109 protein-coding genes, 1 other RNA gene, 5 pseudogenes and 1 other annotated feature (1 of these 116 running past the window's edge) are annotated in these 115,343 nt (G+C 39.7%); of the genes and pseudogenes, 94 read left to right on the top strand and 21 right to left on the bottom strand.

Translation table 11 applies throughout. The features are described from left to right. The 20 genes from DEAC_RS17460 to DEAC_RS17550 all read left to right on the top strand — a co-directional run. Window positions 1-967: IS110 family RNA-guided transposase (locus DEAC_RS17460; protein WP_047811372.1), on the top strand; the 967-nt coding region annotated here is incomplete at its 5' end. Between the two features lie 431 nt (window positions 968-1,398). Then, on the top strand, window positions 1,399-1,929 hold the full coding sequence (locus tag DEAC_RS17465; protein WP_047811373.1) for a hypothetical protein: 531 nt from the start codon (window positions 1,399-1,401) through the stop codon (window positions 1,927-1,929). 499 nt (window positions 1,930-2,428) lie between these two features. Next, entirely contained in the window at window positions 2,429-5,182 is a 2,754-nt protein-coding gene (locus tag DEAC_RS22345) for a PAS domain S-box protein (protein ID WP_161796467.1), read from the top strand. 597 nt (window positions 5,183-5,779) lie between these two features. Beyond that, complete coding sequence (locus DEAC_RS17475) at window positions 5,780-7,372, top strand: APC family permease (protein WP_047811471.1); 1,593 nt, start codon at window positions 5,780-5,782, stop codon at window positions 7,370-7,372. A 579-nt stretch (window positions 7,373-7,951) separates the two neighbouring features. Beyond that, window positions 7,952-9,238, top strand: a complete 1,287-nt coding sequence (locus tag DEAC_RS17480) for a 3-isopropylmalate dehydratase large subunit (RefSeq protein WP_047811374.1) — start codon at window positions 7,952-7,954, stop codon at window positions 9,236-9,238. Window positions 9,239-9,253: 15 nt separating this feature from the next. Beyond that, window positions 9,254-9,778, top strand: a complete 525-nt coding sequence (locus DEAC_RS17485; protein ID WP_047811375.1) for a 3-isopropylmalate dehydratase small subunit — start codon at window positions 9,254-9,256, stop codon at window positions 9,776-9,778. 49 nt (window positions 9,779-9,827) lie between these two features. Beyond that, window positions 9,828-10,064 (top strand) — a binding site (T-box leader). A 106-nt stretch (window positions 10,065-10,170) separates the two neighbouring features. Continuing rightward, the gene (locus DEAC_RS17490; RefSeq protein WP_047811376.1) at window positions 10,171-11,388 is read left to right on the top strand and encodes a pyridoxal phosphate-dependent aminotransferase; all 1,218 of its coding nucleotides are present in this window, start codon (window positions 10,171-10,173) and stop codon (window positions 11,386-11,388) included. A 404-nt stretch (window positions 11,389-11,792) separates the two neighbouring features. Then, window positions 11,793-13,232 (top strand): hypothetical protein, encoded by a 1,440-nt coding sequence (locus DEAC_RS17495; RefSeq protein WP_242847192.1) that lies wholly within the window; start codon window positions 11,793-11,795, stop codon window positions 13,230-13,232. A 237-nt stretch (window positions 13,233-13,469) separates the two neighbouring features. Then, window positions 13,470-13,772 (top strand): DUF2087 domain-containing protein, encoded by a 303-nt coding sequence (locus DEAC_RS17500; protein ID WP_083996269.1) that lies wholly within the window; start codon window positions 13,470-13,472, stop codon window positions 13,770-13,772. A 103-nt stretch (window positions 13,773-13,875) separates the two neighbouring features. Next, on the top strand, window positions 13,876-14,328 hold the full coding sequence (locus DEAC_RS17505; RefSeq protein WP_242847193.1) for a MarR family winged helix-turn-helix transcriptional regulator: 453 nt from the start codon (window positions 13,876-13,878) through the stop codon (window positions 14,326-14,328). Next, window positions 14,329-15,546, top strand: a complete 1,218-nt coding sequence (locus DEAC_RS17510) for an MFS transporter (protein ID WP_047811377.1) — start codon at window positions 14,329-14,331, stop codon at window positions 15,544-15,546. Window positions 15,547-15,788: 242 nt separating this feature from the next. After that, a complete protein-coding gene (gene pdxR / locus DEAC_RS17515) occupies window positions 15,789-17,306 on the top strand; it encodes a MocR-like pyridoxine biosynthesis transcription factor PdxR (protein ID WP_047811378.1) in 1,518 nt (505 codons plus the stop codon). 43 nt (window positions 17,307-17,349) lie between these two features. Next, window positions 17,350-18,534 carry an aminotransferase-like domain-containing protein gene (locus DEAC_RS17520; protein ID WP_047811379.1) on the top strand — a complete coding sequence of 395 codons (1,185 nt, stop codon included), beginning with the start codon at window positions 17,350-17,352 and terminating at the stop codon, window positions 18,532-18,534. 49 nt (window positions 18,535-18,583) lie between these two features. Further along, window positions 18,584-19,273 (top strand): aspartate/glutamate racemase family protein, encoded by a 690-nt coding sequence (locus DEAC_RS17525; RefSeq protein ID WP_047811380.1) that lies wholly within the window; start codon window positions 18,584-18,586, stop codon window positions 19,271-19,273. A gap of 206 nt (window positions 19,274-19,479) precedes the next feature. After that, on the top strand, window positions 19,480-20,109 hold the full coding sequence (locus DEAC_RS17530; protein ID WP_047811381.1) for a DUF2975 domain-containing protein: 630 nt from the start codon (window positions 19,480-19,482) through the stop codon (window positions 20,107-20,109). Beyond that, window positions 20,096-20,932, top strand: a complete 837-nt coding sequence (locus DEAC_RS17535) for a glutamate synthase-related protein (protein WP_242847194.1) — start codon at window positions 20,096-20,098, stop codon at window positions 20,930-20,932. The genes DEAC_RS17530 and DEAC_RS17535 overlap by 14 nt, the downstream gene beginning before the upstream one ends. 310 nt (window positions 20,933-21,242) lie before the next feature. After that, the gene (locus tag DEAC_RS17540) at window positions 21,243-22,199 is read left to right on the top strand and encodes a bifunctional helix-turn-helix transcriptional regulator/GNAT family N-acetyltransferase (protein ID WP_047811382.1); all 957 of its coding nucleotides are present in this window, start codon (window positions 21,243-21,245) and stop codon (window positions 22,197-22,199) included. Between the two features lie 426 nt (window positions 22,200-22,625). Continuing rightward, a non-coding RNA gene (gene ssrS, locus DEAC_RS22895) (6S RNA) lies at window positions 22,626-22,810 on the top strand. A gap of 255 nt (window positions 22,811-23,065) precedes the next feature. After that, a complete protein-coding gene (locus DEAC_RS17545) occupies window positions 23,066-24,043 on the top strand; it encodes a uroporphyrinogen decarboxylase family protein (RefSeq protein ID WP_047811383.1) in 978 nt (325 codons plus the stop codon). A 161-nt stretch (window positions 24,044-24,204) separates the two neighbouring features. After that, entirely contained in the window at window positions 24,205-24,714 is a 510-nt protein-coding gene (locus DEAC_RS17550; protein ID WP_047811384.1) for a CinA family protein, read from the top strand. Window positions 24,715-24,750: 36 nt separating this feature from the next. Here DEAC_RS17550 and DEAC_RS17555 read toward each other — a convergent pair whose 3' ends face one another. Both DEAC_RS17555 and DEAC_RS17560 read right to left on the bottom strand, forming a co-directional pair. Beyond that, a complete protein-coding gene (locus tag DEAC_RS17555; protein WP_047811385.1) occupies window positions 24,751-25,428 on the bottom strand; it encodes a methyltransferase family protein in 678 nt (225 codons plus the stop codon). A 124-nt stretch (window positions 25,429-25,552) separates the two neighbouring features. Then, the gene (locus tag DEAC_RS17560; RefSeq protein WP_047811386.1) at window positions 25,553-26,191 is read right to left on the bottom strand and encodes a lactate utilization protein; all 639 of its coding nucleotides are present in this window, start codon (window positions 26,189-26,191) and stop codon (window positions 25,553-25,555) included. Between the two features lie 480 nt (window positions 26,192-26,671). Here DEAC_RS17560 and DEAC_RS17565 point away from each other — a divergent pair, with 480 nt between their 5' ends. Further along, window positions 26,672-27,565, top strand: coding sequence for a GGDEF domain-containing protein (locus DEAC_RS17565; protein WP_053006485.1), 894 nt, complete (start codon window positions 26,672-26,674; stop codon window positions 27,563-27,565). Between the two features lie 269 nt (window positions 27,566-27,834). Here DEAC_RS17565 and DEAC_RS17570 read toward each other — a convergent pair whose 3' ends face one another. The 4 genes from DEAC_RS17570 to DEAC_RS17590 all read right to left on the bottom strand — a co-directional run bounded on the left by DEAC_RS17570 (window position 27,835) and on the right by DEAC_RS17590 (window position 31,033). After that, complete coding sequence (locus DEAC_RS17570) at window positions 27,835-29,274, bottom strand: APC family permease (RefSeq protein WP_047811387.1); 1,440 nt, start codon at window positions 29,272-29,274, stop codon at window positions 27,835-27,837. 401 nt (window positions 29,275-29,675) lie between these two features. After that, window positions 29,676-29,993, bottom strand: coding sequence for a hypothetical protein (locus DEAC_RS17580; RefSeq protein WP_047811389.1), 318 nt, complete (start codon window positions 29,991-29,993; stop codon window positions 29,676-29,678). A 346-nt stretch (window positions 29,994-30,339) separates the two neighbouring features. Next, window positions 30,340-30,546, bottom strand: coding sequence for a hypothetical protein (locus DEAC_RS17585; RefSeq protein ID WP_047811390.1), 207 nt, complete (start codon window positions 30,544-30,546; stop codon window positions 30,340-30,342). A 121-nt stretch (window positions 30,547-30,667) separates the two neighbouring features. Further along, window positions 30,668-31,033, bottom strand: coding sequence for a hypothetical protein (locus tag DEAC_RS17590; RefSeq protein ID WP_161796468.1), 366 nt, complete (start codon window positions 31,031-31,033; stop codon window positions 30,668-30,670). Window positions 31,034-31,192: 159 nt separating this feature from the next. Here DEAC_RS17590 and DEAC_RS17595 point away from each other — a divergent pair, with 159 nt between their 5' ends. From DEAC_RS17595 to DEAC_RS17625, 8 genes are all read left to right on the top strand, one after another. Next, window positions 31,193-31,525, top strand: coding sequence for a hypothetical protein (locus tag DEAC_RS17595; protein WP_047811392.1), 333 nt, complete (start codon window positions 31,193-31,195; stop codon window positions 31,523-31,525). A 9-nt stretch (window positions 31,526-31,534) separates the two neighbouring features. Continuing rightward, complete coding sequence (locus DEAC_RS17600; RefSeq protein ID WP_047811393.1) at window positions 31,535-31,927, top strand: cyclic nucleotide-binding domain-containing protein; 393 nt, start codon at window positions 31,535-31,537, stop codon at window positions 31,925-31,927. A 539-nt stretch (window positions 31,928-32,466) separates the two neighbouring features. Then, window positions 32,467-32,553 carry a K(+)-transporting ATPase subunit F gene (gene kdpF / locus DEAC_RS24825; protein ID WP_152671438.1) on the top strand — a complete coding sequence of 29 codons (87 nt, stop codon included), beginning with the start codon at window positions 32,467-32,469 and terminating at the stop codon, window positions 32,551-32,553. A gap of 60 nt (window positions 32,554-32,613) precedes the next feature. Next, the gene (gene kdpA / locus DEAC_RS17605) at window positions 32,614-34,311 is read left to right on the top strand and encodes a potassium-transporting ATPase subunit KdpA (RefSeq protein ID WP_047811394.1); all 1,698 of its coding nucleotides are present in this window, start codon (window positions 32,614-32,616) and stop codon (window positions 34,309-34,311) included. 27 nt (window positions 34,312-34,338) lie between these two features. Continuing rightward, the gene (gene kdpB, locus DEAC_RS17610; RefSeq protein ID WP_047811395.1) at window positions 34,339-36,396 is read left to right on the top strand and encodes a potassium-transporting ATPase subunit KdpB; all 2,058 of its coding nucleotides are present in this window, start codon (window positions 34,339-34,341) and stop codon (window positions 36,394-36,396) included. A gap of 17 nt (window positions 36,397-36,413) precedes the next feature. Beyond that, a complete protein-coding gene (kdpC, locus tag DEAC_RS17615) occupies window positions 36,414-36,992 on the top strand; it encodes a potassium-transporting ATPase subunit KdpC (protein ID WP_047811396.1) in 579 nt (192 codons plus the stop codon). A 77-nt stretch (window positions 36,993-37,069) separates the two neighbouring features. Beyond that, window positions 37,070-39,775, top strand: a complete 2,706-nt coding sequence (locus tag DEAC_RS17620) for a sensor histidine kinase (protein WP_047811397.1) — start codon at window positions 37,070-37,072, stop codon at window positions 39,773-39,775. Further along, window positions 39,768-40,451 carry a response regulator gene (locus tag DEAC_RS17625; RefSeq protein ID WP_047811398.1) on the top strand — a complete coding sequence of 228 codons (684 nt, stop codon included), beginning with the start codon at window positions 39,768-39,770 and terminating at the stop codon, window positions 40,449-40,451. Before DEAC_RS17620 ends, DEAC_RS17625 begins: the two co-directional genes overlap by 8 nt. 13 nt (window positions 40,452-40,464) lie before the next feature. Here the strand turns inward: DEAC_RS17625 and DEAC_RS17630 are convergent, their stop codons facing one another. Then, a complete protein-coding gene (locus DEAC_RS17630; protein ID WP_047811399.1) occupies window positions 40,465-41,256 on the bottom strand; it encodes a lipid II flippase Amj family protein in 792 nt (263 codons plus the stop codon). A 250-nt stretch (window positions 41,257-41,506) separates the two neighbouring features. Here DEAC_RS17630 and DEAC_RS17635 point away from each other — a divergent pair, with 250 nt between their 5' ends. From DEAC_RS17635 to DEAC_RS17700, 14 genes are all read left to right on the top strand, one after another. After that, window positions 41,507-42,469 carry an ABC transporter substrate-binding protein gene (locus DEAC_RS17635; RefSeq protein WP_047811400.1) on the top strand — a complete coding sequence of 321 codons (963 nt, stop codon included), beginning with the start codon at window positions 41,507-41,509 and terminating at the stop codon, window positions 42,467-42,469. A gap of 13 nt (window positions 42,470-42,482) precedes the next feature. Beyond that, window positions 42,483-43,517 carry a FecCD family ABC transporter permease gene (locus tag DEAC_RS17640; protein WP_152671432.1) on the top strand — a complete coding sequence of 345 codons (1,035 nt, stop codon included), beginning with the start codon at window positions 42,483-42,485 and terminating at the stop codon, window positions 43,515-43,517. Continuing rightward, on the top strand, window positions 43,504-44,277 hold the full coding sequence (locus DEAC_RS17645) for an ABC transporter ATP-binding protein (RefSeq protein ID WP_047811402.1): 774 nt from the start codon (window positions 43,504-43,506) through the stop codon (window positions 44,275-44,277). Before DEAC_RS17640 ends, DEAC_RS17645 begins: the two co-directional genes overlap by 14 nt. Before the next feature lie 160 nt (window positions 44,278-44,437). Then, window positions 44,438-45,400: a C40 family peptidase gene (locus DEAC_RS17650; RefSeq protein ID WP_053006486.1), complete on the top strand. Its 963-nt coding sequence runs from the start codon at window positions 44,438-44,440 to the stop codon at window positions 45,398-45,400. A 958-nt stretch (window positions 45,401-46,358) separates the two neighbouring features. Continuing rightward, window positions 46,359-47,507, top strand: coding sequence for an acyl-CoA dehydrogenase family protein (locus DEAC_RS17655; protein ID WP_047811403.1), 1,149 nt, complete (start codon window positions 46,359-46,361; stop codon window positions 47,505-47,507). 66 nt (window positions 47,508-47,573) lie between these two features. Next, window positions 47,574-47,759 carry a hypothetical protein gene (locus DEAC_RS17660; RefSeq protein WP_047811404.1) on the top strand — a complete coding sequence of 62 codons (186 nt, stop codon included), beginning with the start codon at window positions 47,574-47,576 and terminating at the stop codon, window positions 47,757-47,759. Window positions 47,760-47,914: 155 nt separating this feature from the next. Beyond that, window positions 47,915-49,471 carry an acyl CoA:acetate/3-ketoacid CoA transferase gene (locus tag DEAC_RS17665; RefSeq protein WP_047811405.1) on the top strand — a complete coding sequence of 519 codons (1,557 nt, stop codon included), beginning with the start codon at window positions 47,915-47,917 and terminating at the stop codon, window positions 49,469-49,471. Window positions 49,472-49,515: 44 nt separating this feature from the next. Continuing rightward, a complete protein-coding gene (locus DEAC_RS17670) occupies window positions 49,516-50,301 on the top strand; it encodes an acyl-CoA dehydratase activase (RefSeq protein ID WP_047811406.1) in 786 nt (261 codons plus the stop codon). A gap of 18 nt (window positions 50,302-50,319) precedes the next feature. Further along, window positions 50,320-51,588, top strand: coding sequence for a 2-hydroxyacyl-CoA dehydratase subunit D (locus tag DEAC_RS17675; protein WP_047811407.1), 1,269 nt, complete (start codon window positions 50,320-50,322; stop codon window positions 51,586-51,588). Continuing rightward, window positions 51,581-52,699, top strand: coding sequence for a 2-hydroxyacyl-CoA dehydratase subunit D (locus DEAC_RS17680; RefSeq protein WP_047811408.1), 1,119 nt, complete (start codon window positions 51,581-51,583; stop codon window positions 52,697-52,699). Before DEAC_RS17675 ends, DEAC_RS17680 begins: the two co-directional genes overlap by 8 nt. A 268-nt stretch (window positions 52,700-52,967) precedes the next feature. Next, window positions 52,968-54,356: an FAD-binding oxidoreductase gene (locus DEAC_RS17685; protein ID WP_047811409.1), complete on the top strand. Its 1,389-nt coding sequence runs from the start codon at window positions 52,968-52,970 to the stop codon at window positions 54,354-54,356. 2 nt (window positions 54,357-54,358) lie between these two features. Continuing rightward, entirely contained in the window at window positions 54,359-55,642 is a 1,284-nt protein-coding gene (locus tag DEAC_RS17690; protein ID WP_047811410.1) for a (Fe-S)-binding protein, read from the top strand. Window positions 55,643-55,683: 41 nt separating this feature from the next. Further along, window positions 55,684-56,127, top strand: coding sequence for a hypothetical protein (locus DEAC_RS24285; RefSeq protein WP_047811411.1), 444 nt, complete (start codon window positions 55,684-55,686; stop codon window positions 56,125-56,127). Window positions 56,128-56,254: 127 nt separating this feature from the next. Next, window positions 56,255-56,686: a GNAT family N-acetyltransferase gene (locus DEAC_RS17700; RefSeq protein WP_047811478.1), complete on the top strand. Its 432-nt coding sequence runs from the start codon at window positions 56,255-56,257 to the stop codon at window positions 56,684-56,686. Between the two features lie 104 nt (window positions 56,687-56,790). Here DEAC_RS17700 and DEAC_RS17705 read toward each other — a convergent pair whose 3' ends face one another. Beyond that, window positions 56,791-57,327 (bottom strand): hypothetical protein, encoded by a 537-nt coding sequence (locus tag DEAC_RS17705; protein ID WP_047811412.1) that lies wholly within the window; start codon window positions 57,325-57,327, stop codon window positions 56,791-56,793. Between the two features lie 77 nt (window positions 57,328-57,404). Between DEAC_RS17705 and DEAC_RS24830 the strand changes: the two genes are divergently transcribed. From DEAC_RS24830 to DEAC_RS17715, 3 genes are read left to right on the top strand one after another with little or no spacing between them, the layout of a single operon-like run. Beyond that, window positions 57,405-57,581: a glucuronate isomerase gene (locus DEAC_RS24830; RefSeq protein WP_152671434.1), complete on the top strand. Its 177-nt coding sequence runs from the start codon at window positions 57,405-57,407 to the stop codon at window positions 57,579-57,581. Window positions 57,582-57,585: 4 nt separating this feature from the next. Further along, window positions 57,586-58,638, top strand: a complete 1,053-nt coding sequence (uxuA, locus tag DEAC_RS17710; RefSeq protein WP_047811413.1) for a mannonate dehydratase — start codon at window positions 57,586-57,588, stop codon at window positions 58,636-58,638. Beyond that, complete coding sequence (locus DEAC_RS17715) at window positions 58,638-59,486, top strand: SDR family oxidoreductase (protein ID WP_047811414.1); 849 nt, start codon at window positions 58,638-58,640, stop codon at window positions 59,484-59,486. The genes uxuA and DEAC_RS17715 overlap by 1 nt, the downstream gene beginning before the upstream one ends. Before the next feature lie 722 nt (window positions 59,487-60,208). On the opposite strand, the gene DEAC_RS17720 is transcribed toward DEAC_RS17715, so the two are convergent. From DEAC_RS17720 to DEAC_RS17735, 4 genes are all read right to left on the bottom strand, one after another. After that, on the bottom strand, window positions 60,209-61,396 hold the full coding sequence (locus DEAC_RS17720) for an MFS transporter (protein ID WP_047811415.1): 1,188 nt from the start codon (window positions 61,394-61,396) through the stop codon (window positions 60,209-60,211). A gap of 73 nt (window positions 61,397-61,469) precedes the next feature. Then, window positions 61,470-62,441, bottom strand: coding sequence for a permease (locus DEAC_RS17725; protein WP_047811416.1), 972 nt, complete (start codon window positions 62,439-62,441; stop codon window positions 61,470-61,472). A 258-nt stretch (window positions 62,442-62,699) separates the two neighbouring features. Continuing rightward, window positions 62,700-62,939 carry a thioredoxin family protein gene (locus tag DEAC_RS17730; RefSeq protein ID WP_047811417.1) on the bottom strand — a complete coding sequence of 80 codons (240 nt, stop codon included), beginning with the start codon at window positions 62,937-62,939 and terminating at the stop codon, window positions 62,700-62,702. Window positions 62,940-62,952: 13 nt separating this feature from the next. After that, the gene (locus DEAC_RS17735) at window positions 62,953-63,258 is read right to left on the bottom strand and encodes an ArsR/SmtB family transcription factor (RefSeq protein WP_047811418.1); all 306 of its coding nucleotides are present in this window, start codon (window positions 63,256-63,258) and stop codon (window positions 62,953-62,955) included. A gap of 170 nt (window positions 63,259-63,428) precedes the next feature. On the opposite strand from DEAC_RS17735, the gene DEAC_RS17740 reads away from it, so the two are divergent. The 5 genes from DEAC_RS17740 to hgcB all read left to right on the top strand — a co-directional run bounded on the left by DEAC_RS17740 (window position 63,429) and on the right by hgcB (window position 66,724). Beyond that, window positions 63,429-63,734 carry an ArsR/SmtB family transcription factor gene (locus DEAC_RS17740; RefSeq protein ID WP_047811479.1) on the top strand — a complete coding sequence of 102 codons (306 nt, stop codon included), beginning with the start codon at window positions 63,429-63,431 and terminating at the stop codon, window positions 63,732-63,734. A 144-nt stretch (window positions 63,735-63,878) separates the two neighbouring features. Continuing rightward, the gene (gene arsB / locus DEAC_RS17745; RefSeq protein ID WP_047811419.1) at window positions 63,879-64,940 is read left to right on the top strand and encodes an ACR3 family arsenite efflux transporter; all 1,062 of its coding nucleotides are present in this window, start codon (window positions 63,879-63,881) and stop codon (window positions 64,938-64,940) included. A 35-nt stretch (window positions 64,941-64,975) separates the two neighbouring features. Then, complete coding sequence (locus DEAC_RS17750; RefSeq protein WP_047811420.1) at window positions 64,976-65,389, top strand: arsenate reductase ArsC; 414 nt, start codon at window positions 64,976-64,978, stop codon at window positions 65,387-65,389. A gap of 22 nt (window positions 65,390-65,411) precedes the next feature. After that, window positions 65,412-66,416 carry a mercury methylation corrinoid protein HgcA gene (gene hgcA, locus DEAC_RS17755; RefSeq protein ID WP_047811421.1) on the top strand — a complete coding sequence of 335 codons (1,005 nt, stop codon included), beginning with the start codon at window positions 65,412-65,414 and terminating at the stop codon, window positions 66,414-66,416. 17 nt (window positions 66,417-66,433) lie between these two features. After that, window positions 66,434-66,724, top strand: a complete 291-nt coding sequence (gene hgcB / locus DEAC_RS22910) for a mercury methylation ferredoxin HgcB (protein ID WP_083996275.1) — start codon at window positions 66,434-66,436, stop codon at window positions 66,722-66,724. 309 nt (window positions 66,725-67,033) lie between these two features. On the opposite strand, the gene DEAC_RS23635 is transcribed toward hgcB, so the two are convergent. Continuing rightward, window positions 67,034-67,207, bottom strand: coding sequence for a hypothetical protein (locus DEAC_RS23635; RefSeq protein ID WP_161796470.1), 174 nt, complete (start codon window positions 67,205-67,207; stop codon window positions 67,034-67,036). A gap of 242 nt (window positions 67,208-67,449) precedes the next feature. Between DEAC_RS23635 and recD2 the strand changes: the two genes are divergently transcribed. The 5 genes from recD2 to DEAC_RS17785 all read left to right on the top strand — a co-directional run bounded on the left by recD2 (window position 67,450) and on the right by DEAC_RS17785 (window position 74,916). Then, window positions 67,450-69,588 carry an SF1B family DNA helicase RecD2 gene (gene recD2, locus DEAC_RS17760; protein WP_047811422.1) on the top strand — a complete coding sequence of 713 codons (2,139 nt, stop codon included), beginning with the start codon at window positions 67,450-67,452 and terminating at the stop codon, window positions 69,586-69,588. Between the two features lie 27 nt (window positions 69,589-69,615). Continuing rightward, on the top strand, window positions 69,616-70,062 hold the full coding sequence (locus DEAC_RS17765) for an SRPBCC family protein (protein ID WP_047811480.1): 447 nt from the start codon (window positions 69,616-69,618) through the stop codon (window positions 70,060-70,062). Between the two features lie 310 nt (window positions 70,063-70,372). After that, the gene (locus DEAC_RS17770) at window positions 70,373-71,353 is read left to right on the top strand and encodes a hypothetical protein (RefSeq protein ID WP_207642585.1); all 981 of its coding nucleotides are present in this window, start codon (window positions 70,373-70,375) and stop codon (window positions 71,351-71,353) included. 91 nt (window positions 71,354-71,444) lie between these two features. Further along, window positions 71,445-73,184 carry a gamma-glutamylcyclotransferase family protein gene (locus DEAC_RS22350; RefSeq protein WP_053006487.1) on the top strand — a complete coding sequence of 580 codons (1,740 nt, stop codon included), beginning with the start codon at window positions 71,445-71,447 and terminating at the stop codon, window positions 73,182-73,184. A gap of 19 nt (window positions 73,185-73,203) precedes the next feature. Next, window positions 73,204-74,916 (top strand): cell wall-binding repeat-containing protein, encoded by a 1,713-nt coding sequence (locus tag DEAC_RS17785; protein WP_053006488.1) that lies wholly within the window; start codon window positions 73,204-73,206, stop codon window positions 74,914-74,916. A gap of 273 nt (window positions 74,917-75,189) precedes the next feature. Here DEAC_RS17785 and DEAC_RS17790 read toward each other — a convergent pair whose 3' ends face one another. Beyond that, entirely contained in the window at window positions 75,190-75,696 is a 507-nt protein-coding gene (locus tag DEAC_RS17790; RefSeq protein ID WP_047811424.1) for a hypothetical protein, read from the bottom strand. Window positions 75,697-76,057: 361 nt separating this feature from the next. Here DEAC_RS17790 and DEAC_RS17795 point away from each other — a divergent pair, with 361 nt between their 5' ends. From DEAC_RS17795 to DEAC_RS17820, 7 genes and pseudogenes are all read left to right on the top strand, one after another. Then, window positions 76,058-76,657 (top strand): DJ-1/PfpI family protein, encoded by a 600-nt coding sequence (locus DEAC_RS17795; protein ID WP_047811425.1) that lies wholly within the window; start codon window positions 76,058-76,060, stop codon window positions 76,655-76,657. 5 nt (window positions 76,658-76,662) lie between these two features. Then, window positions 76,663-76,875: pseudogene (locus DEAC_RS24835) on the top strand (DNA alkylation repair protein); the annotation flags it as partial. An 88-nt stretch (window positions 76,876-76,963) separates the two neighbouring features. After that, a pseudogene (locus tag DEAC_RS24840) lies at window positions 76,964-77,182 on the top strand (DNA alkylation repair protein); the annotation flags it as partial. A 1,354-nt stretch (window positions 77,183-78,536) separates the two neighbouring features. Continuing rightward, complete coding sequence (locus tag DEAC_RS17805; RefSeq protein ID WP_047811426.1) at window positions 78,537-78,989, top strand: VOC family protein; 453 nt, start codon at window positions 78,537-78,539, stop codon at window positions 78,987-78,989. 212 nt (window positions 78,990-79,201) lie between these two features. Further along, window positions 79,202-79,597: a DUF3795 domain-containing protein gene (locus DEAC_RS17810; RefSeq protein WP_053006489.1), complete on the top strand. Its 396-nt coding sequence runs from the start codon at window positions 79,202-79,204 to the stop codon at window positions 79,595-79,597. 117 nt (window positions 79,598-79,714) lie between these two features. Continuing rightward, window positions 79,715-80,137 (top strand): hypothetical protein, encoded by a 423-nt coding sequence (locus tag DEAC_RS17815; protein ID WP_152671436.1) that lies wholly within the window; start codon window positions 79,715-79,717, stop codon window positions 80,135-80,137. A gap of 236 nt (window positions 80,138-80,373) precedes the next feature. Beyond that, the gene (locus tag DEAC_RS17820) at window positions 80,374-80,691 is read left to right on the top strand and encodes a hypothetical protein (protein WP_140417655.1); all 318 of its coding nucleotides are present in this window, start codon (window positions 80,374-80,376) and stop codon (window positions 80,689-80,691) included. A 253-nt stretch (window positions 80,692-80,944) separates the two neighbouring features. On the opposite strand, the gene DEAC_RS17825 is transcribed toward DEAC_RS17820, so the two are convergent. Continuing rightward, complete coding sequence (locus tag DEAC_RS17825) at window positions 80,945-81,778, bottom strand: SDR family oxidoreductase (RefSeq protein ID WP_047811429.1); 834 nt, start codon at window positions 81,776-81,778, stop codon at window positions 80,945-80,947. 103 nt (window positions 81,779-81,881) lie between these two features. Here DEAC_RS17825 and DEAC_RS24845 point away from each other — a divergent pair, with 103 nt between their 5' ends. The 16 genes and pseudogenes from DEAC_RS24845 (at window position 81,882) to DEAC_RS17900 (ending at window position 97,629) form a co-directional block, all read left to right on the top strand. Beyond that, complete coding sequence (locus DEAC_RS24845) at window positions 81,882-82,334, top strand: MerR family transcriptional regulator (protein WP_047811430.1); 453 nt, start codon at window positions 81,882-81,884, stop codon at window positions 82,332-82,334. Window positions 82,335-82,337: 3 nt separating this feature from the next. Then, window positions 82,338-82,652: pseudogene (locus DEAC_RS24850) on the top strand (transposase); the annotation flags it as partial. Window positions 82,653-82,817: 165 nt separating this feature from the next. Next, window positions 82,818-82,965, top strand: a pseudogene (locus tag DEAC_RS24720) (cupin domain-containing protein); the annotation flags it as partial. A 29-nt stretch (window positions 82,966-82,994) separates the two neighbouring features. Continuing rightward, entirely contained in the window at window positions 82,995-83,342 is a 348-nt protein-coding gene (locus tag DEAC_RS17840; RefSeq protein WP_047811432.1) for a DsrE family protein, read from the top strand. A 149-nt stretch (window positions 83,343-83,491) separates the two neighbouring features. After that, window positions 83,492-84,628 carry a hypothetical protein gene (locus tag DEAC_RS17845; RefSeq protein ID WP_047811433.1) on the top strand — a complete coding sequence of 379 codons (1,137 nt, stop codon included), beginning with the start codon at window positions 83,492-83,494 and terminating at the stop codon, window positions 84,626-84,628. Window positions 84,629-84,730: 102 nt separating this feature from the next. After that, on the top strand, window positions 84,731-85,579 hold the full coding sequence (locus DEAC_RS17850) for an amidohydrolase family protein (protein ID WP_047811434.1): 849 nt from the start codon (window positions 84,731-84,733) through the stop codon (window positions 85,577-85,579). A 241-nt stretch (window positions 85,580-85,820) separates the two neighbouring features. Next, window positions 85,821-86,405 carry a transposase gene (locus DEAC_RS22355; RefSeq protein ID WP_242847195.1) on the top strand — a complete coding sequence of 195 codons (585 nt, stop codon included), beginning with the start codon at window positions 85,821-85,823 and terminating at the stop codon, window positions 86,403-86,405. A gap of 208 nt (window positions 86,406-86,613) precedes the next feature. Next, on the top strand, window positions 86,614-86,922 hold the full coding sequence (locus DEAC_RS17860) for a hypothetical protein (protein WP_152671437.1): 309 nt from the start codon (window positions 86,614-86,616) through the stop codon (window positions 86,920-86,922). A gap of 382 nt (window positions 86,923-87,304) precedes the next feature. Then, window positions 87,305-88,318, top strand: coding sequence for a helix-turn-helix transcriptional regulator (locus tag DEAC_RS17865; protein ID WP_047811436.1), 1,014 nt, complete (start codon window positions 87,305-87,307; stop codon window positions 88,316-88,318). Window positions 88,319-88,429: 111 nt separating this feature from the next. Beyond that, entirely contained in the window at window positions 88,430-90,652 is a 2,223-nt protein-coding gene (locus tag DEAC_RS17870; RefSeq protein WP_047811437.1) for a helix-turn-helix domain-containing protein, read from the top strand. A gap of 60 nt (window positions 90,653-90,712) precedes the next feature. Continuing rightward, on the top strand, window positions 90,713-91,537 hold the full coding sequence (locus DEAC_RS17875) for a hypothetical protein (RefSeq protein ID WP_047811438.1): 825 nt from the start codon (window positions 90,713-90,715) through the stop codon (window positions 91,535-91,537). A 12-nt stretch (window positions 91,538-91,549) separates the two neighbouring features. Further along, window positions 91,550-92,734, top strand: a complete 1,185-nt coding sequence (locus DEAC_RS17880) for a hypothetical protein (RefSeq protein ID WP_047811439.1) — start codon at window positions 91,550-91,552, stop codon at window positions 92,732-92,734. Continuing rightward, window positions 92,724-93,080, top strand: coding sequence for a hypothetical protein (locus DEAC_RS17885; RefSeq protein ID WP_047811440.1), 357 nt, complete (start codon window positions 92,724-92,726; stop codon window positions 93,078-93,080). The genes DEAC_RS17880 and DEAC_RS17885 overlap by 11 nt, the downstream gene beginning before the upstream one ends. Window positions 93,081-93,722: 642 nt before the next feature. Then, on the top strand, window positions 93,723-95,654 hold the full coding sequence (amt, locus tag DEAC_RS17890) for an ammonium transporter (RefSeq protein WP_047811441.1): 1,932 nt from the start codon (window positions 93,723-93,725) through the stop codon (window positions 95,652-95,654). Next, window positions 95,644-96,291: a response regulator transcription factor gene (locus tag DEAC_RS17895; protein WP_047811442.1), complete on the top strand. Its 648-nt coding sequence runs from the start codon at window positions 95,644-95,646 to the stop codon at window positions 96,289-96,291. The genes amt and DEAC_RS17895 overlap by 11 nt, the downstream gene beginning before the upstream one ends. Before the next feature lie 126 nt (window positions 96,292-96,417). Beyond that, window positions 96,418-97,629 carry an ammonium transporter gene (locus tag DEAC_RS17900; RefSeq protein ID WP_047811443.1) on the top strand — a complete coding sequence of 404 codons (1,212 nt, stop codon included), beginning with the start codon at window positions 96,418-96,420 and terminating at the stop codon, window positions 97,627-97,629. Window positions 97,630-97,984: 355 nt separating this feature from the next. Here the strand turns inward: DEAC_RS17900 and DEAC_RS17905 are convergent, their stop codons facing one another. After that, the gene (locus DEAC_RS17905) at window positions 97,985-98,428 is read right to left on the bottom strand and encodes a MarR family winged helix-turn-helix transcriptional regulator (RefSeq protein ID WP_047811444.1); all 444 of its coding nucleotides are present in this window, start codon (window positions 98,426-98,428) and stop codon (window positions 97,985-97,987) included. Between the two features lie 352 nt (window positions 98,429-98,780). Between DEAC_RS17905 and DEAC_RS17910 the strand changes: the two genes are divergently transcribed. After that, window positions 98,781-99,905: an aldo/keto reductase gene (locus DEAC_RS17910; protein ID WP_047811445.1), complete on the top strand. Its 1,125-nt coding sequence runs from the start codon at window positions 98,781-98,783 to the stop codon at window positions 99,903-99,905. Between the two features lie 952 nt (window positions 99,906-100,857). Here the strand turns inward: DEAC_RS17910 and DEAC_RS17915 are convergent. Further along, entirely contained in the window at window positions 100,858-101,514 is a 657-nt protein-coding gene (locus DEAC_RS17915; protein ID WP_053006490.1) for a TetR/AcrR family transcriptional regulator, read from the bottom strand. A 175-nt stretch (window positions 101,515-101,689) separates the two neighbouring features. On the opposite strand from DEAC_RS17915, the gene DEAC_RS17920 reads away from it, so the two are divergent. From DEAC_RS17920 to DEAC_RS22360, 6 genes and pseudogenes are all read left to right on the top strand, one after another. After that, window positions 101,690-102,271, top strand: coding sequence for a flavodoxin family protein (locus tag DEAC_RS17920; RefSeq protein ID WP_047811446.1), 582 nt, complete (start codon window positions 101,690-101,692; stop codon window positions 102,269-102,271). A 48-nt stretch (window positions 102,272-102,319) separates the two neighbouring features. After that, the gene (locus DEAC_RS17925) at window positions 102,320-102,787 is read left to right on the top strand and encodes a nuclear transport factor 2 family protein (protein ID WP_053006491.1); all 468 of its coding nucleotides are present in this window, start codon (window positions 102,320-102,322) and stop codon (window positions 102,785-102,787) included. 574 nt (window positions 102,788-103,361) lie between these two features. Beyond that, the gene (locus DEAC_RS17930; protein WP_161796471.1) at window positions 103,362-103,634 is read left to right on the top strand and encodes a CPBP family glutamic-type intramembrane protease; all 273 of its coding nucleotides are present in this window, start codon (window positions 103,362-103,364) and stop codon (window positions 103,632-103,634) included. A 64-nt stretch (window positions 103,635-103,698) separates the two neighbouring features. Then, a pseudogene (locus DEAC_RS24855) lies at window positions 103,699-103,770 on the top strand (hypothetical protein); the annotation flags it as partial. Window positions 103,771-103,784: 14 nt separating this feature from the next. Next, window positions 103,785-104,300, top strand: a complete 516-nt coding sequence (locus tag DEAC_RS17935) for a DUF1648 domain-containing protein (protein WP_047811448.1) — start codon at window positions 103,785-103,787, stop codon at window positions 104,298-104,300. A 348-nt stretch (window positions 104,301-104,648) separates the two neighbouring features. Then, entirely contained in the window at window positions 104,649-105,515 is an 867-nt protein-coding gene (locus DEAC_RS22360; RefSeq protein ID WP_053006492.1) for a PH domain-containing protein, read from the top strand. Between the two features lie 522 nt (window positions 105,516-106,037). Here the strand turns inward: DEAC_RS22360 and dsrJ (DEAC_RS17945) are convergent. Beyond that, window positions 106,038-106,427, bottom strand: coding sequence for a sulfate reduction electron transfer complex DsrMKJOP subunit DsrJ (dsrJ, locus tag DEAC_RS17945; protein ID WP_047811449.1), 390 nt, complete (start codon window positions 106,425-106,427; stop codon window positions 106,038-106,040). A 502-nt stretch (window positions 106,428-106,929) separates the two neighbouring features. Between dsrJ (DEAC_RS17945) and DEAC_RS22920 the strand changes: the two genes are divergently transcribed. From DEAC_RS22920 to DEAC_RS17970, 6 genes are all read left to right on the top strand, one after another. Continuing rightward, the gene (locus DEAC_RS22920) at window positions 106,930-107,064 is read left to right on the top strand and encodes an SHOCT domain-containing protein (RefSeq protein WP_345788182.1); all 135 of its coding nucleotides are present in this window, start codon (window positions 106,930-106,932) and stop codon (window positions 107,062-107,064) included. A gap of 95 nt (window positions 107,065-107,159) precedes the next feature. Further along, entirely contained in the window at window positions 107,160-107,348 is a 189-nt protein-coding gene (locus DEAC_RS17950; RefSeq protein ID WP_161796472.1) for a hypothetical protein, read from the top strand. 81 nt (window positions 107,349-107,429) lie between these two features. Next, entirely contained in the window at window positions 107,430-107,669 is a 240-nt protein-coding gene (locus tag DEAC_RS17955; RefSeq protein WP_242847196.1) for a PepSY domain-containing protein, read from the top strand. Between the two features lie 409 nt (window positions 107,670-108,078). Continuing rightward, the gene (locus DEAC_RS17960) at window positions 108,079-108,885 is read left to right on the top strand and encodes a hypothetical protein (RefSeq protein WP_053006493.1); all 807 of its coding nucleotides are present in this window, start codon (window positions 108,079-108,081) and stop codon (window positions 108,883-108,885) included. A 55-nt stretch (window positions 108,886-108,940) separates the two neighbouring features. Then, the gene (dsrJ, locus tag DEAC_RS17965; RefSeq protein WP_047811452.1) at window positions 108,941-109,321 is read left to right on the top strand and encodes a sulfate reduction electron transfer complex DsrMKJOP subunit DsrJ; all 381 of its coding nucleotides are present in this window, start codon (window positions 108,941-108,943) and stop codon (window positions 109,319-109,321) included. 195 nt (window positions 109,322-109,516) lie between these two features. Continuing rightward, window positions 109,517-109,840 (top strand): hypothetical protein, encoded by a 324-nt coding sequence (locus tag DEAC_RS17970; protein WP_427846274.1) that lies wholly within the window; start codon window positions 109,517-109,519, stop codon window positions 109,838-109,840. Between the two features lie 131 nt (window positions 109,841-109,971). On the opposite strand, the gene DEAC_RS17975 is transcribed toward DEAC_RS17970, so the two are convergent. The 3 genes from DEAC_RS17975 to DEAC_RS17985 all read right to left on the bottom strand — a co-directional run bounded on the left by DEAC_RS17975 (window position 109,972) and on the right by DEAC_RS17985 (window position 112,736). After that, window positions 109,972-110,583, bottom strand: coding sequence for a tetratricopeptide repeat protein (locus tag DEAC_RS17975; RefSeq protein WP_047811454.1), 612 nt, complete (start codon window positions 110,581-110,583; stop codon window positions 109,972-109,974). A 167-nt stretch (window positions 110,584-110,750) separates the two neighbouring features. Continuing rightward, window positions 110,751-112,127, bottom strand: a complete 1,377-nt coding sequence (locus DEAC_RS17980) for a 4Fe-4S binding protein (protein ID WP_047811455.1) — start codon at window positions 112,125-112,127, stop codon at window positions 110,751-110,753. A gap of 18 nt (window positions 112,128-112,145) precedes the next feature. Further along, window positions 112,146-112,736: a hypothetical protein gene (locus DEAC_RS17985; RefSeq protein ID WP_047811456.1), complete on the bottom strand. Its 591-nt coding sequence runs from the start codon at window positions 112,734-112,736 to the stop codon at window positions 112,146-112,148. 276 nt (window positions 112,737-113,012) lie between these two features. Between DEAC_RS17985 and DEAC_RS17990 the strand changes: the two genes are divergently transcribed. Next, complete coding sequence (locus tag DEAC_RS17990) at window positions 113,013-114,362, top strand: sigma-54-dependent transcriptional regulator (protein WP_047811457.1); 1,350 nt, start codon at window positions 113,013-113,015, stop codon at window positions 114,360-114,362. A gap of 30 nt (window positions 114,363-114,392) precedes the next feature. Beyond that, window positions 114,393-115,343 carry the 5' portion of a two-component system sensor histidine kinase NtrB gene (locus DEAC_RS17995; protein WP_047811458.1) on the top strand. 189 nt of this gene lie beyond the right edge of the window, so the window shows 951 of its 1,140 coding nt (coding positions 1-951); it begins with the start codon at window positions 114,393-114,395; its stop codon lies off the right edge, out of view.

Raw genomic sequence — 115,343 nt, forward strand, 5'->3', positions numbered from 1 at the left:
GCGTAGTAAGGAGCTTGATGACAACCACCCCAGCAAAACGGATGCTAAGGACCCCAAAACAATTGCTAAGCTGGTCATCGAGGGGAGATACAATGAGCCCTATATCCCGGAGGGGATCTATGCAGAACTGCGAATAGCGATGGCTTGCAGAATGCGCATCCAAAAGGAAATGAGCAGTATAAAAAATCGCATTCAGAGGTGGCTGAAAATCTACTTTCCCGAGCATGAAACGGTGTTTGGAAAGTTTGATGCGACAAGTAGCATGCTGGTTCTGCAAGTTGCCCCGCAACCTAGGGATATCAAAAGACTTGGAGTAGAAGGAATAAACCGAATTTGGAGAGACAACAAGTTGAGAGCAGTCGGAATGAAAAGGGCTAAGAGCCTGTATGAAGCTGCTCAGAAGAGCATTGGTTGCACCGAAGGAGAGTCTTGTTCCCGAATGGAAATTCAGCTATTACTCCAAGACTATCACACTAAAACAGCACAATATCAGGCAGTCATAGAAACCATCGATGAGTTGTGCCGTCAGATACCAGAAGTAGCGAAGTTACTTGAAATTAAAGGTGTTGGCCTTGTTACCGTGGCAGGCTTTCTCTCCGAAGTTGGAGATATTAGACGCTTTAATTCTCCAAAGCAGATCCAAAAGCTTGCGGGCTTAGCCTTACGAGAAAGCAGCTCAGGTAAGCACAAGGGACAGACCACGATCAGTAAGCGCGGCCGCGCACGACTGAGGGCAATCCTATTTCAAGCAGTGATGCCGCTAGTCGCAAAAAACGCAGAGTTTGCAGAGATACACAACTACTACACAACAAGGATCAAGAATCCCCTGAAGAAGAAACAATCACTAATTGCCTTAAGCTGTAAACTAATTCGGGTGTTCTATGCAATATTAACAAAAGGTACAGAATACGATCCAGAAAAGCTAATTAAGGACATTCATCGTCCAGTTGAGCATTTAGCAGCGTAATTAGAATAGCAGCGAAACCATAAGAAACAAACGATCTGTGGGTTAAAGCGTCACCACAGAAGCGAGCAATCCAGGTAACCTAGCAAAACAAAAGAGCTGGTAGTCAGTCGCATATTTTTCCATTAGAGCAAGGACTCGGTAGAGGAGCATAACTGACACCCAATCATGGATAGGTGGAACGAAGGAATTTAGGGCAGATTTATAATCTTGACCCTGTTAGACATGGGAGGTTTACCACCGTGAGAATCATGGGTTTACAACGGCCAACATATCCACAAATAGTAGACGTTGGCTTTGCCATATCCAATTTCTCCGAATTAGACATTTTATGCGAATTCTATCCGTGGTGAGCTAATTTGGTTAGCTAGGAATTCTATGAAAATACGAGATATCTAAAGAAAATATCAAGATATTATAGGGAGGAGAATAAAGTGAAAGAAAAATTGTTGAGGACTGACACCAAAGCACTTGTGGGAGCTGTTATTATCGGTATTGTATTTCTGATTATGGACCAGGTAACAGGGCGAATCGACGGTATCTTAGATCCGACCCTTTTGCTGCTTAACGGAACCAGCTGGGCATTTTTTACGGGCTTAATAGTTTTGATGTACAAACAACCGGCAGGTATTATCGCCGGATTAGTGGAAGCTTTTGTAGCTATGGCAACTGCTTATTCCCCCCTGGCATTTTTCTTCTTATTTGCAAATACCCTGGGTTCTATTGCGTATTCATTAATTGCCTCTCAGTTGTCTATGAAAAAATTAAGTCATCATTTGATAGCTATGTTAGGTTGTACTGTTATTGGTAACTTTTGTGTTACGATAGGCTTGATAAATGTCTTTCATCTTGATTGGAAAATTGCCATTTTGTCTTCTGCGCTAACTACCTTAGTCGGAACCATCGTAGCAGGAATCCTTACGAAGAGCGTTTATCGTTCTTTACAGAAATCAGCATTACTCTAAAAAATAAGCAAAAGTTCACCTTCAAAGAGAATTAGGTCAAGAAACATCTGAAACTAAGGGGCATTTTGGGTAGAACAGGATTTGAAAGGGTTCATTGAATGACCTAAAAAGATTTGATGCGCAGAAAACTTTATATTTAGAACATGACCATGAAGGTCTTGCCTTAAAGAAGGGGCAGATTTTCATGGTTTATTTATGGCAGCATAGAAGTTTTTGTTCGCAGCCGGCGGTTTCGAGGTAATGACTGCAGAAAATATCGCACAGGCCTATGGAGTTCCGGTTACCGTCGAACGAATACAAAATCAAATGGTCGTTATCCCTATGTGATGCTAAATGAGTTATTTAGTATAAATTCTAAATTCTAATTATCTTATCTCATCTTCGACATAAGGTTATAGGAAACTTGGACAAGATTTAACAAGTTCTGCGGGTTATGTATTCTATAATTATCTTTGTCGATTAAAATTCATAAAATATGAACCGAATCAAATGTTTGATTTTGGAGGAATTAAAAGTGCTAGCTGAAGTGTTCACAATCGATACGAAAGATAATTCGTACCTCATATCATCTGCCTCTAAGGTGACTCAAATAGGCAGCGGCTTTCTTGAGTTAACTGAATATTCAAAGGATGAACTTGAAAGTAAAGACATTTCAGAAGTTTTTACCGGGCTATTAAGGCTATCTAAAAAGAAGTTTGAACAAATTGATATAAAAGACAACATAGAATGTTATATATTTACAAAATCCTTCGAAGTAAGAGAGGTGATAATATCTGTATTATCGGGTCGAGAATCAAACAATCTAATTTATACTGTTATTGAAAAGCCGAATTCAAGACTTGATGATAAACTCATTTTTGAAGAACAATTATTCAAAGATAATATTGTAGGTTGTTCCATTTACAGTGTACCTGATTTAATCTTGCTTAAATCAAATGAAAAATATCTTGAATTTATGGATCAATCATATAATACAATAGAAAAATGCATTGGCTTGTCATTATGGGAAAGTGTACCTGGATATATGGGAAGTAATTCAGAACAGTTATTTTTAACTATCATGAAAACTGGAATGCCCCAATATTATAATGAATTTAAATATGATCACTATGAGAGAGGAATTACTTATTGGGATGGCTCGGTAGTTCCAATATTTTCAAATGGAAATCTTAAATATATATATCAGACTTGTACGGAAATAACTGAAAAAGTTGCAACTAGGAATCAAATAGAAGAGCAGATAAAGATTATTGAATCACAAAATATAAAGCTGAATCAGCAGAATGAGTTGTTTAAACGTCACCTAAAATTACTCGACCTTTCAACAGAAGCTATTTTTGCCTGGGATTTAAATGGAGCAATAACATATTGGAATAAGGGCGCAGAAATGATGTACGGTTTTAGTCATAAAGAAGCAGTTGGTTGTGTCAGCCACGAGCTCTTAAAAACCGTACATTTTGGCATTACTGACAATATTATTTCTATGCTGGAGCGAGATGGGTATTGGAATGGTATCGTAGAACATACTACCAAAGATGGCAGGAAACTTATCATTGAGACAAGGCATCAGGTTATTTTGGCTGATCGCGGGAAACATATTGTACTTGAAACTAATCATGACGTCACCGAGCGTAAGCGGGTGGAAGAGAAAGTGCGAGAAAGTGAAGAACGCTTCCGAGCTGTTCAGGAAAACTCCCTTGATCGCTTTACAATTCTCAAGCCCTTTTATAATTATCAGGGCGAATTGGTTGATTTCACCTACGTTTATCAGAATGTCCAGGCTGCGATAACGACGGGACATAAACCGGAAGAACTCGTCGGTCTCCGCATGACCGAGGTCTGGCCTACCTTTCCCCAGACTCGCTTTTTTACGATGTACAAGGAGGCGGTGGAAACCGGGCAGGTTATGGAATTTGAAGAATGTTACCATGCGGATGGGATTGATGACTGGTTTCGAGCCACGGTTACTCATATACCTGAAGGCATTGCCATTGCCACTCAAATTATCACTGAACGCAAAAAAGCTGAGGCAGCGCTTCGCGAGAGTGAGAAGAATGCTCACGAACTTATTGCGAAACTTGAAAAAGCCGACCATTATAAAAACCAATTTATCAGCAGTCTTTCTCATGAATTAAGGAATCCGCTGGCCTCAATGATGATGAGTCTTTCTCTTCTAAAATTGGCAGCTCCGGATTCAGAACAAGCTTCACAAGCAAAAGAAATCTTTGAAAGGCAAACAATCCAACTCTCCCGTCTCGTCGATGATCTCCTGGAGGTTACTCGTATTTCTCAGAATATGATTAAACTAAAAATAGAGCAAATCGAGCTGAATAATCTTATTTTGAAGACAGTAAAAGATTTTATACCAATGTATGCGGAAAAAGGTGTGAATTTAGAATGGAATATTTTTTGCGAGCCAATTTTCTTGCAAGCTGATCCGGCTCGATTAACCCAAGTTATTGGAAACCTACTTCATAACGCTCTAAAATTTACGGGTAAAGACGGAAAAACGCAAGTGAATGTTTTCAAAGATGAAAAAAGTAATAAAGCGGTTATTACCGTAAAAGACAATGGGTTAGGAATCAAACCGGAGCAGTTACCGGACTTATTCCAGCCATTTATTCAGGCGGATACATCACTGGATCGCAGCAGCGGAGGACTTGGTTTGGGGTTAGCCATCGTCAAAGGCATGGTGGAGTTACATGGGGGTAATGTTATAGGTCATAGCGACGGACTTGGTAAAGGATCAGAATTTGTCATTAGTCTTCCTTTACTTACGAAGCAAGAGAGTAAAAATGAGATAAAGGATCATACCGAAAACAATGTGAAGTTTTTTCGACGGATTTTAGTAATTGACGATATCGAAGATGTGGCAGAAATCATATGTTCCCTTCTCCGGTTTTTAGGGCATGAAGTGATATCAGCCCCAAATGGAATCAAGGGGTTATCCGCGGCGAAAGACTTCAAACCAGATGTGGTATTTTGTGATATTGGGTTGCCGGGAATGAACGGGTATGAGGTGGCCAGAAATATACGACTGGATAATCAACTCAAAGGTATCTACTTGATTGCCCTATCAGGATACGCCCAACCGGAAGATTTGAAAAAGAGTATGGAAGCAGGTTTTAATTGTCATTTGGCAAAACCGCTTGATCTTGAAAAACTCAAAGAAATGCTGAATTTAGAAATGGCGTATAGCAAAAGATCAGAGCTGAATAATCAAAATTCAACTATATCTATTGCTAGCAAATAACTTTATAACTTGTTGTTAGAAACACCAACCCACAAAGAGTTATATGGAATCTGTTGTTCAATATCAATTAGAAAAATGAGTCATTGGAGTTTGTGGATAAAGGCTAAGGGAAACCGCCGGCAAATTATTGCTGGCGGTTTCTCTGCATTGTTGTGGTACAATTTAAAGATTATGGTCTTTAATATTTTGTATTATGTCAATTTGATTATTAAATAACAAATGCCTTCTTTTGTAGGTACTAACCAAAATAATACCAAATAATTACTTAGTATTATAATTTTAAATATAAATCGTAAAGTGTTATATATAAGATGATTGGACTTGTAATATATTTCGAACCAAATTATTGCTTAAATTTGATATTATCCCATTGTATGGAATATAAATTGCCATTTTTTAAATTATAATTAAAATTTTAACTATTTCTAACAATAAAAAAATACGATTGCGAGCATGTTTCTTTACTTTTGGTTTCAGTTGTATAATAGCTTAAAAATCATTAGAAGTATTTCATTATAATTGTACTTTTATTGATAAGAAATTAAAAAGAAAAGAGGTGAATTGCTTTGTCCGCAAAAATCAGGACAAAGCGACTGCATGAGGCAAGGTCTAAAACGAGAACTTGGTTTGCTTGATTTAACAATGATGGGGTTAGGGGCCATAATCGGTTCCGGATGGTTGTACGCCGCGCAGAAGGCGGGTAATCTCGCCGGCCCAGCGGCAATTTTCGCTTGGCTCGGCGGTGGCGTTGCGGTTATGTTTATTGCTTTAGTGTATGCTGAATTAGGTGCCATGCTTCCCGAATCCGGAGGACTTGTACGTTATTGCCAGTACTCTCATGGAAGTTTCGTCAGTTACATGATGGCTTTTGCCCTCATACTTGCCGATTCAACGGTTATTGCCATCGAAGCAGAAGCGGTTGTTCAGTATGCTAGTTATTATGTGCCATCACTTTATAATAACACTGCAGGCGCGATGACGGCCGCCGGATGGTGTTTGGCAGCAATTTTAATCGTTATATTTTTCTTCCTCAATTATCTTAGTGCAAAGGCTTTTGCTAAAAGTAATACTATCATAACCGCTTTGAAATTCCTGACTCCTGCTTTAACTGTTATTGTCCTGTTAACTCAGTTCCATGCTGGGAATATGGCCGCGGGTGGCTTTGCTCCCTTTGGTGTACCAGGAGTGTTTACAGCTATTTCTTCTGGTGGGATTATTTTCTCGTATTTTGGCTTTCGTCAAGCAGTTGTAATGGCTGGAGAAGCTAAAAATCCTCAGCGTGATGTCCCTTTAGCGATTGGTCTCGCGATTGGCTTGGGTATCATTTTATACATTCTTTTACAAACTGTCTTTATTGGGGCTTTACCTGCGAGTGAACTGGCGAAAGGTTGGGGGCATATCAATTTCCGATCTCCTTTTGCCCAGTTAGCCATGCTTCTTAACTTTAACTGGCTCGCTGCAATCCTCTTTGCAGATGCAGTTATCTCTCCTGCCGGGACTGGTAACATTTACATGGGGACAACCTCACGCTTGATCATGGCCCAGTCGGAAAATGGTTTTTGGTGGAAAGTATTTAAGAAAGTACATGCTAAATCGGGTGTTCCACGGCCTGCTCTCTGGCTGACTGTAGTGCTAGCCTTGGTTTGGACAGCCCCTTTCCCTTCTTGGGGAAAATTAGTCGGTGTTGTTTCAGGAGCAGTTGTCTTCACGTATATGATTGGTCCAATTAGCCTTGTAGCTCTTCGGCGTACCGCTCCCGGACTTCACCGCCCGTTTGTTCTTAAAGGTTTCAGTTTTGTGGCTGGTATTGCTTTTATCGTTAGCACTATGATCATCTATTGGAGTGGTTGGGCAACCGATTCGGTCGTAATGCTTGCCAATCTCTTTGGCCTCATACTATTTGTCGGTTTTCTGCTAGTTCGTCCTGATTTACGGACAAATATTGGTAAGCATATCAAAGCTGGCATTTGGCTCGTGGTTTATATGGTTTTCATGATTGCTATCAGCTACCTCGGAAGCTCTAAGTTCGGAGGCAAAGACTTTATCAAATACCCCATGGATCAAGTTGTCGCGATGATAGGAGCAGTTATTTTCTACTTCTGGGGAAGTGCCAGCGCATTCCCAACAGAGGAAATACTGAACGTTGTTGATGAACAAGCAAGGGACAAAAATCGCAGAAGGCTGGCTTAGAAGCTTGATGGGCTGGTTGGGGTGAAAGTTATAGATGAGTTCACTAGTTTGAGAGAATTCGAAATTGCTAATTAAAAGAGCGTCTATGGGCGCTCTTTTAGCGTTCTTAATACAGGAAATAGAGGATAGTGTGCTGGCGGAGTACGTAAGGTAAGTTACATAAAGCTCATTACGCATAAATAGGCTCCGGATAGGAAAAGTAAACAATTAATAATGATTAAAAATGCTCTCTGGCTTAGATGCTATCAAAGCAAAAACCAGAAAAACAATCGCTAAGGATATAATCAAATCAGTTTCTCTTTTTGACAAAAATTCAAATAATAAAAGGACCGAACACATCAACCATAAGGTTTAAATGATAACGATCCAATTAATTATAGCATATCATGTCGAAAAAACTGCAGTTCTGTGGGTAAGCTTGACACTGGGGCAATGATGGTAAATTGTCTTGTGAAATTGTTTTTTAAACAGGTCGGAAATTTTGACTTTTATACTATAACAATTTGTTGTAAAATGAGTATAGACATTTGATACAACCAGTCAATTTTAAAGATTTAGATGAAAAACAAGGAGAAGAAAATGGGTAAAACAATAGCTGAAAAAATATTTGACGCACATAGGGTAAACATGCCTTTTCCAGATACGCATGTTTTAAAATTGGATAGGGTGTTTTGTCATGAAATTACCACGCCGATTGCCATCACAGATCTTATGGCAAGGGGAATGGACAGAGTCTTTGATCCCACGAAAATTAAAGCAGTCATAGACCATGTAACACCTGCCAAAGATTCTAAAACGGCTGAACAGGGAAAGATACTGCGGGATTGGGCTAAAAGGCATGGTATCAAAGATTTTTTTGACATCGGAAGAAATGGCGTTTGTCATGCCATATTTCCAGAAAAGGGATTTGTAAGACCTGGGTATACAGTGATTATGGGGGATTCTCACACCTGTACTCATGGAGCTTTTGGAGCTTTTGCTGCGGGTGTCGGTACGACCGACTTGGAAGTAGGAATTCTTAAGGGTGTTTGTGCTTTCCACTTTCCGAAAACCCTTAAATTTGTACTTCGGGGTACTTTAAAGCCCGGCGTTTATGCCAAAGACTTGATACTTTTTCTTATTAAAGAATTGACTGTAAACGGTGCTACAAACATGGTCATAGAATTTACAGGACCGGTCATTGATGCCATGTCCATGGAATCACGTATGACTCTTTGCAATATGGCCATTGAAGCCGGAGGCACTTGTGGCATTTGTTACCCGGATATGACAACCGTTGAGTATTTATGGGAATTCATAAAAGATGAATTTAAAACGAAGGAAGACGCCTTGAAAGAATACACCAAATGGGTTTCTGATGAGGATGCTTCTTATGAGAAGGTCTATGAATATGATGTTACCAATTTAGAACCGATGGTTACGTTTGGTTACAAACCGGACCAAGTAAAAACCGTTAAGGAAATGTCAGGCAGCAAAATTGATCAAGTTTATATAGGGAGCTGCACCAATGGCCGTATCGAAGATCTGAGAATTGCTGCAAGTATTCTTAAGGACAAAAAAATCAGTGATGATGTGCGTGCCGTTGTAAGTCCTGCAACTCCGGCTATTTATTCGCTGGCCTTAAAAGAAGGATTAATTGAGATTTTCCAAAACGCCGGTTTTTGTGTTACAAATCCAACCTGCGGTGCATGTCTTGGCATGAGCAATGGAGTTCTTGCTGCTGGTGAGGTTTGTGCTTCGACGACAAACCGGAACTTTAATGGCCGAATGGGCAAGGGCGGTACCGTTCATCTGATGAGTCCTGCTACAGCCGCAGCTTCAGCGCTCGAAGGAAAAATAACTAATTCGCAATTATATAAAGCGTGAGTAATGGAGGGAACAATGAAACAATTTAGCGGAAAAGTCCTATTCTTGGATAGGTGTGATATCAATACCGATGAAATCATTCCAGCGAAGTACCTTACTGAAATCACTAAAGAGGCCTTAAAACCTTATCTATTAGAGGATTTGTCTCTTACCGGATTTAAAAATAAAGAAGATGTCAAGGACAAAGCAGTCATTGTGACAAGAGCTAATTTTGGTTGTGGTTCTTCCAGAGAACATGCCCCCTGGGCTTTGGAAGTTAATGGAATCAATGTCGTGATTGCTGAAAATTTTGCCAGGATATTCAGACAGAACATGTACAATTGCGGTATGTTTGCTATCGAATTACCAAAGGATAAGATCGAATATCTTTTTGAGACCTATGCAGGCAAAGACACTTCAATAACCATTGACATTGATAACGATAAGATTGTTGTAACTTCATCAGACCAGTCAGAAAAAATAGATTTCAAAGTCGGCGAGTTTGACAAAACTCTAGTTAAAGAAGAGGGCTGGGTCGGTTACGCTGATAAAAACTATTGATTGTATTGACTTTTTTAAACGCATGATCTATAATGGCAAAAATTAAATACACAAAGCTGTGACGAAAAATAGTACTTGTTTTAATATGCGCAGAGAGAAGATGGTTGGTGAAAATCTTCGTGAAGAAAACAGGGAAGCCATTTCTGAGCTGTTTAGCCGAATATATCTACCAGTAAGCTTTACCGGAGTTCCGACCGTTATAACGGAAGCGGCATTTTGTGCCGGCAGAGTGCAGAGTAACCTCTGAATTTAGGTGGTAACACGGATATGCTATTTCGCCCTAAGCTGATTAAAACAGCTTAGGGCTTTTTATTATGGGTTTTAGCTTGTTTATCGTAAAAGCAGCGATCTGTTGGGCGATTGCAAAAAATATTGTAGAAGGGTGATTTGTTATGAGAACATTCAATATGTCAAAGAAACTGGATTATGTCTGTTATGATGTCCGTGGGCCTGTGCTGGAGGAAGCAGAGCGCATGCGCAGTCAAGGCATCGATATTTTGCGTTTAAATATCGGCAACCCTGCACCGTTTGGCTTTGATGCTCCTGGAGAAATAATTCACGAGATGACTGAAAATCTGCACAATGCTGAGGGATATTCGGACTCCAAGGGTATTCTCTCAGCTCGTGAAGCAATTGTAAATTACTGTGAATATAAAAAAATACCGCATGTTGGGGTAGATGATGTATATACCGGCAATGGTGTCAGCGAATTAATTGTGATGGCTATGCAGGGACTTCTCGACAATGGAGATGAGATTCTCGTTCCTGCCCCCGATTATCCGCTGTGGACGGCAGCCGTCACATTGGCAGGTGGAAAAGCCGTCCATTACATCTGTGATGAGCAGTCCGAATGGTATCCGGATATACAGGATATAAGCAAAAAAATAACCCCCAAAACAAAAGGCATTGTTATTATCAATCCGAACAATCCGACCGGTGCGGTCTATTCAGTCGAAATATTGGAACAGATTGTAGAACTTGCCCGGCAGCACGGCCTTATTATTTTCTCCGATGAAATATATGACCGACTTATGATGGACGGTTTTCAGCACACATCCATTGCTTCATTGGCTCCTGATTTATTTGTTGTAACTCTGAACGGCCTTTCAAAATCCCATAAGATCGCCGGATTCCGCTGCGGATGGATGTGCTTGAGCGGAGACAAGTCACAGGCACGCGGCTATATTGCCGGGTTAAACATTCTATCATCTATGCGGTTGTGTTCAAATGTACAATCGCAGTACGTCATTAAAGCAGCCCTTTCAGACATCCATACATGCGACGACACTCTTTTACCTGGAGGAAGGATCTATGAGCAGCGCGACTATATAGTCAAGGCTTTAAACAATATTCCTGGTCTTCAGGCGGTAAAACCTAAAGCTGCTTTCTATGTCTTCCCCCGGATTGATACCAAACGGTTCCATATCACGGATGATGAAAAATTTATCCTGGACTTTCTGCATGAAAAACACATTCTTATGGTTCATGGGCGTGGATTCAACTGGCTTATGCCTGATCATTTCCGGATCGTATATTTACCCAAAATCGAGGAATTAAAAATTGCCTGTGACCGCCTAGGCGATTTTCTGGACGGGTATCGGCAGGCATGATAAACTTTTGAAGTCCAATTCTGGTTTTTGCTGCTCTGTAAAATGAACTTTGATAGAGAAAGGCCTAGGTAAAACTGGTCAGCCAAAGCAGTAGGCAATGGGAATATTATGATATGATCGGTAAGATTAAGTCGGGATGCTTCTGTATCCCGACATTTTTTTAGGTGTTATACACCTATACGGTTTCCGTATTTACTTTTATGCTTGGGTATGCGGGCTAACAAAGCGAGTGTAAATCCATTTTTTTGAAGTTAGAAAATTTGTACACAGGATATTGAAAATTAATGGAGAATACTATTCTGAAAAGTTTAGGATTTCTTAGAGCTTTTTATAATAATTCTACGCTGAGGGGCTTAGCTAAGTATCCGTAATTATATCATTATAGGCGAGAGAGGAATAATTAAGTGATAGAGCATTCTGAAGCTTGGCATCGTGCGATGAGACGTCGACGAAGAAATAGATTTGGGCTAATTGCATTTGCTTTCTTAGTAATCGTTCTTTGCTTAATAACATTTAAACACACCGGAAAAATGACGAACAGTAATGCGATGTCCGTAACGCCCCAGTCCTCAACAGTCAAAATTCCCGACGCAGTTAAAACTGCTCTCCAAGCAGCAGCTTCAGCGAGACATCCAGATTTACTGAGAAAATTCCCCTATCCTTTTAAGGCCATGTTAGCTATTTCTTCAGATATCGACATGACTACGTTAGGGGAGTTTGAAGAGTATCATAGATTTCTAAATACTAAGGAACAAACTCCCTATGGGCAAGGTTTAGGATTGGATATTGGAGATTCCTCCTGGCTATATATCGCGAATGACACCAAAGAAAAAGTTGATAAAGAAGGACACACTATTGACTATTCAATGTCCTATTTCCAAGGCATTGATCCAAATAAGCTTAAAGACGCGAAGAAAATAGTCCATTATTTTAAAGTTGGGTGGATTGATTCTTTGCATACCTTTGGGGACTTTTCACGAAATGATCACTCGATTAAATTCACGCGCGCTTTAGCTGTCGCCGCATGGAATGCAATGAACCAGAGTGGATTTAAACCTGAAGTTTGGATTAACCATGGATCTGAAACGAATGTTCAGAACTTCGGAATTTATAATTCTCATAATCTTTTTAAATACCAGCAAGGGGATAACCCTAAATCGCCGTACTATCATACAGACCTGACGCTTAAGAATGGGATTCGTTATGTTTGGGATTCTATGGGGGAAAATCAGTTTAGCTGGGATGACCCTTTGTTTCCAATTCATTTACGTGATGGTCAAAAGGTCTGGGGTTTCCATCGTTATACGAATGAACGAACTAAAGGTAAGATTAATTGGACTTGGGAAACACAATTTATATCACGGCAACTTACAAAAACAAGGCTGGATCAGCTTGTTCAAGAAGATAAGTATTCGATTGTGACCCAACATTTAGGTAAAGGGAATACAGGTTTTCCTTTTACTCCGGAAGGAGTTAAAACACTTAATTTATTGAAAAGTTACAATGATGATGGAAAAATATTAGTTGCTCGAACTTCCCGCTTGTTGGATTATGCTAGAAGTCAAAAACATGTACATTATTCACTCGTCCAGTTAAACGGTAAGACCTACATCAATATTAATACCATAGACGATCAAGTCTTAGGTTCAAGTATTCCGTCAATAGATGAGGTTCGCGGACTCACGTTTTATGTCAATGATCCATCGAGTACCTACTTGTTCTTAAATATGAATCCAATAAATGCTGATGATATACAATGTAACCCTCGGGATGAAAAAGGCAGAAAAAGTATAGAGATAAAATGGTTTAAACCTGATTATACCGATTATACCAAGGCGGAATAGATATGGTCATAATGATTATATGCTGGGCATGATTCGCGGGAATGGAATGATTTTGTGAAATGAAGAATGCCGAAATACTGGGTTTGGCTTCTGGTGGTGGCCAGCAGATGATAATATGGAAAAACCGGAGTGTTAAGCGATACAATTATTAAACGGAGCAATTTACTGCTCCGTTTTTATTTATTGATATAATCAGTCACCCGCACACTCAGTGGAGAAGAACAAGGAGAAAATTTAATGAATATTAGACAAGAAAGAGAAAGAGAGACCGTTCTTAGGAATTTCTTTACGGCTGATGGCAAATTAAAACAGATTCCTGTTCAACGAAAGAAAAAATTAATTGTATTGGAACGCATATTAGAGGGATTCATTGTTGGGCAAAGATATTTGGAAAAAGAGATTAACGAGCATATTAAAAAATATCATCCGGATTACGCTACTATTCGGCGTGAGTTTATTATCAACAACTATATGTATCGAGAGAATGGGATCTATGAAATGAATCCTCCGGAATTGTGGAGAAGAGAGGATCTACTCTAGACTGAAAGCATATCAAATTAGTATATGTTGTTGACATTAGTTATCCTCTGAAATACAATTAGTATAACAATAATTGTTGAAACAAGTAAATGAGGGTATCAGTATGTATATGTTTACAACTTATGATGAATCGGTAGGACAACTGACAAATCAAACCAATAAACTAATAATGCGCTATTTAAACTCAAAACTTGAATTGTATGATATTACTCTTGAGCAGTGGATTGTATTATTGAAATTATCACAGCAAGATAAAATCACACAGAAGAAATTGGCCGAAAATGTTGATAAGGATCAACCTACTTTGGCAAGGATATTGGATATTTTAGAAAGGAAAAAACTTGTTGAAAGAAAACCTAATGAAAAGGATAGAAGAGCATTTAGTGTTCAAATGACTGAGAAAGGAATAAACCTAAAGAAGCATGTGACACCTCTTCTTGAAAATTTATTTGCAACAATAGTTGAGGGAATCTCGGATGAGGAAATGGAAACATATAAACGTGTTCTCTTGAAAATAAACAGAAATATTACTATTCAAGAAAAGGTGGAGAAATAATTGCAAGGACTAAATTTAAAATCTTCGGACAGACTTTGGACGAAAAGGTATACCTTAATTTTAATCATAAATTTATTTGTTTACATTGCTTTTTATTTATTGGTACCGACTTTACCTGCATTTGCTAAACAGATTGGCGGGAGTAATTTACAAGCTAGTCTAGTAGTTAGTGGATTTTCTATATCTTCGCTTATATGTAGGGCAGTGACCGGAAATCTAGCTGATAAAGTGAATAGGAAGCCGCTTTTAGTAATTGGTCTCTTTATTTTAGCTTTATGCACTTTTTCTTATATGTTCCTCCCAATATCGGCAGTCATAGTTGTACGCATTCTTCAAGGGGTTGGTTGGGGAATGTCATCTACAGTTATTGCTGCCGTAGTTTCGGAAATGGTTCCCGGTAAACTTAGAGGCGAAGGAATGGGATATTATTCACTATCTATGATAATTTCGATGTCTTTGGCGCCAATTATCGCAATTATGGTTATGAATAGTTATAAGTTCAATGTAGTCGCTGCGTTTTCTATAATTCTAGTTGGTGTTGCAATGCTATTATTACAATTATTGAAGATTCCTCACAATAAGGTCCAAAGGGTAGGACATAAAAAAGAAAATATTATTGTACTGAGAGATTTATTTGAAAAGAGGGCGTTGTTTCCATCGTTTCTTTGTTTTTTATTGGTAATTCCTTTGTGCGGAATTATGAGTTATATCATGTTATATGGTCAAGAAATAAAGTTATCTAACATTTGGATATATTTTATTGGACATGTCTCAATGATTTTAGTGACAAGATCTTTTGTTGGAAAGTTATTTGACAGAAAAGGTCATGCTGTAGTAATTATACCCGGAGCAATATCAATGATCATAGGACTCGGAATACTCTCTTACGTACATTCTGTTACTACTCTGGTTATTTCGTCACTATTTTACGGGTTTGGATATGGTGCAGTTCAGCCATCATTACAGGCCTGGGCGGTAAACAGATCACCAGTTGAGCGTATAGGTGCGGCAAATGGAACGTTCTTATCCTCAATGGACTTAAGCTTTACCATTGGTTCAATAGTATTAAGCCTCATTGCAGAAATTAAGAGTTATGCTATAATGTATCGATTTTCTGATATCTTTATGGTTGTTTTCTTATTGGTATACGGTTTTAGACTATTGAAGGAAAAGAATAGTAATATCAATGATGAAGACTTGTTGGAAAATGTGAGTTAAATTAAAAATATCGGAGATTGTTCCGAAAACAGAACTCACTTAGACTCCGGGATCAATTCTCGGGAATCTAAGTGTTTTTTTTGCCCTAAAGTGGCTCGATATTTAGTTTAGTTCTAGTTCAATACTAATCATTGAAGTACGTTATTAAAATTGGCTGAATAAATACTTTCGGTATTGGTAGTTGATTTGGAATTGTTTTAGGTAAATAATTAAATTGGATGAATCCAATGAGGTGATTTGGTATGCGGCTAGTCATTGATAGAGAAAATCATACACCTGTTTATATTCAGATTTTTGAGCAGATACGTAGGATGATTATAGCCGGTGAGCTTTCACCTGGTTTCAGACTTCCGCCTGAAAGGAAGTTGGCTCAAAGTCTTGGCGTCAATAGGACGACGATTTTAAACGCTTATCGCGAGTTAAAAGCTGAAGGATTGGTAGGTTCTCATGTTGGAAATGGAACTGTTGTCCTTTCCTGTCTTCAGGACGAGTCGGATTTACTCAATTTCACTTCACAAGAACCTGCTTGGGATCAGATTTTTAGTCATCATGCCAATGATTTTGATTCCTATATTCTAAAGGACTTATTAACCTTAGCAAGCAGGAAAGACGTGATTTCTTTTGCCACAGGAATGGCTTCTCCGGAAACCGGGCCGCTAAATGCTTTTCTTGGCATCGAGAAAGAATTAATTGAAAGCAGAAATTATAAGCCTTTGCTTCATTCTCCTACAGAAGGCTTCAGATCGTTACGTGAGGCTATTTCCGGTTTGATGCATAAACGTGGTGTATATTGCAGCTATGATGAGATCATGCTTCTTTCGGGTTCACAACAAGGTCTGGATGTGGCAGCAAGGATGATCCTTGATCCAGGGGATATCGTTGTCGTCGAAGAACCTTCATTTTTCCCCGCGATTCAGGCGTTCAAATCCATCGGCGCCAGAGTCATGGGAATTCCGATTGATGAAAAGGGCATGAGAGTCGACTTGCTTGAACAGTTATTACAAAGGTACAGACCAAAATTGATTTACACAATACCAACATTTCACAATCCTACAGGGACAGAAATGGAGTTGGAACGAAGGATACGACTGATTGAACTTGCCTATAAATATAAGGTTTTGATTATTGAGGACGATGCCTATGGAGACCTTTGTTATGAAGGTCATTCACTTCCTTTGCTGAAAGCAATGGATAATGAAGGCTATGTTATTTATTTAAGTACCTTTTCCAAAACTGTTTATTCAGGTTTGAGATTGGGTTGGATGACGGCGCATAAAAAGGTTATAAAAAAATTTGCTGCCGCAAAACAAATTATGGATTTGCATTCCAGTAGTTTATCCCAATGGATAATTGAACAGTTTATAAAAAGCGGGGGACTTGAAGCGCATATTCCCAGGCTTTGTAAAGACTATCGAGAAAAAAGAGATGCGATGTACGATGCACTGACTAAAAATGCGCCGTCAGATTTGCTATGGAATATGCCTAGAGGAGGTTACTACATTTGGTGTAAACTTCCGAGCGGCGTTTCGGCAGCAAAACTGATTACCAAAGCGGCAGAACGCAAAGTGGTTTTTGTTCCGGGAACTCCTTTTTTCACCTCGGGGCAGGGTGACGATTATATACGTTTAAACTTTACCTTTGAAGAACTTAAAGATATTACAGATGGGATTCAAAGGTTATGTGCAGCTATGAAAGAGTTAATAGATGAGCAAAATTATTGCGACGTTTATCCTGCACTGGAGATTAATCCCATTGTTTAATATAGTTGGTTTTTATTTTTAGTGAGATGAAGGAGGAGTTAGTATGGATTTTAAGTATGCAAAGAGAATGGAATACATCAAAGCGTCTGAGATCAGAGAGATTTTAAAGGTTGCTGAGAGACCGGAGTATATATCATTTGCCGGAGGCTTACCTGCACCAGAACTTTTCCCAGTAGAAGAAATCAAAGAAGTATGCAGGATTGTGCTTGAGGAAGAAGGCGCAAAAGCATTACAATATTCAGCTACTGAAGGATATAATCCACTCAGGCAATGGATAGCCCAAAGAATGAATCAGCGGTTAGGGACTAGCTTCGATACAGAAAATATACTGATAACCCACGGATCTCAGCAGGCTCTTGACCTGACAGGTAAAGTTTTTCTTGATGAAGGAGATATTGTCCTATGTGAAAGTCCGACATACCTTGCAGCTATAAGTGCCTTCAGAGCATATGGCTGCGAGTTTGTCGAGGTTCCTACTGATGATGAGGGGATGATACCGGAAGAACTGGATAGAATTTTGACAAACACTAAACGAGTGAAATTAATTTATATCATTCCTGACTTTCAAAATCCAACGGGAAGGACCTGGAGTCTTGAGAGAAGAAAATATCTGGTTGAGGCGGCAACAAAGCACAATGTTATGATCATTGAAGACAATCCTTATGGAGAACTGAGGTTTGAAGGCGAAAATTTGCCATCTGTTAAATCCTTTGATCAGGCCGGTTGTGTGCTCTGTTATGGAACTTTCTCCAAAACATTTTGTCCAGGCTACAGAATTGGCTGGGTTGCAGGTGAAAAGTCGGTTATTGAGAAGTATGTCCTTGTTAAGCAAGGGACAGATTTGCAAAGCAATACCCTTGCCCAAAGGGAAATTGCCAAATACCTTGAGTTGTATGATATTGATGAACATATTGCTATCATACGTGAGGTCTATAAGAGACGGAAAACTATAATGGTCCAAGCTATGGAAAAGGAATTTCCAGATGGTGTAACCTTTACGAGACCTCAAGGGGGATTATTTGCTTGGGTAGAGCTGCCCGCGAACGTTAATGCCAGAGACGTCTTGGAAAAAAGTCTAGAAAAAAAAGTCGCCTTTGTGCCGGGTGGTTCGTTCTTTCCTAACGGCGGAAAGGAGAACACCTTTAGGGTCAATTATTCTAACATGCCTGAGGAGAGGATAATTGAAGGTATTAAATGTCTTGGAGAAACTTTAAAACAGTTTGTATAATTTGGGATAGTGCTGCTAACAGTGGAGGGAATCAAGGGGGGAGATTATTATGAAAACAATAGGTTTAATTGGAGGGATGAGTTGGGAATCCTCCTCTGAATATTACCGTATTCTTAATGAAGAAATTAAGCTGAGGCTCGGAGGTCTGCATTCCGCTCAATGCGTTCTTTACAGCGTTGACTTCGAGGAAATTGAAATCTGCCAAAGAAATGACGAATGGGAAAAGGCTGCTCAAATTCTGACAGGTGCTGCTCATAGTCTTGAAGCCTCCGGTGCTGATTTTATTATCATTTGTACGAATACTATGCACAAAGTTGCTGATGAGATTCAGGCAGGCATTCATATTCCCTTATTGCACATTGCTGATGTCACAGCACAAGAAGTTATTTCGAAGGGAATCAAGGTTATTGGCCTTTTGGGTACGAAATATACAATGGAACAAGATTTTTATAAATCACGTTTAGAGGCTCAGGGCATCAAGGTTTTGATTCCTCAGGAAACAGATAGAGTAATTGTAAATGATGTGATTTTTAACGAACTATGCTTAGGACAAATCTTAGAAGAATCTAGAGCTAACTATAAGCGAATTATTCAGAACCTAATTGAGCAGGGCGCGAAGGGAATTATTCTAGGCTGTACAGAAATTGGTCTATTAGTTAAACCCGAGGACTCGACAGTACCATTGTTTGATACAACCGTACTTCATGCTAAAGAGGCTGTAAACTTAGCTCTTAAATAATAAGGAACAGCCTTTCCATACCAAGAGGGAAATCAGTTTTGTGAAGGAGCGTTTTTGGACGCTCCTTTTTGCTTTTGTTGCAGGAAATGAATGATAATAGTGGAATTATTATGATATGCTTAAATGCCTGGTAAGTAAGACCGCCACGCCAGAGAGCAGTAAGAGCCGTATGACTTGAAAAAATTATTGATAGCGAGGGGATATATGTGAGCCGAGATAATTTAGAAAGCCTACAGAAAAGAGCAGGTTCTATTCACATAGTGATGGAGATTATCTTTGTTATTGGGGCAATAATCTTCGTAGCAGCAATGATAGGTTTTATCTATTTCTTTTTTGCTCCTCAAGATAAATTTAACGTCGTAAAAGGCACTATAGACTGGTCTATAACCTATAGATTAACAGGCAGCTCGTCATTCTTTATTAATATGCCTTTAAACATTCTACAGCCGTTAGAAAATAGCATGGTTGTTGCAAAACATGCATTTTTAACCAGCATGTTTTTATTGCTCGTTAAAGTCTCTTTAATAATTTATGGTGTAAAACAAGCTGCAGATTTTTTAAATTCTATTGCAAACGATAAAGCTCCATATGTAATTCGCAACGTCAAACGAATTAAAAAAATTGCTTATGTGTTAATTTTTTATTCGGTTGCTGTGGATATCTTATCATGCCTTTTATACTTAATTTTTGTAACCAAAATATTTACTTTGGATTTAGCAAATGTCCATTTAAGTGGTATCTTAAGTGGTGTATTAAGTGGAGGGTTTATTCTTGTTATCGCCGACTTATTCAAATATGGTGTGTTCCTCCAGGATGAGTTTAATGCAAAATTATAAACTGCCTAAAAGTTACATTTTGAGCTTGCTGATATTTATGCTCGTTTTAGTTTCTAATCATTTCGCTATATCAGTCGAGTATCTTAGAAAATTAGGTTACAAACGAATCTCTCTGAAAACAGGTTCTTATGGAATGGAAGCATTAGCTGCCGCTATCAAATTAGCTACAGAAGCTCACCTTGATTTATTAACTATTGATGGTTCCGGCGGCGGTACTGGAATGAGTCCATGGAACATGATGGAAACTTGGGGAGTCCCCTCAATCCTTCTGCATTCGAAAGCTTATGAATATGCTTCGATTTTAGCTGCTAAAGGACACAAAGTGGTTGATATGGCCTTTGCCGGCGGGTTAGCCAGAGAAGACCACATTTTCAAGGCTTTGGCTTTAGGAGCTCCCTTTACCAAAATGGTCTGTATGGGAAGAGGGGTAATGATCCCAGCTTTTGTCGGTTCAAATATTGAAGGTGTACTTAATCCTGAACGCAGAGCTCAGGTAAATGGAAACTGGGACGTCCTGCCGAAAAATGTTCTTGAGCATGGCTCAAAAGCAGAGGAAATCTTTGCAGGTTATTATGATGTTCAAAGTAAGGTTGGCGCTGATGCCATGAAGAAAATTCCCTACGGCGCTATCGCAGTTTGGACTTTAGCCGATAAACTCGCGGGTGGGCTTCAGCAGTTTATGGCGGGAGCACGAAAGTTCTCACTCAAGCAAATTGCCCGAACGGATATTTCTTCCGCTAATCGAGAGACGGAGCGCGAAACCGGAATCCCCTTTATTACGGATTTTCAAGACGAATTTGCTAAAAAAATCTTAAATAGTTGACTTACATCTAACAAATGGAGTAATAAGTGAATTGGGGTTGAGAGCGAAGGGGGTGTTGCAAGACTGCCACAAAACAGTCAGCAACCCCCCCTCATAATTTGGAATGTAAGGTGCCCTTTTACCTTTCAATGTAAACATTTTTACGGTGATATATAGTTTGGGCATTTTCGGATGTCTTGATACAGCCTAGATGATGGTCAAAGAGGTAAATTGTGGTTATTTTTTCTAAAAATAGTTGACAAAGTCAAATAAATTAGTACAATGATATCATATCTATTTAAATGCCTTATATTATGGAGGAGGGTGCATCGTGAATTCGCGGAACATGAATTTGATACATATCATTCGGAGATTTAATCGATTTTACACTAATATTTTGGGATTACTGGACAAGCATATTTATGAAAGCGAATTTTCGCTTGCAGAAGTTCGGGTTTTATACGATATTGAACATATGGAAGTTTGTACAGCTAAGAAATTGATAGAAGAGTTAAAAATTGATCCAGGTTATCTAAGCAGAATAATAAAACGCTTTGAGAATGATAGCCTTATATACAGAGTACAGTCCCCGGAAGATGGTCGGTTATATTACCTTTTCCTTACGGATAAAGGCAAAAATACTCTTTCAAAGTTGAATGATTTGTCTAATGACCAAATCTATAACTTAATCAGCCGTCTGCCAGAACGAGATAAAATGAGTGTTGTAGAAAGTATGAAAACTGTCGAAAACGCTTTCTCAGGAAAACCTATAAAAATCAAAGAAAAGATTACAATTCGCAGTGAATTGAGACCGGGAGATGTGGGTTATTTAATTCATCTTCATGGAAGGTTTTATGCGGAAGAATGTAAATATAACTATATGTTTGAAGGATATGTCTGCAAAACGATTTTCGATATGTTTAATAATTACAACGTGGAAAAGGATAGATTCTGGTTTGCAGAAGCGAATGGAGAAATAATTGGCTCCATTGCTATTATTGGACATTCTGCGACACGAGCTCAGTTAAGATGGTTCATTCTTCATCCATCATTCAGAGGAATTGGCTTGGGAAACACTCTGCTAAATGAAGCTGTGAAATACTGTCAGGAGAAAGGATATGAACAGGTATTTCTAGAAACTACAGATGACCAAAAAATCGCAATCAAAATGTACATGAACGTAGGATTTAAGAAAGTGGCGGAACATGAAAATAAGGAGTGGGGAAGGAAATTGATTGAACAAACCTATGAGTTGAGCTTACCTCTAGGGAATATGGTTTCTAACTGAAGATCTGGAAGAATAGCTGCTTGCAATCAGGCAAAGCATTTTCAAAGCCTTCAATTTAAAAGCCGCCCCACAGCAAGGGCGGCTTTTAGTCTTTTTCATGGTTTCTCTTATCTTTATCTTTGAGATTTCCTCTGCAATTAGAATACAATAAAGTTCATGATATTTTATCAGCTTTGTTTCAAGAATTTATCAAGATTATAAAAGAGCGGCAAAAAGTGCCTATGCCACGCTAAAAGCAAGCCGGTAGTCAAGCGAGAGTTATTTAGAAGTCGAGAACATATGCAGATGTATTTATTTGGTTAAGCACAATAACTGAAATCCTCATCGGTGCGCTCTGAGTCAAGTTTGGAATAGAAGGCAATATTATATAGTAACCATAAATTCCTATTTGCTTTTTGAACTTAACCTTGTTATAATGAGTTTCCAAGAAACCTGCGATGTGCGAAGATTTGATTTGGTTTTGATCCTATTTGAAATTTCGGGAATTTGAGAAACTTACTGATTAGGTCAGGCCTCTGCTGTTAGAGGAAGACTGAAAAGTAGGGTGAAAATGCCCACCTGCGAGAGCGGGGTTAAAAACCAAATAATCTAAACGGCTTTGCGGGGAATCTAATTGGTGAAATGTAATCCAGAGCAACGAAATGCTCTGGATTTTTTCTTATTAAGGAAATATATTTAAGGAATTAGATAAATCTTTCCGCCATTTGGATATTGTAACCAAAGATATCTTGTATTTTAACGTGTTTCGGAAGATAATAAAATCGCTATACATATTCAACACATTGCTATTTGGAATTCGCTTGTGGTGCTGTTGTTAAAAATCTTCAAATTCAATTTAAAAGTTATAGGGAGGGTGATACCAGATCATGTTAACTCCAAGACAGAATTTGTTCGAAACAATCAGAGGTGGCAAACCTGATCGTTTTGTCAACCAGTATGAATTCATGGAAATAATTATGGAAACCCGTTTTGATAAAAAGCTTCCGATCGGGGGGGAGGGCGTAAACAGCTGGGGAATCACTTACAGATGGCCTGAAGGACAGATCGGTCAGTTTCCTGTGCATGATGACGAGCACAAGGTATTAAAAGATATTACCGAGTGGAAAAAGTACGTCAAAGCACCGGTGATCTCGACGTCTGATGAATTCTGGGCTCCAGCCATAGCACATGCTGACTCTGTGGACCGCAATGAAAAATTCGTGACGGCGTTTGTTGCACCGGGAATCTTTGAACAGTGCCATAATCTTATGGGCATGGAAGATGCCCTGATGGCGTTATATGAGGAGCCTGAAGCTATGCATGAGCTGATTGATTACCTAGTTGATTTTGAGCTGGCTTATGCAAAAGAAATAATCGACCACATCCATCCCGATGCACTTTTCCATCATGACGATTGGGGCAGTCAAAAAAATTCGTTTATTTCTCCGGAAATGTTTGAAGAGTTTTACTTACCCGCTTATAAAAAAGTCTACGGTTTCTATAAGGCCAATGGCGTCGAACTGATCGTTCACCACAGTGATTCTTATGCTGCCAACCTAGTCGATTATATGATTGAAATGGGAATTGACATCTGGCAGGGAGTCATGACGACCAATAACACGCCGGAGCTGATCAAGAAATATGGCGGGAAAATCTCTTTCATGGGCGATTTGGACAGCGGTACCATCGACTTTCCGAACTGGACGCAGGAGATTTGTGCTGAAGAAGTCAGAAGGGCTTGCACACATTGCGGAAAGCTTTACTTCATCCCCTGTTTAACCCAAGGTCTGGGCGTCAGTTCTTTCCCCGGTGTCTATGATTGTGTAAGCTCCGAGATTGATAAAGTGAGCAAGGAAATGTTTTAAATGGAGAAAACCTCCGAAGTCATCTCCGGAGGTTTTCTCTTCATTAATTTTGAACTGAAAACTCTACTAGCTTAAGACATAAATTTAATAATTTGTCCCAGAATAGTTTTGAAATATTCCTTGATAAGGTTGGCGATCATTCCTAAGGAGGTGAAGTTTTTATGAGTGCAGAAAGAGTTGTAGAGTTGCTTAAAGAGCTGTCTGCAACCATCACAACTGTTGAGAGTTGTACAGGAGGACATATCATTTCTGCGATTACAGATGTAGAAGGAGCATCGGATGTCACTCCAGGGGGTTATGTTACTTATTCAAACCGCCAAAAACTAGCTATTGGAATTTCTGAAGATATTCTAGAGAAATATGGCGTATATAGTTTAGAGTGTGCAAAGGCTATGGCTGTTGTTGGTCAGAAGAATACCCAAGCTGATTTTAGTGTTGGAGTAACCGGAACCTTCTCAAATATTGATGTACATAATGAAGGCAGCGAAGCAGGGGTTGTCTATTTTGCAATCGTATTTAAAGCGGAGCAAGCAACTGCGGAAAAAATAAATGTCCCGATAATGAAGAGGCATGATCAGAAACAATTTGTTACAGAAATCGTTCTAAATAGAGTGGTGGATGTTCTTGAATCGATACATAAGGCACTATTGAATTTCAAGGTCAAAGTGTAAACACCCTGCCAGAGCGTTCTGAACGTCATTAGATATTTACCAAAGTAAAGGTATCAAATGATAACGAACCTTTTTACAATAGTCTGTATAACCTGATAGGTTTTTCGATAGGAATTTTTCCTCATCCAGAAGCCGAAGAATAATGGTAAGGATCAATGGCATTACAAAGAGTACAGCCCAATAAGAACCTAAAGCAATAGGTGAAAATATCATCATTAGTATTGCCCCAGAATACATAGGATGACGTACCAACCTATAGGGTCCTGTTGAAATGACTTCCTGATTTTTATCTACTTCAATTATGGCGGAAGTATAGCTGTTCTCTTTGAAAACCAGAAATACTATATAAAATCCTAAGACAACAAAAACATTGGCAAATAAACTAATATTTAGGGGTACTCGGGACCAATGAAAGCGAAAATCAAGCCCTGCAAAAATGAATACAAAACAGAAAAACAAATTTGCCAGGGCTTGTATCGCTTTCTGGCTCTTTTCTTTCTCAGCGGTTGCTCCTGCTTTGAGACGACGTTCTAACAATTGTAGGTCCTTTTTAAATAAGTATAGAGTTATCAGTATTACCGAAATTGAAAATGTTAGCAGGTAGATCCAAGCCTGCAGGTAATTAATTGTCCATGCAGGTAAAAAAATAAAGGCAGCCAAGGCTATTATAAGCATTAAAAATCCGGCTAATGTTCTCCCTAATAAATTAATCATCACAAGCCCTCCAATTTCCTACCTGGAGTTTATTGTTTCCTAAAAACCTTCAACAATAATATACCCCAAAATAGAGAAGAAGAGGCATTTGCAATATCCTTCATTAAATAATGCTCTTGCAGGATTAATATCCGCAGCTGTCACCAATAATTAATACCGTTATATCTGCCGCCATCGGCTTCTTCCTCATTACAGAATATACCCTGCATATTCTGGTCGGGGATTGACAGTTAACACACACACCGCTTTTAGTACAAGGATTTGGAGTATCCAGTCTTTTATTATTCATAGGAGCTGCGATCCCTTCTAATCTTGCAAAGGCGGCAGCTTCATTTTGGCAGAGTTTGTTGACACCAGCTGCGATAATTACTTTTTTGGGACCAAAACTCATGGCAGCGACTCGATTTCCTAAGCCATCAACATTTACAAGCATACCGTCCAGAGTAATGGCATTACTGCTGCACAGGTATAAGTCACTCAGCATTTCTTGCCGGGAAATAGCTATCTTTTCTTCCGGGGCAATACCTGGTGCACCGTGGTCCAAAACCTTGCCGCCGACAGCGTTAACCTTATCTTGAATTCCCATGTTCTTGATTGTCATTGAGCCGCCAAAACCCACGGTCATTTCTGGTTTAACGTGATTCATAATAAAAGCCGCCGCTTCTTCAGCGGTTGCAAAATACACTGCGTCAAACTCATTCTTTTTTAAAGCTTCAACAGCCTTGCGCCCAATTGTTTCATTGTGCCATTCATTAATTTCCATGATAAATCCCCCTTCTTTTTTGCCTTAATAACTACTTTTAAACATGTTCTTATTCTCCAACGTTTAGTTTATGTGCGAGCTATATGTATAATTATATATAATAGATAAAAATATGAAAGTATGCACTTTTAGGGTAGATACTACCCAAAAGGAATGCTAGAACTATTTGAGCTAATCATACAGGGGGTGATGGAATTTTGGTAAAGTAATTGAATTTGTGCGGTATATTTTGAGATTGGATGATAAGTTCATTCAGTCTTTTTGTTATCGACTAGATTAGATATTATGTTTGTATATTCTCTATAAAGTAGAATTGAATTTATGCTTATTTTAGATTAATTTCACGAACATAGGAGGAAATAGAGGAAAGATGTGGAATGGTTAGAAATAAAAGAAGATTATAATAATGAATATATGTAAATATATGTATTCACAGTGAGAGAGTTAATATGGATGTGGTAAAAACTGGAGATGATCTATTTGAGTGGCAAACATAGTATTAAAAAATATGTTCCAATAACTAGTTTTATCTCGACAGTTATAACGATCATAGTTTTATATCTTACTAAAATACCAAATCCGAATATTATATTAATCACATTAATAGTTTATTTTACTTTTTTAGGTGGTTATATTTCCGGTGCTATAAGTTGTTTGCTTACAATAACTTATTCACTAGTTTTTTTCTCAAGTTCTGGACATCTATTAATGTATTCTCCAAATAATTGGAAACGTGTTCTCATAAGCTGTATATTTATACCAATAATGATTTTGATTGTTGGATCTTTAAAAAATGATCTCTTAAAGAAAACAAGAGATTTAGAGCTCATTAATGAAACACTAAGTTTTAGTTCGAACCACGATTTTTTAACGGGTATACATAATAGACGGTATTTTGATGAGGCAATTACCAAGGAATGGTTTCGGGCTATACGTGACCAAAAGCCGGTTTCCATAATTATGGTCGATATAGATTACTTCAAAAAGTTCAATGACACATATGGCCACAATACAGGAGATTATTGTTTAAAAGAGGTTGCAAAAGCACTAATAAAAGAAACTAAGCGAGCTGGTGACGTTTCCGCACGATTTGGTGGGGAGGAATTTGCAGTTATTCTCCCTAATACCAACCTAGAGGGAGCACGCTATATCGCCGAAAATATTAGAAAATCGGTAGAAGATTTGAAAATCCGGTTTGAATCATCGTTAGTATGTGATTATTTAACAGTTAGTGTTGGTCTCGCAACAATGGTTCCAGCGAAAAATAGTAGTTATTTCGAACTATTGAATAATGCTGATGCTGCTTTATATATTGCAAAGGAAAATGGAAGAAATCGAGTAGAAATGGGTAGTACAATGTTTCCACGTTTGTGACAACAGCAATGTATGGTATGTCGATGAATCCTATGTGGCTCATCCCTTGAGATAGCTGATGGTCTTGAGTTATTTTATGAGGGAGCAAAAGAGTCCGTCATTAATTTGCAAATCGAGAATGATCGCCCTTTCAAAAGCACAAAAGCACGTGTCCGGAGTTCTTCTGACACGTGCTTTAAGTGAATAAGGTCTGCTCACTCGTCCTCGTAAATAAGCGCCTTTAGGGGAAGAGGCGCATTTTCCGAACATAGCGCTAAGTAATAAAACGCTTAAGCTGCTTTTGATTTGCCAGCATGGTATTGTTGATTTTTCGAGACAAGGTGCTGGGTATAAAACCACAGCGGGATATATAAAAGCAGCACACCCACTCCCACAAGTGTTGACGACCAACCGGAGTCCAGGGCGTTCAGATACGTGATTCCAACTAAGTACAGTGGAATATTGACCAGTGCGCAAATCAGCGCGATGATCTTCCATCCAGAAGGAGCCTTAAATTCTCTGTGCAGCGAACGAAGCTTTTTGTCGGAGTATACTTTTACATAGGCGAACAGGCTGATGCCGTTGGCACATATGTAGCCAATTGCTGAAGCGGCAAGAACGGCCGCAGGAGATTTTAGCGTGATCAGCGCCATATTAAATAGCGCTGTGACCACCATTGCAATCACTGGAGTTCCATACATATTTGTTTTTCCGAAAATTGCCGGGAGATTCTCCTCCTTCGCCATAGACTCCATCGCTCTGGCGGAGCCGAAAAACGCAGTCTGGATGATCAGAATCATAGAGGCAATCAGCATAAACACGGCAATCGTCGCACCGACGCTTCCGAAAGACTGCTGGGCGAGCAACAACATGGGCGAGTTTGGCTCATTGATTACAGCATTTGTCCCAAGCGCTCCGATACAAGCCGCCTGTACGAAAACATAAATAAAAGCGCAGATAATGCCGCAGGAGAACAGGGATTTGGGAATGTCTGTCTTGGGATTTTTATACTCTGGTCCGTAGATAGCCGCGGTTTCCCAGCCGCAGGCGCTCCATTCAGCCATGGCCATAATTCCTACGAATATCAGAAGATCTCGGCCGCTGCTCCAGCTCCAGGCAGCGGGAAGCATATTTTGCGTGATATTGCTGAGATGGAATTTTCCGTTCAGCATTGGGGCGGCAGAGAGCACCACCAGGGGAACAATGGAAACGATGCTCAGAATATAGCCGAGGATGGCTCCACTGGCCAGACCGCGATAACAGACTAGAATTAAAAGAGAGAACACAACGAGGCCGGAAAGAATCGATAAAACCGTGGTATCGACATTTGCAAATGCGGGCAGCAGGTTGTGCAGATACTGGCCGATTAACATGGCGTATACGGCTAAAACGGAGTTCCAGGAGAACCAGTAGCCCCATGCGCTGAATCCACCTACAAGTTTGCCGATGTCATATTTGCCAATGGTGGTTCCCTTGAAGGCTTCCTGAGAAAAACCGGGCAAACCAGATGCCTGGGGGAAAACGGAAGCCATTTCGCCATATGCCGTATTTTGCATGAACCCCTGAAATATGGAAAGAACCCAGACAATGATTGAAAAACCCAGAACATATTTTGTAAAGTAACCGATGGATGGCAGAATCAGCAAGGGCACACCCATTGCAATGGCCAGGCCCTGCTTCCAATCGATAGTACGCTCGGAAGAAACCGGTGTTTGCTCTTTTTTACTCATAATTGAACGTCCTTTCCACTCCATAAGCAATAATTGGATAACCTAAAGAGATCACTAGAAATCGGAATTGTAAACTTCTCACTTTCAGTCATAAAGCCCTCCCCCAAAATTATAAACTGATTACGATAATGACAATATTCTAGAATAACAGCAACAATACCATACAATTCGACAATTATCTCAATAGCCATTTATAAATTATAAAGCCTCTATCTAAAACGTGAATATACAAAATAGCTATATGGGATATAGCTTTCTAAGATTGATCACCTTCGGTATGGCCTGCTTTAAGACAATAGATAAAAATACACCGGCTTTTCCAACAATAAAGAAAAGCCGGTGTATTGATCTGCACGTCACAGTTGTATTAAAACAAGAAAGTTTGGTAAAACATTATCGTATTAGTTATAAAATCTAACCATGAGTTCTTTGTATATTTGCTCAGTCCATGAAGATATAGAAATTTTCAAATCAGTAACTCTCTTCAATTCACCATTTGCTGTGGTTTTAGGGTTAAATTGGGTTGGGATACTATAATTAATATCCTCTGACTTAGGTACGCTGGCTTGGAAATAGAACTCCGGGTCAAAACGGTAAATGATAGAAAGAGTAATATTGGATTGGGTTTCAATTTTCTTAACTAGAAAATTATTTTCGCTGAATTTTTGATTTATTGTTAAAGCTTCCCGAACATCGCTTAAAAAGTTTTTGTTAAGCAAATCTATAGTCAACTCCTTTCTATACAGAGCAGCTCCTAATGTACATTAGAAGCAAATTTTATATTAAACCTGATATTTTCTTCTGCTTGTACTAATTATTACATATTTAAAATTAGCTTACAATGCTTGGAATAATGTTTTTATTTTTAAACTTTATAAAATAAAATATAATACTCTATTTAAATCGGATTATTCATTAATCAGTGAACTTTTTCAGCTAAAGCTGATAGATATGAGGAGCATCACTTACTACTTCAAAAAGTAGTTTAGCGACGCTCCCTTACCAGAATTCTTATAGTTCTTTTAATACTTGTGATTATGACAAGTTTAACAATAATATCGTGCTTTAGGTTCCAACTAAGCCGACGGATATAATGTCAGGCATTAATATATTGAGAGTCGTGACTGCTACTCCGTTGAGGGTTGCGTTATAAAGGGATACAATGTTACCTTGCATAGCAGCGAGGTAACCTCTGGCGGTTCCACCTGAATAGGCAATTACTAATTGTTGTCCCTGAGTCCAAGAATCAAACAAGCCTCCACCTTCAGGCATTATAAAACACCTCCTTATCCAAGTTTTCGAAAGGTCTGTCGTCCCTTTCTAATTTAATGTATGTTTGAAAGGGACAGGTGTGACAAGCACAAAGATTTTCTCAATATCCTCAGATGATTTCTTAAAGTCTTTTCCACATGGGCGTTTTCTCTATTTCTGGTTCTGGTTCTGGTTCTGGCGCAGAAATACCGATTGCAATGATTTTGGCCATGCGAATGTTCAGCGTTTCCATAGCCATATTATTTACAACGACATTATAAAGTGTAATTCCGCCGATGTTGATTCTCGCAATCTGGCCTTGAGCTGTACCGCCTTCCCAAGCGATAAAAACTCTTTGTCCCTGAGACCAGTTCCCTAGATTTTGTTCGATGTCTGTCTTGAGCAATATTGAGTTGATATACCCCAAAAATGTTATAAGATTAGTCCAGATGGTTTTAATGTCCTCATATTTACAGTTTTGTAAAAACATAATATCCCTTCCAATCATTATAGTTTTAATTATTTTATGTTTCAGTAGTTTCTAAGGCGACAAGCTAACAAAATATCGAAAAGTAGATTATGCATGGTTTCAAAGACATGCCGAATAACACGTGGAATATTTTGCCATATAATAAGTTAGTATGGTTATGGAATGGGGGGATTATTATTGGATGGTAATGCCTTAGGTATTAAAGGATTAGTATTGCAAATCGTGCATTATGTATGTAGTAATAACATGCAACAGGCATTGATGTCTGTAAAAGGGCAAAGGATTCAGCTTCTAATGAGTACAAGTCCTCCAGCGGGGAGGCCCCCAAATATTACCGGTATTGTCAAAGAGGTTGATGGAGGGCTTCTTAAATTAGAACTCTCACGCGGTGAAGCAACGGCCAAACCCAAAATTGGAGTTTACTCGATACGCAGCATTTTGGGGTTTGTACCTGTTTCAGCAGAAGAGGATGGGGAAGATGGATGCGGGCAATGTAAAAAAAAAATTTGAGGGGATTATATGAACTGTTATAAAGTAACTGTTGAAATTAAACGTGGGTATGTCAGACCGAATGGTAGAGTGGCAGTTTCAATGAGCCTTCCTGAAGGAGCAGAAACAATTATTGATTTGACGAAAGTCTATATTTCTCATCCGAACGATCATTCTGTGGTTCTTCTTGAACCTATTGATGTAAGTATCGAAACTGAAGAAGATGTAGTAGTTGCTCTATTTGAAGCTGCGGCTTTATTAGATGTCGCAACAAATAATGAAATTACTATGGTAGCAGGTCTAACCGACGTAATCACGCCTGTTGGAGAAGAAGAAGAATATGATTGCCTTTATGGAAGTGCTAAGTTCAAAAAGAATATAGTTGGAAGACGCGGTGGTTCTTCTAATCGAAAGGAACGTTAATATTTATTATAAATTAATAGTAGCATGATATCAGATGCACGGTCTTTTCTTCTACTACGATATGTTTCCACAAACCAATACTTTAAGCTCTAGCATATTCAAAACATTAATAACAATGACATTTTTGCTTAGATACTAGAGTTCACTAAAAAGGAGAGCGGTAAGCTCTCCTTTTTCCTAAGAATCAAATGTACATTTACGACATTTTTACTTAGTATTTACGAACCAATTATTGGCTATAACTAGAAATTTTATGGATTTAGAAGATATGATTATGCTGATTTAAAAAGAGACTTACACAGAATGCTAAAGGTCACTAGTTTGTATCAAGTCTACTTGAAAGGAGATATGTAAATTTGAATAGCAATTATGGAACGTGGAACGAGTTTTAGTCAAAGAGTTTATCTTGATAGTAAAAGTAATTAGCAATATCAAAGCCCAGAATTTTTACGTTTTGTTTACGCTGCGAAGCGATTATTTACAACTTTTTTACAGCATAATAACTTATGATATGGGTTATCAGAAGAGGAGGGCTGGAGATGTTAGATCTAATATTGGGTGGCATAGTTACAATCAGTCTTTTGGTTTATTTGAGTTACGCACTAATTAATGCTGAAAAAATCTAGATTTTCATTTATTAAACCCGATGGAAGTACTTCCTTACTATTAAAATGGAGGATCATTTGATGAGAACGATGGATATTGTACAAATACTTCTCTATGTTGTCATTCTGACAGTTTTAGCTGTTCCTTTGGGCAGATATATGGCCAAAGTATTTAGTGGAGAGAAAACTTGGACTGACCCGTTCTTTCGTCCACTCGAAAAGCTGATTTACCGCTTAACAGGAACTGAAGAACAGTCCGAAATGGGATGGAAACAGTATGCCGGGGCACTCCTTATCTTTAACTTTTGCGGTTTTATAGTCCTGTTTTTACTTCAGCTGTTACAAAAGTATCTACCTCTTAACCCTCAGGGTTTTGGAACAGTTTCCCCTGACCTAGCCTTTAATACGGCTGCAAGTTTTATTACGAATACTAACTGGCAAGCATATTCCGGTGAGTCGACTATGAGTTATTTAGTGCAAATGGCAGGTTTAACCGTACAAAACTTCGTTTCCGCTGCAACAGGAATAGCTGTTGTCGTTGCCCTTACAAGAGGTTTAGCCAGAAAATCGGCTTCAACTATCGGCAACTTTTGGGTAGACATAACTCGCTCTATTTTGTGGGTTCTGCTTCCTTTGTCAATCATCGGGGCGCTTATTTTAACTCAACAAGGTGTTATACAAAATTTCAGCACTTATTTACACCTTACAACGCTTGATGGCGGAAAACAAACGCTGGCTATGGGTCCGGTTGCTTCTCAAGAGGCCATTAAAATGTTTGGAACCAATGGGGGAGGCTTTTTCAATGCCAACTCAGCTCATCCTTTCGAAAACCCTACGCCCATAACCAACTTTTTGGAAATGTTGTTTATTCTGCTAATTCCGGCTGCTTTACCGTTTACGTTTGGGCGGATGGTGGGTAATCCCAAGCAAGGCAGGGTCATCTTTGTCACCATGCTTGTTTTATTTCTTATTTTGGTGGGGGTGACCTATTCTAGCGAAATCTTTGGAAATCCCAATGTGACAGCTTTAGGCATAAGTGGTCCATCAGCAATGGAAGGCAAAGAAGTGCGTTTCGGCGTTGCGAATTCCGCGCTGTTTGCTACAGTTACCACAGCAGCCTCTTGCGGAGCCGTTAATGCAATGCACGACAGCCTAACTCCTCTCGGCGGCATGGTTCCAATGCTGCAAATGATGCTGGGCGAGGTTGTTTTTGGCGGAGTTGGCGCAGGACTCTACGGTATGCTCATCTTTGTGATTTTAACAGTCTTTATCGTAGGTTTAATGGTTGGCCGAACTCCAGAGTATTTGGGTAAAAAAATTGAATCCTGGGAAATGAAGATGGCGACCATAGCGATTCTCGTACCGGCCGTAACTATTTTGGTTGGCAGTGGTCTGGCGAGTATCACAAAAGCTGGAACATCGTCGATTTTAAATCCCGGCCCTCATGGCTTAAGCGAAATTCTATATGCTTTTACATCAGCTGCTGCGAATAATGGCAGTGCCTTTGCAGGCTTAAATGCCAATACACCGTTTTATAACATTGCCTTAGGGATAGCTATCCTTCTTGGAAGGTTTGGGATCATTCTTCCGGTTCTGGCCATAGCAGGCGGTATGGTCAAGAAGAAAGCTGTGCCGGAAGGACCCGGTACGTTTCAGACAACAGGGCTGCTTTTTGGAAGTTTACTTGCCGGGATAGTCATTATTATCAGTGCCTTAACGTTCTTTCCGGCGCTTGCTTTAGGTCCTATTGTTGAACATTTAATGATGATCGGAAAATAATCTCAATTGTAACTTGGAGGCAGTAACATGCAAGAAAATGTGAGTCATGAAGGTAAGAAGACCTCTTCCGGAAGTTTCAACTCTGCAATGATAGTAGAAGCTGTAAAGGACGCTTTCAAAAAACTAAACCCATCTATCATGTGGCGTAATCCGGTGATGTTTGTGGTAGAGGCCGTGGCAGTGTTAAGTACCTTTTTTGTATTAAGAGATTTATTTGCACATGCCAAGACGTTAGGGTTTAATCTGCAAATTGCCATTTGGTTATGGATAACAGTCATCTTTGCCAATTTTTCTGAAGCCATTGCTGAGGGGCGAGGAAAAGCACAAGCCTCGGCTTTACGGAAGACGAGGAGTGAAACCTTAGCCAAAAAGCTCGATGGAGAGAAGATCGTCAATGTTCCGGCTCCGGATTTACGCAAAGATGACATTGTTTTAGTAGAGGCTGGAGATGTTATCCCTGGTGACGGTGAAGTGATTGAAGGAATCGCGTCTGTTGATGAAAGCGCTGTTACAGGAGAATCAGCCCCCGTTATTCGTGAATCCGGTGGTGACCGAAGTTCCGTTACCGGCGGGACGAAAGTGTTATCAGACTGGATTAAAGTAAGAATTACAGCAAATCCTGGGGAAACGTTCCTCGACCGGATGATTCATTTAGTTGAAGGAGCCAAACGACAAAAAACGCCAAATGAAATTGCTTTGACGATTTTACTTTTAGGTTTGACAATTATTTTCTTACTTGCGGTGGCGACCCTTGAACCTTATGCTATCTATTCAGGTACTATTGTAGCTGTCCCAGTACTGGCTGCCTTATTAGTTTGCCTTATTCCTACCACCATTGGAGGACTGCTCAGTGCCATTGGGATTGCCGGAATGGATCGTTTGTTAAAACGGAATGTCTTGGCGATGTCCGGACGGGCAGTAGAAGCTGCCGGAGATGTCAATGTTTTGCTGCTCGATAAGACGGGAACCATTACCCTAGGCAACAGGATGGCGACTGAATTTATTCCCGCGTCGGGTGTACCTGCTGAAAAACTCGCCGATGCAGCCCAAATATCCTCGCTTGCTGATGAAACTCCCGAAGGACGAAGTATCGTAATCTTAGCGAAAGAAAAGTACAATATAAGAGAACGTGATATTAATAGTTTAGGAGCGATCTTTATACCGTTCAGTGCTCAAACAAGAATGAGCGGTGTTAACCTGGAGGGGCGGGAAATCCGCAAAGGGGCAACAGATGCCATCGAAAAATATGTCCGTGAACAAGGTGGGATTATGGCCCCCGATGTCATTACTGCGGTAGAGGATATTGCCAAAAAAGGGGGCACGCCTTTAGTTGTAGCCGAGGGAGCTCAGGCATTAGGCGTTATTTATCTTAAGGATGTCGTCAAAGGCGGTATTAAAGAGCGTTTTGCCCAGCTCCGTAAAATGGGTATAAAAACTGTGATGATTACCGGCGATAATCCACTCACTGCGGCAGCTATTGCAGCAGAGGCCGGTGTTGATGATTTCTTAGCCGAAGCTACTCCGGAAGCAAAACTGAAACTTATTAGAGATTACCAAAATAAAGGACATCTTGTGGCAATGACAGGGGATGGGACAAACGATGCGCCGGCACTTGCTCAGGCAGACGTAGGCGTTGCTATGAATAGCGGTACTCAGGCTGCCAAGGAAGCCGGAAACATGGTTGACTTAGACAGTAACCCTACAAAACTCATTGAGGTTGTGGAGATAGGTAAACAGCTTCTAATGACAAGAGGTTCATTAACGACGTTCAGTATTGCCAATGATGTAGCCAAATACTTCGCCATTATTCCCGCTTTATTCTTTGCAACCTACCCGCAATTAAAGATATTAAATATTATGCATCTGGCAACACCCCAAAGTGCCATTCTTTCAGCGGTCATCTTTAATGCCCTAATTATTGTAGCATTGGTTCCTCTCGCTTTACGTGGGGTGAAATACCAACCACTTGGAGCAAATATTATCTTACGGAAAAATCTTTTGTTCTATGGTTTGGGCGGATTGATCGTTCCGTTTATAGGGATTAAAATTATCGATTTGATTATTTCCGCCTTACACTGGGCGTGAGAAAGGAGTCTTTAAAGATGCTAAAGCAATTTGCGAAAAGTTTTGCCATGCTGCTTGTGATGATCGTACTGACAGGGATTGCTTATCCTTTAGTGATAACCGGTCTTGCTCAGATAATCTTCCCTCACCAGGCAAATGGCTCTTTAGTGTATAAGGGTGGCCAGGTCGTGGGATCCCAATTAATAGGCCAGAATTTCAATGATCCTAAGTACTTTCAGTCGAGACCTTCAGCCGCAGGGAAAAACGGCTATGATGCCACAGCATCGGGAGGATCTAATTTGGGGCCAACCAATAAAGAATTTTTAAACAGTGTGGCTGAACGAGCCAATAATATTCGTCAACAAAATGGGTTAAGCCCTAACCAAGCTGTTCCTTCTGATCTTGTGACGGCATCTGCCAGCGGCTTAGACCCGGATATTACTCCAGCAGGAGCTATGATTCAAATCCCAAGAATAGCAAAATTACGGAATCTCTCCGCTGAGACCGTTAAAAATCTGGTGCAGAGAAATACTGCTTCGCCTCAATTGGGAATATTCGGTGAGCCGAGGGTTAATGTTTTGCAGCTTAACCTTGATCTCGATAACTTAACGAAATAATTAAATAGATATAGCCAAACAGTTAAAAAACGTAAATTAACTGCTTGGCTATGCTTTGCTTTAATGGGGAGGAAACAATGAACGAGAAAAGGCGTGTTAATCCCGATGAGCTTTTGGCTGATATACAGGATCAGACAAAAGGAAAATTAACGGTTTTCCTAGGAGCTGCAGCTGGAGTCGGAAAAACTTATGCTATGCTGGAAGTTGCCCGGGAAAGATTGTCCGAAGGCATTAAACTTGTAGCAGGATGGGTTGAACCGCATGCTCGGCCAGAAACAATAGCCTTAATGGAAGGGGTTCCTAAAGTTATCCCTAAAGAGATTGAGTATCACGGCAGGGTCTTGAAGGAGATGGACCTTGATGAAATACTGTCAATCCATCCTGAAATAGTTTTAGTGGATGAATTAGCTCATACTAATGTGCCCGGTTCACGGCATCTGAAGCGCTACCAGGATGTTGAGGAACTCCTGGCAGTGGGAATCCATGTTTATACAACAATTAATATTCAGCATGTTGAAAGCTTTAATGATATCGTTGCGAAGATAACGGGAGTTACCGTTCGTGAAACGGTTCCGGACTCAATTTTAGAAAACGCCAGAATACATCTTATTGACATTCCAACAGAGGCTTTAATTCAGCGCCTGGAAGAAGGGAAAATTTACGTACCTAATCAAGCGAAACATGCTTTGGACAAGTTTTTTAGACCGGGGAATATTAATGCTTTAAGAGAACTATCTATGCGCTTTGCAGCCCAGAGAGTTGATCGGCAATTGGAATCCTACATGCGGGTTCACGGCATAGAGGGTCCTTGGCCGGCTGGTGAACGGGTCATGGTTTGCATTAGTACCAGCCCTTTTGGGGAACGGCTGATTAGAATGGGCAAACGAATTGCCGAAGGAATGAAAGCTGAACTTCTTGTAGTCTACATCGACACTCCTTCAAATTATTTAAAACAACAAATGCAAAAGGACCAGCTGGCTAAAAGCTTGCATTTAGCTCAAGAATTGAATGCTGAAATCATATCTTTAAGCGGTAATGATGTTGTCGAAGAGTTACTTGAAGTCGCCCAAAAACGTAATGCAACCCAAATTATTATTGGCAAACCCGGAAACCTTAAACTTCGGGACCGCTTTACGGGATCGATTGTCGAGAAGGTGCTTAGGCAAAGCCAAAATATTAGTGTTCATGTGATACCAGGAGATGTTCCCAAGATCAAACAAGATCATGAACTAAAAAAGATTCGCCTAAATAAAGCGAATAATCTTATTCCGTATGTGACAACGTTTGTGTCGCTGGCAGTTATTACAGTTTTAGCGTGGTTAGGAAGTTCTGAGTTGGGTTTGGTTAATACAGCCATGCTTTATTTGCTGCCTGTCCTTTTGAGTGCTGGGCGTTATGGAAAAAAGGTTGGTGTTTTCACAGCGATTGTATCGATTATCACCTACGACTTTTTTACAATCCCTCCAGTTTTAACGTTTACTGTAGCAGATTTGAGGTATTTAATTAGTTTTGGAATTATGATTCTGATAGGCTATTATTTAGGTAATCTATCCACTCGGTTAAGAATTCAAATTATGAATTCTCGTCAGCGTGAGTCTCAAACTGCTGCTCTTTATTCGTTAAGCCGTGAAATTGCGGCAGTCTCTGAGCTGGATTTTGTACTGGAAAGTGTCGTCAAAAAAGTATCTGACATTATTCAAGGCGACGTCGTTATTTTAGTTCCCGAAAAAAATGGGCAGTTGGTTTTACGTGCTAGTTCAAACATGGGAAGTACCTTCGAAGAAAACGAAAGGGCAGTCGCTGCATGGGCTTTTCAAAATAAGCAAATTGCGGGAAAGGGCACGGATACACTTGGCGGGGCCAAAGGATTTTATCTGCCTTTAGTATCCGAACAAGGAATTTGCGGAGTGCTAGGAGTACAACTAAAAAATACGGAAAGATATATATTGTCCGAAAAAAGGAATTTAATTGATGCCTTTGCAAGCTTAACAGCTTTAGCTATCGCCAGAATCTCGTTGGTTGAAAGGGCAAGAGAGGCCCAGCTTTTGAGTGAATCTGAAAAGCTTCGGACCGCGTTACTCAACTCTATATCTCATGATTTGCGAACTCCGCTTGCCTCAATGATAGGGGCTATAACAAGCCTTTTAGAGAATGACAATCTCTTCGATGCTTCTTCCCGTCAGGCTCTTCTCCAAACCATTAAAATTGGTGCCATGAGGATGAATAAGTTAGTGAATAATTTACTCGATATGGCTCGACTAGAAAGCGATATGCTTAAGTTAAACAAGGAGTGGTGTTCGATCAATGAAATCATTAAAGAATCCATTAAATATTTTGATGAAGGTTTAGTGAACAAACGGCAAATTGTCTGCGAAATTTCCAATAAAGATTTATTGATTAACGTGGACTTCGTATTAATCAGACAAGTACTTACCAATCTTTTGGATAATGCTATGAAATATTCCAAGCCGGATAGTCAAATTCTTATTAATGTTAGAAATAACGAAAAACAAGTGGAATTTTCCGTTCACGATCAGGGGGTACCTATTCCTTCGGAAGATCTAGAGCATATTTTTGATAAGTTCTACCGAGTACGTTCTCCTCGCCAGATTAGCGGAACGGGATTAGGTTTAGCTATTTCAAAGGGAATCGTTGAACTTCACGGCGGAAGCATACGAGCAGAAAATAGTTTGGACAACGGGGGAGTTACTATTTCGTTTTCAATTCCGCTAACTGAAATTCCTACAAATACTCCGGAAGAAATAGGAGATTACCATGAATGAGAAAGATAAACGGATACTTGTAATTGATGATGAACCTCAAATTCTCAGACTTCTAAAGGTTTCTCTGGCAGTACATGGTTATGAGGTATATGAGGCTAATACTGCCGCTGAAGGATTTAGAAAGATAACTGAAACTAAACCCGATCTGATTGTTTTGGATTTAGGACTTCCTGATTCAGATGGTATTGATGTTATCACAAAGGTAAGAGAATCTTCGAAAGTACCGGTCGTTGTTCTGACTGCGCGTGAACATGAAAATGATAAAGTTTTAGCATTTGATTTAGGAGCAGACGATTACGTAACCAAGCCATTTAGCATGGGAGAACTTCTTGCAAGGATTCGAAACGCTCTGAGGCATAGCTATGATACAAGTGATGAAGTAATCTTGAAATTTGGAGACATAACTATCAATCTTGAAAACCGCGAAGTAAGAGTCAATGGGAATCTGATCAAATTGACACCGATTGAGTATCAATTACTGACCTTGCTAGCTCAAAATAAAGGAAAAATACTAACGCACCATCAACTTCTCAGTACGATTTGGGGGCCGCATACAGATTCAAATAGCCACTACTTAAGGATATATATAGGACAATTAAGGAAAAAACTGGAGAATGATCCTTCGGAACCGATTCACCTTATTACTGAACCTGGGATCGGATATAAACTAGTTTAATTTCACTATATAATTACTGATAGATAATTGCAATAACGTGGGCAACTGGAATAAGAAGCACCTGCCCCATCAAGGTTCCAGCTAACTTAGAACCGATCAGCATAACGACAAGGGCCTTGATATCTTCGTAGGGTCGATTTCCCCTTAAAGCCTGATCAGTAATAATCGAAGACTTTGGATCGACAAAAAGCATGAGAATAATATTGGCAGCAGTGTTAATGATACCTGCCGACGCCGAAGCTGCCAGACGGTGTTCAGTATTAACCAGTAATGTGGAATAGAAAGCCGACATCACTCCAATTGTATAGAGACCGGTGACGAAAGCATTGAGCGCCATTAATTCGCCCGGGATTTTACGAAAGGGGAGAGTATTTACCATGTTCTTTGACGGTAATTTAATGTACCAAAAGAATTTCCGGATATTGTCGAATCTTAAGGTATTCATAATAATGGATGGTACAGAACCTGATCGTTCGAGGTTGCTTACTGCTTTAGAGAAGCAACTTAAAAAAGTCGGGGTTAACAAACTACCCATAAGAACCCCTAATGCCGCTATCCAGATGACTTTGCGCATAGATGGAAGTGGATCATTCTTTTGATTAAGAGAAATATCCATCAATTCTCCAATTAAAGGGGCTTGAAGGGTATGTGCCGCCAGAGAAACCAGGTAGAAAAGGTTAAAAAAGGTATTGGACAAGGCGAATTGCCTGCTTTTAACAGAATTAAGCCGTACGGAATAAGCAAAGGTATCAATAATATGAATTAGGAATGTAGAAAGAAATAATTGAGAGATATTGAATTGCACAGTTTTACCCTCCATCCGACCTTATCCTTGATATGACTATGTCGGAAGAAGAACAGAAATGCTTGACAACCTACATGTCGTATACTAAACTATGAAAAATTCCACAAATTTCAACTGCCTACGGGAATGTTAGGATATAAATACCTAAGTTAACGGTAATCATACCTGATACCGGCAAGACTTTTACCCTTCCGTTAGTGAAGGGTTTTTGTTTTTAAAAGTTTAACTTATGAAAGGAAGGTTAGTCGTAATGAAAAAAGCTTTGCCTTTGTTACTCATAATGGTTTTAGTTTTAGGAATATTGACTGGCTGCGGTACTCAAACTGCTAAACAAGCAACGGATCCGACGGATCAAACAAACAAAGTAAACTCAGCACAAACCAACTATCCCCTGACAATTAAAGATGATTCCGGGACAGAAGTTTCTATACCGGCTAAGCCAGAGCGGATTATTTGTATCTTACCGAGTGCCACGGAAACCTTATTCGCGATAGGAGCGGGCAACAATGTTATTGCTGTAACCAAATATGATAACAATCCAGTTAATGTACAAAAAAAGGTAGAGTATGTGTTTCAGGATACTTTAAACCCGAACATAGAGCAGATTGTTAAGCTCAAACCGGACTTAATCATTCTGGGAGAGATTAGCCCTACAACCACTGCAGCAATTCGCAATTTAAAGATACCGGTAATTGTTAGTAACCCCCAGGATCTAGCTAATGTTTACACTACCATCAAGGAATTTGGCAAAATTACCGATACCCAAGCTTCCGCGGCGAAAGTCATTGACAGTATGCAAAATGAAGAACGAGCGATTGAAAAGAAAGTCGTCCTGGTAAAAGATACAGATAGTCCCAAGGTTTGGATTGAAGTTGACCCGACTTTGTATACAGCAGGAAGCGGCACGTTTATGGATGAATTGGTTAGCAAGGCTGGTGGTATAAACATTGCGGCAAATGTCAAGGGTTGGGTTCAATACAGTAGTGAAAAGGTAATGGCGGCAAATCCCCAAGTAATTTTATATTCCTATGGCGAGTATAACGTCAACGCCAAACAAACTATTATGAAACGCCCAGGTTGGCAAGATATTAACGCAGTAAAGAATAACAGGGTTGTCGAGCTTAACAGCGATTTGGTCACAGAACCAGGCCCAAGGATTATCGACGGCATGGAAAGCATCGCTAAGGCATTGTACCCCAGTTTATTCCGATAAGATGAGTATGTTTATGAAACGTAAAATTATACCATGGACGGTGGGATTACTCTTCCTGCTCTTTCTTACAATATTGGCCAGCCTATCAATCGGGTCTGTGTATGTGCCTTTAGGCTTGTCTTTCCGAATTCTTCTCGATCATTTACCGTATATGCCCGCGGCCGGAAGCCTGGTTCAAAATGCAATTATCTGGGAATTGAGACTTCCGCGAATTTTCCTGGCTGTCTTAGTAGGAGCAATGCTCTCGGCTTCCGGTGTTGCCTTTCAAGGAATCTTACGCAATCCTTTAGCTGATCCTTATATCTTAGGGGTCTCGGTTGGTGCAGCACTGGGTGCTGCAGGCTACATTGTTTATTTGCACAACATAGCATGGTTAGGCCAACTGGGTCTGCCCTTAGTCTCTTTTGCCGGAGGCATCGTATCTCTAGCTTTGGTCTTGGTACTCGCGGAACATCATGGGCAGCGGGATAGAGAAACCTTAATTCTTTCCGGTGTAGTCATTCAGTCTCTTTTTGGCGCTTTTTTGACCTTCCTCATTGCCATTGCAGGGCACCAGATGCAAGAGATTGTCTTTTGGATGATGGGCAGCCTGGCTAATAGCAGTTGGCAGAACGTGGTTATTCTGCTGCCTTACTTTATAGCGGGTATGGTCTACCTGTTACTGCAATACCGCGATCTTAATGTCATTGCTTTAGGTGAACGGGCGGCAACTTACTTAGGGATGGAAGTGGAGAAAAAGAAAATTGCTATACTGGCCGCGGGTACTCTACTTACGGCTGCGGCTGTATCCCAAGTTGGCATTATCGGCTTTGTAGGTTTAATCGTACCTCACCTGATGCGTTTGGTAGTTGGACCGGATCACAAGGTTCTCTTACCATTATCTACTGTGGCAGGTGCTATTTTCCTCCTTTGGTCAGATACAATTGCCCGAGCTGTAATACCGTCTCAGGAATTACCTATAGGGGTTGTGACAGCCTTTGTAGGTGCGCCGTTTTTTGCTTATCTATTGAAAAAAGGGTTAAGGAGGGGCAAAAGTGAGTCTTTTTGAAATATGCGGTGTCAGCCAGGACTATGGCTGGGGGCCAGTGCTGCAAAACATTAACTTTCACTTAACCGAAGGCGGAAGCACTGGTATTATCGGGCCGAACGGCAGCGGTAAATCGACATTGATCCGTGTTATCAGCGGTCTGCTCGTTCCGAGTCAAGGTGAAGTACGGTTTCGGGGCAAAACTGTACATTCATATCGCAAGAAGGAACTTGCCAGGCAGATTGCGGTATTAGAACAAGAAGGAACTGCTCCCTTGCCTTTTACAGTAAAAGAAGTTGTTGCCATGGGCCGTTATCCTTGGTTAAAACCTTTCAGTGAGCTTAACCGCCAAAATGATTTGATTGTCGAAGAGGTGCTCACAACCCTAGGTCTGTGGGAGATACAAGACCAATCGGTTAATACCCTTAGCGGAGGCCAAAGACAACTGGTATCTTTAGCACGTGCTATGGCTCAACAGCCTACTGTGTTGATTCTGGATGAACCTACCACCTATTTGGACATTGGTCATCAGGTCTTGGTGATGCAGCATGTACGCCGCTGGCGCTTTAAAAAAGGCATTACTGTAATCATGGTCTTACACGATTTAAACCTTGCCGGACAATACTGTGATAAATTCCTCTTGATGGAACAGGGACATATTAGAGCATGCGGAAATGCAACAGAGGTAATGGACCAAGAAATTATTACCAGTGTTTATGGCACCAGTTTGATTAAAATAAACCACCCTGTGCTTGGTGTTCCTCAATTTTTACTTACCTAACTCACTTTTTCAATCTTGTGAACGTCCTATACTATTAGCTGTGGAAGCCGGTTGACATTCAGCAAATTGCCAGGAAAATAAAAATATTCAATTCCTACAGGAAATATTGTAGAAAGGTAGAATATATAAATGATACATGTAATAAAGATGGGTGAAATAGTTGAAGAAAATATTTACATTATTAGTTATCGTTATGTGTCTACTGGCATCACCTCGAAGCTTATTGGCGGCAACGTCTGGGAACAGTGAAACGAAATCAGTCGGAACTAAAACAGTTGGAATTGTAACTGCATCGGCGCTTAATTTACGTCAGACAGATGTATCTACCTCGAAAGTACTTACGGCCATTCCTAAAAACACTCAAGTTGATGTGATTTCTAAAAACACAAGTAATTGGTACAATGTCAAATATAATGGTCAGACTGGTTGGGTTTCGGGAGCGTACCTAATACTTAAGACGGTTACTGACACATCATCAGAAACTACGCCAAGTGCAATATCCGGGAACGATAAAACTATATCAGATACGAAGACAGTTGGAATAGTTACAGCTTCGGCCCTTAATCTACGTAAAACAGATGCAGCTACATCAGCAGTACTTACTACTATTCCTAAAAACGCCCAAGTTGAGGTGATAGCCAAGAATACCGGTAATTGGTATAACGTCAGCTACAATGGTCAAACTGGATGGGTTTCTGGATTATATCTAACCGTGAAGACTGTTACGGATACGGACTCCGTGCCTGAAGTTTCGCGATCAGATAGTTCAAAACTTGTGGATGATGCCCTAAGCCTACTAGGTGTTCCCTACGTTTTCGGAGGAAACAGTCGTAGTGGGTTTGATTGCTCGGGTTATACCCAATACGTATTTAAGGGTGTCGGTATTTCTTTACCAAGAACTGCTGAAGAACAATATAAATCGGGAGTCTCAGTGAGCCGGGAGCAGCTGCAGGCTGGTGATTTAGTATTCTTTTCTACGTATGCTCCGGGAGCATCGCATGTCGGTATCTATATCGGCGGCGGAAAGTTCATCGCAGCTGATTCCAATAAAGGTATTTGTATTTCTAACCTTGATGATCCTTACTATAGGAGCTCATACCTTGGTGCCCGTCGAATAAGCTAGGAGCGCAGGGCATTAAGTTCAACTTGAAACATATAGCAACTAAGCATTGGACTTAGTTGCTTTTTTACTCTGCTGCAGTAAACACATCAATACACGTTGAGGCCAACAATATATTAGTTTTTTGGCGATGAGGGAGCGTTTTGGCGCTTCTTTTTATTTTTAACCATGCATGTGAGGTAAGAGGCGACAAGACACGACAATTAATTATAATATTCATTTAAATATGAATATTGATTAAATTGAAAATTCGATGTATTATATAATTGTCAAGCATATTTGAATATTTGTTAAATTGCAAATTCGGAAAGGGGAGGTGGTATGGGGTTTTTATTGCGTTACGAAACATCAAGTGAACCTATTGAAGTAGGCTGAATAGAAATTCTATATTTTTTAGACAAGTATCGAACAATTAAATATTCTTTCTAAAGATGAACAAGGCAAATAATCGTTTTTCACGCTTGTTCACTTTCATTTGTCTGAAACACGCAGTTTCTCAGGGAACAGTCGTAAGTTGTCCTTGAGCAAAACGACATTTGACGATTTCTGAGGCTGCCGCTTTATCTCGAAGCCAGCTGAGCAAATCTAAGCCAGCTGAGCAAATGGTAACACTTTTATAGTAAGCGCCTTAACGTCTCCAAGTAAACCATGATTCGCGGAGATGCCAAGAATTCGAGTCCGAAAAATGTGGAATAGAATCATCCGCTCGACCAAACGTTTAAGTTTACCCGGCGTGGTCGTTGAGCCTTTTCTCCCTTTTTACCTCTCTTAGTTTTCTTCTTGCGTCTCTCGGCCTTTTTTAGGGCTTGAGATTGTCTCTACGGGCATTCCAAAGGCGTTTGAAGAAGTCGTAGAAGGTACCAACACCGGGGAAAATAAAGTTGGTTCAAGGAAACTCTTGTCCCAACTGCCTCGGCAAATGCCGAGAGGCTATTTAAAATTTAGGAGGAGGCAATTAAAAATGGATGTTAATTCTTTTAGTTTATCGGAAGAACAGGAAATGATTATGAACACGGCAAGATCATTTGCACAAAAGGAACTTCAACCTATTGTCTATGAGAGCGATGCAAATAGTATATTTCCTGTAGAACAGTATAAGAAGATGGGCGAGATGGGTTTGTTGGGCTTACCATTCTCATCAGAATATGGTGGTTCCGACGGAGATTACTTATCTTACATCTTAGCCGTCGAAGAAATTTCCAAAGTGCATAGTGCCGTTGGTATCTCATATTCGGTAAGTACCTCTCTCTGTATGGGAGGAATATATCAAAATGCTTCAGAGGAACAAAAGAAAAAATATCTTCCAGATCTATGTTCTGGAAAGAAATTTGGTTCTTTCGGATTAACTGAGCCAAATGCGGGCTCAGATGCAGCAGGTGTAAGAACTACAGCTAAAAGAGATGGAGATCACTATGTATTAAACGGTTCTAAATGCTTTATTACAAATGGCCCTCTCTCTGAGACCTTTTTAGTATTTGCTTCAACGGATATAAGTCAAGGAACAAAAGGATTATCAGCGTTTATTATTGAAAAAAGTTTCCCGGGATTTTCAATAGGCACTATTGAAAACAAATGTGGGATAAGAGCTACTCAAGTTTCAGAACTGCTTTTTGATGACTGTATTGTCCCAGCTGAAAACTTAGTAGGACAAGAGGGAAAAGGTTTTGGCATTGCAATGAAGACTCTTGATGGCGGAAGATTCGGAGTCGCAGCCCAAGGACTTGGTCTCGCAGAAGGAGCATTTGATATAGCGAAACAATATTTGAAAGATAGAATCCAGTTTGGCAAGCCTTTATACAAAAATCAGTATTTAGCATTTAAAATGGCTGAATTAGAGATCGAAATTGAACAAGCTAAGTATCTCTTGTACAAAGGAGTTCTTGATAAACAAGCTGGAAGACCTTATTCAGTTTCAGCAGCGAAGGCAAAAATGGCTTGCACAGACGCAGCGATGCATGTAACTGTAGAATGCGTTCAAATGCTTGGCGGAAATGGCTACATGAAGGATTATCATGTTGAAAGAATGATGAGAGATTCTAAGATTACTCAGATCTATGAAGGAACAAATCAAATCATGAGAATGATTATTGCCGGAAATATTTTCAAATAATTTAATTTTTCAAGAACAACCGACGGTTTGTGGAGTGATGTCGTTAAGTTGATAGGAGAGATACGAATGAAAGAGTGTATTGCTTGTCATTCTGGCCAAATAAAACAGGTGGATATCATAACAAAAGATGATGCATTTATCTTATTAGAGAATAGTGAAGTAGTCGACAGTCCTCCACAAAGTCAAAAGATAATAAAGTATGTTTGTTTAAATTGTGGATTCATAAATCTTTATGCAGAGGACTATATTTAAAATAACTGTTACCAAATAGTTTGCGACATAAGAAATCTCTCACATATGACTGACGTGTCCGCAGTGACTTAATAATTGGAATATTCTTATTCAATGCCCCGCAATTTGCGGGGCAGGTTAAGTCACTGAGGAAAACATTGGAGGAGGGGCCTAATATGAGAAAGGTTGCTATTCTGACAGCAGAAGAGGCTGTTGATTTAGTTAAAGATGGGGACACTCTTTGTACATGTGGATTTGTTGGAAATCTTCTTGCAGAAGCACTTTATAAAGCCATAGAAAAGAAATTTTTAGAGACCGGCAGCCCTAAAAATATAACTTTGTTTTATCCAGCATCACAAGGCAGCAGGAACGGCACAGGCGGTGATCATTTTGCCCACGAAGGTTTGGTAAAAAGAGTAATAGCAGGTCATTATAATACCGCTCCAAAGTTAGGCGAACTGTGTCTAGCTAATAAATGTGAAGGTTACAACTTACCACAAGGTACTTTGGAATATATTATTAGAGATGCCGCGGGACATAGGCCTGGTACAATTACCCATGTTGGATTGGGTACTTTTGTTGATCCAAGAAATGGCGGAGGTAAAATAAACGCCAGGACGACAGAAGATTTAGTAGAAGTTATAAAAATCGGCAATGAAGAAAAGCTTTTCTACAAAGCATTTCCTTTAGATATCGCCTTCCTTAGAGGTACTTATGCGGATGAGTATGGAAATGTAACCCTAGAAAAAGAAGTAGCTACTATTGAGGTTACATCTATAGCGCAGGCAGTTAAAAATAATGGTGGAAAAGTAATTGTTCAAGTGGAAAAGGTTGTAAAGGGTGGTACTTTAGACCCCAGACTGGTTCAAATACCTGGTATTTATGTTCATGCTGTTGTAGAAGTAGTTGATATGAAAGATCATGAACAAAGTGTTGGACAAGAATATAATCCGGCACTTTGCGGGGAAGTAAGAGCACCTGAAGGTAATGTTGAAATGACCCCCTTGACTATTAAAAAAGTTATTGGCAGAAGAGCAGCTATGGAATTGGTAAAGGATACTGTTGTTAATTTAGGTGTAGGAACACCTGAGTATGTTGCTCAAGTTGCAAGTGAAGAAGGAATTGCAAGTTACATGACATTAACTGTAGAATCGGGTGCAATTGGAGGCAGTCCGCAAGGTGGAGCTAGATTTGGTGCTACGTTAAATCCTGATGCTATTATTGACCAAAATAGTCAGTTTGATTTTTATGATGGCGGCGGTCTTGACATGGCATTTTTAGGCTTAGCTGAATGCGATGAAGAGGGTAACATTAATGTTAGTAAATTTGGTCCCAAAATACCAGGCTGTGGAGGTTTTATCAATATAACCCAAAATTCAAAAAAAGTATTCTTCCTTGGTACATTTACAGCTGGTGGCCTAAAAGAAAAAATTGAAGATGGAAAATTAATAATAGAACAAGAAGGAAGACAAAAGAAATTTATAAAACAAGTAGAACAAGTTACATTTAGTGGAAAATATGCAATTAAAACCGAACAACCCGTCTTATATATAACAGAAAGAGCTGTATTTGAATTAAAAGAAGGTGGGCTTAACTTAATAGAAGTTGCTCCTGGAATTGATATCCAAACACAAATTATAGATTTAATGGATTTTGCCCCTATGATTGACAAAAATGTTAAGACTATGGACCCAAGGCTTTTTAGTGAAGAAAAAATAAACCTGAAGAAATAATGATTGAAATAGTTGAAGAAATAATTAAAGAAGGAGATTAATCTATGTTTACTATGGGGATTGATATTGGTTCATCATCCTCAAAGGTTGTAATACTTGAAGATGGATTGAATATTATCGCTGCTGAAGTCATCCAAATTGGAACAGGTTCTACTGGACCAAAACGTGTACTAGATGAAGCTCTTTCAAAGTCAGGTCTTAAATTGCAAGACATGGCTAAAATTATTGCTACAGGTTACGGAAGATCTTCAGTAGAAGAATCACACAAACAAATCAGCGAAATCAGTTGTCAGGCTAAGGGAGTTTTCTTTTTAGTTCCTTCAGCAAAAACAATTATTGACATCGGTGGTCAAGATGTTAAGGCAATTAAACTTGACAGTAAAGGCTGCGTTAAGCAGTTTTTTATGAATGATAAATGTGCTGCTGGAACAGGACGTTTTCTTGATGTTATGTCACGAGTACTTGAAGTTAGTCTTAATGAAATGGCAGAATACGATTCTCGTGCAACGGAACCTGCCACTGTTAGCAGCACGTGCACAGTTTTTGCGGAATCTGAGGTAATATCTCAGCTTGCAAACGGAGTTGCTAAAGAGAACATTATTGCGGGGGTTCATCAGTCAGTTGCCAGCAAAGCTTGTGGACTTGCCTATAGATGTGGGGTGGAAGAGGACATTGTTATGTGCGGAGGTGTTGCCAAAGACTTAGGGGTAGTTAGGGCAATAAGCAAAGAACTAAAAAAACCAGTAATCGTAGCGCCTAATCCTCAAACTACAGCTGCACTTGGAGCTGCTATATTTGCCTTCGACGAAGTTATTGGAGCAAATAAATAAAGGAAAGAGGTATGGAAAATGACTGATACATCGAATATGAGTGCCAAAGAATTGTTAGGTTTCTATCAAGAAGAATTATATGAAGAAGCGAGACGGGCAAAAAAAGAAGGAAAACTTGTTTGTTGGTCTGCATCTGTTGCTCCTTCGGAGTTTTGTGTCACTATGGATATTGCTATGATATATCCTGAAACACACGCTGCGGGTATTGGTGCAAGAAAAGGTGCCTTAGATGTTCTTGAAGTTGCAGATGAAAAAGGCTATAACGTGGATACTTGCTCTTATGCAAGAGTAAATATGGGTTATATGGAACTTTTAAAACAAGAGGCTTTAACGGGAAAAACACCAGAAAAGCTTGAAAAATCTCCAGCGGCAAGAATACCCCTTCCTGATTTAGTAATAACATGCAACAATATTTGTAACACATTGCTTAAGTGGTATGAGAATCTTGCCGTTGAATTAAATATTCCTCTGATCATCATTGATGTTCCATTTAATCATACAATGCCAATACCACAGTATTCTAAGGACTATATCGCGGAACAGTTTAAGAATGCCATTTCGCAGCTTGAGGAAATCTGTGGTAAGAAATTCGACTACGACAAATTCTTAAAAGTACAGGAACAAACACAACGTTCTGTTGCCCAATGGAACAGAATCGCTTCTTTGTCATCACATAAACCATCACCATTAAACGGTTTTGATCTTTTCAACTATATGGCACTGATAGTTTGTGCAAGAAGTAGAGACTACGCAGAAATTACCTTTAAAAAGTTTGCAGATGAACTTGAGGAAAATCTAAAAAATGGTATCTACGCGTTTAAAGGAAATGAACAAAAGCGTGTAACATGGGAGGGTATAGCTGTTTGGCCACACCTTGGACATACATTTAAAGGCTTAAAGAATCTTGGAAATATAATGACAGGTTCAGCCTATCCTGGTCTGTGGAATCTTTCTTATACACCAGGTGATATGAGTTCAATGGCAGAAGCTTATACTAGAATTTATATAAATACTTGTCTCGATAACAAAGTTAAGGTTCTTAGTGACATAATTAGTGGAGGAAAGTGTGACGGAGTTATTTATCATCAGAACAGAAGCTGTAAGCTAATGAGTTTTCTAAATGTAGAAACTGCCGATATATTACAAAAAGGAAATCATTTACCCTATGTGAGCTTTGATGGAGACCAAACTGACCCTCGTAACTTTTCTCCTGCACAATTCGATACACGTATACAGGCATTAGATGAAATGATGAAGCAGAATAAGGAGGGAGTTTCTAATGAGTAGAATTGAAACTATTATAAGTGAATTATCTTCTATTTCAAATAATCCCAAAAAGGCTATGGAAGATTATAAAAAAGAAACCGGCAAAGGGGCAGTAGGTGTTATGCCTTATTATGCTCCTGAAGAAATAATTCATGCTGCAGGTCTTCTTCCAGTAGGTATTTGGGGAGGACAGAAGAGTATTTCTAAAGCCCGTGCCTTTTTACCTCCCTTTGCTTGTTCGATTATGCAATCCGTTATGGAAATGCAGCTGGAAGGTGTATATGATAATTTAGAAGCTATACTTTTCCCCGTTCCTTGTGACACCTTAAAATGTCTTAGTCAAAAATGGAAAGGAACATCACCTGTCATCGTATTTACTCATCCTCAAAACAGAAAACTAGAAGCAGCAAATAAGTTTCTTGCTGAGGAATATAGGCTTGTTCGTGAAAAACTCGAAAGAATATTGGATGTTAAGATTACCGATGAGGCACTAACCAAAAGCATTGACATTTATAACGAAAATCGTAAAGTAATGCGTGAATTTGTGGACATAGCCGCTGCTTATCCTCAGATTATTGATCCCATAAAACGTCATGCTATTATAAAAGCAAGATCTTTTATGGAAAAATCTAAACATACGGCTATGGTAAAAGAATTGAATTCAGAGCTTAAATCGTTACCTGTTGAGGACTTTACAGGTAAAAGGGTTGTTTTAACAGGAATTATGGCTGAACCAAATGAAGTATTAGAAATTCTAAAAGAAAACGGTTTTGCTGTTGTTGCAGACGACCTTGCACAGGAATCGAGACAGTTCAGAAATGATGTTCCATTAGGCCCAGACCCACTATATAGATTGGCTAAATGGTGGCAAGAATTCGATGGTTGTTCTCTTGCTACAGATGCGAAGAAATCAAGAGGTCCAATGCTTATCGATACGGTTAAATCATCTAAGGCAGATGCCGTTGTGGTTTGCATGATGAAGTTCTGTGACCCCGAAGAATTCGACTATCCAATCTACTATAGACAGTTTGAAGAAGCTGGAATTAAAAGCTTATTTATAGAAATTGACCTTGAAACAACATCCTTTGAACAGACTAAAACCAGAGTTCAAAGTTTTAGTGAAATGCTGTAATTTCTAAGTGTAGAAAACTTATTTCTGAATTGAACTTGTTTCTGAATTATAAGTTAATAGAAATTTAAAGCGTATCTCTTTAGGTAATGTCTCTTGTTGTTTGTTTGCATCCTGACTTTGTGGGAAGAGGTGATATGTGACCCTTCCCACTTAGTTTGTTAAGTCGAGAATTATAATTACTTATTTAAGTTTAAGTTTGCTTAAAATGATTTTACATTATGTGGTCTGACCGGCGTACATATCCGAAGGGTTATAAGGAGGTATAAGGATGTTAGCTCATGAAGTCTTGGAAGACCTTGTTCAAGTGCTCGGTCGTGAAAATGTCCTCACAGAGCAGGAAGACTTATTGACCTATGCTTATGACGCAACTGCGGCGATGAAACATCATAAGCCGGATGTTGTGGTTGCACCTCTATCTACTGAACAGGTGGCAGATGTCGTGAAAATCGCCCTTCGTCACCATGTCCCTATTTACCCTCGTGGTTCTGGAACGAACCTTAGTGGGGGAACTATTCCCATTGAAGGGGGTATCGTTCTCTCAATGCTTAACCTAAACAAAATCCTGGAAGTTGACCAGGATAACTTAACAGCAACAGTTCAACCCGGGGTGATCATTCAGGCTCTCAATGATGAAGCGGCAAAATACGGCTTGTTGTACCCGCCGGATCCAGGTACAGTCACCACAGCAACTATGGGCGGCTCGGTTTCGGAGTGTTCGGGAGGATTGCGTGGGCTGAAATACGGTGTAACTAAGCATTATATCATGGGCTTGCAAATGGTCTTGGCGAACGGAGAAGTCATTCGTTGGGGAGGAAAAACGGTCAAGAACGTTACAGGGTATGATTTAGTAGCTCTCTTTACTGGGGCCGAAGGAACGTTGGGGATTATCACTGAAATAATCGTCAAACTAATTCCAGCTCCAGAAGCACGTAAGAGCATTTTAGCGGTCTTTGATGATATTGATAAAGCGGGGAGGGCCATTGCAGCCATAATTCGCAATAAAGTTATTCCCGCAACGCTTGAAATCTTGGATAATGCGACTATTCAGACCGTGGAAAACTTTGTGCATGCGGGACTTCCGATGGACGCGGAAGCGGTTCTCTTATGTGAAGTGGACGGCTACAAGGAAGTTGTCGAACGAGAAGCTGTTTTGGTAGAACGCATTTTGAAAGAGGAAGGAGCTGTTCAGGTAAAAATCGCTAAAGATGATAAAGAGCGCGATCTTTTGTGGTTGGCTCGTCGCAGCGCGCTTCCTGCTCTCGCTCAAAAACGACCGACGACCGTACTTGAAGATGCGACCGTTCCCCGAAGTAAAATTCCGGATATGCTTAAAGCAATCCGTAGAATTGCAACAAAATACAATCTGCAAATTGCTACATTCGGCCATGCAGGAGACGGGAATCTACATCCCACAATTTTAACCGATGAACGTGAATTAGAAGAAATGAAAAGAGTGCACATGGCAGTAGACGAGATTTTCGAAACGGCGATAGCGCTTGGAGGAACCCTTTCCGGTGAACATGGAATTGGTATCGCCAAAATGAAATATCTTGGCTTGGAATTTGGAGAAGCAGGTGTGGCGGCTTTGCGGCGCATTAAAGAAGCCATGGATCCCAACTATGTATTGAACCCCTTGAAGATGGTAAGGAGGGACTGATCGTGTCCGTATATGATTCACTGGATTCGATTACCGAAGAACTCCATAAATGTATGAAATGCGGAAATTGCATGGCGGTATGTCCCATTTACAAGGAAACACGCAAAGAAGTCGGAGTTGCCAGGGGAAAGATTAGTTTAGCGGAATACATTCTCTCGGGAGAAGCAGAGATGACTAAGGGAATGGCAGATCGTTTTTCCCTTTGTACGACCTGTATGGCTTGCAATACCAATTGTCCCTGCGGGGTTCGGTTTGATAAAATTATTCTGGCAGCAAGAGCGGAAGCCGTCCGAAAAAAAGGGCTGCATCCAGTCAAAAAAATTGCCTTTACTGCGTTGAAGATGCAGCGAATGTTCGATTTCGGGATGAAGGCGGGAAGTATATTCCAAGGTGTTGCCTTGAAAAACGCGCCGAGTAGACACAGCAAATTAGCACGTATGCGCGTGGATGTTGGGATAGGTAAGGAGAAATTGTTCCCAATGTTGTCCAAGAAGACCTTGCGTTCCGAGTTCCCTGAAGTGGTTACGATTAAAAACCCAAAGATGAGAGTTGGGTTCTTCACGGGCTGTATGATCAACTATTTTTACACGGACATCGGCAGAGCGGTGATCGAGGTGCTTACAGAAAATAACATCGAAGTTGTCATTCCTAAGTTCCAGGCCTGTTGTGGTATCCCAGCCTCGGTCAATGGGGATGTGGATTCAGCATGTTCTTTGGCCAAACGTAATTTGCGGGCATTTGAGAGAATGGGGGCGGATGCCTTAGTTGTCGCCTGTTCTTCAGGTGGTACTGCTTGGAAGCATGTTTATGGAGAGTTGCTTGAAAATGATCACGAATTTAAAGCCCTGGCGGATAAATGGGCTAAAAAATCCTATGATATTTCTGAGTTCCTGATTCATCAAGTTCCCTTTAAGAAAGAAGGTTTGGGTCGAGTAAGGCGTAAAGTGACGTATCATGAACCTTGTCACTTAAACCGTGGACAGGGGATTAGCAAAGAACCGCGTGAAATTTTAAAAAGCATTCCCGGTGTGGAATTAATTGAAATGAAAGAGCCGGGTCGTTGCTGTGGTATGGCTGGATCATTCAGTCTTGTACACCCGGATCTCTCCGTACAAATTTCTGATCGTAAAACAGCAGATATCCAGACGACTAATACGGATACTGTAGCAACGGGTTGTCCGGCTTGTCGGCTGCAGCTGCAAAGTGGGATCGAAAATGCTGGATTTGACCGAGAAGTATTGCATACTGTTCAAATCTTGGCCGAGTCTTATCGAGTCGGTAAGTAAAAAATTGAATAATCTAACCCTAATTGAGTCCCCACTTTTCCTTGCTAATCATTAAATTTAAGGCGATCTCGCTCCACAATATCGGTGAAGCGAGATCGCCTTTCGCTATCATTTATGATGAGGTGCATCTCTTACCTGCCCCCGTCTTTCGTGCCACAGCACTGGTCGGCCAGCTGTTTGAGGTAGATATATGTAATCTCTTAAACTATGAAATTGTCGTCAGCTTTCTCGATCCCCTGCGTTTTCTGGGTTTCCTGCGTCTCAGCCTTTTGGAATGTTCTTCACCGGAACAAGCGGCATCCATTGCCACGGCACGCAAATACCAGCAGTATGTGCTGGGATTATATAGTCCGACTGCAGTTATTGTGCGCGAGATCGAAAAACTGCGCAAACTTTTGGAAAAACAGGGCATCTACCCTAGTCCGGAGGTTTTAGATGGAGAAAGTGTCGGCAAACGCGGCATGAAAGATGAAAGGAAAGGATAATGCACCTGTTTACAATAGATTCTTTTCGTTGGCAGGTCAAGAATTATGGCTCAATTTTAGATAGTTACTACGGGGCACCTATGCCGAGCATGTAAAGGGGTAGATAATGGCATTGCGAGGTAGAATTATGAATATAAGATTAATGTCCGTTAAGGACTATGACAAAGTTAATCAATTATGGAAAAGTACTGAAGGTATGGGTATGCGTAGCCTGGATGACTCAATTGAAGGTATTGAAAAATTCATAAAAAGAAATTCTAAAACGAATTTTGTCGCTCAAGTAGAAAATAACATTGTTGGTGTAATATTGTGTGGTCATGATGGTAGAAGAGGATACATCTATCACACTGCAGTCAAATCGGATTATCGTGGAAGAGGAATAGGTAGAGCATTGGTAGATAACGTGATTAATGCTTTAAAAAAAGAAGAAATAAACAAAGTCGCACTTGTTGTGTTTTCGTCAAATGATTTAGGAAACAAATTTTGGCAGTCCCTTGGTTTTAGTAGAAGAAGTGATTTGATTTATAGAAATTTGAGCATTAATGAAAAAAATATATAGTGTTTGTACCGGTACGTAATTCAAATATTCCCCATGCTTTGCATTCAGATAATCTCCGCTATTTTTTAACTGGCATCTCTTTAGATAAATTAAAACCCCGGCGGCTATTGTCGTCGGGGTTCGGTTACGTATCTTATTTTACTAGACTTAATAGATAGAACAGGTAAATCAATACTGTTTGGGGTGAGTGTTTTGGCTTCATAGGTTTTGATGATAAAATCAATTATCATCTGACGTTTCATATTAATGCCGGCAAACAACAATAATAATATGCCTGTTGTCATTACAAATGCAGCTAAAATTACTTTAAGATGGTTTGTTTCAATACCGGTAAGTAAAACGTAAAATGCTAATAGTTCCCACGCTATCGCTATGGTTAAGACAAATTTGGACAAACTGAATTCTCCGTTGATCAGCGTCCCCTCATTTGTTTTTGTGAATTGTCCTTTGAAAATCCAAGGAAAAGCATCTCTTGCCAAATTTGGGGAACTAGTCCAAAATGTGTTGTTTTTTCGGTTGATTTTTGCAATTTGATGGGGGCTCGAAATAATGGAAATTGACTCGTCATTAATATTATTAATGTGATCTATCTTATTTTCACATTCTTCGACAGAAAATGACGTAATAAAGGAATATTTCATGGTTTGATTCACCTCGCTATTAAATTTATTTATATTATACACAATTCGCCTTAAAAAGTGAATATATAAAAGGGGAGATGGGCCTTCTGAAAAACATAATTATTTTATTAAAGAACATAGCTAATCTACCTTCATCAATTTTTTGGGACCACTATCTCACTTCTTACGAAGAAAAGTTTTTGGTGTTTGCCGATATATTACCTTATTTTGTTGGAAACCCTATTTATCATTGGATGCATTTAGAAGTGGGGTGAAAAAGTGAAATTATCGTTTAGATGGTATGGTGAATCAGACCCTATAAAACTTGAGTATATTCGCCAGATTCCGAACATGCAAAGCATCGTTTCCGCCGTCTATGACGTGCCGGTTGGAGAAGTGTGGAGTCATGAGAGTATTTCAAGACTAAAGGAAATGGTTGAAGAAAAAGGCCTGTTGTTTGATGTTGTTGAAAGTGTCCCAGTCCATGAGGACATTAAACTAGGCCTTCAAACCCGTGATTTATACATTGAAAATTACAAAGAAACTATTCGCAGACTAGGTGAATTCGGTGTTAAATGCATTTGTTATAATTTTATGCCCATTTTTGATTGGACTCGGACCCAGCTTGATAGAAAACTGTCCGACGGTTCAACAGCCCTGGTTTATTACAAAGATCAGCTGAAAAAGATGGATCCTCTTTCAGGCGAATTAGCCCTGCCGGGATGGGATTCCAGTTACAAAAAAGAAGACTTAAAGCTCCTTTTTGAGCAATACGCCAAAATCAATGAAGAGCAGCTATGGGAAAACATTGAATATTTCTTGAAAGAAATTATTCCCATTGCCGAAGAATCTGACGTCAAAATGGCCATCCACCCGGATGATCCACCGTGGAATATTTTTGGCCTGCCGCGGATTATCACCAGTGCAGAGAATCTTGATCGTTTACTCAAGCTCGTTGATAGCCCTTATAATGGCTTGACTTTTTGTACAGGGTCACTAGGATGTTCAAGACTCAATAATATCTATGCAATGATTGATAAATACAGCGCACGAGGCAGAATTCACTTCATGCATGTTCGCAATGTGAAAATTCTTGATGATGGCGGTTTTGAAGAGAGTGCTCACTTTTCAGATTCTGGTTCCTTGGATATCGTAAAAATTTTATCTATTCTCCACGCAAATCACTTTGAAGGTTACTTAAGACCTGACCATGGCCGAATGATTTGGGGCGAAACGGGTAAACCAGGCTATGGCCTATTTGACCGGGCACTTGGGGCCAGTTATATCACCGGAATCTGGGAAACTCTTGGAAAAATGAGGAGGAATATTTAGTGAAAATACCTTTTGATATTGATTTGAATAATAATGTAGCTGTTGTGACCGGTGCGGGCGGCGTGCTTTGCAGCATGTTTGCTAAAGCTATTGCCCAGTGTGGAGCAAAGGTTGCTCTGTTAGACCGTAATATAGAAAATGCCCAGCAATATGCTGATGATATCGTCGCAGAAGGATTAATTGCCAAGGCCTATAAAGTTGATGTGCTTGATAAAGCAAGTTTAGAACAGGCTAGAGTTCAGATAAACGCTGATTTAGGGAGCTGTGACCTTCTGATTAACGGAGCAGGGGGAAATCATCCGCGGGCAACAACAACAAACGAATACTATCTTGAAGGTGACCTGGATAAGGATATTGCAACGTTTTTCAATCTTGATCCTAAGGGTGTTGAATTTGTCTTTAACCTAAATTTTTTGGGTACGCTGATTCCTAGTCAGGTGTTTGCCGTAGATATGTTGGGCAAAGAAGATGCCAGTATCATTAATATTTCTTCCATGAATGCTTATACGCCTCTTACGAAAATACCTGCCTATTCGGGTGCCAAAGCTGCGATCAGCAACTTTACCCAGTGGCTGGCGGTGCATTTCTCAAAAACCGGTATTCGTGTTAATGCTATGGCTCCGGGATTTTTTGTTACCAAACAAAATCACCAGCTATTATATAATGACGATGGAACTCCTACACCCAGAACGGCCAAGATTCTTGACAATACGCCTATGGGACGCTTCGGTGAAGAAGAGGAGCTCATCGGTACACTCTTATTCCTGCTTGCCAAGCCTGCTTCAAGCTTTATCAACGGTGTGGTAATTCCGGTAGACGGCGGTTTTAGTGCTTATTCGGGAGTTTAAAACAGGTGTGCCCTGGCACTAGATAAGAATTCTGAGGTAATTGAAATGGATGACATATTAACACGGGGGAATTACCGTCATTCTTGAAGATCTCTGAATTGCGGTTATAGATAAAAAGACACGGCCTTTGCTAATGAATGACGTGCTGTTAACTTTTAGGGATGGGTACTGTCATAAAAACATAAGATTTATTACAAATATTCAAGCTCGCAGGGGTGGCAGTGATTGACTTTGCGGGCTATTATATTCTTTTAGTGCAAGAAGTGATTGAGCGATTATTGGAAAGTAATAGGAAGGAGGCGTAATGATTACAGACATTGACAATTAAAAAGAGCGAATATTGTTCCAATAATTAACGTATAGTACAATTTAATGAGGAAGGAAGAAACGTGGTTCAGGTGGATGTATTTGGAATACGCGATGAGGCCCTTTCAGGAATGTGTAGTTGCGGTTAAAAAAATGTAAACAATTGTACTCTTGCGTGGAGAATATTGGACCTAGCCAGTCAGTACAACCATTAGATTAGGCTGTAGTTCAGTAATTTGCTACTGTAGATGAAATACATTTGGCGATACTTTATTATTTGTGGTAATTGTGTCTAAGTGGGGTAATGTGATTAATGAACGAACTAATTTATTACGAAAAAATGACCTTGCTTTCGAGGAAATTTACACCTTAAGCAAGGTCATAATTGTTATAGGAAGGCTTTTAATAATGACAGTTCATACCTTAGCTTGACTCCCAGTGATTCCAACGACATGTCCACGAATGAAAACAAAACTTAAGCAAAGAGTAATAACTAAGGCAACTCCATAGATAATGAATAGCTGCAATAGTCCAAAAGTTGCTATGAGTCTGCTTCCAATGGCCGTGCCAACACCACCGCCTCCCATAAAGCAGAAGGCAACGAGTGACATGGCCGCTCCTCGTGCTTTTTGGGCAAATTCTGTGGCCCTGGTCAATAATGTCGAGTGCGTAAAGATAAAGCCAAGTCCTAACAGAGCGACTCCTAAAATAAGCAGGATTAGATTTGTACCCAAAGAATAGAGAATAAAGTCAGCCAGGGCAGCAAATAGCAATCCAAAAGTTAATACCGTTCTGGCCCCAAGTTTTTGTGAGAGCTTACCACTTAAACGTCCTCCTATAACCGACATAATTCCAAAACCTGTCATGATGAGACCGATATAAAAGAAATTAAAGTGATAAGTTTGTGCTATATAGGAGCCAATGTAGGAAAAACTGCCAACGATAAAAATCCCTTCGAGCAAGACTATAAAATACGTGAGGAGACTTTCGGAAGTCGCCAAAAGTCTTTTGTAGGGTGCTAGTAGTTTACTGTTAGGATTTTTATCAGAGGGCAGACTTTTGTAGTTTTTAAGAAGTAAAATTGTTGGGATTAGAGAAAAAACAGAATAGGCCGCAAAAACCCCTCGCCAGTTCAGAAAAAAGGCAATGGTTCCGCCAATGGCCATACTCAAGCCTTGGCCGAGAAAAGAGATGCCCATAAAACTGCCAATTGCACCTTGTCGCTCTTGAAGAGGAAAGACATCGCCAATTAAAGCCAAGGAAATTGGCATTACTGAAGCAGCAAACAATCCTGTCAAAGCCCTAAAAAGGGCTAGACTCGTCAAGCTGCTGCCGAAAGCACAGAGACCTGTCGCAATAGTAAAAGCAATCATGGAAAATGTAATCACTTGTTTTTTGCCATAGCGATCGGCAAGCGGTCCAAAGATAACCTGAAAAATACCAAAAGGAATCATGTAAGCACTGATTAATAAGCCGGCCTTTGCTATATCAATGTTCAAATTTTGAGAAATTGCGGGTAATAAGGGAGAAACGACCCAATTATCTGCCATAACGATAAATCCGGCCAAACCGAGCAACGCGATAAGATTTTTCTTCACGTTCATACACCTCGTTTCACTAATCTTAGGGGTTTGAGAATAACTTAGTCTCAAAACAACCAATGAGTTTAAGAGTAAATTATGAAATGATAAAGTTAAACATATAACCCGTAAAAATGATTCCACAGCCTACAATAGTCACGAAAATCACAAGCAGTTTTGGCTTTAAAACCTTACGCAGTAAGATCATTTCTGGAATGCTCAAGGCGGTGACCGCCATCATGAAAGCAAGTGCGGTGCCCATAGCGACACCTGCTCGGGTTAACTCACTGACCAGCGGAATGACTCCAGCAGCATTCGAATATAACGGGATGCCGAAGAGAACTGCGACCAACACAGCAAAAGGATTGTTTTTCCCGGCGTATTTGGCCAGCGCATCCTTAGGGATCCATCCGTGCATAAATCCCCCAATTGCAATACCTATCACAACATAGATCCATATTTTCTTAATGAGATCCAAGGTGAAAACCCAGGCATCACGAAGTCTTTCATTTAACGTTGGAATAGGTATTTCGAGACCATCATTATCAATTTCAATTTCATAGACATAGCCCTCGACATACTTTTCTAACCCAAGCTTGCCTAAGATGAGACCACTGATGATGGCGATGATTTCTCCAGAAGCAATATAAATGAGGGCGATTTTTAGACCGAAAAGACTGTATAAGAGCCCGAGAGCTACTTCATTAACCATTGGGGCAGCAACTAAATAAGAGAATGTTACCCCTAAGGGAATACCGGCTTCAACAAAGCCTATAAACAAGGGTACCGCTGAACAAGAACAAAATGGAGTGACGATTCCCAGCAACGCTGCGAGGATGTGAGCAAGAAAGGTATGTCCTTTTTTATTGGCAAGAATTTTACGGGTTTTTTCTGGTGGAAAGAAACTGCGAATAAAGGTAATGGCATAGATGATTAAGAAAAGAAGGATGAAGATCTTGATGGTGTCGTAGACAAAAAAGTTGAGCGCACTTCCAAGTTTTGAATCTTTGGCAATATTAAATACGGAGTAGATCAGCCAATCAGCTAAGTTTTGAGTCCAGGTAAACATATAATCACTTCCTGTATTACTATTTTAACGGGTTATTTGTTTGGAAAATGATGCGGCTTTGGTCTTTAACTCGATAAGAGAGACGCACCTGATAGAAGTTCACCCCCCAATAAGTAATTAAGTATTTTCTAATATTATTATAATATGTAATTATTATTTTTCAAGAGAAGCAGGCCTAAAAGAACAAAAAAACCGTCATCCTCAGATGGCGGTTTTAAAGTTAAGTATCATGGTTAATGATAGGCAAGGAACCTTTGCTTAATCTTGTGCTTGAATTAATTTCTTGATTTCTGCAGCAGACAATACTTTTCCATAGGATTTAACCTTTTCGTCAATCACAAATCCCGGGGTTCTCATGACGCCATACTTCATGACTTCTTTAATATCCTCAACTTTTGTTATTGAGGCATCGATTCCCATCTCTGCAATAGCCTCTCTGGCATTAGCCTCTAATTTCTTACAGTTGGCACAACCGCTGCCTAGGATTTTAATCTCCATTTTCAGTTCCTCCTTAAGTAATAGATTCTTGAATGCTCTTAATATGGGCAATAGCAAAATCATCCGTTAGTTTGATAATTGATTTTACTTTCTCATTGCTAATACGGTAATGAACATTGAGACCAACTCTCTCGCTGACGAGTAGACCGGCCTCTTTGAGGATCTTTAAGTGTTGTGATAAGTTAGATTGGCTAAATTCTACATCTTCAGTGAGTTTACAGACACATTTCGGTTCATCAAGCAAAAATTTGACAATCTTATAACGAATAGGATGGCCTAGCGCCTTTAGAACTTTGGCACTCAATTCAATTTGGTTCATAATGTTCACCTTTTTCGGCATAATTGCTTTGTTAATTAATTATATTATAAAATACTTATATAATCAATTTCAAGTTATTCATCTTTAATGAATGTCACAAAGAAAACTAAACTAAACTAAAATACAAATGCCACTTGTTCATATCAAAAAAACTTGATATAATTTCTTCTATGATAGATATAGTTAAAATTTCTAAAGCTCTAAGCGATCCTATTCGCTATAAAATTTTATTGATGCTCCTCAACCATAAAGGATGTACATCATCTCAATGTGAGACGGATATGAAAGGCGTGTGCAATTGTGAGATTATGGAGGAGTTTGGTATGATTCAGTCTCGTGTTTCATACCACATGAAAGAACTCTGCGAAAGTGGGCTAGTCACAGAAATGCCCAAGGGAAAGTGGAAATATTATACTCTGAAAAAGGAGGCAATACGAGAGTATAGCAAAGAATTGGGGGTTATTTTTCAACTATAACCCCTATTATTTTGTGCTTAATCATCAAAATATATTGATATGACAAGGTGGCCTTGAGTTATTGTGATTATTTGAACACACTTCACCTATGATTAAGCTTATATGCTTTTATGAATAATCAAATAAAATTGGAGGCGATAAATAATGAATCAAGATAAACCTGTTAGTCGCAAACTCTCTACTCTGGACCGATATTTAACGTTGTGGATTTTTTTGGCTATGGCAGTTGGAGTAGGATTAGGCTACTTTGTTCCTTCGTTTTCTCAATTTCTTGATCACTTGTCAGTTGGAACGACATCAATACCGATTGCTCTTGGTTTAATCGTTATGATGTATCCCCCTTTAGCTAAAGTTAATTACAGAGAAATTGGGAAGGTCTTTAAAAATGGTCGGGTTTTAGGCTTGTCCTTGATTCAGAACTGGGTGATAGGGCCTGTCTTAATGTTTTTACTGGCGATCATCTTTTTACGTGGTTATCCTCAGTACATGGTTGGGTTAATTCTCATTGGATTGGCCCGCTGTATTGCCATGGTCATTGTTTGGAACAGTTTAGCTGAAGGAGATTCTGAGTATGCGGCGGCCCTGGTAGCCTTTAACTCTGTATTTCAAGTGTTATTTTATTCCGTTTATGCCTATTTGTTTATTACGGTTTTGCCGAGAGTATTTGGCCTGAAAGGAATGCAGGTCCATGTTTCGATGGGTGATGTTGCGGCCAGCGTAGGAATCTATCTAGGTATACCATTCCTAGGAGGTATGCTGACCAGGCTTTTCTTAGAACCGGCTAAGGGAACTGATTGGTATAAAGGTGTATTTGTTCCCAAAATAAGCCCATTAGCATTGATCGCTTTGTTATTTACCATCGTTATTATGTTTAGTTATCAAGGTCGTTATATTGTTCAGTTACCACTTGATGTTGTAAAGATAGGCATTCCGCTCGTTATTTATTTTGCTGTTATGTTTACGCTGTCCTTTTTTATTAGTAAACGGATGGGTATAAATTATGCTCAAACAACAAGTTTATCGTTTACTGCGGCGAGCAATAATTTTGAGTTGGCAATAGCCGTTGCAGTCGCTATGTTCGGAATTCAGTCCGGTCAAGCATTTGCCGCTGTGATAGGGCCGTTGATTGAAGTGCCGGTTATGATTGCTCTTGTAAACGTTGCATTGAGCTGGCGTCGAAAATATTTCGGATTGCAAAAAAGTTGAGAGATAGAAATTAATTTTCTAATGAGGTAATACTAATGAATAAGATTAAAGTTGCGTTTGTATGTGTGCACAACTCTTGTCGCTCACAAATGGCTGAAGCTCTTGGTAAAAAGCTGGCATCGAATGTTTTTGAGTCCTATTCAGCTGGTACAGAAACGAGACCGTATATCAATCTTGATGCCGTTCGGATTATCCAACAACTGTACGATATTAACATGGAAGAGACGCAGTTCTCTAAGCGTATTTCGGATATTCCTACACCGGATATTGTCATTACAATGGGCTGTAATGTGAATTGTCCTTATGTACCTTGTAAGTATCGAGAAGATTGGGGACTCGAAGATCCAACCGGTAAAAATGATGCTGAGTTCACGAAGGTGGCAAGAATCATCGAAAGGAAGATCTTAGACTTAAAGAATCGAATCATTAACCATGAGATAAAGGGTTAATGTTTGCAGAAGGAGCAAGACTATGTTGGATATCAGCATGGGGAGAGAAATTACGATTAATCAAACTTCAAGTGAACTGACGTTTCGAGATATCTTAGGCTCTTGGAAGGTACGATGGGGAATTAATCGAATGAACTACAAAGTAGAGCCGGGGCTTTATCGAATTGGAAACCCTGATAAATCTTCTCCCGTTTTTGTTTCAGCAAATTATAAAATGAGCTTTGACAGCTTAAGAAAAGAATTAAGCGGATTTGATGCCTATATCATGGTTATAGATACCAAAGGAATTAACGTTTGGTGTGCCGCAGGCAAGGGGACATTTGGGACAACAGAAATTATAAACCGTATTGCTATCACTCAGTTGGACAAGGTTGTTTCTCATAGAAATTTAATACTACCACAATTGGGAGCACCGGGTGTCATCGGTCACGAAGTATTAAAGTATTCTGGTTTCAGAGTAATCTATGGACCGGTAAGGGCTAAGGATATTAGGGACTTTATGAATGCCGGAATGAAGGCTACTTCCGAGATGAGAAGGGTTAAGTTCAGTGCCTATGATAGGTTGGTTTTGACTCCGGTTGAATTGGTTAATACTATTCGGCCTTCGTTAATGATATTTGGAGTGCTTTTTTTGCTAAACCTTATTGGGATAGGGCCATTCGGCTTCGTTGATTTTTACGGGTATTTAGGTGCTTTGATAGTTGGATGTGTATTAACTCCGGTACTGCTGCCTTGGATTCCCGGACGGGCTTTTGCTTGGAAAGGCTGGTTATTAGGACTTATTTGGGCTCTCATCGTAAATATGTTTAATGGATGGCCTTATGCACCGCAATATAGCTTATTGAAAGCTCTAGGTTATTTGTTGATTCTACCTTCACTTTCTGCTTACCTGGCTATGAATTTCACAGGGGCTTCAACGTTTACTTCCTTCTCGGGTGTATTGAAAGAGATGAAAACGGCTATTCCGGCGATTATTATTTCGATAGTTTTAGGGGTTATTTTGATTTTGGTTAATAGCTTTATCTAGCACAAAAGGAGTAAAAAATGAGGAATAGATATTTAAAAAATGTCTCTACATTAAAGATGGGATCGGAGAAATGCACTGGTTGTGGAAAGTGTCTTGAGGTCTGCCCTCATAACGTTTTTGTCATGACAAATGGTAAATCGGTTATAGCCCAAAAAGATAATTGCATCGAATGCGGTGCATGCGTCAAAAATTGTCCGTTTAATGCTCTGGAAGTAAAACCAGGCGTTGGCTGCGCATCAGCAATTATTAAAGGCTGGCTTACTGGAACAGAACCTAGTTGTGATTGTTCGGATGGTAGCTGCTGCTAATTTCAAACAGAATGCATCCCCTTCAAAAGCGGAGGTGAATCGTTAATTTGTATCAAAGATTGAGTCATTAGACAAATAAGAGCTCAATAATTGATACAATTAATTAATATAAAAAGTCCAGCATTGCTGGGCTTTTCAGCTATTTAAGGCAGTGTAAGCATCGTTTAGGGTGGTGCTTTCTCTGTTTTTGAACCCGAATTGTTAAATGATGCACCCTACTTTTTAACGAATACTACATTTCGTTAAAAAGTACCCCATTAAATTGAACACGAAAAAGTGCAGAGACCCATCTTGAGAACAGGTGAAAGGTTAACAAAGACCTTTCACCACGTGCCTGATTAAATTGATCGTTGGTTTGTCGGAGCACTGCTGCAAGAACGTAACAGTGTACCAGCAGCATACCCCCAGTAAAAGCAGGTCCAACCACCATATGTAGCCTGTGGCACCTTCGCCAAGGCTGACTGTCGCAGATGTCGCGGGCAAAATGACTCCACCTTTTAAGAAACTATTATTTATCATTTGCGTTAGTATCATAGCATACTTTATATTTTTCAGGATTACTTATTCAATTTTTCTGAAAAGGATTATAGAATGTTCATAGTGAGTTGTTTTTAAACAATCTGTTTTTAATTATGTGCAGAGCTAATGAACTTTATTTCTGCAAAAATGATCTAAGGATATAGAAGATAGACATTGCGCAATTGTTACGATAGGTAGGGCACAAAATGGAATACATAAGCGGAGTTGTCGAGAGAATTACCTTTGAAAATGAAGAGAATGGCTTTAGTGTCATTAAAATAAAATCCAAGGGATTTAATGACCTTGTTACTGTTGTGGGAAACCTAGCCGCTGTGAATGTCGGCTCTATCATCCGCCTTAAAGGCGAATGGAAGATGGACAGTAAGTACGGGAAACAGTTTCTGGCGCAGGATTATCGCGAAACTCTTCCGGCAACGGTAACAGGTATTCAAAAATACTTGGGAAGTGGGCTCATAAAAGGGATTGGTCCAGTATTCGCTAAGAGAATTGTTCAGCAATTTCAACAAGATACTCTGAGGGTATTGGAGGAAGAAGCCGATTATTTAATCAAAGTACCTGGTATCGGACAAAAGCGAGTTGAGATCATCAAAAAAGCATGGCAAGATCAAAAGGAAATTAAAAATGTCATGCTTTTCTTACAAAATAATGGGGTATCTACTGCTTTCGCCGTTAAAATATACAAGACCTATGGGAATGACAGCATAGAAATAGTGAAGACCAATCCTTATAAGCTCGCAGATGACATCTGGGGCATTGGTTTTAAAACAGCGGATAAAATTGCCTTGAAGATGGGCTTCGATATAAACTCATTCGAACGCTGCCGCGCTGGGATTGTCTATGTACTTAATGAACTTTCCAACGATGGACATTGCTATGCTACAAAAGAACAGCTCCTTACCGAGGCGGAAAACATCTTAGAACTTGATCAATCACTCGTTAATTCAACTCTTGATAAAATGATTGTGGAGAAAACAGTCCTGCTTGATGGAGAGGATGCCATCTTTTTACCACCTTTTTACTATAGCGAAGTAGGATTAACGAAAAGACTTAAGGCTATTCTTTCCGTGTACAGTCCATACACTGCAGCAAACGTGGACGAGATCTTAGTAGCTATACAAGAAGAGTGCAACATTAGCTACGACGAGGTTCAAAAGGATGCGGTAAAAACAGCAGCCACGTCAAAGTTTATGGTACTTACGGGTGGCCCTGGAACAGGTAAAACCACAACGACTCTTGCCATTATCAAGGTGTTTCAATTGCTTGGGGCGCGAGTTTTACTTGCCGCTCCAACAGGTAGAGCTGCCAAAAGAATGTCGGAGACGACGGGGATGGAGGCAAAAACGATCCATCGTCTGCTTGAGTATAAGCCACCCGAGGGTTATAAAAAGAATGAGGAATTCCCCTTGGAATGCGATGTGCTGATTATCGATGAAACCTCCATGGTAGACACTATCCTGATGTACAATCTTTTGAAAGCCGTGTCCAACGAAACAGTTGTCATACTTGTTGGCGATGTAGATCAGCTTCCATCGGTAGGAGCCGGAAATGTGCTCAACGATATCATTGACTCGGGTATCGTTAATGTTGTTAAGCTGACAAGAATATTTAGGCAAGCTCAGGGAAGTGCCATAATCACTAATGCTCATAAAATCAATCGTGGAGATTTCCCGGAGTTAAAGGGCAACAGTGACTTCTTTTTCATTGAAGAGGATGAACCATCAAAAGTGGTCCAAACGATAAAGGAGCTTTGCATAAAAAGGCTTCCTTCTTTCTATAAAGTTGATCCAATTGACGACATTCAGGTGTTATGCCCGATGCAGCGGGGAGAAACAGGAGCAGCAAACCTCAATGGTGTTTTACAAGAGGCCTTAAATTCCTCAAACACTTCTATTAAATATGGCGGTACCGTTTACAAACTAGGCGACAAGATCATGCAGATTAAGAATAACTATGATAAAAACGTTTTTAATGGAGATATTGGAATCATTACTAAAATTGATCCGGAGGATCGAACCCTCGTATTAGACTTTGATGGTCATGAGGTGGAGTATGATGCTACTGAGCTTGACGAAGTCGTTTTAGCGTATGCCACTACCATTCACAAGAGCCAAGGCAGCGAGTATAAGATTGTTGTTGCCCCTTTAACCATGCAACATTACGTGATGTTACAGAGAAACCTTCTTTACACCTGTGTAACCAGAGCTAAGAAGATTTTTGTTCTGGTAGGCGCAAAGAAGGCAATTAGTATGGCCGTTCGCAATAATAAGACCTCGAAGAGGAATACCCGATTAGCGGAGAGACTGAGTTCAAAGGATAATACTTAAGAAATGAAAGAAAGTGTGAAAAATACAATGACTAAACCGATTTGTTACCCTGATCTATCATCTCGACCATTTGCGCTTACAGTGGAACGAACAATGTCGATTCCTCCCCAAGTCTTATACAGAGCTTGGACAGAGCAATTTGACCTTTGGTTCGCCTCGCCGGGGTCAGTCATGATGAAAGATGAAGTAAATGCGGCATTTTATTTCGAAACCGCTTTTGATGGAAAACGACACCCACATTATGGTCGTTTCTTGAGACTTGAGCCCAATCGCCTCCTTGAATTGACATGGCTGACAGGGGAAGGGGGAACCAAGGGAGCGGAGACTGTAGTAACAGTAGAATTAAAGCAAAACGAAGATGGGACATTGCTTCGTCTTACACATACTGGATTTTCTGATGAGGAGTCTAAGAATAACCATGAGCAAGCATGGCCCATGGTTCTGACTCAACTGGAGGAGCAATTGACGAAGTAAGGTAACTAAGCTATGTAACTGGAGCAATAATTCCAAAGGAGGGTGGGCATATCCTATTGTCTAAGATAATTTATTTTTTCAGCCGTTGTAGGCGGACATGTGGGCGTACAAGAGTTTTGCCTTCCTCTAGGACTATAAGATACTTTTGGGCTTCATCTTTAATTTGCTACCGCAGATTTGTAGGGTTTTGACTACTTGAATTTTGGTTGCAGCTTGGTTGCTGAAATTTACAATACGGGAGAAAGGTATGCCTACTTTCAAGAAGATTATTGAGAATTTTATAGAGAGGACAGAACAACATTTCTTCAAAGTGAATTTGAAGGATGTTCTGTTAGGAACTGAAAAATATTCATTTATTAAGCAGGACGAGATAATAGAAATTATAAATAAAAACATTACCAGGTCGATGAAAAAAGAAATATTAAACGAGGATATTGCTACTTCAATAGATAAGGCCATCACGACGGTGAGGGTTTTTAATATTAAGCTGGCCCATAAAGAGATTTATGATGAATTTACAAAGTATATAAATGACGAATATGGATTCAACGTTGATATAAGTAGTATTTGTCAGAAAATCATCGAAACAGCTGAAGAACGCTATGTTTATCTTATGAGGCAAACGGAGAGGGAAAACAGAGGCGGTGATAGGAAGAATCTCTCGGACATAGCCTCTGAATTAGGAGTTAGCAAGAGACAGTTGCAAAAAGACATCAAGGCTATGACAGAGCAAGGTTTCAAACTTCTTGGGTTAAATATAAAACTTGTGGATGAGAGGCAAGACATACTGAAGATGGAATCAACACCACATCCAGTAATCCTTATGCAGAACATTTCTCAACTGGTTGTTCTGCTGGAGGGACTGCGATCCATGGAGACGGTGGGGGCCTATAGGAATAGTGCAAATACTACTGCAGTGGATATATGGAACCAGCTGACAGAGTATGCAAGGGAAAAGATCCTCGATGTCGTGGAAAAGATTGATAATACAGGAAAGGCTACTGACTGGTATTTTTCCATAGATAAGGGCGAGAAATGGCAAGGCAGATTTCTTAATGAATCTGAGACCCTAGGTAACGGCCCGAAGAGCCAACTCATTCACCTAATGAAGAGCGGGGAGCCTGGTTGTGTAACCTATATTGGGGATGATGATCAACAGATTATATTGCAGGACTGCGTAATAAAGAACTATTTCATTGATGAGGGAAGAGTTCTTGCTGAGGCCCACGGGACTAAGTACGAAATACAGGACGATAAAATTCTTGAGGCATATAGCATATTTCAAGCGTAAGCATGCGAATTTTTTTGACGCAGAGTGCTCCTTATACTGTGCTACTATTTAATCAACGCAACGATGAAATGATTAAGGAGTTGGCTGCATTATGTTAAAATATTTTAAAAGACCTGAGGAAAGTAAAGTAAATGATTATAAAGACATCCTAGAAAGCTATAAGTCTGAGATGATGAAGACCCTTGATGAAATATCACAGGGCAAAGGGAATCTAGTAGAAACTCAAAAACTAATAAAATCACTGATCATGGAACAGGATGAGAAAGGCTTTTGGGGGCTGATCCCAAGCCCTGAAGTCGATGGTGACATAAGGGTCGACTATTGGTATGAACCAACCTATATAGCGACGGCTATAATGATGAAGTTTTTCTTAAAAAACAAGGAAGAGGCTGAGAAAATTGAGGGTTTTGGAAAATCACTGAAAAAGGGACTGGAAGCCTCCACAGGTAGATACCTGAAAGGTCATGGGCATGATGAAATAAGAGGGATACTGGATGCACTTAACATATTTTCAAAAAGCATGGTATTGGAGTTTGTTGACAGGTATCCGGATTTTTCACCTGAGTTTAAGGTTATGATTGATAAGGCACATAAATGGCTCAACGATTCTTTAGTAAAAGGAAATACAAGAGGTGACTGGGGTGAAGATTATAAAGAGGATATGTATAAGACAGTGAATGCCCTGGGTTCATTTTCTCAAGAAGATATAAAGGTTATGGTCTACGGAACACTTATGAAGGGCGGCAGTAATTTTAAAAGATACATGTCCAATGCAGAGTATTTAGGCAGATGCACAGCCGTAGATTTTGCCTTGTATGATTTGGGGTCTTTTCCAGGGGCTGTTTACAGCAAAGGTGATAGGATTAAGGGAGAACTTTATAGGATAAATAGAGACACGCTTAGGAACATTGATAGGCTTGAAGGGGAAGGCAGCCTGTATCTAAGATTGTATGCCTATACCGAAGGCGAAAGTGGCAAAACCGAACCAGCATATATTTATGTTTATAACCATGATGTTTACGGAAGCAACAAGGTTAGTCTGGATGACCAGCCTTGGGGAAAGCCTAAGGACAGCGCGTTAGTTTGGTACGCATGCTATGGCTCTAACATCAACAAAGACCGTTTTATGAAGTATATCAATGGAGATGAGACCTCTGGAAATCCAAATAAACGGAAAGGTTGCCAAGATAAGACACCGCCAATGGACGAGAAACCTATGCTCATTGAACATCCTATATATTTTGCTAACGAGAGTAGCCAGTGGGATAACAAGGGAGTAGCTTTTCTAGACACGAGCAGAAGGGGAAGATGCTTTGGTAAAAAATATTTGATCACTTGGGAACAGTTCGAAAGAATACATGAATTAGAGGGTAAAGGAGACTCTTGGTACAACGAAACAATAGAACTTGGCAGTGAGGATGGTATCCCAATTAAAACAATTACTCATTCACCTAGGGATCATAAATACAATTTGCCGGGGACTGCCTATATTGAGGTAATAAAGAAAGGTTTAAAGGATACGTACCCTGAGATGACAGAAGTGGAAATCGATGCCTATTTAATAGGAAGGTTTTTGAAAAAAGAAGAAATTATGATACTGGATTTTTTAAGGAGTCAAGAGCACGGGGTTACTATTCATAAGATTGCTGGTGGACTGAAAATGGATATGAATAGTACTGTGAATAGCATTTTTAATCTCAAAGAAGCTGGATTGATAAGACAAGACGGCAGAAGTGTAAGAACGGGAGCAAGCTGGGATGCAGCCAGTGCGATATACTATACCGTACTGGAAAAGAGAGAGGCGATTGATCGGCTGGTTCATATAAGATAAAAAATATATTATTGGTCAAATGAATCCCATATCCGTAGGGCTTAATCCTGATGCGGTGGCTGTAAACTCAGTCACCAACAAAATCTATGTTGCGAATAGATTTTCTGATAACGTAATGGTGATTAATGTGCCATCACCTACCGGAGCCATTCTAGGGACAGTGACAGACGGAACAAATCCAGTGGCAGCAGCTAATGTGAGTCTGACGGTGAACGGAAGTGTTTACTCGGCAGTAACAGGGGCAGACGGATTATACTGCATTCAATATGTACCTATAGGAACAGGTTACACCATAACTGTAAGCAAGACGGGCTACAATAATGGTAGTGCAACCGCAAACGTAACTGAAAATACAACTACATTGGGAGTTAATATAACTCTTAGTAAAACAACGGGTGGAGGTGGAGGAAATTCATCGGGTGGAGGAAGTCCATCGGGTGGAGGAATTACCGTTCCCGTCAGTGTAATAGGCAATAACGGTACACAGGTTTCCAATGTGACAGCTACAGTAACTTCGGACAGTAATGGAAATTACACAGTTTCTATGAATGCTGCCCAAGCTGTAACACTACAACAACCTAACGGAACGATGAGCCCTTTAAATGATCTTTCTAAAGTAACTTTCGTATCAGCAGCAGGTTCGTCTGTAAGAGTTTCTGCTGATGGAACCATTAATCTGACGAACTTAGCAAAAGGAACAGATAATAGCTTTAATATCACATATGATCTTGGCAACGGACAAACAATTACGATTGGAGCCATGGAAGTCAAAATTTCGAGCAGTGGAGCTACAAGTGTAACCTGTACTTTAATCGATCCCTATGGAATCATCATTGATGCGGCAACAGGTAAGCCTATCGCAGGGGTAAATGTCACCTTGTATTATGCTGATACGGATAGAAACAAGGCAAATGGTGAAACTCCTGATACAGTAGTACCATTACCGAATATAGACGGATTTAAGCCCAACAATAATATGAATCCTCAGATAAGTGATGCATCAGGATCTTATGGCTTCATGGTATTCCCTACAACGGATTACTACATCGTTGCTACAAAAGATGGTTACAACAACTATACAAGCCCAACAATCTCTGTGGAACAAGATATCGTCAAATGGGACTTCAAAATGAATCAGACAACCTCTGGAGTCACAAGACTGGCTGGTCAGAGCAGAGTTGATACGGCGTTGGCTATCGCTAAAGCAAACTATACGGGAAAGCTTTCCAATGTTATCTTAGCCACGGCTGACAACTATCCAGATGCCTTAGCCGGAAGCGTCCTAGCTTACAAGCTCAATGCGCCTATCTTATTAATGGGAAGCTCTGATGCCGATCAAGAAAAAGTATTGGATTACATGAAGTCCAACTTAGACCCAACGGGAACAGTTCTAGGAGGTACAGCAGTCGTCAGCAGTAACATGGAAGGTAAAGTAACCGCGAGTGGATTCGCTAATATCACTAGATTAGGTGGAACTGACAGGTATGAAACGTCAGTCAAAATTGCAGATCAATTAAAAGTCAAAACCGGAACACCACTTGTGATAGCCTATGGAGAAAACTATCCTGACGCCTTATCTATCAGTAGTATTGCGGCAGAAATGCAATACCCTATCTTGTTAGTGCAAAAAGACGGACTCAGTGATGTGGTCAAGAATGAGATTGCCGCAATCAAGCCCAGCAAAGTCTATATCATCGGAGGAGAAGGAGTCATCAGCGCCAACGCAAAGTAGTAATATGAATCAAGAACATTTCTGCTCTTTGTTTTAAAAAGATACTTATCTATGGTGAATTTCGGTTTCACTTAAAGTATATCGGACCAAAGGAGTAAAAGGATATAATATGTCCCTCTTTACAAAGATTGGACATATTATATCCTCTTAAAGTCATTATTCTTTGAACTTGGATTAAGTTCACTTGAAATGCAAATTAAATCCTTATGTTTGAATTCATCCCAATAATCTACAAGCTTTAATCCCGAATGGATTTTACTATCAATATTTGTATTACAATTGATGACTATGTTCGTTTACAACGGGCTTTAAAACCTTTGACAAATTTAACATTTTATATAATTGATATACAACAACAATAGGGGCAGATATAACAGAAATTATTAATTCCACCAATATTACACCTAGTCCAGCAAAACCTTTTACGTTAATTTTAAGGTTAATATAATGTCCAAAAGGTATAACAAAACATATTAAATAAATAATAGCTTGTGACATTATGGAGAGGTTTGTGATAAATGACAAAAATCTATTAGCATCAATTATAAATGCTGTATTAAAAACTACATAATCTGTATCCGAAGGTACAAATTTAATTTTTATAAAAGATATAATACAAAAAATAATAAAAGTAAATATTAAACCAGCAATTAATGAATCTTGAAAATATTTCTTTATTTTAACTCTTTCTTTTTGAGCACAATTATTACAATAGTGTACCTTTAGATATGGTTCAGAAAGCTTTACATCGCAATTCCAGCAAGTTTCCTTTCTTGTCATATTATTAAATTCCTCCTCCAAATAATGTTTTGTCTATTAATCTTACCACACTATCCAATTATTGGGAAGAAGTAGATTCCTGCTAGTAAATTTGGGTCCTTATTCCAATCAGAGAACGAGGAGCAGTTACTTTACGTAACCTCCATTAATACAACACGGTACATGATACTAAAGTAGTTTCGCACCTAATAAGCATAATATCAAGTTCAATTGATCATACGTAACTTCGGGTAAGGCTAATAATGGAAAGATGAACAAACATAATTGAATTTCATATTGTTATATTTTGAATACAGAACACAGCCGTCTAGGATGGTAAAATGTTATCATCATTAATAAAGTTATACGAGGTGGTTACATTATGAAAAAAATCGTGCTATTTGTTATTTTGGATAAATACGCTGATTGGGAAGCCGCTTATCTATCATCATTAATATTATCTTTAGGTCAAGGTGAATATTCTGTGAAGACTGTTTCGTTAACAACAGATATCATTCAATCCATAGGGGGATTTGCTGTTCTTCCAGACTATGATATTCAATCAGCTCCAACAGATTTTGAGGGGTTAATTCTAATTGGTGGAATGTCATGGAGAAATGAGGCTGCACTGCAGGTTAAACCTTTGGTACAAAATGCTTTAAACAATAGAAAAGTTTTGGGTGGTATCTGTGATGCTTCGGCTTTTCTCGGTACAATCGGTGTTTTAAATAATGTTAACCATACCAGTAATGATTTAAATGACTTAAAACAATGGGCTGGAGATGCATACACAGGTGAAGAAAAATATATCATGCAACAGGCGGTAAGAGATAATAATATTATTACAGCCAACGGCACGGCATCATTGGAGTTTGCTAAAGAAGTAACGATTGCGTTAGGAGTTGCATCTGAAAACAGGATTCTTGAATTTTACAATTTCCATAAACTTGGTTACTACGAGGCACCTATGCCGAGCATGTAAACATCCGCATCCCGTATCTGCGGAAGCTCGCCCGGGAGTTTTCCAAAACGCCGGAGGCTTCGGAGTTTCTTAAAATCCTGCCGCATACGTATTATGAAGAAAATAACCTGCATGGCTTCCTGATCGAAACGATCAGGGATTATGATGCTACCGTTGACGCCGTTGATGAGTTTATTCGGTACATAGACAACTGGGCAACTTGTGACCTGATTTCGCCGTAGATATTTATAAAGCATCTGCCCGAACTCTTCGAAAAGATCAAAGTCTGGCAGTTATCCGACCGGGATAGGAATGCTGATGAGATAGCTTGTGGCGAGTATCCGATCGGACGAATACTATGTCAACATGATGATTGTCTGGTATTTTGCTACGGTATTGGCTAAGCAGTACAAAGCAGCTTTGCCATACATCCAGGAACAGCGTTTGGAAAAGTGGACACATAACAAAGCTATCCAGAAAGCGATTGAAAGCTACCGAATTGGCGATGAAGCAAAGACGTATTTGCGGACGTTGAAAGTGAAATAAGGCACGGATTCGAATAACTTATCTACCTGAACATTTTTATAGAGACCAAAGGTCATCCCTAATATCCCTAGAATCCCTAAAATGATGGGCTGCATTGTAATTTAGGTATTATAGAAATTTTAGGGATAAGGTTTGGCTATGAAAAAAACCCAAACTCATAAACTACGGAAATGAATTGTCAGACTATTTGTCCGAAACGTGTCCGTGACTGTCCATTTAAGTCGTGGTATACTTTCATCATGGATTTTAGCGATTATCGGGTCGGGTAAAGCCCCCTAGATGCTTTTATATGTAAATGGCTCAGCGGTATTATGAACTGCTGAGCTCATTTATTATCCTTAGCTAATGATACTTTTCTTCATCGTTTTCTCTTTTGGGGAACCATTATTTACAATTAAAGGTGTGTCCATCTAGAAAATTGAGGCCAATCCACCGCTCATACCACTCATGCCACCGCACCGTTCTCCTTAATCCGAAACACCCATAACCCCCAGCCACTCGTCAACCCACCGAACTCCTTTAATCCCGCAGGATGGGACGTGCTTACTTGGCGGATAGGGTGAGGTGGTGAGAGATAGATTGGTGTAAGGGGGTAGTGGGTAACTAGCTGTGAATTAATACTAATCTGGACTCCAAAGCGAAATTGAAGGAGGTACTATCGATGTTCCTTTTCCCAGCTTTTATATCCCCGTTAGAATTTGGAATTATATCATCGATTGTTGTAATTCCCGTAGCATTAATAATAGTGGTAGCGTGTTGCTCTGGGTTTTTACAATTTGTCGAGGTACGGTGGTATAATTAGGAAAGGTGAGCGGTCAGAACCAGTCCGGACGCCAATTCTGTCAAATGGCGGACAACTTAACGCGGCAATATTTCGTCAGGATAGCGGGGGTAATTATTTAGCTGAGGAGCGTTGGACAAAGTAATCCAAACACGCAATTCTGCAGGATGTCCCTATCTATCCAAAGGTGTTCACCGAAGCTGAAAGCTTGGATCGAATTAAACGAAAGAAGGAGAAGTTGTGAAATATTCAAGGCAAATCTCGGAAGGATTTTTATTCTGAGATTGGAACTATATTTACTAACGAAGAAAACATTCCAAAACTGCATTTACATTCCGCTTTTTGACGAAATAGAGACTCTATCACAGGTTGCACGAGGGAAGGTGTAGCAATCTGGCATATTGGTGAAGTGATTATTTTTGAATTAGCCAATTCAACAGCAAGGAGAAAAATAGATCCGGAGACCGGTTTTGAACTTTTGGAGTTATAACAGCCCTATTACTAACCGGGAGTTCCGCGGGGCGGAGTCACCGAAGGTGGCACTTCTAGTCGGGACAAAATGGAGGTAAAGAAATGAGTATCAAGTATGCCCATACAAACATCGTTGCTAAGGATTGGAGAAAGCTATCGGAATTCTATATTAATGTTTTTGAGTGTAAACCTCAATACCCTGAAAGAGATCTTTCCGGTGAGTGGATAGATAATTTAACTAATATTCCTAATGTAAAAGTAAAGGGTATCCATTTGAGTTTACCGGGTTATGGTGACGGTCCGACATTAGAAATATTTAGCTATGAACCGGACAATTTAAGAAACAATGAACCAAAAATAAATTTACAAGGATATGGACACATAGCCTTTCATGTTGATGAAGTAGAAGTAGTAGTACAGAAATTGGTTGAACATGGCGGCAAAATACTAGGTCAAATTATTAAGAAAGATTATGAAGGGATTGGATTACTAACTGCCGCTTATGCACAAGACCCTGAAGGGAATTTCATAGAAATTCAGAACTGGAGCAAATAGGAAAATGCTCATTTTGACCACATCCCCGATACTCTTGTCATCACTTGCACCCCAGCTAACCCACAACATTCAAATCCTCGCCGTCGATAAACCAAGCTACCAGTCACCCAATGTCATCAGGTCATAGAACAATAATTTACAATTTACTCTCTTCGTCTATTCGACCACTTTTCTTTGAAGATAGCCCGTGGTATAAAAGGTAGTCAATCTAAATGCCTAAGCTGTCTTATTGTGGAAATGATTGTTCAGTATGCCCGAGGTACACAGCTACTGAAAAAGGTGATATTCCTCAACTTAAGGAGGTAGCAGACCTATGGTTTCGAGCTGAATGGCGTGATACAGTTGTATCTCCTGAAGAAATTAAGTGTTATGGGTGTTTAACTTCAAATTTTTGTAGGTATGGAATACAACAGTGTGCGAGTTCAAAAGAAATTGATAACTGCGGAATGTGTCCAAGCTATCCTTGTGAAATAAGTTCCAAAACATTTATACAAACCCAAAAATACGCAGATAGCATTAAAGATAAATGTTCTAATGAGGAATATCTTGCGTTACAGTTGGCATTTTTTCAAAAGAAAATGAACCTGGACGGACTCCATTCGAAATAAAAATGGTTCATTTGATCAACAAACACCTATTCCTCGCCTCCGCTAACCCTAACACTTAATACAGCAGGATGTGCTTACCTATCCAAAGGCGCTCACCGAACTGGGAATGTGGTGGAGATGTGGCAAATTGATGGAGTCTTGTGGTTGTGGTTACAGGAAGTGTCTGGGATGTCTGCAGATCGGGGCAAAGTTGAAAAATTAGAATGGGCTGGGGGAGTGGGTAAAGTGGTCAAGATAGGTAATTTATTAAAACCGATGAATTTATTACGATTGGTTTTAGGTTGTTTAGTCATTGGGATATCGTCATTTAATCTCTTTATCCTTAACAAATCCGCCACGGTGACAGTAACAAATAATCGGCTAAATTTAGCTTCTCAATTGTTATTAGTTGTATTTTTTGTCACTAGTGGCATTATGGGTTTGAAAGATGAAAATAAGTTAAAAAGAAATTCGTCATATGTTTATTTTATCGCAGCAATTTTCATGCTGATTTTAGACACTATGACTATATTGACGCTGGTAAAAGCACACAGGATATAAAAATACTTGCATGGAACAAAGTTCCGAGAATAGAATGTCCACGCCTGCCCACACACTGCTGCCCTCAACCCCAAATACCCGTCAATGTCATGACCCGCAGCCCCCCGGTCAACCACCGAACTCCTTCAATTCCGCAGGATGGATGTCCTTGCTTAGTGGAGTGGATAACTGAAACGGGGAGGATGAGGAATGCGTTGGATGGGAAGCCGATTTGCGAATAAGTAAATGTAAAAAGGGTGTATGATGGCAAAGGAGATGATTATTTGTTATCAGTTCCAATCTCAATATTGATTTATATTTTTGTTTGTGCATATATTTTTGCGAAACGCCCTACTCAAAGAACAACTTTAGGAATTTTCATTATGTTGTCTTTGATTAGTCAAGCTATTGGATATGGATTTAATATTCGGTATTTAAAAATCTATACAAGCATAAATAGTGGGCATGGTATTTCTTATAATTTCATAGTTGGCACAGTTATTCCTTTAATTCTTGCTTTCGGAATAAGTTACATCTTCAAAAGATTTAAACGTGCAGGCAAAGCACTCCGCTAAACTTGAACCCAAAATCCCCACCAATGTGATAAAACCCACAGCCACCAGCACTTTAGCCTCAGCTACTGTTTATCCATTGATATTACTAGCATGATGACCTCATTCAAAATTATGATGCGCTTGCCTGTAATAAAGGCGACTGAGAAACCAATTGATAACTCAACGAGAAATGGTAAGGCTTTTATTAAAAGGACTATATCTGCAGAAGTTTAATACCGAAATGGTTTTTAGTAGTTCATAACTTAGCTTCTCATTAATTTTTGAAGTAGTAACCTTGTTCAAGATCCGCGATTAGCCCGGGTTGTATTGGCCGCCACCCCAAGAGTTCCTGAGTCAGTACACTTGACCTTGGAATGTCGAGTGCCGCAATGGCGGAGAAGCCAAGATAGCTGAAATGGGATTCTGCTTCTTCGTGTGAAATGCTGATCAATGGAACGTTCAGGTGCCGACTGATAACGCCAGCGATGTAGCAGAATGGTATCCCTTCGTCTCCGACTCCGTCCAGACGTGACCCTGCGGGAGCTTTTTCTAGCGCCAAGAGGAACAAGTGTGCCGCATCGAGGCGATGTACAGCCGGCCACCGGTTGGATCCGCCGCCGATGTAGGCAGAGATGCCTTTGTCGCGAGCTATCTTGATAAGTCTTGGCACGAAGCCCGTGTCGCCCTCGCCGTGCACCGAAGGTGAAAGGTGCACGATAGATGTCCGTACCCCGTGTTCAGCGAGGCCGAACACCGCGTTATCCGATGCCGTCCCGTTGAAGTGACCGGTGGCCACGAAGGGCTTGCCAGAGCCTTTAAGTACTGCCCCTATCGTCTCGATGACGAGTAGATCGGTTGCGAGCGAGCCAGCGAAGTCTGAGGAATGTTTAAACGCCAGGTGGATAACGCCGTCCGCAGAGGCGGAGCCGCTACGAAGACTGTCGAGGTCGTCAAGATCGCCTCGTAGTACCTCGACTCCAGCTTCTTTCAGGATTGCGGCGCCATTGTCTGAGTGGGTAAGTCCAATGACTTTATGACCGGCATTGATGAGTTCGCGGACGACGACGGAACCGACGTAGCCTGATGCTCCTGTTACGAAAACACGCATAATGATTTCCCCCTTAATCTGTTGAGTGGTATTATTACTTGAACAATTGCATTATAAACTATAGAGTTAACTGTAGGGATAGTCATAATGGGGAGTGATTTTCATGAAGATACAAGAGTTAGCTGAAAAATCAGGTTTAACGGTCTATACAATCCGTTTTTATGAAAAGGAAGGTTTATTAGACAGTCGGCACGTCCAGAGAGAAGAAAATAACTATCGTAACTATTCAGACGAGGCACTCGAACGTCTGAAACTGGTAAAGAAGTTTCAAGGGGTGGGGTGTTCGCTAGCCGAACTGAAGGAAATCTTGTGGGACCATGATACAAATACACGTACCAATCAACAAGTCCTTGAATGGATTCGCCAAAAGATAAGTGAGATCGAATGTAAGAAAAACGAATTGGACCAAATGATTGTAACTCTTAACTGGATGTTGGAATACAGGATGACATTGAAGAATGATCCAGAAAAGTTAACTCCTTCGATAAAGCTTCGATCTTCTGATAATGTGCAGAAATACGCTACCTTGGGCCCAAAAGTGGAAGAGCATAATTAATTAGGGTTGGCCTTGCGAGAGAGCAGCTCTGGTAAGCACAAAGGACAGACCACGATCAGCAAGCGAGGTCGAGCGCGGCTGAGAGCGATTCTATTTCAAGCAGTGATACCTCTAGTCGCCAAAAACGCAGAGTTTGCAGAGATACACAACTACTATACGACAAGGACCAAGAACCCTCTGAAGAAGAAACAATCGTTAATTGCCATAAGCTGTAAACTGATTCGGGTGTTCTATGCCATATTAACAAAGGGTCTGTGGGTTAGCGTCACCACAGAAGCGAACAATCCAGGTAACCTAGCAAGACAAAAGAGCTGGTAGTCAATCGTATAATTTTCCATTAGAGCAAAGACTCGGTTGAGGAGCATAACTGACACCCAATCATGGATAGGTGGAACGAAGGAATTTAGGGCAGATGCTAGTTTGGTTAGTTAGGAATTCTATGAAAAAGCGAGATATTCAAAGAAAACCATAAGATATTATAGGGAGGAATTTTTAATTATACCTAAAGGGGTTGAGCATATGCCCGTTGCTCAGGAAGAGGTTCATGTCATGTTAATTGAACCTAAGTCAATCCTAAATACTGGGAATGTTAGAAATGAAAAAAACTGTCGAGACATTAGATAGGATATAGGTCTAATATTAAATAGGGAGGTTTATAGTATGAGTCAACCAACTAAGTTGGTCGTAGTTTGGACTAATAGCGATAGGGATGCCGCTATTCGTATGGCATTCATGTATACACTCAATTCAAAACTTAAAGAATGGTGGGACCAGGTTTCTCTAATAATTTGGGGGCCGTCTGCCAAACTTTTAGCAGAAGATTCGACTTTGCAGGAATATATAGGTAAAATAAAAGAGGCAGGTGTGGAACTATTAGCGTGTAAGGCATGTGCAGATAGTTATGGCGTTTCTGATGTGCTCGAGAATATGGGGATAACCGTAAAATATACGGGTCAAGCACTTACGGATTTTTTGAAAGATGAAACTACACGAGTGATAACTGTTTGACCCGAGATATCTCCTTTGTGTATTTTTAAAATTGTCACTGTATATTAGATTCCAAAGGATTGTTAAGCTGTGACACTGGCCATTATCTTTCCAAATAGCTTATTTTAGGAGATGATGCTCAGATTTAAGTCGAAAGCAAGGTGTTAAATATGGCAACGATAATCTACTCTAAAAAATATTCGGACTGTGAAGGAAACCAAGTAACCCCAGAAGGATTAAAGGAAATTTTCAGAGAAGCGATCGCAATAAATAAAATCCTATCTTCAAATAAAAAAAGGATAGCCTATTTTTTTATTGATCCCCTCCTAAATAGTTTTGAAGCTGCTAATGACTTCTATTTTAATATCATGGGGTGTCATTCAATCGACAAAATACATACTTATAAAAGTGGCGCGAGCCCTGTGCAGGCACTCTATGATGCTAAAGAACTGATTAATGAGAATCTGTATGATGCAATTTTTATTTTTGGATATGACCCTTTGTTAACAAATAAACAGCTATATGGAAAAGACGTCGTAAAACAAGCCATGGACATTTTCAAAAGTAAAAGTATTATTGAGTGCTACAATTTAGCGGCTCACAAAATGTGTGAAGAACTGGGCATCTCAAAGGAATATTTCTTAGAGCTATCCGACCAATTATATAGAAATTATCGAAAAACGTATGCCCAAAAAATAGACCGGGAAGTTTCTTATGACAGAGGCAGATTTCTTGACGATCTAAAGGGAGATTTGTTTAGAATAACAGATTGCGCAAACCCCAATGTTGATTTTGCCGGGGGCGTTATTCTTGTAAATGACAGAACTGCTAATCTATTAAATATCCCATCTGGAAGAGTCAAAGTTTCAGGGGCTAAATACAGAATGGTTAAAGGTATACCTGAAGGCATTGGTCAACTTGTTGGGCAAAAAGGTAACCTCTTTGCCCATTTAAAAAGCTCCTTTTTAGAAGCTCAAAGACAAGCAAAAATTGACGTTCTTAAAGAATTCAAACGTGGGAATTTGTACTTGGAATTGTATACATGTTATCCCCCGATTCCTTTGGCGTTTTTATTAACCACAAACATGGTGGAGAGCCCCTGGGAATTACCGGAGTTTTTATCAAATCATGAAATTACAATTACCGGCGGAATGAACTTCGCGAGAGCACCCTGGAACAATCCAGCCTTAAATGCTTTGATTGAAATGTGTGCTGCCATGAAAAAGGGAGATATTAAATATGGTTTAATTCACGGCAATGGCGGAATTGGTGAGGTCCAAGGCGTAGCTATTTTAGAAAGGATATAGATGAAAACAGGGGAAAGGTTCGCCGTTAAGAAATGAACAGTATGATATAATGAAATAAACATATTTGAAATTGAAAGGATACCGAATACGGGGGATGTTATTTTGAAAATCATTGATGCTCACTTGCATTTTTCTTGTCGCCCTGGATTTTATGAAACGGCCAAACATATATCACAAGTGGAATTTAGTGCTCATGGGCTAAGACAAGAGTTTGAACAAGCCGGTGTTGTCGCTGGAATCATCATGTCAACGCCCAGCCGAGAGCCCAACCAACCTTCGGGGAGTCCGGAAGAATTTGTTTTGGAAGATGGGACTGTAGAAGGATTACTTTCTTGTGTAGGGGTCAATCCTGAAAGGCTAAAGGAAGATCACAAAGAACTTGATTATATTGAAGGAGAACTTAAAAAAAGGATGGCGACAGGGATTAAACTCTATCCCGGTTATTTTCCATATTACGTGTATGATTCGATTTATGATCCCATCTATGAGCTTGCTCGCAAATATCAAGTTCCCGTGGCGATTCATTGTGGGGATACACAATCCCCAAAAGGGCTTTTAAAATATTCCCATCCGTTAACAATTGATGAGTTAGCTGTAAAACAAGAGGACGTTACGTTTGTGATCTGTCATATGGGCGTTCCGTGGATGATTGATGCAGCAGAGGTCACCGCCAAGAACCAAAATGTTTATGCAGACTTATCCGGACTCATTGCGGGGAATAAAGAGCACGTGATGAAAACCAAAGCTAAAAGACTTTACGTTGAGTATATTCAACAAGCCTTAGTCATATCGAATTGCTATAATAAAGTTCTTTTCGGATCGGATTGGCCACTTGTACCGATTAAACCTTATGTAGAATTTATCAAGCATGTTATACCGGAGGAGTACCACGAAGCTGTATTTTATCGAAATGTGCTTACGGTTTATCCCAAACTAAATGAAATTTTGTAAGAGAAGTATAAGCAAAATATAAATATAACTCTTCATTAAAAAGATATTTAACGCATAGTTGATAGAGGCTAATTACAGCAGTTTAGCCTCTACTATAAACAAACCATTGCTATTACTAGTCTCTTTAACGATATCAAAAGTGCATCAAATTCGGAGTTTTTTCTTTTAGTCATCCAAACCGCCTCAGATTGATGCGATCAGAGACACACTTAAAGACATAGATATTAGCGGATTAAACCAAATGAATGATCATATCGTTAAAAAGTCCGTTGAAAATAAGGTTTTTGAAAACGGAACAATCGACGGATATACAGTGGCTGCAATTGATGGAACAAAGTTTTTTGGGAGCAATAAGAAAAGTTGTCCAGCATGCTTAAAAAACACCAAAGGTCAAAAGACTCATTGTTTCCATAGTGGCGCTGTCATGTCAACAGTTGGGAATGGTCCCAAACTGGTTATTGGTTTTGAGATGTATAAGCCCGGACAAGATCCTTCCTCTAAAGATGAAGGGGAGTTGAACGTGGGGAAAAGGCTGATTTCAAGCATCTTAAAGAGACATAAGAAATTGATTGATGTTGTAGTTTATGATGCTCTCGCCTGTAATTCCGTTTGGATTAACCACTGTAGAAATCTTGGTATCGATACAGTTGTCAGGGCAAAAAATAATAACAATAAGAGCTTGCGGTTCATCAAAAAGAAAACAAATAAGTCAGTAGAGGTTGAGGTTTGGGAAGATGAAAGAGAATTCGAGAAAGTTGAAGTATATGAGTCAACATTTACGATGGACAATGTGGAGCAACCATTGCGCTTTGTGAAATCGAGTTAGTTTTGAGTAGTGCATAGAGAATAGGCAACTGAATTAAGAAGACACTGATTTGAGTGTAGGGGAGGTATATCCATTTTACAGTTAAATTAAGTAAATAATGTTGATATAATACATAAGAAGTGAATTCCTTAATAAAGATCGGTGGAAATCATACAGAAGCTAAATTGCTGCTGAAATAAAGAATTACTCCAAGCAGCTAGCGCAAGGATTGATTAATGAAGAACTCTTCCGGGAGATGACTCAAGAATCCACAAAAGAACTGGAAAGGCTAGAACAGCAATTGAGTGAAACAAAGAATCTCAAAGAGGTTCGGGATCAAGAAAAAGCAAAGTTAGCAAAAGCATTGGATGTTTTGAGGGATACTATTAATAGGAAGGAACTTACTCATACTGACATAGTTACGCTAATTGCTAAAATTATCGTTCATGAGCGGAAGCATAGTGGAAAGTCAAAACTAGACATTGCGGTTGAGTGGAATATACCGTTTCTGGTAATTAATGAGGAAAGTGTTGGTTGAGGTGATATAAGATCTCTTACCAGCATTTTTTATTTTCTGGTGTAAATTTTAGCAGCATGGACAAATAGTGTCCATGCCTTTTGCTATGCTGTTTATATAAAGTACAGGAGCTGATGAGATTTTGTTAAGAAAGATATGCATGGCTTGCGGAAAAAATTCATACAGCGCAAGTGAACACCGAATATGGCTATGCCCTTATTGCAATTGCGATTTAACAAAAGAGAAGGCGATGATCATTAATGAAAAACAAACAGTCTGTATAGAAGATAAGTCAGAAAATAATTGAGATTATCGATTTTTGCAGGATATTGTTTCTTGAAGTAGAAATAGTTAGAAAAGAATATAATTACGAACTTTCTATTGATATCGGAGGGGGATTTGTTTGAAGCAAGACTGGCGAGATACGGAGGAATTTGATAGTCGAACAAAAGCAATCCGTATACTTTCCTTGTATGACACTTTAAGTAGGGGCAATGTCGTCAACAAACAGCAAGCTGCAATTAACTTTTCGGTTAGTGAAAAAGCGATTCAACGCGATATTAATGATTTGAGGGCTTATCTTGATGACCAGAGTTTAAATGGAGAAGGTTGCAATATATCTATAAATTACAATCGAGCTAAAAAGGGTTACGAAATGATCCGTGGAAGTACTTGGCTAACTCAGGAAGAGGTTTTAGCCATTGCTAAAATCTTATTGGAAAGCAGGGCATTTTCGAAATCAGAACTTAACCAGCTTTTAAATAAAACTATTGCACAGTGCCTACCGGATTCTCGAAAGAATGTAACTGAGAATATTCGAAATGAACTACATCATTATTTGCCTGTTGCTCATAGTCAACCCCTTATAAATAAAATATGGGATATCAGCATGGCCATCCGAGAGCGGCGATTGCTGGAAATCACTTATCTGAAGCCTGGAGCAGCGACTACGACTTGTAGGGTCTTGGAACCTTGCGGGCTAATTTTTTCAGAGTATTATTTCTACCTCATAGCATATATCAAGGGTTTGGGTTATGAATTTCCTGCTACATATCGATTGGACCGAATAAAGTCCTATCTGATTTCCAATCAACACTTTCATATTCCAGAAACAGAGAGATTCGAGGAAGGTGAGTTTCGTAAAAGAGTACAATTCATGCGGGCTGGAAAATTAGTTAAAATAACTTTTCGGTTCTGGGGTCCATCAATAGACGCTGTACTTGACCGTTTACCGACAGCAAAAGTTATAGGTATGGAGGAAAATAAGGCTATTATAGAAGCTAAGGTATTCGGTGATGGCATCAAGATGTGGCTGCTTAGTCAGGCTGAGTTTCTTGAAGTATTAATGCCTGATGATTTTCGCAAAGAAATGAGAGAAACCATGTTGCGAATGCTAAATAATTATAAGTTTGAATAAGCTTCTAAAATATAGAGGAAAAAATAAAAAAAGATTTACGAATTTTTTAACCCAGTATAATTTTCCTGTTCAACTTTTAGGTTATTTACTATAAACCGAATGGAGGATAATATGTTTGATTTAAAAATCTTCAGAGAAAACTGCTTGAAAATGACGCAGGATGAATTAGCAAAGTTTATTGGGGAACCTCTAGAAAAAATTTCGAGAATAGAACAAAAAATTGAAGATATACCGCTTAACATTTTTCTTACTATCGCCTCTAAAACCGGAATGACCCCCGATCAGCTTTCTCAATACGAAAAGCCTGTGGCTTGTCCCATAAACCCCGAAGATACTTGGCAACAAACCAAATTTACTAAGAGGACGATTGTAGACTACATTGAACAGGGCTGTGCCGCAAATGCTACATTTTGGGGAGATGACTATCACAGTTTTATTGATGGTTTGAGAAAGGGCATCTCAGCGGCAGTTAAAAAACCTAAGGTTGCACTAATAGGACGTTCTGATGTAGGGAAAAGTGCTATGATTAATGCAATTATTGGCACAGAAAAAATGCCAACGTCTTGGACGCCAACAACTTCTATTGTGGTTTATCTAAAGCATATTTCGGACAGGCCTTCTTACATTGAAGATGAAGCATGGGTATTTAAGGCTGGGAAGGATGCTTCTGAATCATGGGATGATTCGCGTTTGTCTGACGAAGCATATTGCCGTCAGTGGAAGATTGCAGGTGGTACCGCTGATATTCTATCTTCCTATGGCGTAAGACAAGGTAAGCACTTCGCAACAAAAGAAGCGGGAGCAGCAGTAATTTTCGTTGAAAGTGAAGTCTTAAAGAACTGCGATATTATCGACTTGCCTGGCTTTGGTACCGGTGACCGTAACGAAGATGATGCAATTACTCTGAACGCTAAAAAAGCCGCTGATGTCCTAATTTATTTGTCTATAGCTAATGGTTTTATGCGGGAAGAGGATATTCAATACATAAAAGAATCCATTTCTTCACTCAACATAATAGAACAATCAAGTGAAGTTGATATTCCGCCTCTTTCCAATCTTTTCATTGTCGCTTCTCAAGCGCATACGGTTAGTAATGGTAATGTGACTTCACTCAATGATATCTTGGATCTCGGCTGTGAACGTTTTGAAAAGACCTTGCCAGAAGGTTATTGGGCAAGACGCTCCAGTGTGTCGAAGAAAAGCTATGGACATGATGTATTGAAAAGTCGATTTTTCACATATACCACCGACATAGAACACCTTCGTGCAAAATTTGAGAGTGAACTAAAGAAGATCTTGGAATTGTTGCCGCGGCTAATTAACGTACGAATAAAAGATTTCGTGAGAATATATGCCGAGCAATCCGGTATAAGACTTGATATCGAAATTCGAACATATACGGAAATGTGTGATGAACGCGAAAAATATATTAAACTACTTAAAGAGATTGAAGCCCATGAAACAGAGCGGGCAAATGATAACCAGAATCGGAGAATGGGAATCTTTGAGAAAATACGGACTTATAAAGCCGATTCAATAGATAGATTTGCCTCGGAGTACGGAACGCTCATTACCGTTGACAACATAGTCAAAATAATGAAAGATCGCAAGGTCGAAAAAAAGAAAGATGATGTACAAGCCTTTTCAAGTTATTTGAGTTCAGTTCTTGAAGAGAGAGTACAGAGTATTCTTGAAACGAAATCGGCGCATCTGAGTAAAGACATTGATGATTATCTTAAAGTATTCGCAAGCAGCCATAACATCATTAGTAGCTCAGATAATCCCGCAGTAACTATAAATGGAGTTGAATTTAATGTAAAGAGAGCTTTCGCATCGGGTTTAGCAGGATTGGCGACATTCGCTGGGCTTGCTTTCTGGGCTGGCTCATTAGGTAATCTGGGCGCGTATATCCTAGTTGCTGAAGGGGTGAGCCTTCTGTCAGCCGTTGGTATATCCATTGGTGGTACGGCAGCCGCTGTATCTTCTGTTGCGGCTATTGGTGGGCCCGTTGTCCTTGGAATCGCGCTTGCAATCATTGCAGCCCTATCTGTCTTTGCTATTTTCTCTGGGGGCTGGGAAAAAAGTGTCGCCAAAAAACTAGTGAATGCCTACGATGAGCAAGATGCTTTGATGAGATTCAAGGATTGTATCGAAACTTTCTGGGACCAAACAGAAATTGCATTCTCTGCAGCGGCTGATTCTCTTGAAAATGAATGGGCTGGTTATGTAGACAATCTTAGTACGATGATTAGTGAATATGATATCGAGGCTATTAAACATAAGATTGCTGTCGCAAGGAGTATCAAGAATTTTTTCGAGCATATCCCGCTGTAAGAAAGTGGTTTTACAATTTCTACAAGTGGGATATGCCAGAGTTCTTTGAGGAGGATGACCATGCTGTTTGAAAAGTTGATACAGGAAAATAATATATGGGACGCACATATTGTTGCCAAAAACATGTTTAATCGGAATTTAGGAAGAACAGATGATTTTCTTCAATTTTTTAATTTTGCACTTTCTGTTGCTGCGTATCCGATTGAGAGTGATACTAGGAGATTCTTTGCAAAAGAGGCAGAGACCGCCATGACGGTATTTTCAGAAAACGTGGAGATTTCTGATGAAACGCTGGCGGTAATTGTTGATGCGCGAAAACGTTTATTTAAGATTGTGCAAGAATTAAGCGATATTGATACGAAAAAGGCTGAGGAAAGTTTAGTCGAAAGAAGAAAGCGTAATGAGGCTTCTTTAAAATGTTTTATTGAAATCAAAGGAAAAATGTTCAACACTAAGAAGCAAAGTGATTTTGATTCACTTCTTGCGCAATTGGCAAAAGTAGAATCGAGTATTGCCAAAGATGCTTTTACAGACGAACAGCAGGCATTGTATGATTCACTTACTAAGGATTTTTCTCAACTCGTAAGCAATAAAATGGAAGAACTTGCCCATTTTTCAAACGTCGAATATAACAAAGCTGCCTTGACGAATTTTCAGGCCGCGTTTAATGCCTTCCGTGACAATGAGAGTAAATACACTGGGAGTGAATCTCAGTTGTTTACCCTCGTTTCTCGTAAGCTGTTTTCCTATGATGCATCCCGACTGTTTAGTGAAACGCTGATTTATTACAACCATGTATATTCTTATATTTTTGGTAAGTTGAATGATGACGGTAAGTTCAGGCTTACTCAATATTCAATTGATGCTGAAAAAGTTCGCCGTTAGAGGGTGTCAAAAATGATGCCTAACAACATAAGTTTATCTTTCAATCAACCGTCTTATGTTCCTCGAAATACTCTTAGTATGGCTGATGTGAATACCTCGGCGTTCACTGTCAGTCTGCAGGCAACAAACACTTTTACTGCAATCTCAACAACGAATGGGTTTAATGCTCAATTCAATGAAATATTCACTCGCCTTTCCAGTCTACGGGCAACCTATCAACAACAGGTGAACAACGCATTAAGTAATGATCCGAATTTTACATCGCAGAGTATGAGGAATAAAGGCGTCAGTCTTGCTTGGCAATACGAAAAGGCCGAACTCGAAATGGGTGGTTCGGGAACCAGACATTGGACCGATGCAGAGAAACAGGATATTTTAAAAACTGGAAAGGTCGAAGGGGCAGAGGGTCACCACATCAATAATGTTCACGCACACCCTAAAGACCAAGCTAATCCTGACAATGTCAATTTTGCACGCGATCGTCAGGAACATAAAGACATGCACGGTGGCGATTTTCGCAACGATACCGAGGGAAAGATGTATGACAGGGACCAGCGATTAAAAGATGTAAATCATAAGAGAGTATTCAAAAATGAAATAGCCGGGGTCGGTATAGCCGCTGCCATAGGGCTTGGCATGGGCTTTACAATAGGCTTTGTTGTTACCCTGGCACAGGCAGGGGTTTCGACTGAAAGCGCAAAACTGGCTGCGATCGCCGGAGCAAAGGCTGGCATAGAAGGCGCTGGACTTGGCGTTGTTAACCACCTTATATCTCGTTCAATAGGTGAAATAGCTACCGGTGCACTCCAAGGAGTATTGGGTAATATTGGCATTACCGTCACAGAAAACGTCTCAAAGATGTGCAAAATGGGTGTGGTCGGCGGCCTTGCTATTGTAGTATTCTCTGTTTACCAGTTTACAAAGTTAAAAATCATGGGGTATAACACTAAAGAATGTATTATCCGTGTTGGTAAGCAGGCGGCATTTTCAATAACACTGCTGGTGGTATCAATAGTTGCGCAGGGGTTCTGGGGCGGTGCCGCAGGAATCATTGTCTCAATGAGCGTCGGATTTGTGGTTCTGATTTACAAGACTTCTATGTCAATCCACGATAAGAACATTGCGAAACGTATCCACATATATACAATTGAGAAAAACTTTCCTCATTTTCTCCAGGAGGTATCATATGATTATTAATGAGTTCGTTCACTGGGCAAAGACTGTCAATAAAAACAATAGGTTTGATGAAGGCATAAGTGCAAAGGATTTGCCAAACGCCCTAAGAAAATTGTATAGTGTGGCAAACCCTAAAGAAGTTGTCATTCCTTTGACGGACTTGAACTCTGTTTGTTTTTATGCCTATGAAGAGCTACAGGAACTGCAAGAGGACTACGCTGTCGAGAGTGGCACTATATTTGCCACCATCAACAGCGATCCGATTTATTTGAAAGATGAGGCTGTTTATGCTTTGAAAGATGAAATCCTTGCTCCTTCTTTTGAGATTTTTTTGCAGGCACTGATGTCAGGAGAGTTGTTCGAATAATTAATGGACGGTTAATTTAGGTACTTGCACTTCCTAAATTACAAATGTATCACCAGATCTATTTAATTTAAGGTCTCTAACATCCTTTGCGAATGATCAATAAAGTAACACCTACCCACGTTGAGACCGTGACTTGTCAAAGAAACAGAAACTATAAAGGCGCCCGTGGTGCTGGGTGTATAGCCTGAGAATAAAACATATCCAAATATTCTCTTAAAAAATTAAAGTAAACAGGCCTAAAAACGCTTAATAATGCGGCACAGGGTCAATGGAGGCTTGATGTTAATGGGAATAGCAAGGATAATTTATGTTATGTTTTAATACTAGTCTTGAAAGGACCAGTGAATATAAAAAATCCACAGCCAGATCATTTTGATGATCTGGCTGTGGATTTTTTAAACGTCATGGGATGAAAATGCTAGAGAGGGCTAATATATTATACAGTTAGGCATTAAGTCGTTTGTAAAGAAAGTTTTGGATATTTATTAGATTGCTGGGGATAATAAAATGATTTCGGATGTTTAGTGGAATGCTTCCTGATAAGCTAATTATAAAGCGAAATGTAATCTTACTAATCCCATTCCATTACATGGATAACCTTTTTGTGAAATTTTATGGTTATGCTGGAGTGAACTATAAGATATGAGTATTAATCATTTATGGATTATTGTCAGTGCATGTTTTGTTTTCTTTATGCAAGCGGGGTTTGTCTGTTATGAAGTTGGCTTCATTCAATCAAAAAATGTAATTAGTGTAGCCATTGAAAATATCATTACATTTGTCATTACAACTTTAGTTTATTGTTTTATAGGATTTGCACTTATGTTTGGAAACAGTCATTGGGGGCTTTTTGGCGGCGATTTCTGGTTTCTCAATAACCTATCTCATGCGCATAATTCTGTAGGTTTCGTTTTTGTATTTTTTGAATTAATGTTTGCTGGAACAGCGGTAACTATTGTATCTGGGAGTATGACGGAGAGAACTAGACTTTTACCTTTATTAATTGCCGACGTTTTTCTGGCAGGATTTATTTATCCTTTATATGGGCATTGGGTGTGGGCAGATCTGTTTACTAATCAGTCAGCCTGGCTAAAGCAGATGGGATTCATGGATTTTGCTGGAGCCACAGTGGTACATTGCACTGCGGGCTGGGTCTCTTTAGCAGGAATCATCATTGTGGGGCCACGTAAGAACAAATGGGATGCAAATGGGAAAATTAAGAAATTAGGAAGATCAAATATACCTTTTGCTGTACTGGGAACATTTATTTTATGGTTTAGTTGGTTCGGGTTTAATGGAGGAAGCCTTTTGGAATTTAATGATCGAGTTGGGCTGATCCTCTTAAATACTAATTTTTCAGCAGCAGCGGGGGTTGCTGGCGCAATACTGACGACCAGTATCTTCATTAAAGATCATAGTTATATGGAAGCTGTTTTCTCAGGCGCCTTGGGTGGTTTAGTGGCAATAACGGCTGGGTCTAATTATCTTTATCCTTTTCAGGCAGTTATGGTAGGTTTTATCTCAGGGTCGGTCGTTGTTTTAGCTAGCTTATTGCTAGAAAAACTGGGATTAGATGATGCTGTGGGTGCAGTACCTATACACGGTTTTGGAGGTGCTGCAGGAACCATATTATTAGCTTTATTCACTCCAGCAGAATTTCTTGGAGGGCAATCACATATAGTTAAGATCCTAGTTCAATTCGCAGGGGTATTACTTAATTTTGTCTGGGCTTTTGGTTTAGGACTATTATTATTTTATACAATCAAAAAAACAATTGGCTTACGGGTAACTGAAGAAGAAGAGGACAAAGGGTTAAACATTGTTGAATTTGCTGATATTTATTCATGGCAAGACTATTTGAAGATGACACATTATGAAAATTTGACACAAGATCTCAACCTTAAAATTCATGCTCAAAATCAATTATTGCAGAAACAGGCAAAACTTTTGGTGGAAACGCAGGAGCATGAACGGCTTAAGTTGGCTAGAGATATTCATGATGGGGTTGGTCAATCCTTGGCAGCTTTAAAATTGCAATTGGGTATGATCGCCAATAAGGTTAAAACAGAGTACAAAGATAATAGATTAAGTAATCAGGTTGAAGGAACTGTTAACCTTGCAACTCAGACTATTGAGGATATTAGGGCTGTGCTCTTTAATTTGAAGCCAGCTTTTTTAAGTGATAAGGGTCTTAGTGCTGCAATTGAAGTTTTAATAAAGAACTTTGAAAAGACTACAGGGATCAAATCAGAATTTAATTTATTAACGGAAATTCCGGCTTGGGAGGATGCTGCGGTCTTGAATATATATCGAGTAATCCAGGAATGTTTAACAAATATCTTAAAACATGCTCAGGCAACAATGGTAAACGTTAGTTTTGTGAGGCTTAAAAGCGATTTGTATTTGTTTCAGGTCAGCGATAATGGAGTAGGTTTTGAGGCTGACGGAGTGCATACGGGATTGGGATTGAATTCGATTCAAGAAAGATTAAAAATGCTGGGCGGGAGTCTTCGGATTATAACGTCAGAAGGCCAAGGAACTTCATTGATGATGGAGGTGCCTTTTGAAGATTAAAGTATTTTTAGCAGATGATCATAAAATACTCCGAGAATCATTACTTATTTTACTCCAACAAGAAAATGATATAGAAATAATCGGTGAGGCCCCTGATGGGCAGGAGGCACTGCATGGAATTCTGCGCTTAAAACCGGATATCGCCATACTTGATATTTCCCTACCCCGGCTTAATGGTTTGGAAGTGGCTGAAAGAATTAAACGAGATTGCCCTGAAATAAAAGTAATAATCTTAACAATGCATAAGAATGAAGAATTTGTAGCTCGAGCCTATCAGTCTCAGGTTAGTGGCTATGTTTTAAAGGATAATGCCCTCGAAGAATTATTGAAGGCTATTAGAATAGTACAATCAGGTGGAATATATCTTTCAACAGATATCACTTCCACGGTCGTTGCCGGCTTTGTGAAAAATTTTAATCTTAAGAAAGGAGAGCCAGATGAACTCGTTTCATCAAGAGAAAGAGAAATAATCCAACTTCTTGCTGAAGGAAACAGTAACAAAGAAATAGCCACCATGTTAAATTTGAGTTTAAAAACCGTGGAAACTCATAGGTCTAATATAATGCATAAACTGGAATTTAAAAGCCTAGCGGATTTAGTTTTATATGCAGTTCGAAATCATATAATTGAGGTGTAATTTAATAGCGTGAAAATTGAATACAGTGAAAATTACCGTATAATACAGTAAATCCTGTATTAATTAATCCTTCATTTTAGTTTAAGATTTATTTGACTTTAAAAATTAATTAATGGGAGGATTATGATGATTAATACAGGGGATACTGCTTTTGTTTTAATAAGTGCCGCTTTGGTATGTCTTATGACCCCGGGTTTAGCATTTTTTTACGGTGGCCTGGTACGAAAGAAGAATGTATTGACAATCATGATTCAGAACTTTGTTTCTATGGGAATCGTGACAGCAATTTGGGTCCTGGGAGGTTTTAGTCTGGCCTTTGGTAAAGATTTTCATGGTATTATCGGTAATTTACAATATTTTGGTTTAAGCGGAGTGGGCATGACCCCAAATCCGGCTTATGGGCCAACCATACCATTCCTAGTATTTTTCTTTTATCAAGAGATGTTTGCCGTAATTACTCCTGCTTTGATTACGGGTGCTTTTGCAGATAGGATAAGCTTTAAAAGTTATCTTAAGTTTTTAGTATTATGGAGTATTTTTGTCTATATACCTGTGGCTCATTGGGTCTGGGGAGGCGGTTTCCTAGCCCAAATGGGGCTTGTTGATTTTGCTGGCGGTATTGTTGTTCATGTTACTGCCGGAATTGCCGCTTTGGCCTCAGTGTTTTTTGTCGGAAAACGAGTTTTACAACCGGGAGAGAGCACTGCGCCACATAACATTGCCTTTGTTGCTTTGGGGACAGGACTCTTATGGTTTGGCTGGTTTGGGTTTAATGGCGGCAGTGCGTTAGCTGCTAATGGCATCGCAGCAACGGCTTGTGTCAATACCGATATTGCAGGTTCACTAGCAATGATCGCCTGGCTTGTAATTTCTTGGATTCACGAGAAAAAACCGACCATGTTAGGTGTTCTAACTGGTGCAGTTGCTGGCTTAGCAACTATCACACCTGCTGCAGGCTATGTCCGTCCTTGGGGAGCTGCTATCATCGGGTTACTAGCTGCGGGCGTTTGTTATGCAGCCGTTCAAATTCGCATAAAACTTGATTGGGATGATGCTCTTGATGTTTGGGGAGTGCATGGAGTCGGCGGTATTCTTGGATCTATTTTAGTAGGCGTATTTGCTATATCTAGCGTAAATCGTACGAGTGGTCTTCTTCAAGGAAATCTGCACCAATTTTTAATTCAAGTTCTAGGGGTTGCCTTCACGGCCCTTTATGCTTTTGGTGTAACGTATCTTATCTTAAAAATCATAAATGTTTTTGAATCTGTGCGTGTGCCTATGGAAGTGGAAATAAAGGGACTGGATGTCACTCTGCACGGCGAAACAGCTTATTTGTAACACTATGACTTCAAAAAAATCAGCCAGAGCTTGATGCTCTTGGCTGATTTTTTTACTATTAGTGACAATTAGAAATATTAATACGACAAAAAGCGGAGGTGCATCGTTAATTTGTATCAAAGATTGAGTTATTAGACGGTCGAGAAGAGGGAACTAGTACCTCTGATGAATTAACAATGAAGAAACACCAACCCACGTTGAGACCGTTACAAGTTTGAAAACAGTAACATTTTAAGAGCCGCATGTACCAAGGGTTTCGGGGGCGGGAAAATTTTCAAATAGGCTAAAAATGTTAAGAAAGTGTAAAGCCTGCGTCCGCGGAAACATGTCAATTTAGTGGTGCTTGCCAAGGTACTTAAGAACCTAAATTAATTCTTTTAGCCAAATTAGTGATCAACTCAATATCTTGCTCAGTTAATTGATCAAGGAAATATTTGCGTATTGCCTTTGAGACTATGGGGCGTGAATCATCTAATGCTGATTTTCCGGAGGAAGTGATGATGACTTGAACGCCATTACCTGTGTCCAATGGTTTCCTTAAAACAAGCCCACGTTGTTCCATTCGAGTTAAATGGTGGGACAATCGACTTTTCGTCCATTCCATCGAGTCGACTAAGTCCTGCTGTCGAAGTTTACCATTCCCGAAATGGTCTATCCGATCTAGTACTCCAAAATCACCCTCGGATAGTCCTGTGTGCTCGGTCATTTCCTTTATTACGCGACTGAAAATCCTCTTAAAGGAGCCTTTCCACATATGCCATATTTGCATTTCTTCGTCATTTAACACATTCTTATCCATGAAACAAGTATATCATGGTTGATACGTCAACCACAATATGCTATAGTAGAGTTTAGTTGACGTGTCAACCAAAGCTATAATGTAAAGGAAAACATCGATTCCAGAAAGGGTGTGTTATTAAGCACAGTAAACCAGTCATTATGGTCGCAGGGACCAATAAAGGAATAGGATTTCAACCGCGAAGGATTCTCGCTGGATAGTGCGTCATTATTCTCATCGGGTCATCGCAAATTTGAGTAAGGGGAGATGACCATGTTGTGATTCGTAGCGGATTGTCAAGAATAAGTTATATAACCAAGGTAGAGTAAAATATTATTTTGAATTTACTAACTTGTTTGGAGGTATGTGAACTATGACATATTTAGGTGAAAACATCCCTAAACTCGGTTTTGGGTTTATGCGGCTTCCGATGATTGGTGACGGAATTGATATTGAGCAAACAAAAGAAATGGTCGATCTGTATATGTCTAAAGGATTCAGTTATTTCGATTCTTCCTGGGGCTATAATGCTGGGAAATCAGAAGAAGCAATGAAAACCGCAATTGTTGACCGTTATCCGCGTGAAAGCTTTCAAATTGCGACCAAATGTCCTGTTTGGATTGTCAAAACGGCCGAAGAGGCCAAGAATATGATCCATACTTCATTGAAGCGCACTGGTGCCGGTTTTATCGACTACTACCTGCTCCATAATTTAGGAGACACCCGTACCAAATGTTTTGATGATTTTGGAATGTGGGATTATGTTCGTGAACTTAAGGAAAAAGGTCTGGTACGGCATATCGGTTTTTCGATTCATGACAAAGCAGACGCGCTGGATAAAATCTTGACCGAGCACCCGGAGATGGAATTTGTTCAATTCCAGCTGAATTACGCTGACTGGGAGAGCCCAACGATTGAAGCCCGAAAATGCTATGAAGTGGCACTGAAGCATCACAAACCCATCATCGTTATGGAACCAGTTAAGGGTGGCAGTTTGGCGAACCCGCCTGAGAGCATAAAGAAAATATTCGAAACCGCCAATCCGAAGGTTTCGCTGGCATCATGGGCTATCCGCTATGCGGCTTCTCTGGACAATATTATTACAGTGCTGAGCGGAATGTCTACAATAGACCAGGTACGGGACAACGTATCTTTTATGGAGAAGTTCAAGCCGCTTAATCAAGATGAACTGGCTGTTATTGAGAAGGCGCGGCAAGCGATCAGTAAAATTCCTAATATTCCTTGTACAGCGTGCCAATATTGTGTAGAAGGCTGCCCGAAGAATATACCTATTCCTAATGTTTTTACGGCATATAACTACAAGCTGATTTACAATGATTTAGCCAGAGCGAAGGGTCTCTATAGCATGGAAACCAGATTACTCGGTGGCGGTAAAGCCTCTGACTGTATTGCCTGTGGAAACTGCGAGCGGGTTTGTCCTCAACATATTGATATTATTGATAATTTACAAACAATAGCAGAAGAGTTGGAAAAATAATAAGGGCTTGCAGCTGATAGCCGCTTTTGAGGCGACTTTTAAAATAAGATGTAAATTCATGTTAAGCAACTAAACTAGGGCCCCTCCTTGAGACTATTAATGAATTAGAAAATAGCAAGGACTAAGAATCGCCAGACGTTCCATATTTATGTAAGCAATCTGGTGGCTTTACAACATAATACCTTCAATCCTAGACATAATACATTACACAGTCCAGTCCCATAAACCTATTTTCATTGACCTCTGCCTAAGCCGGCGGGGGTCCTTTTTGATGGGAAACTGTCATGCACGGTGTGGAACAAGGGAAAAGGTCAAAGCCTTACCTTTGCTATTTTGAGTATTTGACACTCCCACGGCTAAAGCCGATGGGATTCTTGGGTGATTAAACCGAAGTACATTTCTGCTATCGGAGTATGACCCCAAGTTCAGGGCTATGCCATTAGCCCGTCCTAGAGCAGTACACAATGGTACTCTAGGCTGATAGCCTGTTACCAGCTACCACAGTTTCTTTGAAAACGATCGTTTTAACGTCTTTTTTCTTGACGACACATAGAGTTTTACCTGATAGACGCATTAGCTATCAGAACCTCTTACTCTATCCAGTTTTCAAAGATCAAACTAATACTAGTTTATCATAGTGCTAAGACATTTACATTTACATGAAATTACGAAGCCGCCTTCATCCCACGATTTAACCGTGGGCTTTTGGCTACGTTTCTATAATTGTTAGTTATATCGTGTAATGTTCGCTTAGAATAGCCTTCTGCATATCCAAAATGTATGCCAGAGAACAAATCTGGTGAAGTCAAAAGATGACAATGGGAATTTTAAAGATTGCCCGAAATCACAAATTTATTAAGTAAAAAACAAAGGCATCAGGAGAACAAATCTTGATGCCTTTGTTTTATATAGTCATAAATGAAAATTAATATAGAAAGATAAACTAGGCGCATTAAAATGAGCTCCTAGTTTTATTATAATGAAGTCCGTCACAAACAATAGATAACAATTGATTGAATCTGCTTCTATCGGGAGTATCTTCGTATTCATCTACAACCATGAGAAGACCCGACATAAGGGCGATCAAATCGATAGCTTCAATATCTTCCCGAACCGCCTTTGCGTCTTGGGCTCGGGTGAGGAGATCAGCTAATGATGACTGAAAATCCAGTAGAACACCGGATGTTGCCGTCCGAACGCGAAAAATACCGATTCTGAAGGCATCCCTCATCGCTTTGTTTGTAAAGCCATCTTCCATGATGAGAGAAATGAAGTCAAAAAAGGCTTTACCGGGATCGGTATGAATGCTAAGAGATTTGGCTTTCTTTGTAAGCTTTTGTTTATAACTGATAATGACTTCATTAAACAATACTTCTTTGGTCGGGAAATGGCGGTATACTGTACCAATGCCGATCCCTGCTTTGCTGGCAATTTCACTTATTGGAACTGCCAATCCCTTTTCAGCAAAAATCTTATGTGCAGTTTGCAATATCTGTTCTCTGTTTTGTTTTGCATCCGCCCGCAGCTGCTTTTTGGAATTAGAAAAACCTGAATTATTTGGCTGCGCATTCTCTATTTCGCCCGAAGAGTCATTTTTCTTTTCCGTCATGATATCACCTCTTTTCTTCATTTTACCTTAAAAATGGATGTTGAAAAAGGAGTAATGATTCCGTATAATATAATTTGTAAACGGAATTGCGGTTCCGATTGTAAATTACATTGTCAGGGTAATGTTTTCTATGATTTGGAAGAAATAATTCTAACGATTAAAAGGAGAAAAAAAGATGTCAAAGGTCGTTATTTTTAACGGTAGCCCGCGTAAAAACGGATATACTTCAAAGCTGTTGGCGCAGGTTGCAAACGGTGCGAAATCAAAAGGTGCTGAGGTTATCGAGTTTAATCTGAATGACCCAGGGATACGCGGATGTCAGGGGTGCTTATATTGTCGGTTGCACGATGGCTGCGCAGTTAATGATTATCTGCAGCCGATGTATGAGGCCATAGAGGATGCAGATGCCATTGTATTTGGTTCACCAATCTACGGCTACCAAATTTCTGGTCAAGCAAAAATTTGGTTAGATCGCACATTCCCGATGGTTGGTGATGGTTTCGCGGCGAGACATCCTGGAAAAAAAGCAATAACAATATTTGCCCAAGGAAGTCCAAATCCTGAGATCGCCGCAGAGGGCATTAAAACTGTTAGTAATATTTTCGCGAGATATGGCTGGAAAGTAGAGGATAGCATTCTCTGCTGCGGAACTACTAATTTTCATTCAGAAAAGTTTGAGATGTATAATTCCGGTTTGCAAAAATTCGAAGAGCTATCTGTGAGAGCATTTAAGGATGGGATAAGTTTAGTTAAATAAAATTATGTTCTAAATAATTATTATAATATATTCAGGAGGGAAAAATGCATGTCTAATTTGCAAAATCCTAAATCAACGGCCAGCCAGCCTCCGTCTGAGCGACATGATTTCATGGGAGCCGCCGAAGTTTTCGAACAAGTACTCGAAATGTACAGAACTGGAAATCTGCAATCCTTGGTTGATCTGTTGGCAGAAGATGCAGTTATGGAGTTTCCATTCGCACCGTCTGGTCGGCCGCGGCGGGTTGAGGGAAAGGACAATATCATTAAATACAACCAGGCAATTCTGGGTAGCGTCACCATCACAAGTATTACCGATGTCGAGATCCATCGCATGATTGATCCTGACTGCGTCGTCGTTGAAATGATAGGGCACGGAACCGTTTTATCAACTGGCAATTCTTATGAAAGGCGCTATGTTGACGTGTGCTACACCAAGAGCGGACGTATCCAACTCCTCCGGGATTATTGGAACCCACAAGATTCTCAGATATCCAAGGACAACGGAGTGACCTAAGCGCTCAATTGCTGAGTATAATGCCGCGAAGAAATGTTTATAGGGGATGCACAAAGATACTGTAAGCAAAAGGTATTTTCAATATTGTCACACCAACCCACGTGGAGTGCGTGGTTCGATTAAGAAAACAGACGCTCTGAAAGCCGCCTGTGGCAAGGGCTTCGGGGATGGGATATTTTTAAAATAAACTGAAAGTGTTAAGAATGTATTAAGGGTGCGTGCATGGGAACATATTCAATGTAAATGTGGCTTTTTCGCAGGAGAGATATGCTAATAAATGTGTCGCAGTGTTAAGGCGGGGGCGTTGAGGCTGTAATACGTCATTATCCGACACCATAGAAGAATGTGTATTTGGTTGGAGGGAGACGCGGATGCTTTCTTTTAAGATGGCAGGGGAATCTAGACTAAAGGGTGGAGTTGCTGTTGTACTACTTGTCGGGTTACTGTTTTACGTTTTCCCCTAGTGATTGGACGAGCGTATGACGTTTTTCTCATACCAAGCAAATGGATAGTTCCAGTATTTCAGAGTGGGACTTATGTCATGACTGCAATCTTAATTTGGCTACTTATTAGTGTGCTTATTGGAATGTTCCTGGGAGCCATTTTTAGTAGATTAACGAGACTGCAGGTTTCTAGACAATCGATACATATTCATATAATGACTGCCTTTTTGCTGTTGAAGAATCAACTGCCTCACTATTTCCTTGTCCAATTAAATAGTGCAGCAATTTTGGAGGAACCTTTGTTCCACGGCTTCTTCTGGGGCTATCTAAAGAATTGGGGCTGGAAAGAGTCATGGATTTGGCTTACTCAGGCAGGTTTGTTTGTGATTGGACATATTTACTAAATTAATAAAGCACCATTGTCCTTTTGGATTATCGTACCACTTTCTGGTTTAGTTTTGGGATTCTTGGCATTTCTATAATACTTTAGAAAATAAACGCTATGATTTAACAATATCCCAGTTTGAAATTGAAATTTAATAAAGGAGCAAGTTATGGTTGAGAATTCTTCGAGGCAAAAACGTCCGCGAATACAAATGCATCGTTCTTTACTGGAAAACATATTTGATATTGGCGCTATAATTGGAGTAGCAACTTCATATATTTATCCTGTAATTATATGGTCCTCATTACCAAGTAGAATTCCGGCTCATTACAATATTCAGGGTCAAGTTGACCGATGGGGATCGAAAGGAGAACTATTCCTATTAGTTCCAGTGGTCGTTTTAATGTACATATTTTTAACGATATTAAATCATTATCCACATAGGTTTAATTATCCGTTTGATATTACTGAGCAAAACGCGGAAATACAATATAAATTGGCCAGGTTAATGGTCCAAGCTTTAAAGATGGAAGTAACTTGGATTTTCGCTTATATTCAATGGAGAACTATTGAGGGCGCAATGGGTAAGGAGCTAGGTCTTGGAATAGGTTTCATCTTAATATCTATATTGCTACCGTTAGTTACACTGATTTTCTACATCTGGCGGGCATTTAAGGCTAAATAGTGTGAGAATTATTCAACAAATCTCAAAACGATATGGTGAAAGTCATCCCGAAGTAATTCGTATTAATACGGATTTAACTGATGGAACCCATCAACCAATGTACTTGGTATTTCTAAAGGGGAATTTCAGTTTTGGCCAATGGTTCTAAAGCATGGGCTATAAGAGCCACCGAACTCCTTCAATCCCGCAGGTTGGGATGAACTTACCTAGTGGATATGGGGAAGGTGTAGTTAGATGGGAGTGTTATGAGAGTGTTATGGGAGACTGCTATTTCTGTTTCATCAGGACAACACAAATCGGCAGTATTTTGAGTTAGAAATGTAGGGAAAACATTGAGGGAGAGTAAAGATGTACTTTTCATCCAAACGTGATACATGGCTTGGATTACTGCTATGGATACCAATAATAGCGGGGATTGTTCTAACAACATGGATACCGTCATCAAATGGTCAATATGATCCAACTGGTTTATTTATCTTTGTACCAATTGTGGCATTTATTGCATGGCTTTGGTTTGGAACAGGATATCGAGTGACGGACGATGAGTTAAGAATTAAATGTGGTCCTATCCGTAAGATAATTCCTCTAGAAGAAATAGTGAAAATAGAAAGTACAAGAAATCCGATATCCTCGCCAGCACTTTCATTAGACAGGCTAGAGATTAAATACGGGGAGAGTAAAACAGTAATAATCTCACCACGAGATAAAGAAGGATTTATAAACCTAATAATAGAAAAATGCCCAACGGTGAAGGTAGATAGTAATAACGTAGATAATTCAAGTAAGAAAAGAATGTTGATATGCATTAGAGTTGGAGCAATTATCACAGTATTAGCCATGAGTGGTGTAGGTACACTTATGTATTTTAGCAATAAGCAAGCTAGTTATACCATTCAAGGCGGCACTCTAAAAATTAGTGGAGAATATGGGGAAGTAATAAAACTTTCAGATATAGCAGGTATCGCGATAAAAGACCAGATTCCTGAGATTCGGCTTAAAACAAATGGTTCCGGTTTAGGAAGCATGTTGAAAGGTTATTTCAAATTAAAGGGGATTGGACAGGCAAAATTATTTGTTGATACGCAAAAGCCTCCCTTTATTTTTATAAATGCAAAGTCTGGTTTACGGATCGTGAATACCGAAGAACCAAGCGAAACAGATATACTTTATAAGAAATTATTAGAAGCTTGGAAACAGAATGCTACACCAAAATAACGTTTATGCCAAAGCCCCGCCTTGTATAAAGCCAAGCCGCTTGTCAACTAGCCGAACTCCTCCAAACCCGCAGGATGGATGTACTTACCTTAGTGGATAACTGAACTGAGAAGATGGAGGCTTTGTACCAAGAACGTCTTCGAAGAACACGATGCTGTATCCGAAATGAAGGTAGGTCCTTCGAAACCGGTTTATAGGAATCCAATCGTAGGTGCTTGCGTTGCCGTATCACAGCATGGTTGGCTTTTAGTCTTTTTCATGTGGTTATATTTCTATGCTACGCCATTGTGATTTCCTCTGTAATGAGAAAAAGATAAGGTTCATATATTCATTCAAATTCCGGCAGTTTTCTTACGGCAATAAAAAGAAGTAAGCCGTTTTACTTACCTCTCACATGATAAAATTGGAATTATCGGGTGTATGGGTAATTGGTAGTATATTGCTTAGCGGTAAAACGCTCAGTTTTTTGCTGGAAGATAATGTATTAGCGTATGTTTTCGTTAAAATGTAGGTGGGACCTCATTATAGAGTTCCACCTACTGTATGGCAACTGAAACAATTCAGCTGAACACCTACATAATTATGGCAGGTAATACAGAATTGGCCAGAGTTAGCTCCTACAGTATTACTCCAGGTATTAATATTAATCGGGAATTTCTCGCCTTGACTATTGACGTAGATTGTCTGACCATCTCGAACATAAGCCTGTCGCCATTGATCGAGCAGTTTCATATGATTAGCTATCATCCATGAAGCCGGCTCTATATCATGCTGTGTGCTTTCTATTAATTTAATGTTCTCAGCTAGATTCTTAGGTTCAGCATTGGCTTTTCCCATATTATAAAAGAATGGGATGCATAGAAAAGCAACAAATACAACAAGGGAAGCAATTATTCTACCGCCTTTATACATTATTCATTTCCCTCCTTTCCAGGGAGATCGCTTAAACGAAGATCAGTAGTTCTTTCTCGCCCCCATAATTAGTACGTTATTCACCAGTTTATGAGTTCCAGAAACTGATACACCTGGGCAATCCATGAGAGTCGGGTAAGCTGCGCGACCGACATTCCATACTTTATGTAAGTGGTCATTTAGTTAACGTGTCGTTCGCCCACGATGGACATGATTTTTGAGGTATTCATAGCGTTCGTCATTGTACCTGCGAAAGCAGGGATTGCATGAACTTTCGATGTTTATATTATTGCTTAGGCCTATGAATTAGCCGTGAAAAAGTTATGAATAAGTTGTGAATAAGTTATGAAAATAAGATCCTATTTTTGCCAAGAGACTCCTCTTGACATAATGTGGAATTACAGGACGCTAAGGATGCTAATACAATAAAGCGAAGATGTTAGACGAAAAAGTTAACTTTGATACATGAAAGGAGTCTTTATGGATTTGGATTATTCTTTATTTGTTCCGTCGTAGAACTTTAAATAATTTTGATAATCGAAATACTGCACTAGATATTCTTCGTGAACGCTATGCACGTGGTGAAATTGATTCCGTAGAATTTCAAAGCAAGAAACATGACTTAGATGGAAAGTAATTCTAAGTGTCCAAATTAGGACAGTAACTCCATGGGAGAAACTGTCCTAATTTACGTTAATATCGTTATGTTTGTTTAAGAAAGGACGAATAACAATGCTTATCCTAAAGGGAAAGAAATCAAACGGCATTGTAGGAAAATATAAAAGTATAATCGATGCTCAAAAGATCTTTTCCGACGCCCAAAAGTATTTAAAGCAGAACCGAATTGATCAAGAACTTGTTCTAGTTGAGGGCAATCATATCGTGATGGCTGTACGTTTGAAATGTTTAAACGTCCCATGATAATTTCTCGGACTTAAGCTATCTGGGAAATTATATGTGGTTAGCTTTAGAAGCGATTAATGAAACGCATCAATGTCATTCATGGGACCTATGAATTGGGGTAACACTGGGTCCATAACGGTGAGTGAAGAACAGGCTACAAAAAATGCTCAAGACTTTGTAACAAAAATGGGTCAAGAATATTCGATCGGGGAACCTGAACTCGCTCCTGGTTATTATGAATTCATGATTCAAAAAGATGGTAAGGATTATGCAGAGCTTGACGTTAATGGATATACTGGTCAGGTATGGTATATGAAAACTGGCACGGACCCATCTTAAATACTATTGAAATGAAGTAACAAAACTATAAGGAGATTAGTTGCAGGAAAACAGACAACATGGTTTCAGGTTAAGCGGCGATATGATTAAGATCATATTGCCGTTTTTGTTGCTTGGAAAAGATGATTCTAATCTATTAGGAAAGAAGTTAGCCCCATATGTCTCAAGTAAGAATCAGGAATGGATAGAATGAGGGGATTTCTTCTACAAAATCAAAGTTTCAGGCTTAAAAACTAAGACGAATAGGAGAACTGATTGAGGGCAAACTCTAATAGTAATCTTTCAATTCAATAGCTGAAATGTATTTCTTAGATAAAACGATAAGATTGCTTCTTTTAAAAGAAAATGGTAAGGAAGTCCATAATTTTGGGCTAATTAAATTTGTAAAAGAAGTGGGGCGTTAATTAAAATGAAATTTTTGTCTTCATTATTGGTTGTTTTGGCTCTGACTTTTATTGCTTGGTTTGGGGTAGGAGTTCTCAAACTTTATGCTGTATTTGGAATCGGTATACCCTACTTAGCTTTAATCATATTCGCAATTGGTTTTACAAATCGCCTATTACAATTAGAACAAAATAATCCCGAAAATTCGCCGGGGACTAAAAAATTGACGGCAAGAAGACTATTAGAATTACTGTACTTCCGCTCATTCTTCGGAAACATAAAAATGAAAAGGCAAGAATCGAAAGAAGAGTCAGGGCCTTCAAACTGGTTTTGGGCAGGTGTCTACATCTTTTTTGGGGCTCTGCTTATTATTTTAATACGGCACTTGCGGTTGTTTCTAAATCCAGTACCCTCGTTTATTCAAGGCCTGGAGACTATAGATAGTTTCCTTACAATTGGCTTTCCTCACAATGTAATTTATATTACTGACATCGTGTTTATAGTGGCTTTAGCGGTTATCGTATTACGCAGTATTTATAGTTCATTTATGAAGAATACCTCTGCGTCTCTTAGCTATGTCCCTTTATTTCTGCTTCTCGGGAGTGCTTTGTCAGGAATTATTATGGTCTATTATTGGCGAGTGGACATAGTGAGTGTGAAGGAATTGGGCATGGGCTTAGTTACATTCAGACCCTTTATCCCAACGAACGAAGGAAGTATTTTATTTATTCATATATTCCTTGTCAGCAGCCTTTTGGTTTATCTAGCCATGTCGTCGAGAAAACCGATGTATCAATGGAGTACATCCGAAAATGAAGCGAATATCGGCTAAGACCTCCGGAAAGATAGAGTGTAAGATTAAAGGTTCTTAAAAGGGAGTACTGAGTATGATTTATAGTAAAAAAATCTACCTGGGAATATTGATATTTATAATCTTGCTCATTTCTCCATTTCTTGCTAGTTTAGGGAAGGCAAATGTTCCACCTGTTCCATCGCTAGATACACCGGTTATTAACGCAATGGCGGTCAAGCAGTGCGTTGAGCCAACAGAGTATATGAAAGATTATCATATGCAATTATTGTATAAATGGCGAGATGAGTATGTACGAGAAGGTAACATGATATATGTTAACAGTCGTGGTCAGAAATACACGATTAGTCTTGAAAAAACCTGTTTGAAGTGTCATTCCAACGAAGAGCAGTTTTGTCAGAAATGTCATACATATGCTGGAGTGAAACTATACTGCTGGGAATGCCATCAGAAATGATCAACTAATATTTTTAAGTAATAGAGGAAGAAACGCTAATATGAATGATCCTTTAGGATCCTTAAACAAAGAGAGGTGATAGCCTATAATGGTTATCGTCTCTTTTAATTTAAAGTGGAATTAAAAACATACATATAAAAAGTTTAGTTCTAAAAAGCCGAATAATCATAAAAACTAGGGGCCGCAACATTGACAGTGGGACTTATGGCTTTACCAGCTCTGGCGGGAACGACTCAGGGACAGGACAATGGATGGGTTGGTCAAATGCAAAATCTTCATAACTCAGCCGGAATGCAAAAAGCCATGGAAACGGGAGATGTTAAGGCAATGCAAGATCTGATGAATTCAGACCCAGCCGTTAAGACTCAAATAGGGCAAGATAACCTTAACAAAATGAATCAATTTATGAGCCAATTTCAAGGAAATATAATGAGCGGAAGCAGTGCAGCTAGTTCCGGTAGTACAATGATGAACGGAATTGGAGGATCCAATACCGGAAGTACCATGATGAATTTTTAATTATAGAGGTTACAGCATGATGGCTTAAGTATTCAAATGCTGCAAAAAGTGCTGAGAATCAATTCTCGGCACTTTCTTAAAGGTAATTATAACAATAAGATAAAAATTAATCCTGCCATGGCAAGGTTATATTACCCTTTAGCTTGGCTGATCATGGTTTTAAGTTGTTCGGAGTAAGGGCCATTAGGATCTTGATTTAAGACGGTTTGCCACATGCGAATGGCTGACGAATTGTCCTTCTTAATTTGATAAAGATAAATACCGTAATTAAACAACGCAGGAGAAAAGTTTGGGTTGATAGACAAAGCCTTTTGGTAACTCTTTTCCGCCAAGTCCAGTTGTTCGCTATAGAAAGCAGCTGTCGCCATATCAGTCATAACGTTGATATCTTGTTTGCTCTTGAGAACGCTCTGATAACTCTTGACTGCCAGAGCAAATTCATCTTTTGCTTCATTTGGAGCGCTTTTCTGGTCTGCAGTTCCTAAATCATAATAAGCATTTCCCAAATCCTCCTGCAGCCCAATATTATTAGGATTTAATTTCAATTGTTGGATTAAAGTATTAACTCGGTTCTTGTCATTGCTAGAGGCACTATTGTTAGACGTTGAAGACGATGAAATCGAGGAACTGCCAGCGTTATTTGAATTATAAAAGTATCCAAAAGCTCCTGCCCCAATTAAACAGGCGGCAATTAAAATAAAAATAACAATGGTTTTGAATTTTTGATTTATGTTTCCCTGCATGCTGCATTCTCCTTCGCAATTTTTGAAGGTACCCTATATGTTTTAAGATTCGTTAAGCCTAAATTGATTTATCAGATTAATTAATCGTACATATAATGGGCAAGTCAAGGAACGGATGAGCGCACTCGACCGAGTGCGCTCTAATCTATCAGCTAAGATTATTTAACTTACATCCGCATTGCCATTCGTACAGTAAAGGTTAAGAAGTTTAATACACCGAAGAGCAAGATGACAAGAAGATAAGGCATAGAGACGGACAGAGCTTTACCTAAGCCGTAATTCTTTTTAGCGATACGATAGGCTGTATACATTGAGCCAAGCGTTCCGGCAATGACTAAGAAATACTGCATTACTTGGATGATCGGGTCAGGAACGAATGAGGTTGAACCTTCGAGATGCACCCCAAAGAGTCCCATGAACGTATAGTAGGTTGCTTTCCCTTCCGCCAGCAGGTGGAATAAGTTGTGGGCCATATGTGAGGCAAGGTCTAGGGGAATGACGGCGTAACCGAAGCGGGCAAAGGCAGTACGCAGTGTTTCACCTGTGAAACGTTTGGAAAGAGCTGTTGCTGAGAAAAGAAGTAACACAGGAGTGGCCATGGCTAAGATAAAGAGCAGTGTAAAGGCAACATCTTGATTAGCAATACCTAAGGTCTTTTCTACCCACTTGAGGAAAGCAGGGTAAAAGTCCAACATGGTGACATTTTGGACGAAAACAATTCCCACGATAACAATGGCTAAGAAGGATTCTTCGAAACGAGCCCGGGTCATCGACCAAAATTCACTGGTTGGCTTACGAGGGGTTAAGCGAATTGAATCGTGGGGGCAATTCTTGATGCAGCTTCCGCAGAGATTACAATTGGCGTTATTTTCCATTGCCATCGGAAATTCAAACATCGGACATCCTGGTGCGTTAGCCCCACCCTTGTAACAATCACGTGTTTTACAGGTTTTGCAAACATTCTTATCAGCGCGCAGTTCTAACATACCTGCTCGAGAATAGTTGCCGGATAAACTACCGAGAAAACAGAGATAACGGCACCAAGTGCGGCGTTCAAAAAGCAAGGCACTTACCATTACTCCGCCTAATATCAGCAATAAAAGCGTTCCGGATCCTCGCGGAGATTCTACAATCCCCCAAATATGATCAGACCAGGTGATGAGAATAAAGGTAATATCGATAATCCAAAGGCCATTTTTCTTTATGAAATTGGGAACTTTGAGATTGGCTCCAAATAACTTTTGCGTTAAATCACTCACCCAGGCAAACGGGCAAATCCCGCACCAGAACCGTCCCAAGAGAAAAAAGAAAAATGGGATTAACGGCCACCAAAGAACCCAGGTTGCAGCAGAACCAAAGTTATTGTCTACGGCAGTAGGTCCTGCAAGGGTCTCAAACATAATGACAGCAAAAACGATGACCGTAATCCATTGAAAAATCCGAGGATAAAAGTAGCTCGTTAGAAATCGTTTAAGCCAGCGAACGTTAAGAAGATTCGTTGGTTGTTTAGACGGTTGCTTGTTGATGGAATTTGTTGAAGACATTTCTAGGCCTCTACTTTCTTATTTTTTCTTTCCTTTTAAGACCGCAGCGATAATTCCGGCAATGACGACGACACCGGCGACACTGCCAATAAGCACATAATTAGGTCCTGATTTTCCTACCGTTATTGGAAAATTGACCGTGCTTTGGCCTAGGGACGAAGAAATAGTAATTGCTTGGTTCCATTGCCCAGGCTGGTTGAAGTTCATGTTTTGCATCATATAGGAACCTGGTTCCATGGACATTGAGCCCATGGATGATTGTTCTTGCATGACCATTCCGCTTTGGTTATCCATGCTCGATGACATGTTCATGCCTGCCATATTTCCGCCATCATTGGAGTTAGAGCCCATCATGGTGGGATTGCCCATCGTAACTTTTGCTCCGGTTACGGGCTGTCCGGTTGTCTTATTTTTAACAATGATGGTCATTGTTCCGGATTGGTTAACCATAGGGTTTTCCGGGTTCATTTGCATAATCACGTGATAAGGGCCGGCGTCTTGCTCAAGCTGAGATGCCGCGAAGGCATTGGTTGCAAACATAAGAGTTAAAAGTAACAAGGATGATAAGGTAAGAAGGATTTTCAAAATAGGTTTTCTTGGATAACTCATAAAACACGCTCCTCTAATTTATTGAGACGGCAATTTTGTTTGCAAAAGTCATGCCAAGTTGCACTTTGTATCAAATTATGCTGTAATAGCACTATGATTTCGGAATCTTGTCGATTTCCATTAACATTTTTAAACATTCCGGCCATCTAACCGATGTTTGACTGAGAAAAGATAACGTTTTTACGATCAAGAAGCAGAAAAAAGTGTGGGAAAAGACACAGATTACTGCGCCTTTTCCCACATCAATTCTAAGTGTAGGTCTAAGGGGATGAGATTGTGCGGCGAATACTAGTTGCCGATGACGAGGTAAATATGCGCTGGGTTTTAGAACGAGCCCTGGTAAAAGCAGGATATGACGTTGAAACTGCGGAGGATGGCCAATTGGCCATAGACCGGGCATTGTCTGAACGTCCGGATCTTGTCCTCGTCGATTTAAAGATGCCTAAGGTAGATGGATTAAGTGTGTTGCGTACTTTAAAAGGACATTACCCCGATTTACTCATTGTCATGATGACAGCGCACGGCACTACAGAAACAGCGGTGGAGGCGATGAAGGCAGGAGCTCATGACTATTTAATGAAACCCTTTGAAATCGATGAACTGCTCATCACTGTTGCAAAGGCCTTAGAAGTAGAAAGTCTGCGCGAGCAGGTGGACTACCTGAAGGAGGAAGTTCAGCCTAATCGCTGGCAATTGATTGGAGACAGCGACAAGATGCAAACATTAAAACTGCTTGTCGAGAGGGTCGCGCCAACACCGGCAACGGTTCTTATCCAGGGAGAGTCCGGTACGGGTAAAGAATTAGTTGCCCATGCTATTCATACCTTAAGTCCGCGGGCTGATGGCCCTTTTATCCGAGTCAATTGTGCGGCTTTGACTGAAACTTTATTGGAAAGCGAATTATTTGGTCACGAGAAAGGGGCTTTTACCGGAGCCCATACACGTAGGTCCGGCCGTTTTGAATTAGCAGACAGCGGAACGCTTTTTCTCGATGAGATCGGTGAGCTGTCTTTTAATGTTCAAGCAAAGCTGCTGCGAGTACTTCAGGAACGGACATTTGAACGAGTCGGAGGCGAAAAAACCATTCAAGTTGACGTGAGGATCATTGCCGCCACGAATCGGGACTTGTTAAGAGAGGCTCAAGAAGGACGGTTTCGCGAGGATTTATATTATCGCTTGAATGTCTTTCCAATCCTCGTTCCCCCCCTGAGAGAACGCCGGGAGGATATCTCCGTCCTTGTGGAACATTTCTTAGACAAACTTAGTGTCTATGGCAAAGACAAGACTCTTGGACCGGGAGTTCTTGACCAACTCATAGCTTATACTTGGCCTGGAAATGTACGAGAACTTGAAAATGTCATTGAACGAATGGTTATTATTTCTCCGGGAGCTGTAATCGGTCTTGAGGGGGTGCCAACCTTTAATCCATCTAATCAATTTGAGAAGAGTTTGGATCCTTTTATTCTTCCTCCGGAGGGTATATCCCTTGAAGAGATTGAAAAGTCCTTTATACGTCAAGCTCTGGAACAAACGGATGGGAATCAAAGCCAGGCGGCAAAAAAGCTGGGACTTTCCCGTTACGCCTTTTTGTATCGTTTGGAAAAATACGGGATAAGCGTACATTAGGATAGCTGACCCTTGAGAGGAGCGCTTTTATTGCAGAGCAATAAACTCGATCTCAAAAATCGACATCGAGTCTATTTCGATTTGTTGATCATTAGCATCGTAATTGTCATTTTAACGGTCATTCATTATACGACTTATCATTACACCATGAATTATCACATCATGTTACAATTTGCCTATTATCTCCCTGTGATTTACGCGGCTATGCGTTTTGGCTTAGTCGGCGGCATTATATCCGGGTTATCTATAACCCTTCTGATTCTGCCGTTTATGACTTATTTTAACACAATGGCCATGGCCTCATCAGCTATGCTGACTCAGTGGGTGGAAATTGGCCTAATTAATGGCATTGGTTGGTTAACTGGTTTTCTGATTGAACAGGAACGGAAAGCAACACGCAAACATCAACTTGCTCTTCAAATTCAGAAAGAGTTGGTAGAAAAGTTAAAGCGTGAAAGTCTAGAACGTGAACGCTTGGAAAGCGAGATCCGGCAAACTGAACGGTTAACTGCGCTTGGGCATCTGAGTGCCGGACTGGCTCATGAAATACGCAATCCCCTGGGGATCATGAAAGTAAGTATTCAGCTCCTGGCTCAAGACAAACAAGAAGATAGTGAGGTTTTAGAATATTGCCGCGTACTTAAAGAAGAGTGTGAGCGCCTAAATAGGTTAGTTAGTGAGTTTTTAAGTTTTGCCCGTCCTAAGGAATTAGTGCGTAGAAGAGTTAAGTTAGAGAAACTCTTGGAAGAAGGAGTTCTGTTAATTCAGCCTGCTCTGCGGCAGCACCAGATTGAATTATCTCAAAAGGGAGGACAAGTTGATGCTTACAAAGTTGAAGTAGACTCTGATCAGATTAAACAAGTCATTTTAAATATCTTACTCAATGCCATAGATGCCCAAGGAGAAGGTGGCAGGATTCTTCTGGAGAGAATTCAAAAAGAAGGCTTTGTAGGATTTGCCGTTAGCGATGAAGGGCAAGGG

Source organism: Desulfosporosinus acididurans, assembly GCF_001029285.1.
GTDB lineage: Bacteria > Bacillota > Desulfitobacteriia > Desulfitobacteriales > Desulfitobacteriaceae > Desulfosporosinus > Desulfosporosinus acididurans.

Bases quoted from the DNA above. Each gene is read 5' to 3' on its own strand.
- DEAC_RS17475 (WP_047811471.1), top strand. From the start codon at position 5,780: ATGAGGCAAGGTCTAAAACGAGAACTTGGTTTGCTTGATTTAACAATG.
- DEAC_RS17480 (WP_047811374.1), top strand. From the start codon at position 7,952: ATGGGTAAAACAATAGCTGAAAAAATATTTGACGCACATAGGGTAAAC.
- DEAC_RS17485 (WP_047811375.1), top strand. From the start codon at position 9,254: ATGAAACAATTTAGCGGAAAAGTCCTATTCTTGGATAGGTGTGATATC.
- DEAC_RS17490 (WP_047811376.1), top strand. From the start codon at position 10,171: ATGAGAACATTCAATATGTCAAAGAAACTGGATTATGTCTGTTATGAT.
- DEAC_RS17500 (WP_083996269.1), top strand. From the start codon at position 13,470: ATGAATATTAGACAAGAAAGAGAAAGAGAGACCGTTCTTAGGAATTTC.
- DEAC_RS17505 (WP_242847193.1), top strand. From the start codon at position 13,876: ATGTATATGTTTACAACTTATGATGAATCGGTAGGACAACTGACAAAT.
- pdxR (WP_047811378.1), top strand. From the start codon at position 15,789: ATGCGGCTAGTCATTGATAGAGAAAATCATACACCTGTTTATATTCAG.
- DEAC_RS17520 (WP_047811379.1), top strand. From the start codon at position 17,350: ATGGATTTTAAGTATGCAAAGAGAATGGAATACATCAAAGCGTCTGAG.
- DEAC_RS17525 (WP_047811380.1), top strand. From the start codon at position 18,584: ATGAAAACAATAGGTTTAATTGGAGGGATGAGTTGGGAATCCTCCTCT.
- DEAC_RS17535 (WP_242847194.1), top strand. From the start codon at position 20,096: ATGCAAAATTATAAACTGCCTAAAAGTTACATTTTGAGCTTGCTGATA.
- DEAC_RS17545 (WP_047811383.1), top strand. From the start codon at position 23,066: ATGTTAACTCCAAGACAGAATTTGTTCGAAACAATCAGAGGTGGCAAA.
- DEAC_RS17550 (WP_047811384.1), top strand. From the start codon at position 24,205: ATGAGTGCAGAAAGAGTTGTAGAGTTGCTTAAAGAGCTGTCTGCAACC.
- DEAC_RS17555 (WP_047811385.1), bottom strand. From the start codon at position 25,428: ATGATTAATTTATTAGGGAGAACATTAGCCGGATTTTTAATGCTTATA.
- DEAC_RS17560 (WP_047811386.1), bottom strand. From the start codon at position 26,191: ATGGAAATTAATGAATGGCACAATGAAACAATTGGGCGCAAGGCTGTT.
- DEAC_RS17570 (WP_047811387.1), bottom strand. From the start codon at position 29,274: ATGAGTAAAAAAGAGCAAACACCGGTTTCTTCCGAGCGTACTATCGAT.
- DEAC_RS17585 (WP_047811390.1), bottom strand. From the start codon at position 30,546: ATGCCTGAAGGTGGAGGCTTGTTTGATTCTTGGACTCAGGGACAACAA.
- DEAC_RS17590 (WP_161796468.1), bottom strand. From the start codon at position 31,033: ATGATTGGAAGGGATATTATGTTTTTACAAAACTGTAAATATGAGGAC.
- DEAC_RS17600 (WP_047811393.1), top strand. From the start codon at position 31,535: ATGAACTGTTATAAAGTAACTGTTGAAATTAAACGTGGGTATGTCAGA.
- kdpF (WP_152671438.1), top strand. From the start codon at position 32,467: ATGTTAGATCTAATATTGGGTGGCATAGTTACAATCAGTCTTTTGGTT.
- kdpA (WP_047811394.1), top strand. From the start codon at position 32,614: ATGAGAACGATGGATATTGTACAAATACTTCTCTATGTTGTCATTCTG.
- kdpB (WP_047811395.1), top strand. From the start codon at position 34,339: ATGCAAGAAAATGTGAGTCATGAAGGTAAGAAGACCTCTTCCGGAAGT.
- kdpC (WP_047811396.1), top strand. From the start codon at position 36,414: ATGCTAAAGCAATTTGCGAAAAGTTTTGCCATGCTGCTTGTGATGATC.
- DEAC_RS17620 (WP_047811397.1), top strand. From the start codon at position 37,070: ATGAACGAGAAAAGGCGTGTTAATCCCGATGAGCTTTTGGCTGATATA.
- DEAC_RS17625 (WP_047811398.1), top strand. From the start codon at position 39,768: ATGAATGAGAAAGATAAACGGATACTTGTAATTGATGATGAACCTCAA.
- DEAC_RS17635 (WP_047811400.1), top strand. From the start codon at position 41,507: ATGAAAAAAGCTTTGCCTTTGTTACTCATAATGGTTTTAGTTTTAGGA.
- DEAC_RS17640 (WP_152671432.1), top strand. From the start codon at position 42,483: ATGAAACGTAAAATTATACCATGGACGGTGGGATTACTCTTCCTGCTC.
- DEAC_RS17655 (WP_047811403.1), top strand. From the start codon at position 46,359: ATGGATGTTAATTCTTTTAGTTTATCGGAAGAACAGGAAATGATTATG.
- DEAC_RS17660 (WP_047811404.1), top strand. From the start codon at position 47,574: ATGAAAGAGTGTATTGCTTGTCATTCTGGCCAAATAAAACAGGTGGAT.
- DEAC_RS17665 (WP_047811405.1), top strand. From the start codon at position 47,915: ATGAGAAAGGTTGCTATTCTGACAGCAGAAGAGGCTGTTGATTTAGTT.
- DEAC_RS17670 (WP_047811406.1), top strand. From the start codon at position 49,516: ATGTTTACTATGGGGATTGATATTGGTTCATCATCCTCAAAGGTTGTA.
- DEAC_RS17675 (WP_047811407.1), top strand. From the start codon at position 50,320: ATGACTGATACATCGAATATGAGTGCCAAAGAATTGTTAGGTTTCTAT.
- DEAC_RS17680 (WP_047811408.1), top strand. From the start codon at position 51,581: ATGAGTAGAATTGAAACTATTATAAGTGAATTATCTTCTATTTCAAAT.
- DEAC_RS17685 (WP_047811409.1), top strand. From the start codon at position 52,968: ATGTTAGCTCATGAAGTCTTGGAAGACCTTGTTCAAGTGCTCGGTCGT.
- DEAC_RS17700 (WP_047811478.1), top strand. From the start codon at position 56,255: ATGAATATAAGATTAATGTCCGTTAAGGACTATGACAAAGTTAATCAA.
- DEAC_RS17705 (WP_047811412.1), bottom strand. From the start codon at position 57,327: ATGAAATATTCCTTTATTACGTCATTTTCTGTCGAAGAATGTGAAAAT.
- DEAC_RS24830 (WP_152671434.1), top strand. From the start codon at position 57,405: ATGGGCCTTCTGAAAAACATAATTATTTTATTAAAGAACATAGCTAAT.
- DEAC_RS17720 (WP_047811415.1), bottom strand. From the start codon at position 61,396: ATGAACGTGAAGAAAAATCTTATCGCGTTGCTCGGTTTGGCCGGATTT.
- DEAC_RS17725 (WP_047811416.1), bottom strand. From the start codon at position 62,441: ATGTTTACCTGGACTCAAAACTTAGCTGATTGGCTGATCTACTCCGTA.
- DEAC_RS17730 (WP_047811417.1), bottom strand. From the start codon at position 62,939: ATGGAGATTAAAATCCTAGGCAGCGGTTGTGCCAACTGTAAGAAATTA.
- DEAC_RS17735 (WP_047811418.1), bottom strand. From the start codon at position 63,258: ATGAACCAAATTGAATTGAGTGCCAAAGTTCTAAAGGCGCTAGGCCAT.
- DEAC_RS17740 (WP_047811479.1), top strand. From the start codon at position 63,429: ATGATAGATATAGTTAAAATTTCTAAAGCTCTAAGCGATCCTATTCGC.
- arsB (WP_047811419.1), top strand. From the start codon at position 63,879: ATGAATCAAGATAAACCTGTTAGTCGCAAACTCTCTACTCTGGACCGA.
- DEAC_RS17750 (WP_047811420.1), top strand. From the start codon at position 64,976: ATGAATAAGATTAAAGTTGCGTTTGTATGTGTGCACAACTCTTGTCGC.
- hgcA (WP_047811421.1), top strand. From the start codon at position 65,412: ATGTTGGATATCAGCATGGGGAGAGAAATTACGATTAATCAAACTTCA.
- hgcB (WP_083996275.1), top strand. From the start codon at position 66,434: ATGAGGAATAGATATTTAAAAAATGTCTCTACATTAAAGATGGGATCG.
- recD2 (WP_047811422.1), top strand. From the start codon at position 67,450: ATGGAATACATAAGCGGAGTTGTCGAGAGAATTACCTTTGAAAATGAA.
- DEAC_RS17765 (WP_047811480.1), top strand. From the start codon at position 69,616: ATGACTAAACCGATTTGTTACCCTGATCTATCATCTCGACCATTTGCG.
- DEAC_RS22350 (WP_053006487.1), top strand. From the start codon at position 71,445: ATGTTAAAATATTTTAAAAGACCTGAGGAAAGTAAAGTAAATGATTAT.
- DEAC_RS17785 (WP_053006488.1), top strand. From the start codon at position 73,204: ATGAATCCCATATCCGTAGGGCTTAATCCTGATGCGGTGGCTGTAAAC.
- DEAC_RS17790 (WP_047811424.1), bottom strand. From the start codon at position 75,696: ATGACAAGAAAGGAAACTTGCTGGAATTGCGATGTAAAGCTTTCTGAA.
- DEAC_RS17795 (WP_047811425.1), top strand. From the start codon at position 76,058: ATGAAAAAAATCGTGCTATTTGTTATTTTGGATAAATACGCTGATTGG.
- DEAC_RS17805 (WP_047811426.1), top strand. From the start codon at position 78,537: ATGAGTATCAAGTATGCCCATACAAACATCGTTGCTAAGGATTGGAGA.
- DEAC_RS17810 (WP_053006489.1), top strand. From the start codon at position 79,202: ATGCCTAAGCTGTCTTATTGTGGAAATGATTGTTCAGTATGCCCGAGG.
- DEAC_RS17815 (WP_152671436.1), top strand. From the start codon at position 79,715: ATGTGGCAAATTGATGGAGTCTTGTGGTTGTGGTTACAGGAAGTGTCT.
- DEAC_RS17825 (WP_047811429.1), bottom strand. From the start codon at position 81,778: ATGCGTGTTTTCGTAACAGGAGCATCAGGCTACGTCGGTTCCGTCGTC.
- DEAC_RS24845 (WP_047811430.1), top strand. From the start codon at position 81,882: ATGAAGATACAAGAGTTAGCTGAAAAATCAGGTTTAACGGTCTATACA.
- DEAC_RS17840 (WP_047811432.1), top strand. From the start codon at position 82,995: ATGAGTCAACCAACTAAGTTGGTCGTAGTTTGGACTAATAGCGATAGG.
- DEAC_RS17845 (WP_047811433.1), top strand. From the start codon at position 83,492: ATGGCAACGATAATCTACTCTAAAAAATATTCGGACTGTGAAGGAAAC.
- DEAC_RS22355 (WP_242847195.1), top strand. From the start codon at position 85,821: ATGAATGATCATATCGTTAAAAAGTCCGTTGAAAATAAGGTTTTTGAA.
- DEAC_RS17870 (WP_047811437.1), top strand. From the start codon at position 88,430: ATGTTTGATTTAAAAATCTTCAGAGAAAACTGCTTGAAAATGACGCAG.
- DEAC_RS17875 (WP_047811438.1), top strand. From the start codon at position 90,713: ATGCTGTTTGAAAAGTTGATACAGGAAAATAATATATGGGACGCACAT.
- DEAC_RS17880 (WP_047811439.1), top strand. From the start codon at position 91,550: ATGATGCCTAACAACATAAGTTTATCTTTCAATCAACCGTCTTATGTT.
- DEAC_RS17885 (WP_047811440.1), top strand. From the start codon at position 92,724: ATGATTATTAATGAGTTCGTTCACTGGGCAAAGACTGTCAATAAAAAC.
- amt (WP_047811441.1), top strand. From the start codon at position 93,723: ATGAGTATTAATCATTTATGGATTATTGTCAGTGCATGTTTTGTTTTC.
- DEAC_RS17900 (WP_047811443.1), top strand. From the start codon at position 96,418: ATGATTAATACAGGGGATACTGCTTTTGTTTTAATAAGTGCCGCTTTG.
- DEAC_RS17905 (WP_047811444.1), bottom strand. From the start codon at position 98,428: ATGGATAAGAATGTGTTAAATGACGAAGAAATGCAAATATGGCATATG.
- DEAC_RS17910 (WP_047811445.1), top strand. From the start codon at position 98,781: ATGACATATTTAGGTGAAAACATCCCTAAACTCGGTTTTGGGTTTATG.
- DEAC_RS17915 (WP_053006490.1), bottom strand. From the start codon at position 101,514: ATGACGGAAAAGAAAAATGACTCTTCGGGCGAAATAGAGAATGCGCAG.
- DEAC_RS17920 (WP_047811446.1), top strand. From the start codon at position 101,690: ATGTCAAAGGTCGTTATTTTTAACGGTAGCCCGCGTAAAAACGGATAT.
- DEAC_RS17925 (WP_053006491.1), top strand. From the start codon at position 102,320: ATGTCTAATTTGCAAAATCCTAAATCAACGGCCAGCCAGCCTCCGTCT.
- DEAC_RS17935 (WP_047811448.1), top strand. From the start codon at position 103,785: ATGGTTGAGAATTCTTCGAGGCAAAAACGTCCGCGAATACAAATGCAT.
- DEAC_RS22360 (WP_053006492.1), top strand. From the start codon at position 104,649: ATGTACTTTTCATCCAAACGTGATACATGGCTTGGATTACTGCTATGG.
- dsrJ (WP_047811449.1), bottom strand. From the start codon at position 106,427: ATGTATAAAGGCGGTAGAATAATTGCTTCCCTTGTTGTATTTGTTGCT.
- DEAC_RS17950 (WP_161796472.1), top strand. From the start codon at position 107,160: ATGCTTATCCTAAAGGGAAAGAAATCAAACGGCATTGTAGGAAAATAT.
- DEAC_RS17955 (WP_242847196.1), top strand. From the start codon at position 107,430: ATGGGACCTATGAATTGGGGTAACACTGGGTCCATAACGGTGAGTGAA.
- DEAC_RS17960 (WP_053006493.1), top strand. From the start codon at position 108,079: ATGAAATTTTTGTCTTCATTATTGGTTGTTTTGGCTCTGACTTTTATT.
- dsrJ (WP_047811452.1), top strand. From the start codon at position 108,941: ATGATTTATAGTAAAAAAATCTACCTGGGAATATTGATATTTATAATC.
- DEAC_RS17975 (WP_047811454.1), bottom strand. From the start codon at position 110,583: ATGCAGGGAAACATAAATCAAAAATTCAAAACCATTGTTATTTTTATT.
- DEAC_RS17980 (WP_047811455.1), bottom strand. From the start codon at position 112,127: ATGTCTTCAACAAATTCCATCAACAAGCAACCGTCTAAACAACCAACG.
- DEAC_RS17985 (WP_047811456.1), bottom strand. From the start codon at position 112,736: ATGAGTTATCCAAGAAAACCTATTTTGAAAATCCTTCTTACCTTATCA.